Genomic DNA, 115,343 nt, shown 5'->3' with positions numbered 1-115,343 from the left:
AGGTATACCTACCATATCGTTAAGTCTATTAGTGACGCTAAACACGTTAGTTGCATTATTAAAATGTGCTTGTTTTGCTTGATATCTTGCAAATTCACTAGTTTTAGGTTTTTCGGTGATAGTTGCTATAGCATGCGGTTTGGTCTCAAATATTTTGAGATAACCTTGAAAAATGAATTTGATAAAATGTTGCTCTAGTGCAGCTAAGAAATCTTGTAATTGATATTTACCGAGCTTTTTTAAAGTTTCTTTTGCTACTTGTTCTAAGCTTATCGGATTGCTAATATTTTCAGTATATACATATAAAATAGCTTTCATGATCGGTGAAGTGGTTGAAATAAAAGGATCAGGTAAATTTTCGTAATAGAAGCTAACATTTTCCTGTTGGTTAGTTAAATCAACATCTTTTTCTAGAGTTACCGGTCTAATATTAAGGCTAGTAAAAAACTCTTTTAAATTATTAAATTCAATTTTTCTGTTTATAGGCATGTTTTGATGACATAATAATGTCGAGCGGAACTTTCTATTAGTGATAAAATCCATATATTGCTCAGTACGAACAATATCATTAACGGCTTGTAGCTTTTCTGCTGCCTTAGTAGGTAAATTACCGATAAACATTGCAGTAAGCGACGTATCACCTAAGTAATTTAGATGATTTTTTTGAGCTTTTTCTATGAATTGGTGAAAATATGTACCTGTATTAATTTCGCCTAAATATTCATGTAATACATATGAGTCCGTATATGCAGATAATAATTTTGTTTCATCTCGTAAGAAATTAGAATAAGGCGTTGTGGAGCTTTCTAATGAGTCATTGATGAACTTTAAAAGTAATCTAGCTTGCTGTAATTTATCGTGGCTAGTATTAAATAGCTCTGAATGGAACATCATCATTTCACGTATTGTTCTCTGCATATTCCAGCCCGGGAGCGTATTATAGCTTACAAAAGCTATGCCGTTCGGATTTAGCAGTTTATTACAGACTTCGAGTATTTTATCTTGTACTTCTTCAGGTACCCATGAATATACGCCGTGACAAACTATGTAATCAAACTTACCGTATGACTCATCAAGGTCTAATATAGATAATGCCTTTAGTTCGGCATTTTTTATTTTTAAATCACTGGTAATTTTTTTACCTAATTCTATTTGTGTTTTGGATAAGTCAACACCTAGAGATTGTGATTTAGGATATGTTTCAGCAAAGTTAAGCAGATTAACACCAACCCCGCAACCGATATCAAGTACTTTAGCAGTTTCAAGAGGCGGAGGGTTTAGTCCAAATAGCTTACCGATAGTTCTTAAATACGGTGGGGAGGTATAACTGAAAGTAAATGGAGAGTAAGGTACTTCATCATAGGATATTTTATTAGCTTGTTTTGTCATAGTATTTACATAAATTAAAAATTAATTTTAAGCAGTTTCAAAAGATTAAGCAATATATTTTATATACAAAAACTTTAAATTTAATTTGATGTTTTTATATTTCATGACTATACTCTAAATACTATATAACATATGTTAATGGTCATGTAGTAATTTAAGGTAAATATTAATTATATGCTACTGAGTTTAAAAAGCATTTCTTAAATCTAGTTGATCAAGTTAAAAGTAAACATAATTCTTTCATTATTACAAAAAGAAAATTGCCGATTGCTAAGGTAGTGCCTCTAGAGATTGATACTAAAGAAAATAAAAAAAGTTATTTTGGCTGTTTAAGAGGTACTGTTAAAATTAATGACGATATAATAAATTCTTCTTGTGAATCTGATTGGGAAGTAAATAATGATTGATAGCTAAATGATCATAATTATAACTTAATCAATTGTGTTTTACCTGCAAAATTTTCTATTCCCTCTAGATTGATAGTGGTAACCCATAGTTGCATGTTTAAGCCGGTAAAAAATTCGATTAAATATTGACGTCTTTTGTCGTCTAAATGCACAAAGACCTCATCTAAAAGTAAAATCGGTGCTATTTTAGTTAGCTTTATAGCATAATTCATTTCAGCAAGGATTATTGCAATTAATATAGCTTTTTGTTCACCGGTAGAACAGAATTTGGCTAAGATATTTTTCTTTTGATGCTTTACTAAAAAGTCACTTTTATGAACTCCAAAACTAGTGCGACCAAGTAGTTTATCTTTGCTTCTTGTTTGATAAAGTTCTGCAGTAATAAAACTAACAATATTTTCTTCGCCGTTTAATATTTTTTGTTCAACAATGCCATCAATCGATAAATCGGCTTTTGGAAATTCATTTTCAAGGTCATCTATTGCTTGCTGCATAAATTCTAAGGTTTTTAAGCGATTATTAGCAATATGGTTAGAAATATCAGCCATCTTTTCTTCAATAATTTTAAGCCAATTATCATCTCTTATATCTTCTACTAGAATTTTATTTCTCTCATGCATATAATATTCGTATTTACTAACTAGCTCTGTATGCTTTGGATCAAAATTATAAACTATTCTATCAAGAAATTTTCTTCTATCACTGCTACCGCTTGTAAAGATTCTTTCCATGTGCGGAGTCAGCCATACCATGCTAGTGAATTTACTTAACTCATTATTGGCTATTTTACTTTCGTTATACTCAGTTATCCTTCTATTAGAACTACGTTTAAATTGGGTGGTAAATTCTGCAAGTCCTAGCTTACTTTGCAATAGAGCTTTAACTAGACAATGATCTTCTGAAGTTTTGCATATATCGGCAAGTTTTGCTGATCTCAGCCCTCTTCCTGGATAAAATAGCGATATAGCTTCTAAAATATTAGTTTTACCGCTACCGTTTTCACCTATTAAAATTATTGGTGTATTATCTGTTTTTAGTTCAAGATTTTTAAAATTACGATAATTCTCAAGACTTAAGGAATGTAGGAAGATATTTTTCATTTTATGAAAGAATAATAGTTAAATTATTGATACGTTGCATTTATACCGTCTAGAAATTGCCATAGTAGTTTTGCTCCTTTTATTGCTCCTTGATATGCTAATTTTTGTTCTTTTGAGCTTAAATTATTAATCAAATTTGCACATTCTTGTGTATGCCATTGATCAACTTTACTATGAACAATGAAAAATTGTAAAGTTCTATAATCTGAAATCCCATAAAATTTTTGTAACCCTTGAATTTTAGAGTCAGATACTTTAGGAGTCTGACGTTCATAAGCATAAAGTGCTCCAAGACCTATAGAAAAAGATTTCTCTGTTAATTTCAAATAACCTTGAACAAGTTTTTGAGTTGAGTCTAATTTAGGTTCTGAAGTGAGTTGTTTTCTTAAACATCCAAGTCCTTCAGCAAAACGTTTCCATAGTTCCGGGTGATTTTCTTCACCTTGTTCTTCTTCTATAAGATTACCAAGTAATATTTGTCTAGCTTGTATATCACTACATTTGGAATGTATTGCACTTATATAACGTGGGAAAGCTGTAACGTGATGATAATATTCTTTTGCGTAAATTTGTAAAGTAGAATGAGTAAGTTTTCCCATATTCCATAATTGATAAAATGGATGATTTAAAAGATTATATCGTTCAAGATCTATATTAAGCTGTTCTAAAAATTTCATCTTACCTCCTTTTAGTAAATTTATAAATCTGATAATTATTTGTTTTATCTATTATTACAGAATGCCATTCTGCTAAAAGATTAAGAGGAAAAAAAGTATCTCCATCATAATTTTTATTTATTTTTGTAAGTAAAAATTCATCAATAAGATTTTGCTCTAGGAAAAGAGTCGCTATTTCTGTCCCCCCAACCATAAAAATTTTCTTATCAGTAAAAGGTTTTATTATCTGCCAAAAATCATCTAAAGATTTAATAAAAAATATAATAGACATCTTTCCAAACTTCGCTTCTAGAGGTAATTTAGACGTCAATCCGGTACTCGCATCTGTGCGATTGTCTATATACGCTGCGGTGCTGCGTTCCGTGTATCCTTTAAATTCCTCTCTATAAGTTGGTTTGGAAAGATGTCTATTATTATAAGATTGTAATGGTGTATTTCTTGAAAAAACAATACAAATACAATTTTTTAAAATCTTTGCAGGTATAGAGTCAAAGGTTTTTCGTCCCATGACTATAATATTATTTTTTACCGTCTGATAAAAATATTCAAACTCCTTAGAATAAGACCAAGGTATCTGACCTTTATTACCTATCACCCCTTGTGGGTCACATGCCATTATACCGATGATTTTTCTATTTTTCATAAGATGAATATTTAATCATATGGTCTGCTACAAAAAATCTTTGATGCTCTATAACATTATGCACTCGTAAATAATCAGCTCCATGTTCTGTTAAATATTTTGATATTGCTATTGTTTCTAAATCTCTTCCCGATGCTTTGGAATTATAAAAAGCAGAAATATAAGATTTTCGTGAGTGTCCTACCAATATCTCACACCCTAGATTTTTAAATTCTTTAATATGTTGTAATATATATAAATTTTGATAAATGGATTTTCCAAAACCAACTCCAGTATCAAGAATGATATTTTTTCTATCAAATCCACATTTTTCTAATTTTGTTATTTCTTGCTCTGCCCATATATTTAAGCTAGCAAGCGGAGATTTATCGAAATCAAGACATTTTTGTTTTTGCGGTGGAACGGTTAATGAGTGCATAGTAATAATTTTACAATTATAATCGGCAATTAATCGTAATGTATAGTCATCTAGATTATTTTTAACCAAGTTGATACAGGAAATAGGATATTTTTTTAAAACACGTTTAATTACTTCAGGAGTGAAACTATCAATACTGACTATAACTTCTTTTTCCTTTATAACTTCCCTAAGCTCTTCAAGAACATTCTCAAGTCTTGCATATTCTTCATCTTCATTAATAATTAAAGCAGAAGGACGTGTTGATTGTGATCCAAACTCAATTATTGTAGCCCCTTCATTTATCAAGCGTACAAAATTTCTAACGGCATCTTCTTTATGAAAACTCAATCCTCCATCAGAAAAAGAATCAGGAGTAATGTTTAAAATACCGACAAATTGAGGATTTAAAACAAGAGAGCGTATAACTCCTTGATTTTCAATTAAATGTGCTATTTCTGCAAAGGTTTTATTGTTATAAAAATTATTGATCGGACATGAATAACGACATTCCAAGCTTAAACCTGCAATTAGATGAATAAGAAATGGTCTGTTTAATAATTCAGGATGCGGTATCTTTAAATCAGGTAAATCTATATGGCAATTATTCCAAAGTAGGATATCTAAGTCAATAACTCTTGGAGACCATTTATCGTAAGAGCTTGCTCGACCTAGTTGTTTTTCAATCTTTTTAAGCTCAATTAGAAGTTTACTAGGCGTTAAAGTACTTTTGCCCTGCACCACCATATTTAAATATGATTTATCCCAAGCTTTATCTGCATTAGATGGTAGAATAGCTTGTGTTTCAAAAATAATAGATTGCTTAAGCAATATAAAATCACAACTTTTTAGTAAATTTAGAGCTTTTTTAATATTTAAAAGTCTATTACCTAAATTACTGCCTATAGAAATATAAATCATAGTGTCTCCTTTCCTGAATAAGAAAAAGAAACTCCGCCATGCACTCCTGAAACCGGTGATTTTAATTTAGTAACGGTTACGTTTAGAAAAATCTTTTCTAATTTAGATTCGATAAAATTTTGATAAATAATATCATATATTTGTGCGGCTAAATACTCGATAAGATTAAAGTGATTCTCTTGAGAAAGTTTTTGTACTAGCCGTACGATTTCTGCATAACAAACAGTATCGTTTATATTATCCGTTACAGTAGCAAGGGGAGGAGTTGAGAGAAAGAGTTTTATGTTAATTTTTACAGGTTGAGCGTGGTGTTTTTCTTGAGTACTGCAGCCAAGATGTACCCAAGTTATTAGTTCTGAAATATTAAGTTTACATGAATAATTTAAGTTGAAAGCTTGATACCTATCATAATATTAATGTTAGTCTAGTATAAGCTCTTTATAAAAAGATACAATAGTTAAATTGATATACCGCCACTTTTTTTAAAGCCGACATGAGCTTTTTCAAGTTTTTTAATAAGTCTAGGTGAATATGATTTAATGTCTTTTTCCTTGCCGCCTTCATATTTTTTAGCGAGTTTCATTCCCCCTCTTATCATATTATAGGCGAAGTTCATTAGCTTTGTTTCGCCTGCTATTCTTTTTGGGTTCATAAACATATAAATTTGGTAAACGGCAAAGCTTTTTAATAAAAGTTTTAAGTCTATTCTAGCTTGTTTGGTTAAACCTTGTAATTTGTCTTTTGGGTTTGCAAGGTTTTTATTAGCATCTCTAACTATTTTAGAATGCTGATGCATTAAATAATTACTGACTTCGGCAACATTCTTGTTAATGAGCTTCTCATCCATTTTAAGCATTTTAAGCTTTAAGCTTTTAGTTTTACCTAAATACTTACGGATTAATAAGATAATCCGACTTTGCAGTTGAGTTAAATCCATAGTTTGTTCATTTAAGATAGCAAGTATTCGTTCCATCTCATACTCAAATTCTTCATTTTGGCTTAATTCTTCAAAAATTTCCTCTACCTCTTTACTTTCAAGTACAAGATCGTCACTAATACCCATTAATGCATCTTTTATTTGATCAGCAATTTTTTTGGTATCTTCGGAAAATTGATTATTTGTCATAATCTAATTCATCGTTAAATATAGCTATTTTTATACTAGCACCACATTTCTGCTTGTCTATAAAAATTGTATTAAGAGATATTAAATTTTTCTCATTGAGGATACTCTGAGGAATTATAACAAGCACCTAACATATTGCTAGAATCTTCATTATAATCGCTAGGTATATCCTTAAGGCTAAGTAGATATAGGTTCTCGTCTTTTCCCGTATTATTAAATTGTTGAGTAAAATCTTTATATTTTGTGGCTATCTTATTAAATTTAAGCTGAGTATCAAGAGAGGAGTATAAAGTACTTAGACATTTATAAAGGTTATGTAATATTATATTATTGTTATATTCATCTATGGTTATTGTTGCCGTTATAATATCGAAAAACGCTATTCTTATTAATTCTTGCGCGTCTCCTGCTAACTTTGTTAGCCCCTTGTTCTTAAAATATTTCGCTTGCTCTAAATATGCTTCAGTTAATACTAAAGATAATTTTGTTATATCTTCGATACCACCCTGTTGTATTTTGCTTATTATTTCTGATTTATGAGTATTGATTAAGCTTTCAAAAGCTTTTAATACGCCGGTTACATCGGGAGTTAAGTGTAAATATTTGAGAGCTTCAGAATAATTCTTCTTGCCGAGTTCTATATTTGCTTTAACAGAACCAAGTTCGGCAGCTTTTTTATATAACTCTATTGATTGATTCGGCGTTTATTGTGGAGATTTTGGCTTTTTGGCAATAAATTTCAGCTAATTGACGCTTACAATGTTCTTCTTTATATTCTTTGGTATCTTCATAAGTGCTTTTTAATAATTGTTCTTCCTTATGTTTTTTAGACATATTGTCATAAGCATCTTTTAATAATGTCTCTAACTTGTTATAAGTATCTATCTCTTGTTGTGGAAGTATTTTAGAAGTAAGTAGCTTATTATAGATTACTATATTTATATCTTCGTCTTTAATAATTTCTGTTATAGAACCGGTAATATATTCCCATAGCGATTTAGCATCTTCTTCATTGATGGGATTTATTAGGTTTTGTAAATTAGTAATATTTTTATCTATAGATAAATTCAGAGATAAATTTATTAAATTTGCTTTTAAGTTAGTTTTAATATCCTCTAAATTTTTTATATTAGCGGTTTTAATTCTTGTTAAAAATTCTCTCAGCTTAAATATATCATTAACTTCTGCAGTATCTAAAGTTTTGTTAGTTTTTATGTTATTATAAAAATTCTGAACAGTTTCATTTAATTTTTTAAGAAACGACTCTTTAGTACTCTCTATCATTGCTATGAAAGCTAATAATAATTCTCCATTTATATTATAGCTTGCTACCTCGCTAAATAAATTATCAAACCACTCTGAAGAATTAATTAAATTTGAATTCTCTTGAAAATTATTGATATTGGAAAAATATTTCAAATAATTTATAAGAGAATTTAAACTACTTTCCGGTTTTGAAATTTGTAAAATAGAATATAATTCATCACTAGCCTTAAGAAAATTTGCTATAGTCTTGTCTTTATTGTCCCTAGTTTGAGAATCATTTAGGATTTTTATTAGTTGTACTAATTTTTGATTTTTAGATGGATCAAATATTGTATTTTTTTCTTTATCCCATATTTTATCTATTTCTGTTTTAAGTGCATCTATATTAGATTTTATTTCTAGATTAATCATCTTTATCGCACTTAAAATTTCTTGTGAATTATAATCATTGATGGTTATTTTATTAGGTGTGATATAATCTTTATCATATAGAATCTTTAATATTTTTCCGTATTTTGGCTTATTACTAGGCTTAGGGAAAAAATTGGATGTTAATTTAGCAATAATAGATTTTTGTTTTTCACTAAAGCTTTTTTCTTTAAGAGCTTCATTAAAAATATTAGATATTTGAATCTGAGTTTTCTCATTTATTGTGTCGGTAAAAATTACGGATATATTATTACCTGTGTCTATGGATTCAAATAAATTAGTAAATTCCCATAATACACCAGTAAGCTCTTTTATCTTATTTTGAGTATCAGGAGATTGAGCGTTTTGTATGGCAATATCTTTTATTACTAAAATAAATTTGGTTGGTTTAGTATCTAAAATCTTTTGTAAAAAAAATGTATTAAGAATTGACTGGGCAAATGAATGGTTGTTATTTAAATAATTACTGTTACAAATCATTAAATTCGGTTGATTTTTATTTGCAGGAACATTAAAGATGTCTATTTTTTCATCATGTCCGCTTGTTCCGATAAATTCAAAATTTCCAAAGTCATCACTCTTAACTGCTAATTGTTTATCTTTAAAAAATTTAGTTAGAATATTTAAATCTTCTTTATTTGGTCCTAAGGTGACTATAGCTTTATTACTTTGATTAATAATAGGTGCATATTTCTGTTCATATTCATTTATCAGCTTAACAGGTTCTAATATTTCAAGAACAGATTTTTCCGTTTCTTGCTGTTGGTGTGTTTTAGTCATTTTTGACCAATCTAACATATTAATCATCCTCATCAGTTGTTTTTTATTTAATGATCTTAACTTTAAGATTAACTCAAAAAATTTCAACTTAGTTAATAAATTTATTAACTAAAAATATGTATATGATAAAAATATCACAATTTAGATATTACGATATTTAATATAGTAAAAGATAATTTTTATTGCGTATATGATAAGAATAAGTTTTATTATAAATAAATATTAATAATTACTTAGGTTATGAGAAATAATAAAAACCAAATATATATTATAAAAATTTTTATAGCCCTAGTTATGATTACGGGCATAATATTTTTATGTTTATTTTATTCTTCATTAACTTCGTCTAAGATTAAGATTGGGGCAAAAACTAGTAATATGGACGATTCGCCTAAAATTAAGTTTACTCTTATAGATCAAGAAGGAAAGAAATTTGATAGTACCCATTTGCAAGGTCATTTAAGTTTGATTTATTTTGGTACTACCTATTCCTTGTATGACAATTAAGCACTAAAAAGAGTAGAAGATATTATTAAGATTTTGAAGAAAGAGAATATTTTAGTACAAGTAGTTTTTATTGCTCTAGATCCTGAGCATGATACAAGTGAGGTATTAAAAAAATATTTAGAAAAAATAGATGTTAATTTTATAGGTTTAACGGGGGGAGTACAAGATATTGAACAATTAGCAAACCAATTTAAGGTCTTCTATACATCCAAAATATTTGATGTAAAAACAAACGAATATGAATTACAACATTCTAATTTTGTGTATTTAATTAGCAGCCAAGGAAAATTTTTAAAGCATTATTGCTTAGGCTTACCAAAAAATGGTTAAATAAAAATATCATTCCTGCGAAAGTGGGAATTCAGTGCTTTTCTGTGTCCATCCCGTAGCTTGACCACGGGATGACATAGTGGGTTTATCGATCCACGCCAACAAAACCTCTTCGCAAAATGACACATGAGCCATACCTAATGGACGTTATCTAAGCATTCCCTATTTGTGATGAGAAATGTATTTTATCAATGCCTAAGTGTTTTAATGCATTATGCCATTTACTTTCAGGATTATCGGCAAAAATAAATTCTTTATTACAATCCATAACCAGCCATAGATTTTTCTCTAATTCTTCTTCAAGCTGTCCTGGTTTCCATGCTGTATAACCGACAATGAATAAGCTATTTTTAGGTCCTTTACCGAAAGCTATATCTTCTGAAATTTCTAAATTAGAGCTTACTGCTAAATCATTATGGAAATCCAATAACAAATTTTTATTATAATCGCTAGAATGAAGAAAAAACCCTTTTTCATGTTCTACGGGTCCGCCAAGATATATAGGAACCATAACCGGGGTTGTTATTTCGTCATTTTTTATTTTAAAAAACGATTTTAAATCTATATGATTTACTAAGCGGTTAAATATTAATCCTATTGCTCCTTCTTCCGTGTGTGATAACATATAAATTAAGGATTTATGGTAAATGCCTTTTGTAATTACATGTGGTGTAGCAACGAGTGTTTTACCGGATAAGTTATAAAAAATTTTATCGCCCATAAATAAAACTTTAATTATAATAATTAATATATAAGATTTAAATCCAATTATTCAATAGAAGTTAACAATAATGATCACATTTTTTGATATTACTATTTTTGCTATTATTACTCTTTTCTCATTTTTCGGCTTATATCAAGGTATAATCGGGTTTTCAACTAGAATACTCGGTTTTATTACTTCTATAATGTTAGGATATTTCTTATATCCATATATTTCTGAACTAATCGGGAAATATATGGATAATGAGGTTATAAGAATAATTATTGCCGGTGTTATATCTTATGTTATTTCTTTAATTTTATGTGTTTTTATAGTTTATAAATTTCTTGCTATAATTTCGTTTATGAGAAACGGTTTTATTGACAGATTCTTAGGGCTATTAGCGGGATTTGCCGTAGGTACTACTATCTCGTTAGTACTATTTTTTATAACAATGATCTTTACTTCTGAAAACTATTTTAAAAGTAAATCTTTAAAAGATTTTGTAGTAAGTAGCAAACAGAGCAAATATGGAGGAGTGCTGAAAGTTTCCGTCACCACTGATTATTTAGATGAATTAAGTAAAAATATTATAGTTATAATTCCAAACGAGACTTTAAAATCTATTGAAATATTTGAAAATAAAGACCTAAATGATTTCAAAAACTCCCTTAAGAAATCAAGTGATTCTAACGATGATAAGGATATATTTTCTCAAGAATTACAAGATGAGCTTTCTAATATAGATGATGAATAGGATGTTATTTTGACGTCATTGCGAGGAAATTACGTAAGTAATTGTACGTACGCAATTTCAGGAGTTTGTTATTATTTCATGAGATTGCCACGCAGCCTACGGCTTGCTCGCAAGGCATTGTTGCGTGGATCAATTTCACCTCTGTCATCCCGCGACTTGATCGCGGGATCCAGTTAAAAATACTAAAATTATTAGTATTTTTTATTGTTTTTATGGACCCCGTAGTCAAGCCACGGGATGACAGAGGTGAAATTGATCCACGCAACAATGCCTGCTCGCAATGACGATTACCCACCAAACAAGCACCATAACCCTTCTTCATTAAACCAGCCTATTTCCTTTAAATTTTATAAATCACTCAATCGTAATTAATTAATAAATATTAACTAATAGTAAATTTATTAATTAATTGTTGTGCGTCATAAATAAATAATGTATAATGACCAATAAGTTAAGTGGTAAAATCATTAAAAACAATAAGTTATAGGGGAAATTATGACTAATAAGAAAAAAACTTTTTTTAATAAACTTTTACTAGCAACCAGTAGTATCGGGCTACTTGCAAGTGCAGAAAGCTTTGTGGTGGATATTGTTGCTGCAAGACCGACTGTTTACACATGAGATGGGAATGATTGATAATGGAGCTCATTATAATCCACAAAACGGTGATAATATTATCTTAACGGAGAATAATCAGCGTCTTAATATTGATACTGATATCAATATAGGTAATATTAATCTTTACGGTTATACTTCATGGGGGCTTATAATTCCGACTAATAATCCAACTCGTCAAGTTAGTATTAATAATATAGTTAATGTATAATAACAATGAAACTCAAGCAGCAGTTCAAAATGCTTTAAGAGTTCCCCTAGGATATGGTGGTAATAAGAATGCAAAAGTGGATATACTACTTCACCATCAGGTAGCAAACAAAGGAGCATTAGTTGAGGATAGTAAATTAGTTATTAAGGGAAACGATATTAGTGCAGTCGGTGCAATTCGATTTGGCGGTGCGTCGGTTGAGTTAGTTTTTGAAAATAATAATATTACGGTTGATAGTAGAATATACTCTAACGGTATAGAGAGAGGTAGATTAACTGTAGCAGGCAATAATGTAGTTTTTACAAAACCTATCGGTCACGATGGAATGAATCTTTTTAGTATTTCTGCATTACAGATAGAAAATAATAAAACAGCTACCTTAAAGTCCGATATTTATTCTAATGATATTGTTTTAGGACAAAATTCAAAATTAATTATAGATTCTTCTAAACAGAATATAGATGTATGGTCCGGAGTTGCTTCCAATAATCCGGGAGATGATCATGGTATAGTTGAAGTAAAAGGAAAAAATGCGGTAATTTTTCGTAAAAGCGTCGGCTTACAGGATTTTAGAGTTGCCGAGATAAAAATTGGAAATGAAAATAAAGCTGAATTCAAACAAAATGTATACGCAAAGAAGATTACAGTAGCAAGTAATGATGTTGAGTTTCAAGAAAAACTTGATATGACTCAGTATAATCAGGATAATAGAGGATACCGGTAATTTAGAATTTACGAATCGCGGCAAAGTAAAGTTTAATAAAGATTTAATCGGTAACATTACTACTAGTAAAGCAGGCCAAGGTGAAGTAACTTTTGTAAATACTCCTAATATTTATGAAGTCGGTGCAGTAAATAAGAGGATTGAGAAGTTAACATTTACGGGTAATCATGTTCGTAACCTACATAAAAACATTTATGCTACCCAAAGTTAACTTTGAGGCCGGTACTTATAATGTTCACGCTAATCCTGTTACAATTGAGGGAAATGCTAAAATTAACGGTTCAACATTTGACCTTAGACGTGACTTAATTCTTAACGGTAATGTAGAATTTTCCGGTAATATTACATTTAACGTAACCGGAGGATATAGTGTATTTTTTCAAAATAATCTCCCTAGCGTATTAGCCGGTACAAGTATTGAGATTAATGTTAACGGTGCCCATCCCGTAGATGCAGTATCGGCATTATCTATTTTTAGGGTCAATGGCGGTGCATTTGTTCCTGAAGGGCATAATTATAATCCGGTTACGGGAAAAATGAACTTTAGGAACAAGCAGGACAAGCAGCGGCTCAAGAAGTAGCGCACAGCAGCAACCTAGATTACAAGCTGAGATTCAAGGATTACAGCGGCAACAACAGCAAGTTCAGCAAACAAGCTCAAGCACAGTAGAACCAGCAAGGACAAGGTCAGGGGCAAGGACAAGCTCAGCAACAGCATCAAGGACAAAGACTGCAAGCTCAGCAACAGCAAGAAGAAGAAAGAAGAAATGAAAATGAAAGATTAGCACAACAAGAGGCTAACGAAAGAGCAATAGTCGAAGAAAATAATAGAAGAATAGAAGAGCAAAGACTGCAAGCGGAGTATCAGCAACGTCAAGCTAACGAAATAAGAATATGTTAAAAAACCTGAGCTGCAAAAATTAGCTGAGGCAATCAATAATACTATCGTTGTCCATACGGAAAATACTTTTGTAACGGAAGTGCAAAAAGAAGTGATCAGAGAAAAATCTGCACTTGTTATGAAAAATCCTGAAAAACATGCGGTAGAACTTGCTAAGGAGTTAGTAAATAATAAAGCTGAGCTTAAAGAAGTGGCTAAAGTAGCTAATGATGATACTGTTGTAGTGAGTAAAACAAAGCAAGAGCAATCTTTATTATTCGTAGCAAACTTAGCTCAAGTTGCACCTGATAATGCAAAAAAAGTAGTAGAGCATTTAACCGAGCAAGGAACAAGATCGGTTAGTGTAGCAAATGTTACGGCTGAAGCAGTAACTGCTAATATTAATAATCACCTATCAGGCGGTAGTATGATAGCCGTTGCAGCAGGTGATGAAGAAACCTCTATAATTACTAAAAAAGGATTATGGGTTGCCGGTACTTTTGGTTCAAGTAATCAAGATGCATATAAAGGTAATCCTAGCTATAAAGGGACGGTATCCGGTGGCACGATCGGCGGTGATCTTTACATCGGGGAAAATAGTCTTGTCGGTATTGCATATAGCCGTATGAACTCTGACTTTAAGTTTAAAGGTTCAAGCACCGGTGATAAATTATCGGCAGAAAGCGATATTATTTCTCTATACGGTCAACAACAATTTAGTAATGGCCTTATATTACAAGAAATATTTTCAGCAAGTAACAGTAAAATCAACAAGAAGGACTTAAGACCGGTCGGACCTAATAGTTATAAAACGGCTAGCGGTAAATATACAAGCAAAGCTTACGGTTTTGAGGGTAATGTCGGTTATCAATTCTCTGCTATGGACGGTATAAATTTAATGCCTAATATCGGTATTAGATATAATACATATAAAGCTTATACCGAAACCGGTACAGGTGTGAATAATATGTATGTTGCAGGTAAATCCGGTAACTTAACTACAGGGATTGCAGGTATAAAACTAACCGCTCCTAAGAGATTATCAAACGATACTCAAATAGTATCCGGACTGCATGCTTCCATAGAAAATAGCTTTAGCAATAAGCAACCTAAGGTGAAAGCTAGATTTATTGGAGCAGATAATTACTTTGAGAACACTACAAGTAGCAGCACACCGAAAGTCGGCTATAATGTAGGTGCAAGTTTACTTACGGCTCATAAGAATATTGAGCTACTTGCAACGTATAACTGTAATTTACGCAGCAAATATACTAGCCATCAAGGTTCATTAAAGTTAAAGATATTGTTCTAATAATATCTTTCCTGTAGAAACGGGATACTAAATCGTCATTGCGAGCAGCCGTAGGCTGCGTGGCAATCTCATGAAATAATAACAAACTCCTGAGATTGCTGAGGGTGTCAGAAAGTTTGTGTAAGTTATAAAAATAGTTAAGAATAAAATTAATTAAAACAACTTACATGAGGCTAATATGAAAAATAAGAGCAAAGTATCAAATCCAACTATAGAAAAAGTAGTATCAGAAATACTATCACAAAGTGATCCATCTGAGATATTTGGCAAAGAAGAGATATTTCAGGAAATTAAAAAGCAGATAGTAAATAAGATTTTAGAGAAAGAAATGGAATCTCATATAGGTTATGAGAAACATTCTAAAAATGAGAAAGACTCAGATAACAGACGTAATGGCAATTATGAAAAGACTCTAATAGATCCAGAAGGTCGTAAATTGAAAGTAGAAGTGCCAAGGGATTGGGACGGAGAATTTGAACCTCAACTAATTCCAAAAGGAGTGCGTAAATTTGAAGGATTTGATGATAAAGTAATATCCTTATATGCTCGGGGAATGACCATTAGGGAAATACAATGGCACTTAGAAGAACTATATGCCACCAAGGTATCATCTGAGTTAATATCAAAGGTAACTGATGGTATTTTAGAGGAAGTAACTGCCTGGCAGAATAGAGCACTTGATAATGTATATCCTATAATGTACTTAGATTGTATTCATGTTAAGGCAAGAGATAATCATGTAATAATAAATAAAGCAGTTTATATAGCTATTGGAGTGAATATGGAGGACAAGAAAGAGCTATTAGGAATTTGGATAGGCAAGAATGAAGGGTCTAAATTTTGGATGCAGGTAGTAACAGAACTTAAGAATCGAGGAGTTGAACAAATATATGTTGCATGTGTTGATGGTCTTAAGGGTTTTCCAGAGGCGATAAATAGCATTTTTCCAAAAACCATAGTGCAGTTGTGTATTGTTCATATGGTAAGAAATTCTGTAAAATACGTATCATACAAAGATTTAAAAGCGGTAACAGCTGATTTAAAAGCAGTTTATTCTGCAATAAATGAAGCAGAGGGATTAAGAGAATTACAAAATTTTGCCAAAAAATGGGATGAAAAATATCCAGTTATTTTTGACATATGGCAACGAAATTGGTCTGGCATAGCTCCATTTTTTAGCTTTCCGGAAGACATTAGAAAAGCGATTTACACTACTAATGCTATTGAATCCACTAACCGTCAAATTCGTAAAATTATTAAAAATAAAGGAGTGTTTCCAGATGACAAATCGATTCAGAAAATAATCTTTTTGGCATTGACAAATGCCTCTAAAAAATGGACAATGCCTATTAAGAATTGGGCGATGGCTTTAAATCAATTTGCAATCCTTTGTGATACTAATTTACAAAATTGGGCAAATGGAGAAATCATACTTACACAAAGAATCTGACAGACCCTGCTTCGTCAAATTACTTTGTAATTTCCTCGCAATGACGGAAAAACCGATATCCACGCAGCAATGCCTCCTCGCCTTGTGAATTCCTTGCTCTTTTTGAAGTTTATCTTCGTCTGCTATTCTTCATTTCACATCAGTATACTCATAATTCCCTAACCGGTTTTAGTACTAACTTTTTGTTACTAAAGATATTAATTTTAGAAAAGAAATTACTTTTTGGCTTTTTAAAATCACGTTTATAATTTTCACCGGTGACAGCATTATAGCTAGTAATCAGAGAAGGTATAACCTTGTTATAATATATTTTATAAAGGTCATGCATAGTTTCTTTGGTAGTTAAATACCCCCATTTTACGGCTTGTTGCGGTACTCTAGCAAGTGCCTCAATACAGGCTACAGCTTCTTCAATTTCAGGGTTTTTATTTTTATACACGTCAGCGTTTGGCGATAAATTAGCTTGCATATCTTTAAACATAGCCTCAATCATTAATGCCATATATTTATCGGTTTTAAATTTTTTTACAAATATTAGGTTATTCCTACTGCTATAATTTAAAAGCCGAAATTTATATATAAAAATCATGAATTTTATAGCATAAACTTTTAAGCCGCTAACTTTATTTACATTATAAAATTTAAGTTTCGTTTCATAATCTAATTGCTTTTTCATACCTGCTTTAAGGAGCTTAGCCAGCAAATTATGACAATGTATTATATCATTTTTTCTAGCAATTCGTACTTTATCGGTAGCTTTAGTACCGGAAAAATTAGCTGAATGGCGAGTTATTTGCCGCCCCCTATCATCTCTTTTTATATCGGCAAAATGCCCAAGTTCTTGAGCTGCGATAATCTGAAGTCTTGCTGCCGCAGCAAAGCCGTTGCCGTAAGTCGGATGATCTTTATTGTTTTCAGCAAAAGGATTACCGCCGCATGAAACAAAAATAGCCACGTCCTTACCGTTAGTGCTTTGCATACCGCTATTACCGCCTATCCGTTGCCAGCTAACCATATCCATCATATCGCCGATATTATGCGAGTAGGTAAGGAATACTTCCGTCTTATTAAAAAGAAGCCATCTTATTACGATTGGATGAGCAGACTGTACAAAAAGACGTGCCAGCATTTCGATTACTTCTTTCTTAACCGGCTGTAGCTTTTGTATTTGCTTTTTTAAATTGTCGAAAATTGATTTTATTTTTTGATCTGAAGCAGAGTTTCTGTATAAATTTTGAAAAAGCTTGGTAGTTTCGGGGACTAAATGCGGACTTGTTAGTTCTTCTTTACTAACCATTAAGCTTATATTAAGAGCAGGCTCGGTAAACCTTGCAAAATTGCAGCAATCATCGGTATCTATCCGTAATTTACCGGACTTAATTAATTGCATCGCTAAATGCTCATACTCTATTTCCATGTCCTGCTTATAAATAGCAGGAACACGGTCAAGAATGTGATATATGCTAGTCATTTTATTTGTTTAGTGATTATTATCTTCTACATTACCTGTTGGTAGTACATCATCATTTTCGTCTATATTTAAAGGTAGGACCTCTAAGTTAAATACAAGTTCAGGTTCATTAGATACGTGCTTCGGTTTAGGTTCTTCTTCGAATATAAGGTTTACAACAACATCTACCTTAGGGAATACTGTGTCAAAGCAATCTTTAAAAAATTTATCCGACTATTTTAACTTTATTGCATCTAATGCTTTTTGTCTATCATCTTCATTTTTAATACATATGTTAATTGCCTCTCTCCTAAAAAATAAATGAGGATAATCATTGAAAATTTTTGTAATTAGCTCCGGATGTTTCTCGCTAAAATATTCGAGACATACCTTATTACCATATCTAAATATTTTATATGCTAAGATGTAAACCTTCAGATTTGATCTGACATATTAAGATTGAAATTAGACGAGTTTGTGGGTATGTAGATAACTAAGGAGTTATCTATCATATCCACGAACTAAATATAAAACTCAATTAATAGGAACAATATGTCAAATTATGATCAAAAAATAATCAAACCTAAATTAGGATTATTAGAACTTGCAAAACAACTAGGTAGTGTTAGTACTGCGTGTAAAGTAATGGGCTATTCAAGAGATAGCTTTTACCGTTTCAAGGAACTATATGAGATGGGCGGAGAAGCGGCTCTTGTGGATATGAGTCGTAAGAAACCTATAGTAAAGAATCGTGTATCAGAACATATAGAACAAGCAGTAATAAATCTTGCTATAGAGAATCCTGCTCTTGGTCAGCTTCGTGCGAGCCAAGCACTAATAAAGCAAGGTATTATAGTGTCATCCAGTGGTGTACGTTCTATCTGGCTACGCAACGATCTTGAAACTCTAAAGAAACGACTCAAAGCTTTAGAAGCTAAATCTGCACAGGACGGTATCTTACTGACAGAAGAGCAGATATCTGCTTTAAAAAAAGCAAAACAAATTAAAGAGGCTCATGGAGAAATTGATACTCAGCATCCCGGTTATCTTGGTGCACAAGACACCTATTATGTCGGTAATATGAAAGGAGTAGGTAGAATATACCAACAAACCTTTATTGACACTTATTCTAGAGTGGCTATTTGCAAACTCTATACTGATAAATCTGCAATAACATCCGCTGATATTTTAAATGATAAGGTAATACCTTTCTTTAATAATCATGATGTACCACTACTGAGAATCCTTACAGATAGAGGAACGGAATATTGTGGTAAGGTAGAACATCATGCTTTTGAGTTATATTTGGCTATAGAAAATATTGATCATACTAAAACTAAGGCACGTTCTCCTCAAACTAATGGAATATGCGAAAGATTACATAGAACTTTAAAAGATGAATTTTATGATATAGCTTTCCGTAAAAAGATTTATAGCTCATTAGAGGATTTACAGATTGACTTAGATCAATATTTAAACAAATATAACAATACTAGACCGCATTCTGGAAAGTTCTGTTATGGAAAAACTCCTATGCAAACTTTCAAGGATAGCATTAAAATTGCTCAAGATAAGTCTATTAATTCTTACTTATCTGACAGCACTTTTGCTGCTTAATCAATCTCTACCTGTCAGATCAAGTGTACGGGCTGTTGAAAAAGTTATAAAAAGAAGTAGAAAAGAGTTAATCTAAGGAATAAGCTGTATTTTTATGCTTAAATGAAGGTGTAAAGATGCAGGGTTATAAGCTTGATCAAAGTGTGAGATGTAATAGCCTTAGCTTAAGGCACATGATACCTAATGATCATTTATTAGTGAGGATTCATGAAGCTAAAGAATTAGAGTTTTCTTTTATCTATGAAATAACTAAGAATCGTTATTGTGCTAATTACGGACGTCCATCAATTGATCCTGTATTATTTTTTAGGATGCAAATAATAAGTTACTTATATGGTATAAAGTCAAATAGACGATTATGTAAAGAAATTCAGTTAAATATAGCATATAGGTGGTTTTGTGGTTTAAGTTTAGAGGATAAAGTACCGGATCATTCATCATTAAGTAGGATAAGAGATAGATTTGGGGTAGAACTATTTCAAGAAATATTTATAAGCTTGATTAAGCAATGGTATGAACTAGATATTATAAAAGGAGAAACAATTATTTCAGATGCCTCTTTAGTTGAATCTAATGCCTCTATGAATAGCCTAATATTAAGAAAAGATCAAGGTGATTCACAAAAGAGAGAATTAAAAAAATATGAACGTCGTTATCATGATTTCCGAGAAGGGAAAAAAGTAAGGAAAATATCTAATCAAACTCATGTCAGTAGGACAGATCCTGATTGTAGTCTTGTATCAAGAACTAATGGTTATAAAAAGCTATGTTATAAGACCCACTACTCAATTGATTCAGATTCACGTATTATAATAGATTGTTATGTAAGTACAGGATCACAACATGAGTGTATTGTACTTCCAAGTAGAGTTTGGAATATATTAAATAATTTTTCTTTTAGAGTAAAAGAATGGATAGCAGACAAAGGTTATGGTAGAGGTCCAACCTATGGATATTTTAAATTACTTGGAATTACAACTTATATACCTTTACATGTAGATAATCTTGGTGAAGGAAAAATAAGTAGGGGGGAATTTCAATATGATAGAGAACAGGATAGATATAAGTGTCCACAGGGACATTATCTTTATCCGTATGATAAATTAGATAAAAAACAAATAAAACGTTATCGTATTACAGGAGGGCATTGTAAAAATTGCTCTCTAAAATCAGGTTGTATTTCTGATAATTATAGTAATAGAGGACGATTTATTTATCGTAATCCTTATCAGGATGAAATAGATGAGGTAAAGGTCAGACAGAATAGAATTGATTTTAAGAAAAAACTAATTGAGAGAAAGTGGAAAATAGAAGGTCTATTTGGTGAAGCTAAGGAGAATCATGGTTTACGAGGAGCAAAATTTAGAAGTGTACAGAAAACACAGATTCAAATACTGATGATTGCGATAGTACAAAATTTTAAACGGATACTTAAAATTATTTTTTGGTTTTTTTATCTACTGCTATTAAAGATAAAAAAATATTAAAGTATTTGCAACCTTGTTGATTTTTTCAACAGCCCGTGTAGAGTTTTACACTTTATTACAATTTCCTTCAAATATTACTGGCGCTATAATTTGATTATTACGAAGCCCCGCTATCATACTGATCCTGGATTTATGTTGATACACTTTGTTTCCATAACATCTAGTACCTTTTATACTCCATCCATATTCTCTACAAGCATTATCTTCTATTCCTGACTCATCAATGAATACTAGAGTTTCTTTAGAAATTTGCTGTATCTTTTCTATAAATTCATTCCTTAAACCAATATCCCTTCTGGGATGAAGATGACTTTTTTTTATAAGTGTACCCTAGTAGTTTTCTATAGTAATTTATTCTAGTTCTTTGTAATCTATTACCTAGTATAATACTTAATTCTTTAGCTGTTTTATCATGATTATTGATAATTAATTCTTCAAATTCTTTGAGATTTATTTTTGCATTATAACCCTTTGCTGGACCATAAGGTTTTGCTTTTATATCTCCTGTTTCCCATTTAAGAGTTTTCCATCTATATATAGTGTTACGACCTATATTGAATATTTTACATGCTTTAACAATTGAGAGCCCATCATCTAGAGCTTTGAATAGTTTCATTCTTAAATCGTAACTGTAACTGCTTGCCATAATTTATTTATTATCATTTATAACATATATATTAGCATAGTATGTACCTATTTACTATGGTCTAGTTATAATTGCGAGTCTCGTTATGCTCCATGCTCAACATTTAAAATTGCTATAAGTTTAATGGGTTATGATTATGGGTTTTTAATTGATGAAACTCATCCAAAATTACCTTTTAAAGAAGGATATGCTGACTATCTTGAAGTTGGAAACAATCCCAAACACCTAAAGATTGGATGAAGACTAGCTGTGTTTGGTATTCTCAGGTTATTACCAAAGAATTAGGTATTGAAAAATTCCGTGATTATGTAACAAAATTTGATTATGGTAATCGTGATATTTCAGGAGATAAAGGAAAGAATAACGGTTTAACTAATGCAGGGCTTTCTAGTTCTTTAGAAATTTCACCGGAAGAACAATTAGCTTTTCTTCAAAAACTAGCAGAGAATAAATTGCCTGTAAGTGTTAAAGCCCAAGAAATGACTAAAAATATTTTGTTTATTGAAGATTTTCGGTTGGAAGCTTTACGGTAAAACAGGCAGCGGTAATAAACTTAGCCAAGATAGAACTGTAAAATTAAAGGATCGTAAAATCGGATGGTTTATAGGTTGGCTACAAAAAAATGACAGAACAGTTTTCTTTATACATTTCATTGAAGATAATAAAACTTATGATTCTTATGCAGGACGACGTTCTAAAGAAGCAGCGAAAGAAAAGCTAAAAGAATTGAAATAAATCCCAATTTTTATTTTCGAGGAACAACCAACAGTGAATTTGCTATTGGTTGTTGATTAAAAAGCAATACTCTAAGTTATCTATACTAAAGTACCTTCTTCTTCATAGGAGACTCCCGTCATATCTACCACAGCATGATCATTATCAAGTAGAGTGTTATTTTCAGTAGTAACATCTTCATTAATTTCAGCAGCAAGTTTTTCAGCTTCAATTTCATCAATATATTGTTTTAATTTAGCTTTTTTTGCGTTTTTATTTCTAACATACCAAGTTATTCCTGCACCTATTATAACAGCTATGGAGGCAACTACAGCTGTGCCAATGCTTATATATGGAGCAACTAAGGAATTATCGTTATCACTCTCATCAAACATATTTTCTTGAGAGTTGTAAGTTGTATTGAAATCAGTATTAGTAAGGTTTGCTACGGTGTTATTAATTAAATTTATTCCCGTTTCAGTCCAACTTTCAGTGTTATTGGAAAAGATTGATTCAGAAATTTTGGCAGTAGAGCTTGTTATTGTGTTATTAATCGTATTAGCTGCTATTTCAGGTAAGTCTTTTGTTATGTAGTTTACTAAGTTTTCTATTGTGCTAGTACCTTGAGTAGTGCCTAGATATCGGGTTAGCTATTAAATCCTTTATTTCTGAAGAAATTCCATTCAAATTATTTCCTTTAAGTACCTCAAATATTTCGCATCCTTTACCCTATAGTAATAGGGTTATTAGTTGCTGCAGTATTAAGTATATACTCAATAGTAGGGTTTAAAATTTTAGTATAATTTTGTGGATCAGAATAATAACGAAAATTTTCTTGACATATTTTCATCAATGCTTCCTCATACACAAAAGTATTATCACCTTGTTTTTTAAATATATAATCTCGTATATCATCTCCATTATCATTAACTGCAGTAATAATAGCCTCGTCTATAGTTAACACTTTCTTTACTTTGAAAAACCCTCTAAATATTAGGTTCATGATATCGCTATTTAATAATTCAATTCCTTTGCTACACTCCATCGCTGCCATATTGTTTTTAAGACAATTCGATACAATTAAATTTTTTGTAGTAGGATCTTATAATAATTTTCTCCGTTATATCCTATTTGAAGCATATTATATTCTTGGTCTCCAATTGTTGCTCTTGCTGTAGTAATTCTTGCCACAGTGGTTAAAAATGAAGTTAATTGATGTATCTATTTTGCTATTCTTTTTGGATTTTTAAAATTGAAGTGCATGATAAGCAGTACTTATTTGATAGTCAAGAAATTATTAACAAAAATTAATAATTAATATATAATCATTGCAATTAGGTGAAATTATATAAATTTCAATATTGCTTGAAGTATCTAAAGAAATGTTATAAAGTCAAAAAGTTCATAGAAATTTGAGGGTATTATGCAAGTAGTAAAAACTTTAGAACAAATTTTAGCAGATAGTTATGCTTTATATTTTAAAACACAAAATTATCATTGGAATGTAGAAGGAGCAGAGTTTAGAAGTCTACATTTATTATTTGAGGGGCAGTATGAAGATTTAGCTGAAAGCTTAGATGAGCTTGCTGAAAGAATAAGAAGTTTAGGTGCTAAAGTCCCCGCATTATCAGATTTAATAAAACTTGCATCTGTAGATGAGGCAAATCCAAACGCAACAGCAAATGAAATGCTTAAAAGTCTAACAAAAGATCAAGATATTATTAGAGATACATTATATAAGGGACTCAAAGTAGCACAAGCAGAGGGCGATGAGGGTACAGCCGATATGATTATTGGACGAATTAAAGTGCATGAAAAAAACAGATGGATGCTGAAGAGTAGTATACTCTAGTGTCATTTCCTTCGTCATTGCGAGCAACTGAAAGGAGCGTGGCAATCTCAGGAGATAGTGTATGATTCCTGAGATTGCCGAGTCGATGCTACGCATCTCCTCGCAATGACGTTAATGCTCATAACAAACAAAATAAAAATAAAATGGAACAATACAATGTAGTCGTTATAGGCGGTGGTCCAGGTGGATATGTTGCAGCAATTAGAGCAGCACAATTAAAGAAAAAAGTTATATTAATAGAAAAAGAACATTTAGGAGGGGTGTGCCTTAATTGGGGATGTATACCGACTAAATCCCTGCTTAAATCTGCTGAGGTTTTTGAATATATAAAACATGCTAAAGATTATGGAATTGATGCTAAAGGTGCTGAAATCAACATTAAGAAAATAGTCGAACACTCAAGAAAGATTTCAAATAAGCTTGCAGGCGGTGTTAAGTTACTACTGAAAAAAAACAAAGTTACCGTGGTAGACGGAGTAGCAAGTCTTGCAGGAAATAAGGTAATAAATATAAATGATAAACCTACAGTAAAAGCAGAAAATATTATTATAGCTACCGGAGCAAGATCTAGGGTTTTAAAAGGCTTTGAGCCTGACGGTAAACAAATTTGGACGTCTAAGGAAGCTATGATACCACAGCATGTGCCGAAATCTATTATTATTGTCGGCTCAGGTGCAATAGGTATAGAATTCGCTTCATTTTATAATAGTATCGGTGTGGATGTTACCGTAATTGAGGCACATAATAGAATATTGCCGGCTGAAGATACGGAAATTGCCGAAATCGCTCATAAGAGCTTTGAGAAGAAAGGTATAAAAATTATTACAAATGCTAAGTTAATTAAGCAAACAAAAACAAAAGATACGATAGAAGTTGAGTTAGAGTTAGCAGGTAAAACACAAAAATTACAAGCTGAAATTTTACTTATGGCAGTAGGTATTACAGCTAATACGGAAAATTTAGGTCTTGAGAAAACAAAAATTAAAGTAGAAAACGGCTATATAACTACTAACGGGTTAATGCAAACTACGGAATCAGGAATTTATGCTATAGGCGATGTAGCAGGAGTGCCTTGTTTAGCTCATAAAGCAAGCCATGAAGGTATTATTGCAGCGGAAAGCATAGCGGGCTTAAAACCGCATGCTATTAATAAACATAATATTCCCGGTTGCACTTATTCTTCGCCGCAAATAGCAAGCGTCGGTTTGACTGAAGAAGCAGCAAAAACCTTAGGTTATGAGCTTAAAATAGGCAGATTTCCTTTTATAGCTAACGGTAAGGCTTTAGTAAGCGGTGATAGTGATGGCTTAATTAAAACTATATTTGATGTTAAGACGGGTGAGTTGCTCGGAGCTCATATGATAGGTTCGGAAGTTACGGAATTAATACAAGGATATGTGGTTTCAAAAAATTTAGAAGGAACGGAATTGGATTTAATTAACACTATCTTCCCACATCCGACTTTATCGGAAATGATGCATGAATCAGTGCTCGCCGCTTATGATAGAGCAATACATATTTAAATATAATTAAAAAAATGAACAAAGGTGATTTAATCGAGAATTATGCAGTAGCGTTATTTAATAACGCTATGGTTGATAATATACAAGATAAGATCTTTGAAGAAATTACTTCTATAAACCTTATAATTACCGATAATTTTGATATTAGAGAGTTCCTATTTTCTCCTATAGTAAATAAGAACGACAAAATTAACGCAGTCAATTCGTTAGCAAAAAATATCAAAATTAGCACAATAGTACAAAATTTTTTATTGTTATTGGTAAAAAATTCTCGTACTGCTATTTTATCTAATATAGTAGATGCTTATAATACTTTACTATATGAAAGTAAAAATATAAAGATAGTTCAGGTTATTTCTGCAAATAAGTTACAACCTAAAGAGCAGGAGTGGATTAAATCTCGTATAGAAAAAGAATTAAATCAAAAAATAGAAATATTATTTGATATAGATAGTACTATTATTGGCGGTATTGTAATTAAATATGATAGTATGTTGCAAGATTACTCAATAAAAGGTAGTTTAGAGAAAATAACGAAAGCTTTAAAGAAAGTTAATATTGCTGCATAGATATTTATATAGTCATTGCGAGGAAATTACGAAGTAATTGACGAAGCAATCTCAGGATATTTTATGAGATTGCCACGCAGCCTACGGCTGCTCGCAATGACGACTTAGTATCCACATGGGTAATGCTCGTTCGCAATGACAAGAAAATTAGGAGACGTAAACCACATGAAACTAAAGCCTATTGAAGTAGCTGAAATATTACAAAAGGAAATAGCTAATATTAATTGCTTAAGTGAGTTTGAGGAAATAGGGCAGGTAATAACCGTCGGTGACGGTATAGCCAAAATTTACGGTCTTGCTAATGTAAAATCTGGTGAAGTGGTAGAATTTAAATCCGGTGTTAAGGGTCTTGTTTTAAATTTGGAGAATGATAGCGTCGGTGCTGTAATTATGGGGGATGATAACCAAGTACAGCAAGGCGATAATGTCAAAAGAACTAAAGAAGTTTTAGAAGTACCGGTAGGAAAAGCTTTGCTTGGTCGTGTTGTTGATGCTCTAGGTAATCCTATTGACGGCAAAGGCGATATTGCAAGTAAAGAGTACAGACATATCGAGATGAAGGCTCCGGGAATAATAGAAAGAACGAGCGTAAGCGAACCCGTACAAACCGGAATAAAGGCTATAGATTCGTTAATCCCAATAGGTAGAGGGCAAAGAGAGTTAATAATCGGTGATAGGCAAACCGGAAAAACAGCTATAGCCGTCGATACTATTATCAATCAAAAACAAGCCCATTCACTTACTAATGAAAGTGATAAAATTTATTGTATTTATGTAGCTATTGGGCAGAAAAGATCAAGTGTTGCACAGATAGTAAAGAAATTAGAAGATGCCGGAGCCATGGACTATACAATCGTTGTTTCGGCTACTGCATCAGAAGCTGCGGTTCTTCAATTCATTGCCCCTTATTCTGCCTGTAGCATGGGTGAATATTTTCGTGATAACGGCATGCACGCACTTATTATTTATGATGATTTAAGTAAGCATGCCGTTGCATATAGACAAATCTCATTATTACTTAGAAGACCTCCCGGGCGAGAAGCGTATCCCGGTGACGTGTTCTACCTGCATTCAAGATTGCTTGAGCGAGCTGCTAAAATGTCAGAGGAAAAAGGCAGCGGTTCACTTACTGCTCTTCCTATAATTGAGACGCAAGCAGGTGACGTATCCGCATATATCCCAACAAATGTTATTTCAATTACCGACGGTCAAATTTTCTTAGAAAGCGAGCTATTTTATAAAGGCGTAAGACCTGCCGTTAATGTCGGCATTTCGGTAAGCCGTGTTGGTTCTGCGGCACAAATAAAGGCTATGAAGCAGGTAGCAGGTTCGGTAAAGCTAGAACTTGCTCAATTTAGAGAGCTTGAGTCTTTCTTGCAATTTGGATCAGATCTAGACCCTGCCACTAAAGCACAAATCGATCACGGTAAAAGATTAGTTGAGATATTAAAACAAGCTCAATATCATCCTTTTCCGGTAGAAGAACAAATAGTAAGTATTTATGTCGGGACTAAGAAATATTTAAATGATGTACCGCTTCAGAAAGTAAAAGAATTTGAAGATAAAATGCTTACGGAGATAAGGTTAAATAAAAAAGATATTTTGGAATCAATAAAAAACGAGCAACGTATAACCGAAGAAACCGAGCAAAAACTAAAAGCATTTTTAGAAAATTTCGTAAAAGCCTACTGTGTCATGCCGTGACTTGATCACGGCATCCAGTAAAATAAGTTAAAAATACTGGACCCCGTGGTCAAGCCACGGGGTGACAATGGAAAAACCAAAAAACTATTATGTTAAATTTAAAGCAGTTAAGAACTAGAATTAAAAGCATTAAATCTACACAAAAGATTACTAAAGCAATGCAACTAGTATCAGCTTCTAAAATGGCAAAAATAAAAAGTCAAATAGCCAATTCAAATTTTTATATTGAGGCTATTAGTAAAATGATGTCTGCTATATTATCAATTGATATGTATGAGTTATCTATAGAAGAGCAGAAATTTTTTAATACCGTGCCGAATAAAGCAAATTTATTGATAGTTATGACATCACAGCGTGGTTTATGCGGAACGTTTAATTACAGTATAATTAAACAAGTTAAGAATGATATTAAAGAGTTAGAAAATAAAGGCGAACAAATAAAACTTATCATTATTGGAAAAAAAGGTTACGAAGCACTAAAAAGGCACTATGTAAATTATATTGATAGTTATTTTGAGTTACCCAAAATTCATGATGAAAATCTGATGCTACAAGTAAAACAAAAAATTATGTCGGCAGTAGAAAATCTAGAAGTTAGTAATTGTGTTATATATTTTAATAAATTTAAGAACGCAATGACTCAAATTATGACTAAGCAGCAGATTTTACCGGTAGAAAAATATCAAGATGATTCTGCAGTAGAAAATGATCATTATGAATATGAGGGGGAGAATCTAATTTCTAATCTAATTAATTTATATGTGAATTCCCAAATAAATTATGCTTTACTACAAAGTAGAGCAAGTGAGGAGGGAGCTAGAATGACCGTTATGGAAAATGCAACAAATAATGCTAATGATTTAATAAGCAAGTTAGTTTTAAAGTTGAATAGATCAAGACAGGCTATTATTACTACGGAGTTGATAGAGATTATAGCTGGTTCTGAGGCGGTTTAGGTATAAGGCTGTGTCATCCTCCCGTGGCTTGGACCACGGGATCCATTAAAAAGTAAAGAGAAGCCTGGATCCCGCAATCAAGCCACGGGATGACAAATTATAACAAAAGAAAAAATTATGACAAAAAATATCGGTAAAATTACTCAGATTATTTCAGCGGTGGTGGATGTAAAATTTACGAATAACGGTGAGTTACCGGAAATTTTAAATGCTCTAGAGTGCTATAACGATAAACAAAGGATAGTACTGGAAGTAGCACAACATATAGGCGATGATACGGTGCGTTGTATTGCTATGGATTCTACTGAAGGATTAGTGCGGGGCGTAGAAGTAATAGATACAAACAGTCCTATTCGTATTCCTGTAGGTACTGAGACGCTTGGGCGTATTATGAATGTTGTAGGTGAGCCAATTGACGGTAAAGGAGACATTAAAAGCTCAAATATTTCTTCTATATATAAGCCTGCTCCTGATTTTACCAATCAGTCAACCGAGCGTAATATATTAGTAACCGGTATTAAAGTTGTTGATTTACTTGCTCCTTATACTAAAGGCGGTAAAATAGGACTATTCGGTGGTGCAGGAGTCGGTAAAACCGTGTTAATTATGGAGCTTATTAATAACGTAGCTAAGGCCCACGGCGGTTATACGGTATTTGCAGGAGTCGGTGAGAGAACTAGAGAAGGTAATGATCTTTACCATGAAATGATTGACTCGGGTGTTATTAACCTTGAAGAGCTTGAAAAGTCAAAAGTAGCTTTAGTTTACGGGCAAATGAACGAGCCGCCTGGAGCAAGAGCAAGAGTTGCGTTAAGCGGCCTGACCATTGCAGAAAGTTTTAGAGATATGAATGAGGGGCAAGATGTTTTATTCTTTGTAGATAATATTTTCCGTTTTACTCAAGCAGGTTCTGAAGTATCGGCGTTGCTTGGTAGAATTCCGTCAGCGGTAGGGTATCAGCCTACTCTTGCTACTGATATGGGAGAGCTACAGGAGCGTATCACCTCTACTAAGCACGGCTCAATAACTTCCGTGCAGGCTATATATGTACCGGCAGATGATTTAACCGATCCTGCTCCTGCTACTTCTTTCGCACATTTAGATGCTACAACAGTACTTAGCCGTCAGATAGCCGAGCTTGGAATTTATCCGGCAGTTGACCCGTTAGATAGTAATTCTCAGGTACTTGATCCGATGATTGTTGGTGAAGAACATTATAGTGTAGCAAGACAAGTGCAGCAAGTTTTACAAACTTATAAATCGTTGCAGGATATCATCGCTATTTTAGGTATGGATGAGCTATCCGAAGAAGATAAACTAACCGTATCGCGTGCTAGAAAAATACAGCGTTTCTTATCGCAGCCTTTCCATGTCGCCGAAGTATTTACCGGAGCTGAAGGCAAATTTGTTAACTTAGCTGATACTATTGCAGGCTTTAAAGGACTTGTAGAGGGTAAATACGATGATTTACCGGAAGCTGCTTTTTATATGGTCGGAACTATGGACGAGGCTATTGAGAAAGCAAAGACGTTGAAGATGTAGACATTGTCACCCCGTGGCTTGACCACGGGATCCAGTGAAAGTAGTAATATAGCAAGTCGTTTTTCTGGACCCCGTGGTCAAGCCACGGGGTGACATTAAGGATAAACCAAAATATGAACGAAACAATTCTAGTCAAAATAATTACTCCTTTAAGTATTGCATTTGAAAAGCAAGCTAAAATGGTAACAATGCCGGGTGAGGAGGGTATGTTTGGAGTGCTGCCGGGTCACGCTCCGATGATTGTTAATTTAAAAGCCGGTTTAGTGCAGGTTTATATAGATGATATGCATAAATCTGAAAACACTTATCTTATTTCCGGCGGTGTAACCGAAGTAACGGCAAATTATATTAATATAGCTACGGAAACGGCTATTAACGTTACGAATTTAAGTGAAGCAGAAATAGCAACTAAGCTTCTAGAACTTCAAAAACCTTTATCAGATCAACATTAATTTGTTTGAAAAATCTACGTTTTGGGATAAGGTTATTTTTATGTCATTGCGAGGAGAATTACATAGTAATTCGACGAAGCAATCTCAGGATATTTGACGAGATTGCCACGCAGCCTACGGATGCTCGCAATGACGATGTTCATTCCACATAATCAAGTGAGAAACAAATGTCAAAAGTGCATAATTCAGAATATCTTAAAGAATTATCAGTCGATAATACTTCATACAAAATTTATGATATAAATAAAGCGGCAAGCGATATCGAACTTCCCTTAAAAAAGCTTCCATATAGTTTAAGAGTGTTATTTGAGAATGTATTACGTTCTAATGGTTCAAAGCAAAACTTACTTGTATTTAAAGAATGGCTAAAAACTAAAAAATCTAATGCGGAAATAGATTTTATGCCGGCAAGAGTTTTGATGCAGGATTTTACTGGTGTGCCTGCTATTGTGGACTTGGCTGCTATGCGTGATGCGATGAAGAAAATAGGGGGCGATCCGTTAAAAATTAATCCGCTTATTCCTGTTGATTTGGTAATAGACCATTCCGTAAGCGTTGATTCTTACGCAGCTAAGGATTCATTCGATAAAAATGTTCAAATGGAAATGAAACGTAATATAGAGCGTTATGCATTTCTTAAATGGGGGCAGCAAGCATTTAATAATTTTAAAGTAGTGCCGCCAGGTACGGGTATTTGCCATCAAGTAAATTTAGAATATTTAGCAAAAGTCGTGTGGCATAAGGACGGGCTTGCTTATCCTGATAGTTTAGTTGGAACGGATAGCCATACAACTATGGTAAACGGATTATCGGTGCTTGGTTGGGGAGTCGGCGGAATAGAGGCGGAAGCTGCAATGCTTGGACAACCTCTTACTATGATTCTACCGGAAGTAATCGGTGTAAAACTAACAGGAAAATTAATAGGTATAGCTACCGCAACCGATTTAGTTTTAACCGTTACTGAAATGCTACGTAAAAAGAGAGTAGTAGGTAAATTTGTTGAGTTTTTCGGTGAGGGGCTAAAAAATCTAACGATTGCCGATCGTGCTACCATTTCTAATATGTCGCCTGAATACGGTGCTACTTGCGGCTTTTTCCCGATTGATCAAGAAACTATAAAATATCTAGAGCTAACAGGTAGAGAAAAAACGCAAATCAAATTAGTAGAGAAATACGCAACCGAGCAGAATCTTTGGTATGATTTTGAGCATGAGGCAGAATATACTGAGGTTTTAGAGCTAGATTTATCCACGGTACATAGTTCACTTGCCGGTCCAAAACGTCCGCAAGATCGAGTAAACTTAAACGATGTAGCAAGTAATTTTAAACATGAATTATCGAATTTTGCTTTAGAAAATAAAGACATTGATAAAAAATATGCCGTAGCAAATCAGAATTACGAAATCGGTAACGGCGATGTGGTAATTGCAGCAATTACTAGCTGTACTAATACTTCTAATCCTTCGGTTATGATTGGTGCAGCACTTCTTGCTAAAAAAGCACTAGAATACGGGTTAAAGGTAAAGCCTTGGGTTAAAACTTCTCTTGCTCCTGGTTCAAAAGTCGTAACGGAATATTTGAATCTTAGAGGTCTTGATAAATATTTAGATGAATTAGGGTTTAATCTAGTAGGTTACGGCTGCACTACTTGCATCGGTAATTCCGGACCTCTAAATCCAGAAATAGAGGAAACTATTAACAAAAACGGGCTAGTTGTTGCTTCTGTTTTATCTGGTAATAGGAATTTTGAAGGGCGAATTAATCCACTTACTAAAGCAAGCTATCTCGGTTCGCCTATTTTAGTCGTAGCATATGCACTTAGTGGCACTCTTAATATAGATCTAACAAATATGCCTATAGGAGAAAATATTTATTTAAAAGATATTTGGCCAAGCAAAGAAGAGATAGATGAAGTTATTGCAAATTCAATTAATTCCTCTATGTTTATAGAAAAATATTCTGATATATTTAGCGGAACAAAAGAGTGGAAAGATTTACAGGTTACTACTAGCTCTAATTATAATTGGGATAAGAATAGTACCTATATTAATAATCCGCCTTATTTTGAGGATATAGGCAGCGAGAATAGTATAAAAGATATAAAATCTGCAAAAATTCTAGCAATTTTCGGCGATTCTATTACTACCGATCATATTTCGCCGGCAGGCAGTATTAGTAAAACCAGCCCTGCTGCTAAATATTTAACGGACCATCATATAGAGCCTCTAGATTTCAACTCTTACGGATCACGTAGAGGAAATCATAAAGTGATGATGCGTGGCACATTTGCTAATATCCGTATAAAAAATGAGATGTGTAAAGGTGTAGAAGGCGGTTTTACTATAAATCAATTAAGCGGCACGCAGCAAACTATCTACGATGCAGCTATGGACTACAAAGCTCATGATGTACCGGTAGTGATTTTTGCAGGTAAAGAATATGGTAGCGGCTCATCTAGAGACTGGGCAGCAAAAGGACCTGGGTTGCTTGGTGTAAAGGCAGTGATTGCCGAGAGCTTTGAACGAATACATCGCTCAAATTTAGTAGGTATGGGTATTTTACCGCTAACTTTTACCGACAATAATACAAGATTAGATTTAAAGTTAGACGGTTCAGAAACTATTGACATTATAGGCTTAAGCGAGAATATAAGACCTTATAATCCTGTTAAATGCGTGATAAAAAAACAAACCGGTGAAATAAGAACAATCGATTTAATATTGCAAATATTTACGGATAATGAGATAAATTATATAAATCACGGCAGTATTATGCATTTTGTGGTAGAGAGTTTGAAGGGGTAGTTTACTGGTATCGTCATTGCGAGGAAATTGCGTAGCAATTGACGAAGCAATCTCGGGAGTTTGTTTTATTTCATGAGATTGCCACGCAGTCTACGACTGCTCGCAATGACGACTCAGATATCCATGCAACAACGCCACACGGGAACGACATAAAGAGGTAAAAATATGGACAAGCATCTTAAAGAATATACCGAGAGTGGTAAGAAAAATTTAATAGTGGTATATATATTATATCTATGCGGGATAGTAGCACCGATATTACCGTTAATTGGAGTATTTTTTGTATATCTCAATAAAGATAAAGGTGATAACTTTGCTACTAGTCATTACGTGTTTTTATTTCGTACTTTTTGTCTTGGAGTTCTTGGGTGGATTGTATGTTTCATATTTACGTTTATCATTATTGGAGTAGTATTGTATTTTGCACTCGCTGTTTGGTATATACTTCGTGTTGCTATCGGTTTTAAATATATGATAGAGGATCAAGCTTATCCGAACCCTATGACTTATTGGATAAAATAAAAGATGATAAAACTTACTATAGACGGTTCTGAAATAGAAGTATCAGAAGGCAGCACCGTTTATCAAGCCTGTACACAAGCAGGTAAAGAAATTCCTCATTTTTGTTATCATGAGCGTCTAAAAATCGCCGGTAATTGCCGTATGTGCTTGGTTGAAATGGAAAAATCACCAAAGCCTATAGCTTCTTGTGCAATGCCTGCCGGTAACGGTATGATTATTCATACCGATACGCCTATGGTAAAAAAAGCACGTGAAGGGGTGATGGAGTTTTTACTTATTAACCATCCTCTAGATTGCCCTATTTGTGACCAAGGTGGGGAGTGCGACCTGCAAGATCAGGCTTTTAGATACGGCAAAGGTACTAATAGATTTCATGAAAATAAGAGATCTATTAAAGATAAATATATGGGGCCGCTGATTAAAACAGCAATGACTAGATGTATACAATGCACTAGATGCATTAGATTTGCGAGTGACATAGCGGGAATAGAAGAAATGGGAGCTATTCATCGAGGCGAGCATATGGAGGTAACTTCATATTTAGAGCAAACTTTAGACTCTGAAATTTCCGGTAATATGATAGATATTTGTCCGGTCGGTGCTTTAAATTCCAAACCTTATGCTTTTAAAGCCCGTAAATGGGAACTAAAACATACCGCTAGTATTGGAGTGCATGATGCTGAAGGCTCTAATATTCGCATTGATAGCAGAGGCGATGAGGTAATGAGAATATTACCTCGTGTTAATGAAGAAATAAATGAGGAGTGGCTTTCGGATAAAAATCGCTTTAGTTATGACGGTTTGAAATATCAGCGTTTAGATCGCCCTTATATCAGAAAAAACGGTAAGTTAGTAGAAGTTAGCTGGAGTGAAGCTTTAAAAATTATAGCGGATAAAATTAAATCCGTAAAACCTGAGAAAATTGCCGCTATTGCCGGCTCTCTTGCTTCTGTCGAAGCAATGTTTATGCTAAAAGCATTACTGCAAAAGCTTGGCTCTAATAACTATAGTGTTAATCAGTTTAACTATAAAATAGATACAAGCGAGCGAGGAAACTATTTATTTAATACAACTATTGCCGGCGTAGAAAAAGCTGATTTATGTTTACTAATCGGAGCGAATCCAAGACAAATAGCACCTATATTAAATAGCAGAATAGGCATGCGAGTACGTGCCGACTCATTAAAAATAGCAAAAATAGGCGAAGGACATAATCAAACTTATAGAATTCAGGATTTAGGAAGCAACCCTAAAATAATTGAGGAGTTAGCTAGCGGTAAACATGAATTTGCAAAAGCCTTTAAAGCAGCAAAATATCCGATGATTATACTAGGTGACGGCGTATATGCAAGAGATGACGGATATGCTATATTGTCGCTTATTTATAAGATAGTGGCTGAATATAATATTATGCGTGATGATTGGAAAGGCTTTAATATATTGCATAATCACGCTTCTATAGTTGGCGGTCTTGATATCGGTTTTAATACTCCTATTAAGCTCGAAGAGTTGGAACTTGCTTACCTGCTTGGAGCTGATGAAGTCCCGTTTGATAAGCTGAAATCGGCTTTTATAATATATCAAGGACATCACGGGGATTCAGGTGCTGCGAGTGCTGACGTAATTTTACCTGCGGCTGCTTATACCGAGCAGAGCGGAATTTATGTTAATTTAGAAGGAAGACCGCAAATAGCAGAAAAAGCAGTATCGCCTGTAGGAATAGCTAAAGAAGATATAGAAATTATTAAAGAGTTTGCCAGTTCTCTAAAAATAGATATCGGAATGGATAATTTGCAAGAAGTAAGAGCCAAGCTTGCTAAAGAATATAAGATATTTGCTAGTATTGATAAAATTACAGAGAATAAATTTACTAAATTTAGCTCTAAAGATAAGTTATCAAAAGAGCCTATAACTGCGGAACCTATTAATTATTATATGACAGACATAATTAGTAAAAACTCAGTCACTATGGCTAAGTGCGTTGAGGCTAAGGAAGCAAGAGACGAGGAGGCAACATGACAATAATGTCATACCGTGGCTTGACCACGGTATCCAGTAAAAATGTTGATATAGCGTGTATTGTACTACTGGATACCGTGGTCAAGCCACGGTATGACACCGAGGTACTCTCATGACAGAACTCTTTTTTGAATATATTTTTCCGTTAATTATCATCGCTCTAAAGGTAGTTGCAATCACTATCCCTTTAATATTGTGCGTTGCGTATTTAACATATGCAGAGCGTCGTGTTATTGGATTAATGCAGCTCCGACGAGGACCTAACGTTGTCGGTCCGTTTGGATTACTTCAGCCTATTGCCGATGCGGTTAAGCTCTTATTCAAAGAGCCGATCATTCCAACCAATTCCGATAAAATATTATTTATTTTAGCACCGATGATAACTTTTATATTAAGTTTAATCGGCTGGGCAGTTATACCTTTTGCAAAGGGCGTAGTTCTTGCAGATATTAATGTCGGTGTTTTATATATCCTTGCTATATCTTCATTAAGCGTTTACGGCATTATTATTGCCGGTTGGGCTAGTAACTCAAAATATGCATTCCTTGGTGCTATACGCTCATCTGCTCAAATGATTTCTTATGAAGTGTCGATGGGGCTGGTTATTATTACCGTGCTACTTACTACCGGTACTCTCAATTTAAGTGGGATCATTGAAGCACAAAGAACAATGCAGTGGTGGATTGATTTAATGCTACTACCTATGGGCGTCGTGTTTTTTATCTCAGTGCTTGCTGAAACAAATAGATTACCTTTTGATTTACCTGAAGCAGAATCGGAGCTAGTCGCCGGCTATAATGTTGAATATTCCTCTATGGGATTTGCTTTATTTTTCCTAGGGGAATATGCTAATATGATATTAGTTAGTGCAATGACTACGACTTTCTTTTTAGGAGGTTACTTGCCGCCCTTTAATATATCGTGGTTAGATTGTATTCCGGGGTTCTTTTGGTTTGTATTTAAGGTCGGATTCTTATTGTTCTGCTTTTTATGGATTAGAGCGACCTTACCAAGATATCGTTATGATCAATTAATGCGACTTGGCTGGAAAGTATTTTTACCTCTAACTTTATTTTGGGTGGTGTTAGTGTCAAGCGTGCTTATGTATACCGATAATTTACCGAGTATTTAGAGGGGGAGAGTATCATTGCTCTCCATTGTCATCCCGTGGCTTGACCTACGGGATCCAGAAAAAATATACGAATTAAAAGCACTATAAATTGTTTTACTAGATCCCGTGGTCAAGCCACGGGATGACAGGTATTTTTTTAATATTATGATAAACTATTTAAAATCGTTTTTTCTATATGAGATAGTACGAGGGATGGCTTTGACTTTAAAGTATTTCTTTAAGCCCAAAGTTACCATAAATTATCCTTATGAAAAAAGTCCTGTTAGCCCTAGATTTAAGGGTGAGCATGCACTGCGTCGCTATGAAAACGGCGAAGAGCGTTGTATTGCTTGTAAGCTCTGTGAGGCGATTTGTCCGGCACAAGCGATAGTGATTGAAGCGGACGAACGAGATGACGGCAGTAGACGTACTACTCGTTATGATATCGATATGACAAAATGTATTTATTGCGGGTTGTGTCAAGAAGCTTGTCCTGTAGATGCGATAGTTGAAGGACCTAATTTTGAGTTTGCAAGTCTAACTCATACCGCACTTATTTACGATAAAGAAAGATTACTGCAAAACGGCGACAAATGGGAGCAGGCACTTGCTAGTAAACTACACAAAGATTACGAGTATAGGTAATATACTCGTTTAATTACTTTTCATTTATTCAGAATATATACGTATTATGCTATTGTGATTCTGTTAATAGGTTCATTTCAAAAAAGTTAAATTAAAAAAATATATCATGAAAATTCGAACCTTGCATTCGAGATTTCATAAACTTTTGTAATTTAATTATTGCTTTTCTTTTTTTGACTTTTATTCTCTTAATTGTAAATAATTATAAAAACTAAAAAATTATGTTTATATTTATAGTATGGTAGTTTGTTTTGTTACTACTATAGTTTTATTGATAACGCTCTCTATTATATTTAATGCATTCATTACATTATTTCTGCCGGAATATACTAATAAAGAGGAACTTATAAAATTATAGTACTAATGAGCAATATTTAAAGCTAAAATCATATGATAAGGATTTATATGAACAATTAAAGGGTTGCCTCCAAAAGAGCTAGAAGAAAAGAGAATTAGTTATAAGAATGAATATATAGAAGTTACTAAAGCACGTGCTGTAAGTACAATAATTAATTGTTCAATTTGGATTATAGTTAGCCTTATATTTTTTTTGTATAGCTAGACCATAGTAAATAGGTACATACTATGCTAATATATATGTTATAAATGATAATAAATAAATTATGGCAAGCAGTTACAGTTACGATTTAAGAATGAAACTATTCAAAGCTCTAGATGATGGGCTCTCAATTGTTAAAGCATGTAAAATATTCAATATAGGTCGTAACACTATATATAGATGGAAAACTCTTAAATGGGAAACAGGAGATATAAAAGCAAAACCTTATGGTCCAGCAAAGGGTTATAATGCAAAAATAAATCTCAAAGAATTTGAAGAATTAATTATCAATAATCATGATAAAACAGCTAAAGAATTAAGTATTATACTAGGTAATAGATTACAAAGAACTAGAATAAATTACTATAGAAAACTACTAGGGTACACTTATAAAAAAAAGTCATCTTCATCCCAGAAGGGATATTGGTTTAAGGAATGAATTTATAGAAAAGATACAGCAAATTTCTAAAGAAACTCTAGTATTCATTGATGAGTCAGGAATAGAAGATAATGCTTGTAGAGAATATGGATGGAGTATAAAAGGTACTAGATGTTATGGAAACAAAGTGTATCAACATAAATCCAGGATCAGTATGATAGCGGGGCTTCGTAATAATCAAATTATAGCGCCAGTAATATTTGAAGGAAATTGTAATAAAGAAATATTTACAACCTATGTAGAGACTATATTAACTAAAGAATTACATCCTGGACAAACAGTAATTATGGATAATATCAACTTCCATAAGAATAATATAATAAGAGAATTAATCGAGTCGGTTGGGTGCAGAATTTTATTCTTACCTACATATAGCCCAGACTTAAATCCTATAGAACATTATTGGTTTAAGATTAAGAACGAAATAAGAAAAGTTACGGGGCAATTCAAAGATATCAGTATGGCTGTAGAACACGTACTAAAGTTTATTTAACTGTACCTATTTACTATGGTCTATACCTTCCCGTTTAATAAATTTATCATTTTCTTTAACTAAAAAACAATCCGCTTGAGTTATAAAAGGTACAGTAAGTGATATTAGGGCAGTTAGGTGTAAAATAATTTTTTTCATATAATTAAAATTCCAAATAAATGAATAAGTAGGTAGGTAGCTTTGTTGTATGGATCAAAAAATGTATTTAGTGTCATACCGTGGCTTGACCACGGGGTCCAGAAAACAACTTAAAATACTAATAATTTTAGTATTTTAAACTGGATCCCGCTACAAGCTTGCGGGATGACAGAGGGAAATATTGATCCATACAACAATGCTGTACGAGAATGACATCCGCTTAAACTAAGTGTATACAATTTAATAAATTTCTTGAGACTGATCTTCCTTACTCGGTACATAATCAAAAATATCATTATTATCGTGATTATCGATCATATCTTCATTCTCAAGCATCTGAAAATTATTGACTTTAAATGCTTCTATAACCGTGCCGCTTGGCGTAATTTTACCGGTTGCTCTATCTACTGCTAATAATTTTATTGAATCAGGAACTTTGAAAGGCAGCGACGGTTCATCCTTATAAGCATTACTCATAAAATCAATAAAAATCGGCAATACTACGTTTGAACCTGTTGCTCTTTTTCCAAGCTCTTTCGGTGTATCATAGCCAACATAACTGCCAACTACTATCTTGGGCGTAAAACCTACAAACCATGTATCTCTACTATCGTTACTAGTACCGGTTTTTCCACCGATAATTTTCCCTAGCTTCTTCGCAGCATAACTGGTACCTCTATCTATTGCTCCGGTTAAAAACGAAGTAATTTGATAATCACTAGCTTCATCCGTAACTCTATAGATATATTCTTTCGGTATTTCTAATATTGCGGTATCTAAATTGTTATCTGAAACATTACAAGAAAGACATTCTCTATCATCTCGCCTATAAATAATTTTACCGTTACGGTCTTTAATTAATTCTACAAAATGAGGCTCAACTTTTTTACCGCCGTTAGCAATAATTGCATAAGCATTAGTCATTCTGCTAAGTGTAGTTTCAATTGAACCAAGTACCATAGAGTAAACTTTTTTCGGTTCATTATTAATACCGAATCGCTTAATTATATCAACGATTTTTGTAAGCCCTACAGCAGTCGCAACTCTTACGGTTATGAGATTACGAGATTTTTCAAGCCCGGTACGCATAGTGATTTCACCTAAAAACTTACCTTCATAATTTTTAGGACGCCAGCTAGGCATACCCGGACCTTGCAAAATCTCAATAGGTCCATCGTTAAAAATCTGATTCGGCTTAACACCGTTTTCAAGGGCTGCTAAATAAACAAAGGTTTTACTCAAAGAACCCGGTTGACGAAGTGCTTGAGTTACTCTATCAAATTTACTTGTGGAAAAATCATACCCCCCGACGCTTGCAAGTACCTGTCCGGTATTTGGGTTCATAACCATAATAGCCCCATTTACTTCAGGAATCTGACGAAGAGCATACCCCTCTTTTATAGCCTCAACCACTATCACGTCACCTTTTTTAAGCAAAGCCTTAACTGATTTAAGGTTACTTCTTGCCCATTTCATTTCAGCAATAGGAATTTTAGATTTGCTGCCGTCTATAAGTCCAATCTCTGCATGGTTATCAGTCACATCTAGAACTACAGCTAATTTATACTCTAAAAGCGATTGAGGTGTAGGTAATTTTTTAAACTCTTCTTGCCAATTATCAAGAGAAATATTGGCAATAGGTTTTCTAAAACCACGCTTCCTATCAAACTCCCTAAGTCCTTTTCTTAGAGAGTTTTCGGCTAATTGCTGCATCTTTGCATCTAAAGAAGTAATAATAGTAAGACCTCCTGTATAAAATTCCTCTTTACTATTTAGCATCTTAATTACTTCTTCTCGCACCTGCTCGGCATAATAATCAGCCGTAACAGTTTCTTCTTTAGCTCGTTTACGTAAAACTATCGGGCTATCCATAGCTTCTTTCGCAGCATCTCTTGTTATATAACCATCTTCAAACATACGCATTATTACGTAATCACGACGAGCTTTTACTCTAGCGTAGTTTCTCTCCGGATTAAGTTTGGAAGGGGCTTTAGGCAGTGCCGCAATAAAAGCTGATTCTGCAATGGTAAGTTCCTCTCCGGATTTATTAAAATAATTTTGTGCAGCTGCCGCAACACCGTATGCACCGCGACCAAAGAATGTTTGATTAAGATATAATTCTAAGATTTGATCCTTAGTAAATACTCTTGAAATCATATAAGAAAGAATCGCTTCTTTAATCTTACGTTCAAGAGAAACCTCGTTAGTTAGCAGAAAATTTTTAACCACTTGCTGAGTAATGGTAGATGCTCCTTCCATACGCCTATGATGTAAATAATTAGATATATTTAAAAATGCCGCTCTAACTATTCCAAGCAAATCAATGCCGGGATGGTTATAGAAATTCTTATCCTCAGCTGCAATAAAACTTTCTATTAGCGAACTCGGTACGCTATTAATCGGTACAAATACACGACGTTCAAAAGCGTACTCCTCCATTAATTTGCCGTCACGGGAATAAATACGCGTTACCGACGGTGGATAATAACGTGCAAGCTGTGAGTAATCAGGCAAATCACGTGAATAGTGATATATTATATAAGCAGTAATCCCGCAACCTACTAAAATAAGGAAGGCAAAAATTTTTAAACAAAAAAATAGAGATTTATACATGACTTATAATATTTCGCCGGTTAAACTATTAAGTGAAGCCTTAGTAATTTTTACATCAATGATTTTACCAAGTAAAGATTTATTAGGGTTTTGGATATATACGGACTGCATGTATGGAGTTTTACCTATTATCTGGTCGTCGAATTTACCATCGCGATCAAATAGAACTTTCATAGTACTACCAACACAACTTTCATTAAAAGCTAGTTGCTGAGCCATAAGTTCTTTTTGCAATATAGTTAATCTCTCTGATTTTATATGTTCAGGTATTTGGTCGGTTCTAGTTGCACCAGGTGTGCCGGGACGTGGGCTATATTTAAACGAATAGCACTGACCGTATTTTACTCTGCGGACCAAATCTAAAGTATCCTCAAAATCTTCATCTGTTTCACCGGGAAAACCGACAATAAAATCAGAGGATAAAACTATATCGGGTCTTGCTTCTCTTAAGCGATTAATTATATCAAAATAATATTCCCGATCATGTTTGCGGTTCATGGATTTTAATATTTTATTTGAACCTGACTGCACCGGTAGATGTAGAAACGGCATTAATTTAGGTTCGGTGCCGTGCAGTTTTATTAGATCATCATTCATATCTATCGGGTGTGAGGTGGTATAACGTAATCTCTCTAAATTTGGAATTTGTGCTAGATGTTTGAGTAAATCGGCTAGACTAAATATTTTATCTGCAGGACCTTTACCGTGATATGCATTGACATTTTGTCCAAGTAACATAATTTCTTTAGCACCGCTACTAACTACTTTTAGTGCTTCTCTGTAAACTTGCTCTACATTCCTTGAAAATTCAGCACCTCTTGTGTAAGGCACTACACAGAAAGTACAAAATTTATCGCACCCTTCCTGTACCGATATAAAGGCACTTGTTCCTTGCGGATATAATTGCTCAGGTAACTGATCAAATTTTGCTTCTTCAACAAAATCAAGATCGATTAAGTGCTTTTCGTGTCTAACGACTTTTGAGATTAATTCCGGTAGGTTATAATAAGATTGCGGACCGACAACAATATCAACATAAGGAGTTCTTGTGAAAATCTCTTCACCTTCCGCCTGTGCAACACAACCGGCTACAACTATTATTGCAGAGTTTAAGCCTTGTTTTTTTCTGGTATCTTGTATTTTCTTAATACGACCGAGTTCAGAATAAGTTTTCTCGGCTGCTTTCTCTCTGATATGACAGGTATTTAGAATAATAACATCAGCATCTTCAATATTTTCCGTGGGTTCATAGCTAAAGGGATAAAGCAAATCCTGCATCTTAACGGAGTCATAAACATTCATCTGACATCCGTAGGTCTTAATATAAAGCTTCTTACTCATAAAATTTTTAATATTATAAATAAGTTCTATACTATATTTAGATAATTTTATCAAATTTTAAATAAACCGAAAGCACTATCCATCTGCTTTTCTTAACTTAATTAATTCATCTACTAGAGAAATTTTTTCTCCTGTAGTATCTATATAATCTTGCACTTTTGCTTGTAATTTTGCTAAAGCTTGATTTGAAGTGTAGTACAAATCATACTTTCTTTTTTATGAGCCTTATCTTTTATTTTCTTTTTTACCATATTAATAATACTTGTATAATGATTGAGCGTTTTTTAGCAAAAGATATTAAATCTTTTTTAAATGAGTTTTCAGCTGTAGCTATTTTAGGCCCAAGACAAGTGAGAAAAACTACTTTGGCAAAAGAAATAGCCGCACAAATATCCCCTACCCCTTTATATTTAGACTTAGAGAAGCCTTCAGATTTGGCAAAATTATCTGATCCTGAGCTTTACTTTCAAACTCATTCTAACCATTTAGTTATTATTGATGAAATTCAAAGAATGCCGCAGCTTTTTCAAGTTTTACGTAGCGTTATTGATGAAAGACGTCAGCAGGGGCAAAAGGTTAAACAATTCTTACTTCTTGGTTCTGCTTCTAAAGAATTATTAAAGCATTCCTCAGAATCGTTAGCAGGTCGTATAATTTGTACTCAGCTTTGTGGTTTTAATATTCAAGAAGTTAGAAAAGCCGGATATATTGATGATAATTTATTATGGCTTAGGGGCAGCTTTCCCGATAGCTTTCTTAGTGCTTCGGATAATAGTAGTATGAATTGGCGGCAACCTTTTATCATGACTTATTTAGAACGTGAAATACCGCAACTCGGCTATAATATATCTACAGAAGTTTTACGTAGAACATGGACTATATTTGCTCATTGTCAAGGCGATTTACTAAATGCTAGCAAAATAGCAGCAAGCCTTGGGATATCAGTCCCTACTATAATGAGATATATTGATCTCTTTGAGGATTTATTCCTTATAAGATTGCTAAGACCTTGGTCTAGTAATGTAAAGAAGCGATTAGTCAAAGCCCCCAAACTATATATTCGTGATAGCGGTATCCTACATGCATTATTAAGTCTTATGATGAGCTACTCGGACATTATATTCTCGGAGGAAGTTTTGAAGGATTTGTAATAGAAAATATTTTATCTACAGTTAAAAATAAAATGAATAGTTGGTTTTATAGAACTGCCGGAGGGGCAGAGGTAGATTTAATACTAGAATCAAGCATAAATAATCTTACGGCAATTGAAATTAAAAGATCCCTTACTCCTTCTATATCAAAAGGTTTCTATAATGCATTGCAAGACTTAAAACCAAAGAAAGCTTATATAGTATACCCGGGAAAGGATAAATATTATCTTAATTCATAAGTTGAAGTAGTTCCTTTGCATTATCTTCTTGATCTATTAAAAACAGAGCTGTAATAGCTGCATAATTTAGGTTTTGTTGCATGGCTCGAAGAACCCGCTCGATGTCATTCCCGCGAGGCATTGTTGCGTGGATCGTCTTTTCCGTCATTGCGAGGAAATTACGTAAGTAATTGACGAAGCAATCCAGTAAAAAATTCTGATTTACAGAATTTTTTTGTTATTTTTTCTGGATTGCCACGCTCCTTGCAGTCGCTCGCAATGACGACTCGGTATCCAGGCAGGCAATGCTGAGCTAAGAATGACCCTAACCTACTACTGATTAATTCTTGCTGTACAGATTCTTTCGGTGATTTCTTTTAATTTTTCTATTCTTTCAATAAGATAAAGTAGTTGTTCTTTTGTAATTTTATAATTTTTATCATATCTTGCGTCAACATAAGCTTTTTGTAGTAATTTAAAACATTCCTCTTGCTCCGGCGTTGCCATAGGAAATACCTGTAATAGCTCAATATGATATTTTCTTACTCTATTACCTAACTTTTTTATATCATGCAATTTAGGTTTATAGTTAGAAAAAAACTAATAAAATAGTACTGTAAAAACTTTCGGTAGCTTGATGAAGTGAAAAGGCTGATAAAGCATACTCCAAATCGTTTAAATAAGTAGTTGCCCCTTTTAAAAAACCTTTACCTCTACCAAACCAATAATCATAATTATCTTTAGCAATTTCTTTCATTTCACTCCAAGGCAATTCATCAGGCAAAGCTTTTGTTCCTATGATAGAAATTATTACTACCGGCAATAAATCCCTATGTTTCATACCTTTCTTAATTTGATTAATATAGGTATAACAACTGTAAAGCTGCGTTCTATTAAGATAATCTTTCTCCATTTTACGCTGCATCTCGATTATATACCATCTACCAGTTTCATCTTTAACTTTTAGATCGAATAAACTTCTTTTCCCTTCAAGAAATAAAGGCAATTTGTTCAGTAGTTATATAGCTTAAATCTATGATTCTATCTCCTTTCGATAACCTAAGAAGAGAGTTCAGTAAATTTATTAATTTTACTTTATCGCTAAATAATTTTTTAAATGCGACATCATTTGTACCGTCTAAATATCTTTGCATAAATAATTATATCTTTAGTAAGTTTTTATATATAGTAAATTAACCTCAGGTAGTAAATAATTTTATTATTAAATGTTATAGTAAATTAATACCTATCATTATCATCATATACTCCCCAAATTACTTTCTTGGAAATCCAACCTGTGTAATCCTTACATGTAATTTGGCAGAATTGTTCTTTACATTTTTTTAAACCGCAGCGAACCTTGGGCATTAATTTTGCTATAACTCGGCTTTTAGGGTCTGCGGATTTGGTAAGTTCTGTTTTCTTATTAGAAGTAATAACTACTGATCTTTTACCTGATAAGACGCTTGAATGTATCCAACCGCCTTCGCCGTTAATGTCACGTACTTGTCGCCATTGCTCGTACTCTGCAGTTATTTCTACCGGTTCGCCTTTTTTAACAAAAACCCATTCTACGGCAGATTTAGTAGTTGGTCCGCTTCTTGCATTTACTTCATTAGATTTTATTGAAACAAATCTCGGAATAGGCAATTTTTTATTATCGGCGTTAATTGTTGTTGATAATATTACAATAATTAAAATAATAAGAATTTTAATCATTATCTTCCGCTTCAGATAAAGCATCTTCTTTTTTTGCTATTATATAATTACCAAGCCTAAATTGTACTTTTATTCTATTAATTTCCTGCTCGCTAATACCTATATTTTTTAGGACTATTCCACCGATTTGTAATCCAGTCTCATAACTTTCCGGAATAATAGTTGTGGCGCCTAAATCATAAAACTCTCTAGCATTTTTTAAATTTTTTAACTTAACGACAACCGGTATATCCTGATAATTACCGCTAATTGTTTTAAGCGATTTCTTAATAGTTACTTGATTATTCATAGTAAGTATTATAGCGAATGCTCTTTCCGTACCTAATGCCTTTAGAGTATCGGCTTGCGATACATCACCTTTAAAAACCGGTAAACCGTTTGATAGCTCTTCTTTGACTCTATCATCATCTAAATCAAGTATTACGTAACTTATACCTTCTGCTTCCAAAACTCTTGCTACCATTTTACCGGTATTACCGAGTCCGGCAATAATAATATGGTTTGTTAAATCTCTTGCACCAAGCTCAATCATTTGAGTCGGAGTTTTACCTAGTCCTTTATCAACTTTCTCGGCAATCTTTTTCCCTAAAGCTGCGAGTAATGGAGTAAGTGCCATAGTAAAAGTAACTACGAGTAATAATATATCGGCAGTACTTTCTTCTAATACTCCGCTATCTTTACCTAAACTGAATAATATAAAACCAAACTCTCCGCCTTGCGATAATAATAAGCCTGAATAAAAAGCAACTCCTTTATTAAAACCGAATAAAATACAAAAAGCCGTTATGATTAAGGTTTTTATACCTATTAAAGCAATAGATAAAGTAAGAATATGAGATATTTTTTCATACATTTCTAGGGCATCGATATTCATACCGACGGTCATGAAAAACAATCCTAAAAATAAACTTTTAAAAGGATAAATACTTTCTTCTGCCTGCAATCTAAATTCAGTTTCCGCAACTAATACTCCGGCAACAAATGCTCCTAGAGCTAAAGACAAACCAAATGTTTCGGTAGCCCAAGCAGCAGAAAGTACTATTAACAAAGTCATCGAAATAGGTAACTCGCTTGCATTATTACTTTCTGATGAAATGAATGAAAATACAGGACGAAGAAAAACACGACCGACAATAAATATTGTAAGTAAGGCCGTTACGGCTTTTAAGAGTGCAATACCAAGAGCCGCTGCAAGCGAGGCTTTATTGTTACCGGCAAGTAACGGAACTATCACAAGCAATGGAACTACGGCCAAATCTTGCAGTAATAGAATAGCTAAAGAAACTCTTCCTATTTGCGTTGATTGACTACGATTTTCCTCAATAACCTGCATAACAAGTGCCGTAGATGAAAGGGCAAGACCACCGCCGGTAATGATAGCCGCACTACTATTACCGTCTATAAGTACCATTGCACCGGCAATTACTATAGCAGTCGTTAAAACTTGCAAACTACCGAGACCAAAGACATATCGTCTCATAGCTTTTAATCGCTCGAAGGATAACTCAAGACCTATTGCAAATAATAGAAATACTACACCAAGTTCACCTAGTAACTTAGTTTGGTCATATGTTACGATTTTTAAACCGTGATCACCTATTGCAGCTCCCGCAATTAAGTAACCAAGTACTGGACTTAATCTAAGACGCTTAAGTATAGCCACGATAAAAACCGCAGTACCGAGTAAAATTATAACGTTAATAAGAATATGATCGTTCATCTTTTCCAAATTTCTTCTAGCTTAAAATGCTCCCGTGCTTCAAGATAAAAATATTAATTAAAATAGTACCTGCATCTATTAGTACCCACTCTGATTTATCAAGCCCCTCAATATTACTATTTACACCGGCATTATTTTTTAATTCTAAAGCTACATATTCAGCAATTGCTCCAACATTTTTAGTCGAACTACCGCTAGCAAATATAATATAATCGGCTAATTTATGTTTTCCTGTTAAATCAATTACCTCAATATCTTCTGCTTTTTTCTCACTCAAACATTCTAAGATAAATAATTTTAATTCTTCAGCTTCTTTTTTCATAATAATTAATAAATGGCATAATAATATTAATTATTATATGCATAAGAGTAGAGTTTATCAATGAATGTTTAAAATTCTATAATAAAAATTCATATAAAGCTTTACTTTAACCAAAAAAACTTTAATTAATATTTATAGGCTTTTATATCTAAAAAGTGATAAAATAATGGCAATATCTGCAGAAGAGCTAGAAAAAATACTTAAGGAATCCTTTCCAAACAGTATAATAAAAATTACTGATTTAGTAGGAGATCAAGACCATTATGCATTAGAAATATCAGATGTTCAATTTAATGGACTTTCTTTAATTAATCAACATAAATTAGTAAAAAATGCCTTATATGAAATATTAAATACAAAACTACATGCAATTACCATAAAAACTATCGCAGTTCCTGAAAAATAATTACAAATACTAATATAATAAATCTTACACAAATTCAACTTATTTTTAATTAAGTTTTATACTTACTTAGCATTAAGATTATAATTTTTCTGATAAAACCAAATTTTAAATTAACTTTTGCATTGGTCAACAATATGTTGACTTCTATTCTTACATAGAGTATATTATAATAATCTATTCTCATCTCTAAATGCAATATAAACTCAGCTTTTCTAAAACAGCTTTAAAAAATTTACTCAAAATTTCTACAAACAAAAGAAAAGAAAAATTAGAACAACTAAAGCTAAATCCTTATAAGGAAAATAATAATATCAAGAAATTAATAGGACACGATGGTTATAGATTAAGGATTGGGGACTATAGTTATATATAGAATAAATAAAGGAAAGTTAGAAATTCTAGTAATTAATGTTGATGTTAGAGGAGAGGTATATAAATGAGTAATAAACATATAATAGAATATCAAGGAAAGCCTGCTTTTGTTGTTATACCTTTTAATGAATATCAGGAACTTATCAATAAAAAACAATGTATTACCGATGAAACATTATACACTGAAGCTATAGCCAAAAATGAGGAATATTTTCCTGAAGAATTAGTACAAAAAATCCTGGACGGTGAAAATCCTATTAAAGTTTATCGTGAATATAGAGGGTTATCTCAAGAACAATTAGCTATTAAAATCGGTAAAACTAAGCAATATATATATCATCTATTGAAAAAGGATTACGAAAAGGCATAATAGATACACTAAAAAAACTAAGTACCGTTCTAAATGTTGATTTAGATGTAAACCTTCAGATTTGATCTGACATATTAAGATTGAAATTAGACGAGTTTGTGGGTATGTAGATAACTAAGGAGTTATCTATCATATCCACGAACTAAATATAAAACTCAATTAATAGGAACAATATGTCAAATTATGATCAAAAAATAATCAAACCTAAATTAGGATTATTAGAACTTGCAAAACAACTAGGTAGTGTTAGTACTGCGTGTAAAGTAATGGGCTATTCAAGAGATAGCTTTTACCGTTTCAAGGAACTATATGAGATGGGCGGAGAAGCGGCTCTTGTGGATATGAGTCGTAAGAAACCTATAGTAAAGAATCGTGTATCAGAACATATAGAACAAGCAGTAATAAATCTTGCTATAGAGAATCCTGCTCTTGGTCAGCTTCGTGCGAGCCAAGCACTAATAAAGCAAGGTATTATAGTGTCATCCAGTGGTGTACGTTCTATCTGGCTACGCAACGATCTTGAAACTCTAAAGAAACGACTCAAAGCTTTAGAAGCTAAATCTGCACAGGACGGTATCTTACTGACAGAAGAGCAGATATCTGCTTTAAAAAAAGCAAAACAAATTAAAGAGGCTCATGGAGAAATTGATACTCAGCATCCCGGTTATCTTGGTGCACAAGACACCTATTATGTCGGTAATATGAAAGGAGTAGGTAGAATATACCAACAAACCTTTATTGACACTTATTCTAGAGTGGCTATTTGCAAACTCTATACTGATAAATCTGCAATAACATCCGCTGATATTTTAAATGATAAGGTAATACCTTTCTTTAATAATCATGATGTACCACTACTGAGAATCCTTACAGATAGAGGAACGGAATATTGTGGTAAGGTAGAACATCATGCTTTTGAGTTATATTTGGCTATAGAAAATATTGATCATACTAAAACTAAGGCACGTTCTCCTCAAACTAATGGAATATGCGAAAGATTACATAGAACTTTAAAAGATGAATTTTATGATATAGCTTTCCGTAAAAAGATTTATAGCTCATTAGAGGATTTACAGATTGACTTAGATCAATATTTAAACAAATATAACAATACTAGACCGCATTCTGGAAAGTTCTGTTATGGAAAAACTCCTATGCAAACTTTCAAGGATAGCATTAAAATTGCTCAAGATAAGTCTATTAATTCTTACTTATCTGACAGCACTTTTGCTGCTTAATCAATCTCTACCTGTCAGATCAAGTGTACGGGCTGTTGAAAAAGTTATAAAAAGAAGTAGAAAAGAGTTAATCTAAGGAATAAGCTGTATTTTTATGCTTAAATGAAGGTGTAAAGATGCAGGGTTATAAGCTTGATCAAAGTGTGAGATGTAATAGCCTTAGCTTAAGGCACATGATACCTAATGATCATTTATTAGTGAGGATTCATGAAGCTAAAGAATTAGAGTTTTCTTTTATCTATGAAATAACTAAGAATCGTTATTGTGCTAATTACGGACGTCCATCAATTGATCCTGTATTATTTTTTAGGATGCAAATAATAAGTTACTTATATGGTATAAAGTCAAATAGACGATTATGTAAAGAAATTCAGTTAAATATAGCATATAGGTGGTTTTGTGGTTTAAGTTTAGAGGATAAAGTACCGGATCATTCATCATTAAGTAGGATAAGAGATAGATTTGGGGTAGAACTATTTCAAGAAATATTTATAAGCTTGATTAAGCAATGGTATGAACTAGATATTATAAAAGGAGAAACAATTATTTCAGATGCCTCTTTAGTTGAATCTAATGCCTCTATGAATAGCCTAATATTAAGAAAAGATCAAGGTGATTCACAAAAGAGAGAATTAAAAAAATATGAACGTCGTTATCATGATTTCCGAGAAGGGAAAAAAGTAAGGAAAATATCTAATCAAACTCATGTCAGTAGGACAGATCCTGATTGTAGTCTTGTATCAAGAACTAATGGTTATAAAAAGCTATGTTATAAGACCCACTACTCAATTGATTCAGATTCACGTATTATAATAGATTGTTATGTAAGTACAGGATCACAACATGAGTGTATTGTACTTCCAAGTAGAGTTTGGAATATATTAAATAATTTTTCTTTTAGAGTAAAAGAATGGATAGCAGACAAAGGTTATGGTAGAGGTCCAACCTATGGATATTTTAAATTACTTGGAATTACAACTTATATACCTTTACATGTAGATAATCTTGGTGAAGGAAAAATAAGTAGGGGGGAATTTCAATATGATAGAGAACAGGATAGATATAAGTGTCCACAGGGACATTATCTTTATCCGTATGATAAATTAGATAAAAAACAAATAAAACGTTATCGTATTACAGGAGGGCATTGTAAAAATTGCTCTCTAAAATCAGGTTGTATTTCTGATAATTATAGTAATAGAGGACGATTTATTTATCGTAATCCTTATCAGGATGAAATAGATGAGGTAAAGGTCAGACAGAATAGAATTGATTTTAAGAAAAAACTAATTGAGAGAAAGTGGAAAATAGAAGGTCTATTTGGTGAAGCTAAGGAGAATCATGGTTTACGAGGAGCAAAATTTAGAAGTGTACAGAAAACACAGATTCAAATACTGATGATTGCGATAGTACAAAATTTTAAACGGATACTTAAAATTATTTTTTGGTTTTTTTATCTACTGCTATTAAAGATAAAAAAATATTAAAGTATTTGCAACCTTGTTGATTTTTTCAACAGCCCGTGTAGAGTTTTACAATTTAGATATGTTATAGTTCATTAAATTATTACTAATAGCAAATTACATAAGTTAAGTCTTAGCGTACCGGATTGAGCATGGTATTTTTTAGCTAAGTTCAACCCGTAATGCACTCCGTACTCCATTCTGCCTTTCTTAAGTACTACCCCTGCTCCTAAATCATACAGCATTTTAGTAGGTTTAGGTGACGGTACCGGTAGAGGCTCATTAAGACCGTTAAGATCTGCAATGATTGCCGGTGTTTTACCTTTAAAGTCGTAATTAATAAAGGCATGAACTTGCGGTCTAATTATGAACTCATCCTTATAGAAAGTTGTTTTAATTTCACCGCCGAGTATACCCTCAACCTTATTATATTGACGCTTCTGAATAGTTAGATTTTGGAAAGAAGTACCGTATTCTTGATAACCGAAATCTTTAATCTTAGTAAGTCTTAAACCTGCCATCGGTGCAAATGAAGTTTCTTTCCATAGATAATTATAACCCCCAACTACTTGACCGCTATAAGAAGTTGAATGATACTTACCGTGTGCCGTTTCATAACCGCCTATAATATTACGTAGTTCATTAGTTTTAATATCGCTTCGTGAATAGGTAGTTACGCCTTCTACAAACCAGTTATTTATAAAGTTATATAAACCGTATATAGAACCCATGTTAGTTCCGACCTTAGTAGTATTACCGGCTTTAGCATTTTGGTAACGTAACTTCGTATCGACCTCTAGTATAAGCAGCACCAAGAACTATATTATCGTTTATAACGGTATCGACCCCGATTGAACCACCGGTAGATTTAGCTTTATAACCGCTAAGTCCGTTAAAGGCTTTTTGTACCGCTTTGCCGTAATATGGGCTAACCCATACTCCGTAAACGGAATTATTAGCATTACCTTCATCGAGTTCACTGTTTGTCCTCCAGCTAGTGCTTCTATAATCAATTGTGAGCCAGCAGTAGCTATATTAACCGTACCTCCTAAGGCAAAATTTCCTGGAACGGTAACCGTAAACTCTCCGTTGACCGGACCTACAACATTACTTATATTAATTGTTGCAAGTGTTCCGATACTCGCATTAGTAGCAAGAAGGTTAGTATAAACGTCTAATATACCATTATTAGCCTGAAGAACCGGACTTGCAAAAGTATAAGGATTTGTGCCTACAGCACCGTTAAATTGAAGTCTAGCTGCTGCATTGTTATAATCAACTCCTGCTGTTGCAGTTAATGTTCCTCCTACTGCAGCTATCCCATCACTAGTAAAATTAAAGTTATTAACTGTAACATTACCTCCCAAATCAACAGCTGTAGTATTATCGCCTTAAACATTTAATGTATTAATCGCATTATTGGCTCCTATATTTCCGGTAAACCGTACTACCCGGCAAAATTTAATGTATTATTTCCTTCGGCTACGGAATTAATTATATTTCCCACCGGTAGCTCCGCCGACATTCGCATCGGCAGCTATTGTTACTTGTGCGGCAGTACCTTTAAAATCTATATCAGAAATTACGCTTTTTTGAAAGCGTGTTAACGAGTTGTGCGTAAATTGTACTAACCCTCCATTTCCTGTATCAATTCCCGTTTCCCAATCTACACCATAATGGGTGTCACCTCCAACAAGAGGCTGATACTGGTTTCCTATCTGAATAGTTTGTGCAAAGATAGTTCCTGTAATTGTAACCGGATTTTGATTTAGAAGTTGTCCCGGCTCATCGGCTATCCCATCGGTACTAAATATGTTAAGCCTTTTTGTTCCCCCTGTTCCGTTGCCACTACCTGCATCAAGTGCAATTTCTCGTTTACCAGAAGCCACGTGTACTCCTATTGACCCCATAAATCCTGTGCCGGAATTAGTTTCACAGTAGCTATAAATTTTGCTTCATTTTTGATCCATTACTTACTATATAACTAGAATTTGAGCCGGAAAAATTGATATTTTTTGTAGGTTTAAAATTCATATTATTAACGTAATAAGTGTTACCTGTTAAAGTTAAAGCCGCCCCGTTATTAGGACAATCGATATTTAGTCCACTTCCGGCACCATTAGATGTTGCGGTATTGGCCGGTACAGTCATAACTGCGTTATTATTGGCACCTATATTTAAAGAGCCAATTGAAACATTAGCAGTGAAATTAAACACTCCTCCAAGTGCTAAATCATCCCCTGGGGCAAAAGGCGTTCCACCATCAAGGTTAAAGCCTGTGGATAACACAGCATTTGGACCTATGACGGTTCGAACCCCGAGTGCACTTGTGCTAGCAAGCATCACTGCCGCAGTTGATACGAACATGCCTTTTTTTATTAAATTTTTTAGAGTATTTTTTCCGGGCTGTTGAAAAAATCAACAAGGTTGCAAATACTTTAATATTTTTTTATCTTTAATAGCAGTAGATAAAAAAACCAAAAAATAATTTTAAGTATCCGTTTAAAATTTTGTACTATCGCAATCATCAGTATTTGAATCTGTGTTTTCTGTACACTTCTAAATTTTGCTCCTCGTAAACCATGATTCTCCTTAGCTTCACCAAATAGACCTTCTATTTTCCACTTTCTCTCAATTAGTTTTTTCTTAAAATCAATTCTATTCTGTCTGACCTTTACCTCATCTATTTCATCCTGATAAGGATTACGATAAATAAATCGTCCTCTATTACTATAATTATCAGAAATACAACCTGATTTTAGAGAGCAATTTTTACAATGCCCTCCTGTAATACGATAACGTTTTATTTGTTTTTTATCTAATTTATCATACGGATAAAGATAATGTCCCTGTGGACACTTATATCTATCCTGTTCTCTATCATATTGAAATTCCCCCCTACTTATTTTTCCTTCACCAAGATTATCTACATGTAAAGGTATATAAGTTGTAATTCCAAGTAATTTAAAATATCCATAGGTTGGACCTCTACCATAACCTTTGTCTGCTATCCATTCTTTTACTCTAAAAGAAAAATTATTTAATATATTCCAAACTCTACTTGGAAGTACAATACACTCATGTTGTGATCCTGTACTTACATAACAATCTATTATAATACGTGAATCTGAATCAATTGAGTAGTGGGTCTTATAACATAGCTTTTTATAACCATTAGTTCTTGATACAAGACTACAATCAGGATCTGTCCTACTGACATGAGTTTGATTAGATATTTTCCTTACTTTTTTCCCTTCTCGGAAATCATGATAACGACGTTCATATTTTTTTAATTCTCTCTTTTGTGAATCACCTTGATCTTTTCTTAATATTAGGCTATTCATAGAGGCATTAGATTCAACTAAAGAGGCATCTGAAATAATTGTTTCTCCTTTTATAATATCTAGTTCATACCATTGCTTAATCAAGCTTATAAATATTTCTTGAAATAGTTCTACCCCAAATCTATCTCTTATCCTACTTAATGATGAATGATCCGGTACTTTATCCTCTAAACTTAAACCACAAAACCACCTATATGCTATATTTAACTGAATTTCTTTACATAATCGTCTATTTGACTTTATACCATATAAGTAACTTATTATTTGCATCCTAAAAAATAATACAGGATCAATTGATGGACGTCCGTAATTAGCACAATAACGATTCTTAGTTATTTCATAGATAAAAGAAAACTCTAATTCTTTAGCTTCATGAATCCTCACTAATAAATGATCATTAGGTATCATGTGCCTTAAGCTAAGGCTATTACATCTCACACTTTGATCAAGCTTATAACCCTGCATCTTTACACCTTCATTTAAGCATAAAAATACAGCTTATTCCTTAGATTAACTCTTTTCTACTTCTTTTTATAACTTTTTCAACAGCCCGTTTCGTTGACTTGACATAACATCTCCTAAATTTGGACTTAATTTTCTAAATTATAAATTCGAGACTAGTATTCATTAACAAATATAAATTTTATGTATTTTTGGAAGATTTTTAAAAATCTTTAGTAAAATGAGATTAAGATAAAAATTCTTAATATTTTCGTTATGTTGCACTTTTAAAAAAAGTTAATAATAAAATTAAATTTTTATTCAGGTCTTTAATTAATATTAAATAATAAAAGAGGGTAAGAAGAAATGATTAATAATTATTAAAAGAACAAAAAATTTTCTAACTTATGATTTTGTTATATAAATAACACGTTACTTTTAGTTAAAAAACATTAATTAAATACTAAAATATCTATAAAAATACTTATAAAATAAAGTATTTTCTACATATAGAAAGTAATCATAAGTTACTTTTCTTGTTTAAAATAAATTAAACTTTATATATTTTTTATAGAAATTCGGTAAATCGTATATAAAACTTAAGAAATACACATGGACCATAAAGCACGCTCGGTGTCATACCATGGCTTGACCACGGTATGACACCGAATACGTTTTTCGATCCACGCAACAATGTCTGCTCGCAATGACGATATCTTTCTTTATTGAGCAAAATCTATAAATTTTTACATAAACAAATTGATTTGCTACGAATAATAGAGTATATAGTATAGACATAATTAATTCTCGGGGCGTAGCGCAGCCTGGTAGCGCATCTGGTTTGGGACCAGAGGGTCGGGAGTTCGAATCTCTCCGCCCCGACCATAAATATAAATTTAAACCTAATGTCAAAAGACGACCTCATTCAGTTTACAGGTACAGTACTTGAACTTTTACCTAATGCTACTTTCAGAGTAAAGCTTGAGAATGATCATGTAATTATTGCTCATACTTCCGGTAGGATGCGTAAAAATCGTATCAGAATATTACTAGGAGATAAAGTTACGGTAGAAATGACTCCTTATGATTTAACTAAAGGGCGTGTGATTCATCGTCACTAGTCTTTATAAGTATGAAGCAGAACAAAAAAAACCTACCGATTATATTAGCATCAAGCTCTCCTGCAAGAATTGAATTACTACACCGAATAAGAATTACTCCTTCACAAATTATTCCAGCAGATATAGACGAAACACCTAATTTGCGTGAATTACCCGCTCCCTTAGCCATAAGACTTGCTTACGAAAAAGCTATAAAAGTTGCATCTCAAATAGAGGAATCAGCTATAATTATAGCTGCCGATACCGTAGCGGCAGTAGGTAGAAGAATATTGCCGAAAGCTACTACTTACGAAGAAGTCAAGAATTGTATTAAGATGTTATCCGGACGTCGTCATCGTGTCCATACCGGTTTATGTATTATCAAAAAAGAGAATGATCAGCTTACAGTTAGACAAAAAATAGTTCAGACTATTGTTAAGTTCAAAAAATTAAGTGATGAAGAGATTAATTTTTATTGTTCTTTGGATGAGGGAATAGATAAAGCCGGCGGGTACAAAATTTCCGGTTATGCAGAAGCTTTTATCTCATTTATTTCCGGCTCATATTCAAATGTTATGGGATTACCTTTATTTGAAACGGTAAATGCTCTAACTTCTTTAGGTTTTAAGGTATATAAACGCTAATAGTCGTGAACATTGTTGCGTGGAGACAAAATCGTCATTGGCGTGGCAATCTAGAAAAATAATAAAAATGCTACGCATTTTAGTGGATTGCTTAGTCGAAACTTATAGTTTCTTCTCGCAATGACGACTCAGTATCCACTACATAAATTACTTAGCTACTCAGTTTCCAGGCTCATCCAAATGACTTCTCTCATAATTTTCATGACGCTCTTGAGCTTCAATACATAATGCAGCAATAGGTCGTGCTTCTAATCTTTTTATACCTATTGGGTCGCCTGTTTCTTCACAGTAACCATATTCCCCATTTTTAATACGTGATAATGCTTCTTCTATTTTACTCATTAATTTACAATATCTATTTCTACTACGAAGCTCAAAAGCTCTTTCTGTTTCATGAGTAGCACAACCGTTAAGATCGGATTCTTTTAAATTTTCTTCCTTTAAATGATCTAAAGTCTCTTGAGATTCCTTTAATAAATCCTCTTTCCATCTTAAAAGTTTTTGTCTAAAATATTCTAGGTGATTAGGACACATATATTCTTCATCTTTAGAAGGTTTATATCCCATAGGTAATTTAGGTGTTTCTAACATATTAATATCTCAATATTAGCTTTAATATATTATGTTTATAAGGTTTTTAAAATAATATAATATATAACTTAAAATTAACGCAAGAAGATTATGAATATTAATATATTTTATTTTTTAATTGGATATGCGGTAGTATATACAGCCTCTAAATGCTTTATACTTGTTTTAGTATAATTTTGTGTAGTAGATAAACTTTTATGACCTAATAGCTCTTGAATAGAGCGCAAATCTGCACCATGCTCAAGCAAATGTGAAGCAAAACTATGTCTAAATGAATGAGCAGTTAAATGCTGCGGTAAACCATAAAAATGCTTTAATTTAATTAATTCACGATTAAATACCGGTGGCTGCAATTTCTTACCCTGCTTTCCTCTAAATATCGGTTCATTATCCCCTAGCTTATACGGCAATATTTCTAAATATTTGGTAATTAAATTTTTAGTAATCGGTAACCACGGAATTATTCTTTCTTTACTACCTTTACCTATTATTCTTATAAATTCTAGATTTTGTAGATGAAGTTTCGTAATTGATAATGCCTCCGATATACGTAGACCTGAAGCATATATAAGAACAAGTAGGGCTTTATTTCTAAGTTCTACCCACTTAACATTCCCATATTCTTCAATATGTTCAAGTGATATTACTACATCATCCTCCGATAAAGCTTTTGGTAACAATTTAGTTTTTTTAGGAGATTTTATAGAAAAAATTATATGACTATTTAATTGTGTTGTTTTCTCTAAAAACCTATAAAAATTTTTTACTGCAGATAAACCACGTGAAATTGAAGAAGTGGTAAAATTATCACAGTTACGTTTTGCAAGCCAACTTCGGATTAATCTTATATCTGCGGTTTTAATATGATTTATCGTTACAAGCTCTGAATTATAATAATTCATAAACTCAAGGAAATGCTTAAGGTCATTATTATAAGAAATTACTGTATGATTAGAGTAATTTCTTTGCAAAACGAGGTATTTTTGCCACTTATTTATTAATTCTTGAATTGATATATCTAACATTTATAAAAACTTAACTATTTTCAATATTATTCTTAATGCTAACAATTATTGACTCATAATTTTATAAATGTTAGCATGAATTGAGGGTTTATGTTTACATATACGTAACCTATAAAACACAAAAAATTTTTTAAGTAAATAATTTAATTTATTTTAGGAGAATGAATAATGTTAAATAATACACAATTTTTAGATTTAATGAAATCCTATTATGAATCCGGAATTTTATATGAGTTCTATGAAAAATATCCCTAGTGTAGATCTTTCATCTATCACAAATACAATGCAAAGAGCTATGAATATTCTTTTAACAACTAACCAAATTGCTACAGAAAGCATGCAATCTTTGCTTAAGAAAAATTCCGAGATTATACAAAATAATGTTAATACTATTTTGAATACTACTAAAGAAGCAGCAAATTCTAAAGATTTCAAACAAGCTAGTAAATGTCATCAAAAATGTTTAAAATCTATTTATGAAACATCTATGGATAATTCTAAGGAATTAGCAAGTATTGCTTATGAGTCTTCAACCAAAATATTAGAAGCCGCAAATAAGCATATTGCCGAGAATGTTCATCATGCTTCTAATAAATGCAGAATATGGCAGAACAAGTACAAAAAAACTTCAATAAGAAATCTGCTTAATTTTCAACGTCATTGCGAACGACTGAAGGCATTGTTGCATGGATCGAAAAATGCGTTTGATGTCATTCCTGCGAAAGCGGGAATCCAGAAAAAAGCGAAATTATTTGAGCTTTTAATATTGTTACTGGATTCCCGCTTTCGCAGGAATGACATCGTGGAAATCTCCTCTCAGTTGCTCGCCTTTCTGTTTAGCCAATTTTGTAAATAAGACTCTGCTAGTTCTTGATCTTCTATAACAATCACATTTTCAGCATTACGTTTATCGGCAGCAGCCGTGAAATTAAACGAACCGGTTATTACTTTCTTTTTATCGATAATTATAACTTTATTATGAGCGATTCCGGGTACTTTATTTATACCTACATCAATTTTTGCTCGTTGTAATTTGTGTAATTTAGAAAATTTTTGCTTTAAATTACTACGATCAAGTAATATTCTAACTTTTACTCCTCGCATCTGTGCATTAATAAGTGCAGTAGTAATTAACGCATCGCTCATACCGTATGCCTGCATATAAATAGATTCTTCAGCTTTATCTATCTGATTGGCTATAAACTTAGTACAACCGGCAGGCGGAGTAAAACATGTACTAACTTTACTTCTTGAAAGCTCTGAAATATTGTAATGCTTTATTTGAGGTGCAGATAAAGCTAATGATTTTTGATTTATTAGATTAGTAAAATAATCCGGATTCTGTCCATAAATACCTAAAGCAACTCCCAAGATAAAGGCAATAGATATTTCTATAAATTTATTATTTTTTCTCTTCATGACTTATTTATATTTTAGGCGTTATCTGCATGGTTTGCATTCCGCTATGTCATACCGTGGCTTGACCACGGTATCCAATAAAAAAATAAAGAAGAAGACTGGATACCGCGATCAAGTCGCGGTATGACAATAAAAAGATCCAACACCTATCTTCTTACATAACTTCCCGGTGCTTCTTAATAGCCTTTAGATTCTGATAATCTAAAGAATCTACTAGCTTATTATCATTATTTTTTATAAGCCAATCAAGCCAATAATTCCACCATGAGCCTTCATATTCCGTAGCCTTTATAAGCCACTCATGACTACTTAAACTTAAGTCGTCATTTAAAGCCGATAATTATATTTAGCAATCGCAGGAGGATTAACTACACCTGCTACATGCCCTGAATCCGTGAAACAAAAAATCTTATGTCCGTTTAATAATTTTACTCCATCATATATTGAACGCCATGGAGCTATATGATCTTCTTTTGCGGCTACAAAAAAAGAGTTACAATTAACTTTTCCAAGATCTATTTTTGTTCCGAGCACCTCTAAATTATTAGACTCTTTTAGCAAGTTATTGCAATATGTATTTTGTAAATATTCCTCATACATTTTTGCCGGTAAGTTAGTAGAATCCGCATTCCAATATAGTAAATCAAAAGGCATCGGTTTTTTACCGAGTAAATAATTATTGACAAAAAATGTCCAAATTAAATCATTAGCCCTTAGCAAACTAAAACTATTTGATAAATACTGCCCATCAAAATAGCCTTTTAGTTTTATATCTTCCTTAATGTAGTTAATCGTAGCTTCATTAAAAAATATTCCAAGCTCACCGGGATGAGTATAATCAAGCAAAGTAGTAAAGAAAGTAGCACTATGAACGGAATCTATTTTCTTTGCTTTGAAGTATGCGATAATTATAGCAAGGAATGTACCTCCCATGCAATATCCGACAAAATCAATTTTTTAAAAACCAAGATTTCTCACATACTCAAAAGGTGCTAAAATACCGTCTTTTAAGTAATCCTCGAAGCCTTTTTCCGATAGAGAGATATCAGGGTTAACCCATGAAATAAGAAAAACTTGAAAATTATTTTCTACCAAAAAAGATACTAAAGAATTATGCGGAGATAAATCGAGTATATAATATTTATTTATGCATGGCGGAATAATAAATATCGGAATCTTATGAACTTTCCCTTTCGGTTCATAGCATATTAATTGCATTAAATCATTTTGAAATATGACTTTTCCTTTTGTTGCAGCAATATTCTTACCGAGTTTAAAAGCAGATTTATCAGTAGTTTTGATATTTAATATATCACCGGAACTTTGTATATCTCTTAAGAAATTTTCTAATCCCTGTACTAGATTTTGACCGCCGCTTTCTAATGTCTCACGTAAAACTTTTGGATTACAAAAAGCAAAATTTGAAGGTGAAAAAGCATCGATAAAATGTTTAGTTACAAACTCTAAATGTTGCTTGAGATCATTTGATAGCTCATACTGTTCTATATTCTTCTTAAGCCACTCACTAGATAGTAAATAATATTGTTTAACAAAGTCAAAATAAGCATTATCCTCCCATGAAGAATCTTTAAATCTTTTATCTCTATTATCCGGAGAAAATACAGCTTTTGCTGGACTACCGACAAATTTTGCAAAGCTACTTGCTGTAAGCTCTCTTAACTTATCAATATATTCAATATTAAGCAAAATTTTTCAGGATTTGCCCAAAACTGTTCTACCATTAAAGAAAGCTATAATTCTGTTTTTATCACTATCAATTAGGCTCCTAGGGATCATACTCCCCCTACCTTGCATGAAATGTAAAATAAGCTCTTGATATTTATCGGCAATTTTTTTGAAATTATTAATTATCGTCTCGTTCGGGAATGTTATACATGTTTAGTTCCAAGATACTTCTAAAAAGTTAACAATTAATATAAACGTAGACGACGCCAATTTTTCAAATTAAACGAGTATACCTTATGTCATTAAACTATTCCATATACTATCAACCTTGTCGATAACTTCCTGACTCATTTCTATTTTTTTACCCCATTTTCTATTTGTCTCAGGGTATATTTTATCGGTTGCATCTATTCCCATTTTACTACCAAGCCCTGAATCAGGTGATGCAAAATCCAAATAATCTATCGGGGAATTATCTATGAAGCTCGTATCACGCCTTGGATCACTTCTTGTTGCTATTGCCCAAATTACTTCTTGCCAATTACGAACATCAATATCGTCATCTACAACGATAATAAATTTACTATACATAAATTGCCGTAAGTAAGACCAAATCCCAAGCATTATTCTTTTAGCATGACCGGGATAGGATTTTTTAATCGATACTACTGCAACTCTATATGAACAACCTTCAGGTGGAAGCCAAAAATCGACTATTTCCGGAAATTGTTGCTGCAAGATAGGAATAAAAATTTCATTTAATGCTTCACCTAAGATTGACGGCTCATCAGGCGGTTTTCCAGTATAAGTACTTAAATATACGGGATTTTTCTTCATCGTTATTGCCATTACGGTAAATACCGGAAACTCCTCAACATCATTATAATATCCGGTGTGATCTCCAAAAGGACCTTCAGGCAAATACTCCTCTAAACTTACATAGCCTTCCAGCACTATTTCACTATGTGCAGGTACTTTGAGGTCAATAGTTTTGCATTGCACCAGCTCTACTTTTTCATTACCGAGTAAACCTGCAAAATTATACTCTGAGATATTCTCAGGTATCGGCGTAACCGCTGCCAAAGTTACCGCCGGATTTGCCCCAATAACGATAACAGCAGGAAACGGTTCTTTTTTTGCTTCTTTCCAACGTTTATGATGCTCTGCTCCACCTCGTAACTTTAACCAACGCATCAATAGCTTATTTTCTGAAATAACCTGCATTCTATATATGCCAAGGTTGTAATTATCGATTTTATCTTTTGTTGGTCCTTTAGTAACTACTATCCCCCAAGTAATTAAAGGCGAAATATCATCAGGCCAACATCTTTGAATCGGCAATATATTGATATTCGGTTTGTCAATGACGATTTCATGAAAAGCTGCTTTTGATACGGTTTTAGGAGACATAGCAAATATACGCTTAGCTAGCGGTAGCATTGACAATGTTTCTTTAAAAGATGCGGGAGGTTGCGGCTGTTTAAGGAATGCTAGTAAAACACCAAGCTCTCTTAATTCTTTGGGTGACTTAAGTTTAAGCCCCATACAAATACGATTTATACTAGCATAAAGATTAGTTAGAATAGGTATGTCGGACTTAATGCCGTCGGCTTTTATAACATTTTCAAAAAGTAATGCAGGTCCGCCTTGTGCTAATACTCTTCTACTAATTTCAGTAATTTCTAGGTCAGTTTTAACTTCAACAGAAATACGCTTTAACTCACCGTTTTTTTCTAAAAATTTTAAAAACTCCGGTAAATCTTTAAAGCTCATAGTTCTATTTTTTTGTTTATAATGTGCGGCTTATTTTATAGTCATTGCGAGCAAGGCGTAGGCTGCATGACAATCTCATCAAATATCATGAGATTGCTTCGTCAATTACTTCGTAATTTCCTCGCAATGACGATACGGTATGACTCGATGGGTTTCCCTACTTACTAAAATTAGCCTTTACCTGCATATCATTCTGAATAATTGTGTAGTTAATTAGTTCGTCAATTACAGAATTTTTAATATTATATATTATATTTTTTTCTGAATTGACATGAATATTTTTAGCCGTTAATTCATCTATACTTCTAGATTTAATATGTGCAAAATATACTTCATCACCTACTTGGAATACAGGCGTATTACTTCCTATTTTAGTATTAAAAATTGATAATAATATTTCAGGAGCTAGTGTTAAATCATTTTCCATTTCGGATCTAATATAATTTTTTTTGCTTATTTTTATTCCGTTAGCTTTAAGCTCTTTTATATTCTCTTGCTCTGAATTATATTCCTTTGCTAAATCCTTGATAATCTTTAAGTTTACATCTGCGATATTCTGCTTTATCCAAACTTTATTTACCTGTTCTTTAATAGCATCAAATTCAGATATTTTTGCTGGCTGAATAGATTTTAATTCTACCAATATAAGATAGCTTTTATCTTCTGCTTCTATAGGATAAGATAATTCTCCTTCCGAAAGCTCAAAAATATTATCGGCATTTTCGGCAATTATTTTATCTTCAATAAGTTCTGCATAACTGACATAGTTAACGTTTTGTATCGGTAGCTTATATTTTTCGGCAATTTCAACTAAGCTAGAACCAGCTGCCGTCTCATCTTCCAGCTTTTTAGCAAACTCCATATTAAGTATGTCGATTTTTTGAGCCTTTAATAAATCATGTAATTGTTTTTGTACCGATTCAAAACTTTGATTTCCAAACTCATCTTTATTTTCATTATAAAATTCTAACAACTCATCTTGAGTAACTGAGACTTTTAAATCCTTAATATTAGCTTTAATATAAGAAAAGCTGCGTTTCTCAGGTACCTCAAACGAGGTTTTATTATCTTGGTAAAAATCCTTTAATTGCTGATCGGTAGGAGTAGGGATTTGTAAATCTTTTGGTTTATTTTGTAAATCTATTTGTATTAATTCTACCTCTCTTTTTTCAGCCATATAATCTACTATATTGTCAGTCATAGCTTTAGGAACATAGAAACTTTTTACAAAAGTACCGACAAAAATATTTTTTAGAGCTTTTTCTTTGAAGTTTAATAAATATTTTTCTTCATCCATATAAGAATTTCTAAAATAAGTTTTAAAAATTTTTATATCGAAAACACCTTGCTCATTTTTAAAAACCGGTGATTCTTTAACTAAAATTTTAACTGTATCATCACTTAGATCTAAGTCATAATAGCTAACTAGATAATCTAAGACATTATCATAAACAAGCCTTTTTAGGATTCGGTTATCAATATTTAACTGTGCTATTTCTTCATCGGTTAATTGCTTATTTATAGCATTAATTTCTAAAGATTTTGCTCTCAAAAAATCTTCCTGGGAGATATTTTTCACATGAGAAAAAGTAACAATATCACCGCTTCTTCTTCCGTTTAATACATCTTTAATACCAAAGCCGACAAAAGCAAAAGCTATCATTGCGAATAAAACCCGCATTATAAAACTATCGGCAGTTTTTCTAATATTATCTAACATAATTTTTTATTTAAGATCCTCAGTGTCATCCCGTGGCTTGACCACGGGATGACACCAAGATATTAGAAGTTCACACGAACTTTTACACTACCTTGCTGAGCGAAATACTTACTTCCGATATTTGTATCGTAGTTAATACCGTATTCCATCATTTTGTGCTTAGCAGTAACACCAACGCCGACATCAAAGCTTGTTTTGCTTTGCTTAAAGCTGTTGGTTGGGAAAGGAGCAGTCATACCTTGTAATCTTGCATCAATCGCCGGAACTTTATTCTTGAAGACATAATCAACCATTGCGTAAAGCTCAGGTGTTAGCACTACTTCACCTACATTGATATTACTTGATACTTTAGCACCGAGTAAACCGTCGAAAGTGTTATAGTTCTTGCCTTTAACGGTAAGATTTTGGTAAGTAGTACCTGTTTCTTTATAGCCCTTATCTTTGATAGTCGAATATCTAAGCCCAGCTAGCGGTGTTAAGTTAATGTTCTCAGGCATTGCATAAGTATAACCAGCCATTAACTGACCTGTATAGCTTTCGGATTTATACTTACCGTTTGCAGTTTGATAAGCAGTAGTCGCTAATGCCGTTGTAATAACACGTCTTGATTTGCTTCTTATCTTATTATCCGAGTAAGATGCTATAGCTTCAACGAAAAGATTTTCATAAGGTACATTATATAAACCGTATACGGAATAGATGTTACTCTCTACCTTATTATCACCCGTCTTATTATTTTTCAGTTTGATATCAGTATCGGCTCTTGTATATGCAAGCCCGAGTGCTAGATCATCGTTAACTAAGCCGTCAAAACCTATAGTGCCACCAGTTGTATCAGACTTATAACCGCTTATATTGTTACGCATCTTCTGCGTTGCATTACCGACAAACGGACTTATCCATGCACCAAACTTAGCATCTCTGTCCTCATCACCGGCAGCTACAGCAGCCGGCTGTATTGCATCCATTCTAGCATTTAGATTAATTAAGCTACTTGAGATATTACTTAGTATAACTTGATTATTAATAGCAGTTATAGTATCGCTAGGTTTTACAACGTCTTGCATGAGGTGAGTTACAGCATCTGCTTCTTGGATTGGAGTCAGTTTTCCCCAGTTACCGAAAGCTAAACGTGCATCCGAACCGATTGGTGCTTGCTCCATTAACTCAAGCGATTTCTTTACATTTGCAGCATTTGGGATATTTGTAAGTGGTCCGCCCGGTTTGAAGTTGTTATCTATCACTTCTTGAGATACATCCTTCGCAAATAGCGTTAAAGTTGATGCATCAAAAGTAAAGTTGACAAAGCGGTTGTCATTATTAACGGTTACTTTAACATTATCTGCGGGAGTAGGCTTTAAACCGCCTGCTGTTTCTGCAGATATTACCGTATATTTGGTATTTGGATCTATATTATTAATGTCGAAATTAGTAGCAGTAACAACAAGTGCTAAAGTTGAAACCCCTGATAAATCAAGAGTACTGCCTGATTTAATTAAGATATTACCGCCTGACTTAGCTGCTCCGTCAAAAGTAGTATTTAAGGTTAGCATATCGGTAAAGCTACCGGTGCCGGTATATGTTACTTGATTTGCACCTGAAGTAAGTGTAGTACCGCTACCTGTTATATTACTATTAAAGGCTAGGCTATTGCCGAAATTAATAGTAGCACCGTTAGCTGCAAATCTGGTAGCCGTTACATTTTTAGCAAAATTAGTGATAGAACCTTTGGCTAAAGTAACAGCACCTGTATTAGTAAATGTATCGGCAAAACTTGTAGTACCGCTGAGCGTCGCCGTACCTTTTGCGTTAACACTGCTTGCAAAACTTGTAGCACCTGCCGTTGTGATATCACCAACCGAATTAGCCACAGTCCCTACAACACCACTAACACTGCCACCATTTGTGAAGTTTAGCTTCAGAGCCTGACCGCCGGTTTTATTTATGCTGCCTGTTAAGTTAAAGTTTGCAGGTAATGTTAAGAGTGCAGTACCGTTACCTTGGATCTCGGTGATGCTAGTATTACCGCCTTTGGTTATGCTTACAGCTCCTGCACCGACTTTTAACATAGCAATCCCGTTTACACTATTAAGATTACTTGCACCTAAAGCTATTAACGTACCGTTATTAGTACCACCGGTATTTTGGACTGCTCCCGCAACATTTACATTGTTATTTAATGTTACCGTACCGTTTTTTGCATTAAAATCTAAGAAACCGCCAATATTACCGGTTTGAGTTAACTGAACGGCATCATTAATTAATGTTACATTCGCCGTAGTAGCTCCAAGCTCTAGCACACCTGTAGTATCAAGCTCTATATTTGCTGTATTAAAAGTGATACCTACTGTACCCAAATTTCCTGCTCCTTGAAATTTTATAGCTTGTAACCTCTTAGCTCTACCGAATGTAATCCCTCCGTCTATTGTTAATTTTCTTCCTGCGTTTACGGAATTTAAGGTTACTATACCTTCATCATCATTATTAGGATCTATATCTGCACCTAATGTGATTGTACGGTCATTTGCATTTGAACTATTTTGTAATACTAACTCTGCATCTGCATGGGCAAATTCAATATTTGCTGCCGGTACATTTAAATCACCGCCATTTGCATCAATCCTATAAGTAGCATTGTTTATTTGTATAGCATCAGCATTAAATGCTGTACTACTAGTAAAATCTGCATTATCGTTAATAACCAAGTCATGTATACCTAAATTTACATCGTCGGTTATTGTAACCACATGATTAATAAGTAAATTTTCAAATTTATTACCGCCTGCATCACCAATATTTCTAACAGTACCTGCTAGATTACTTCCGATATTCAGTCCATTAACCCCACCATCAAAGATTAACTGACCTTCATTGGCACCAGGTGCCGCTAAATCAGCTGCTAATAATATATTATTTACTCCGCCTCCGGTTAGGTTAGAAAGAGTTAAAATAGAATTTGCATCTTCAAAAACAATCGCTTGACCATCTAATATAGTAACATCACCGGCACTTGCATCAAATGCAAAATTATTATCGGCTTTAATATTGATTGTTGCGATTGTTCCCGCAGTTGGATCATATGCTATAAGTAACTTTGTATTAACATTTAATGTAGCATTATTACCGTTTACTATAGCTCCTTTAAACCCATAAGTAATTATGTTACCACCACCATCAAGAGGACCGTTAAACTCTAACGTACTGCCTGCTCCAAAATTTATATTATTTGTAATTAAGTTTCCTCCGGCTTGTAATGTTATTCCTGCTCCTACATTCACTGTTGCTAATGCTGCCGTGTTACCTATATTCCCGGTTACCGTACTTGCTCCGGTAAATGTTGCTACACCGTTACCAGCATTACCAGTATTATCTATCGCTCCGGTCACTACTACAGGATTCATAAATGTCACTGCTGACGCATTATTCGTTAAGTTTATTGCATTCGCTTTTACTACTCCACCTTGTACTTGTAGCAAACCTGCTCCTACACTTAACTCTGCTAATGAGTTCGTATTACCTATATTCCCGGTTACTTGACTCAATGCACCATTTAAATTTAAGACACCTACATTATCACCGCCTGTGGTGTTATCAATAGCACCTGTTAATACTGCATTTGCATTTGTAAGGGTTAATACCGACGCAGCATTTGTTAAGTTAGTCGTAGTGGCTTTAATAACCGCCCCTCCAAGAGAAAGGGTACTTGCCCCAACGCTTATTTGAGCTGCTGGATTAACATTACCTATTGTTCCGTTAATGGCAGCATCTGTATTGGCAGTTATTATACCTCCTCCATCTATATTTTCTGTAAGTGTTATCTTTGCCGGAGTTGCAGATTGTATAATTAGTCCAGCATTCGCTCCCCCTAAAGTTATATTTCCTAAACCCGTATAAGTATCAGCAAAAGCACCAAAACCATGATGTGCAACAACCGCAGCAGTACCGGTTAAAGTTAAACTTTTGCCGGCAATAATAGTAACAGGCAACAAGTTACCATCTGTATCAATAGAACCGACGCTGGTATTTTCAGTAATATTTAGGCCTCCAGGATTAGTAGCCGCAACATTTATAGCCGTAATAATACGACCGACTTCATCTGCAGTGATAGTATGATTACCACCGTAAGTAAATGCCTTATTGTCTTGAGGACCGTCAACAGGAGTACCATTAGCTACTCCTCCAGCCGTTATCTTATTCCAATTACCGGCAGCAGCAAGATCACTAAATACTGCATCATTAGTAGAAATAACACCCGCAGCAACACCCAACGCCCCGCTACTACTCAGCATTAATGCTGCGGTTGAGGTGGTGAATAAAGCGGTTTTAAGACCTTTTTGAATTGCCTTTTGAAATAATTTTGGAGAAATATTCGCCATATGTAAACCTTAATAAAAATTAAATAACTTAGAAAGTGTTATAATTTAATACAATTTTTTAAATATGTCTATTATAATTAATAATTTAGATGATATTTTTACAAATTTAGTATGAATATATGGCATTTGTATAGATTATATGTCATTTTGTAACGGCGTTGCCTGCGTGGACCGGCCTTCGTCATTACGAGCAGACCTTGTTGCGTGGACCGAATCGTCATTGCGAGCGAACGTAGAGAGCGTGGCAATCTCGTCAAATATCCTGAGATTGCTTCGTCAATTACTTCGTAATTTTCTCGCAATGACGACTCGGTAGTATCCACACAGGCAATACCTCTTGCAATGACGATTTAGTATCCGTACTCTCTCTCCCTAACACCTTAATAACATCATCATACATATAACCTTCATAAGCACCGGCTTCGAGTAATAATTTTGTAGCTACTGTACAATTATTACTCTTTGCTAAGCCTAAAGGATTTAAACCTGATTTATCACGATAATTAATATCCGTAGTATGTTCAATTAAAAACTGTATTCTTCACCGCAATTAGCTTTTATAGCATGATGCAGAGCTAGACGTCCTAATTGGTCTTTGTACTGAGCATCAACACCTTTACTATATAAAGTTTCTACTAACTCTAAATCACCGGCATATATTGCTTTTTGTAAAAGCTTTTGTCCTAAAGCTTTATCAAATTCGGCGTAATCTTTAATCAAAATTTTTACTAGTTTTGAGGTGTTTATATTCTTGTCATAAATTTGAGTTACTTTTTCTAAAAGTGTTTGCTGCCCCGTGTTTTTACCGACTAGTGTATGATTTACTAGATACTCTATTAATCTCAAATCTTCAGAATCAATAATAAGTTCAAAAATCTTATAACCGAGTTCGCTTTTAATATCAAATTTAGCACCTTTGCTAATTAACGCTTTTACTGACGAGATATTTTTCGATTCTACGGCTAGCTCTAGAGGCGTTTTATTATTATTATGATTTTTATCATGAAAAAATTGTACTATTTTACCATTCCCCATTGCTCTTGCCCAATCATGTAAAGTATAGCCATATTTATCGTACTTTTGAAATTCCGTATTCTCATATAAATATTCTACCATTTCTACACATTACCGATTTTTATTGCTAAGTGAATAGCAGACCAACCATACATATTAGGAGCAATCTTTCCTCCCATCTGAACTAAAAATTTTACTATTTCTAAATCATGACCAAGTATTGCTAACTCCAAAGGAGTTCTACATTTAGCATCTGTAGCATTAATATTTTTTTCATTACACAAAGCTTCTACTAACTTTATTTCTTTAGATCCTACCGCTATATGTAAATCCGACCATTTATTATGCCATCGGGTTTACTTTCGCTATCTTAGCTTTTAAAGCTTTAAGACGTGATATTATATAATCTTTAGGGGTAATTTTTGCATATGAGGCATAGTAACTTGGGTGTCTGGTTCCAGTGTTAGAGGTAGTCATTGAATTATTTCCATTATTTAATATATTGCGGCGGCAATTATTAAAATATATTAATAATGTCAATGATAAATGTAGATACCGAGTCGTCATTGCGAGGAAATTACGCAAGTAATTGACGAAGCAATCTCAGGATATTTGACGAGATTGCCACGCAGCCTGTGGATACAAGATACCGTGGTCAAGCCACGGTATGACAGCTAAAAGTACTGGATTCCCGCCTTCGCGGGAATGACATTTATCTCTCAGGCAATAATATCTCTCTTTTACCTGTATGATTCGGTGGTGAGACTATTCTCTCTTTCTCCATCTTCTCAACTAAGTTGGCGGCTTTGTTATAGCCGATTCTAAGCGACCTTTGGATATAGCTAATGGAAGATTTTCGCTCGTCACGCACTATCTGCACGGCTTTTTTGTAAAGCACTTTATCAGATGTGCCGTCACCGATATCAATGCTACTATCGTCTTCTTCAGACTGCTCGGTAACGGCAGAGATATATTCAGGTGTACCGGTCTCTTTCAAATATTCCGTAATTTTCTCAATTTCGGCTTCATTAACAAACGGTCCGTGTACCCTACTTATCTTTGAAGTATTACCCATAAATAGCATATCACCCATACCGAGTAACTGCTCGGAGCCTTGCTCGCCTAAAATCGTTCGGCTATCGATTTTAGAGGTAACTTTAAAGCTAATACGACTTGGAAAATTGGCTTTAATAACACCGGTAATAACGTCTACAGAAGGTCTTTGCGTTGCCATAATAATATGAATGCCTGCCGCTCTTGCCATTTGAGCAAGCCTTTGAATCAGCATTTCAATATCCTTACCGGCAATTAGCATTAAATCAGCCATCTCATCAACAATAACCACAATGTAAGGTAGTTTTTCCATATTCATCGTAACGGTTTCATAAATAGGCTTACCGGTTTCAGGATCAAAACCTGTTTGAATCGAACGCTCAATTACTCTATTCTCTTTAACCGCTTCTAAGATTTTTGCATTATAACCTGCGATATTCTTAACACCGATATTGCTCATCATTCTATAACGGTTTTCCATTTCCTTAACTGCCCATTTAAGAGCAACTACCGCCTTAGAAGGCTCGGTTACCACGGGAGTTAGCAAATGCGGTATTCCATCATAAGCCGATAATTCAAGCATTTTCGGATCGATCATGATAAAGCGGCATTCTTCGGGAGTATAGCGGTATAAGAGCGATACAATCATCGCATTAATACCGACGGATTTACCTGAGCCGGTGGTTCCTGCTACTAATAAATGAGGCATTTTAGCAAGATCGGCAATTAACGGCTTACCTGCTAAATCTTTACCCAAGACTAACGGCAATAAAGTTGATTTGTCTTGGTATTCGGGAGTCTCTATAAGCTCTTTCAAACAAAAGAATTCACGTTGCTTATTAGGAAGCTCAATACCAAGTACGTTTTTGCCGGGTATGACTGCTATCCTTGTTGATAAAGCAGATAGTGAGCGTGCTATATCGCCAGATAATCCTACTACCCTTGATGTTTTAGTACCTGCTGCCGGCTCAAATTCATATTGAGTTACCACCGGTCCTTGATTGATATTAATTATCTGCCCTTTAACTCCAAAATCATTAAGCACGGTTAATAACTCTTCAGCCTTTTGTTTAAGCTCTGAGGAAGAAGCCCCTTTTACATGATGGTTTTCAGGATCACGTAATAAGGAAATAGGCGGCAATTCTGCTATTTCGCTTTGAGATATTTTAGGGCTAACAGGTTTGCTAAAGAATTTTATAGGATTTGCAGGTATGGGTCTTGCTTCTTCAGTGAATTTTACTTTTTCACTTACAGGCTTTTGGTAAGAAGAAGTTATATTTATCTTATCACTTTTTTTAGTAGGGAATAATCTTATCGACGACAATCGTGAAAATACATTATGTAAAAAAGATTGTACCCGATAGATTAAAAATTTACCTAGCTTAATAATAAAATTACTTAAAGAAGTAAATTTAATTTCAAGTAAAACAACTAATATAATAAAGGTAAAAAATATTAATAATAAGTATAGTTGATTTGTAAATCGCTCAAAAAAATTAGAAGCTATTATTCCAATAGCTCCGCCTGCATTTGCCGGTATGAATTCTAGCTTAATCTTAGATAATAACGTGCTACTGCTAACGAGAGCGAGCAACATTACAAATATACGGATAAATGAGCCGCGATATCTTCCATACCAACAATTTCTCACCCAAACAAAGCAAGCAAGCGGTATAATAAAAGCAGCCAATCCAAAAAATTGATATAAACAATCCGATAAATAAGAGCCAAAAATTCCGACTAAATTACTAGGGTACTCTGTTGTGACCGAGTTAAAAGACGGATCGTCTATATTATATGACGTGAGAACAGTAACAATACAAAGCCCGATTATCCCTAAGATAACAGCTTGTACCTTATTGTTTGAAAGAATTTTATTTATGTAATATAGCATAGTTTTAAATATTAAGCTAAATTATGAGTTTTATATCTTTTTCTATAATACTCTATAGGCTTTTCAATAAAGAAATAAATTAAAAAAGAAATAATTATTATTGTTATAAAAGTAACCAACGTATTAAGAAATTTCCCATTATCAGCCCAATATAAAATAGCAGGTAATATGTTATACAAGACAATTAAATGACAACAATATATTGGGTAAGAGAGTAAAGCAATTAATTTATCTAACTTATTATCTTTGGTTAAGTCAAATATTTTTCCTAAAGATAGAGCAAATAAACAATAAAAAAGTAATTTTTTTAGTTGAGGCTCTATTGGGATAAACGGAAAAGTAATAATTATTAATATAATATATAAATAGAGTAATTGACTAAGCCAAGGCTTTTTTTCGTTTATTTCTTTACTAGAATAAATATAAAATGCTTGACTACCGATTAAGAAAATTGCAAGTTCAGAAGGAAAGAATCTATAAGACCAAGGATCTCCTATAAATCCGTTAAACTGAAGAATAATTCTAGTAATTAAAGATATACAAATTATGGATAAAATATAGATATTTTTCTTTTTTAGAATCCAAGGTGCTATTAAATAAAAAGAAATTTCTAACCCAATTGACCAACCAGGAGGTATCAACAAAAATTGATAAAGAGGAGGCGTGGAGTCAGTAAAGTATTTTGTAAAATGTACTGTATTATTATTAATTCCAATAAACATTGTTACATCTTGAAACAACATTGTTAGGTTTGTAAAAATTAAAAAAAACCAGCCGGAAATGGAAGATTATACAATTGCCTTAAAAAAGAAAATTTTTGCTGCAAGAGGAAAGTAGCTAAAATACAAAAGATATAAGTAGGATAAAGCCTTAAATATCTACTTTTCCAAAATTTTATTTTGCTTGTATAATTGCTCTGAATCATAGCCATATAAAAGCCGGAAATCATGAAAAAAGATTGTACTGCGATTTCTGAACCTACAAATTTAAGAAATGGATGAGAATTTGAATGTGCAGCCACAACAGAAAGAGCAAATTAATAACCTAACTACACCCATTATGTTAAATAATAATTATATTAGCAATTATATAATATCCAAAACCTAAATCAAGTAACATAGCAGCACTTCTCAATAATAGGATAAGTTATTTACATTAAAAGAACCATTTTGTATTATAAAAAATACATTTTTTTACTTGAGTGAAAGGTAACCAAAATTCATGACTATAAAAATCCATACGGAAAAAGATTTCATAAAGATGCGAGCAGCTGGGAAATTAGCTGCAGAGACACTCGATTTTATTACTGATTACGTAAAGCCGAACGTCACTACTAATAGTTTAAATGACCTTTGTCATAATTTTATTACTTCTAATAATGCCATTCCTGCACCGTTAAATTACAAAGGCTTTCCGAAATCGATTTGTACTTCTATAAATCATGTGGTTTGTCATGGCATTCCAAACGATAAGCCATTAAAAAACGGTGATATAGTAAATATTGATGTTACGGTAATTTTAGACGGTTGGTACGGTGATACTAGCCGTATGTATTATGTTGGTGACGTAGCAATTAAGCCAAAGCGTCTTATTCAAGTAACTTATGATACAATGATGAAAGGGATTGAAGTAGTTAGACCTGGTGCTAAACTCGGTGATATCGGACATGCTATTCAAAGCTATGCCGAGAAACATAATTATTCTGTGGTTAGAGATTATACGGGTCACGGTATCGGAAGAGTTTTTCATGACCAACCGTCAATATTAAATTACGGTCGCAGCGGCACGGGTATAACGTTAGAAGAAGGGATGTTTTTCACCGTTGAACCTATGATAAATGCCGGTAATTACGACACTATATTAAGTAAACTAGATGGATGGACGGTTACTACACGTGATAAATCATTATCGGCTCAATTTGAGCATACTATAGGCGTGACTAAAGACGGTTTTGAAATATTTACGTTATCACCGAAAAAATTAAAATACCCTCCATATTCAATTTGATTCACACAATGTTAGAAAATAATTTGATAGAATTCGGTAATGATGAAATAGGTACGCCTCATTATATAGGTCACCGTAAAAGGGTAAAAGAACGCTTCGTTACCGCCGGAGCAGAACATTTTTCCGATTACGAATTACTTGAAGTAATGTTATTTTCGGCTATCCCTCGTAAAGACGTAAAGCCTCTTGCTAAAAAGTTACTTGACCATTTTGATATTACGGATTTAATTAATCTTGATAAAGAAAGGCTACTTAGTATTAAAGGTACTAATGAAAATTTATATATTAATTTTGCTCTAATACGTGAGTTGATAAATAGAGTATTGAAACAAAAAATAATAAATAAAAATATTATTGCTTCTTGGAGTTCTTTGATTGATTATTTAAAAGTTAATATGGGCAATATGCGACTCGAGCAATTTCGTATATTATTTTTGAATAAGAAAAATATTTTACCGATGAGGTTTTAAGTCAAGGAACTATAGACCAAGCTGCGGTATATCCACGTGAGATAATTAAACGAGCTTTATTTAACGAAGCAAGCAGCCTTATACTTGTGCATAATCATCCAAGCGGTAGCCCTGAACCTTCAAAAGCCGACATTCATATGATAAATAAGATAGTAGAGACATGCCAAACCGTAAATATTATAGTACATGATCACGTCATTATAAGTAATAACAAATATTATAGTTTTAAATCTAATATGTTACTATGAATATAAATAGCTATAGCATTTTAGACTTCCTGCATAACGTAGCTAATAAAGAGGAATTTGCAGGAAACACGGGAGCGCTTGCCGCCGCAGCGTACACTTTAGTACGTGAGGATGCGAGTACCGGATTGACGCACAAATTACCTTTAGGAGCAAGTTATGCAGGAAGTCTACTATTTATTTTTTCTTTTATAGCAACCGCTATATTAACATATATATTAACTAAATATCTTCCTGCAATCGGTTTAGTTGATGTACCGAGTAGTCGTCGCTCTCATGATAAGATAACACCGCGCGGCGGCGGTCTTGCTATTGTAATTGTCGTAATGATTGCTTTGAGCGGATTTGAATATATAACAAGCAATAATCTTATTAATTCAACAAAAATACTACCTTTATTATTGGTAATTTCCTCGGTTTCTTTTTTAGATGACTTAAAAGCCGTACCTATTCTAATTCGTTTAATAGTCCACTTAATTTGTGCAGCTTTTGCTATTTTTCTTTTTTCACAGGTAAATTCCGTCCATATACTAATATATTCTATTTTAGTTATAGCTTTAAGCGGCTTTATTAATATATATAATTTTATGGACGGTATAGACGGTATGAGCTGCATAGAATCTATTCATCTATCTAGCACTATGCTTATATTATGTTTTTTACAATTTCCTACTATTGATAACTCGTATTTTATATCTAGTGTAAATGTTATTATTCTTGGTTGTTCTTGTGGTTTTTTAATATTTAATTGGCATCCGGCAAAAATATTTTTAGGAGATGTGGGAAGTATTAGCCTTGGATTCTTAACGGGTCTTTGCTTGCTCCTGCTTGCTCTTACAAGCACTAATTTATTTATAGCTTGTGCTATTGCTAACTTATATTACATTACCGATGCCGTACTAACCATATTAATTCGGCTACTCAATAAAGAAAAAATTTGGCAGCCTCATTTAAAGCATTTTTTCCAAAAAGCAGTACAAAAAGGTAAGTCTCATAAACAAGTAGTATCGATTATAGCAGTTTGTAATATATTTTTAATGATCATATCGGTTACATCTTTACATTTTCCCGTAATATCTATAATGCTTGCTTTAGCCGTCATAACTTTAACAGTGCAGAGTTTATTAAAATGAAGCTAATTAAAGAGGATATTGATAAAATAGTTAGACGTATATTTGCCAAACAACATCCATTGCTGCCTGAAATCATGATTAACTGGAATAAAATAGTCGGATTTAACTTCAGTACTAAAGCATTACCTTTAAAAATCACCACCTATACTTATAAAAAACAAAAGATTAATACGCTGTTTATACAAGCAGAAGATAATGCTACGGCAGCAGAATTACCTTATTATCAAGATATTATTCTAGAACGTATTAAAATTTATTTAGGCTTTGAAGCAATACATCAAATGAACGTAACGTTTTATAAGCAAAAGCCTAAAGTATGAGAATTAAGTCATGCTCTCTTCGTGTGGATTTCTTGAATTAAAATATCCGCCGGAATATTTAAATTTTTATGTAATTTTCTAATCATAGATAAAGTAAGAGGTCTTCTTTTATTAAGAATTTCAGATACTTTACTTCTTGAACCTATGCTCTTTTCTAAATCTTTTCTAGAAAGTCCAAGCTGTTCTATCCTAAAATTAATTGCTTCAATTGGGTCAGGTGCTTCTATTTTATAATGTTTATTCTCATAATCTTCTACTAATATTGATAATATTTCTAATTTTTCAGCTTTTGAGGAATTTTCTTTTGCATATAATAAATTATCTAGTTCTTTTAATGCTTCTTTATATTCTTTTTCTGTTTTTATAATATTTATTTCCATACTCAAATCTCCTTAACATTTATCTTATCATACTCTGCATGCGTTCCCACAAATCTTATGACCATTGCCTGCGTGAATACTCAATCGTCAATGCGAGCAGGCGTTGTTGCGTAGATACCCAAGTCGTCATTGCGAGGATCTGTAGGCGACGCGGCAATCCAGAAAATAATTAAAAAAATTCTGTAAATCAGAATTTTTTACTGGATTGCTTCGTCAATTACTTCGTAATTTTCCTCGCAATGACGAAAAAGCTGAATCATGCGATAATACCTTACAGTCGCTTAGCTCATGACGCCTCAGTATCCACGTAGGCAATACCAAGGCACACAAACAAAAAAAGGAGTCTTTGATTAAAGACTCCTTTTTAGCTTGTAAAAAGATTTGAGAGTTAATTACATATCAAATCTTAATCCTGCCATTAAGTTATTACCTTTATAACGGGTTCCACCAAATTTAACTTTATTTCCGGCAACATTTTTAGTATTAGTTTTTGATTTACCGTAATCTGTCCAGCTATAAACGAGTTCTGCTTTCACACCTTGTGCTACTTCAAATGAAGTTCCTAAAGATAATTGATAAGCAAAGTTGGTTTTGTTTTTAGTGGTTCCTGAAAAATTAGTACTACTAATAACATTATTATTAGCAACAGTCTTAGTTGAAATATTTACTTTTTCCTTTACTAACGCAGCACCGACACCTGCTCCTGCAAAAACTTTAAACATACTTAAATCAATAAAATCTACATAACCGTTAAGTAATGCACTTACAATAGTAGGTTTATGTTTTACTGATACTGTAGCAGTGCCGCCAGGACCACTTGTAAACACACCTCCTGGAATCACAACACCATTAATAATAAGTTGTCCACCTGCTGAAATAACCGATGGTACAGTAGTAACAGTAGAGCTAGAGGTTGAAACATTTGTAGACTTTTTCATGTAGTTATTTGTTACCATTCCAATTGTGAAATCAGTTCTTAAATTATCCATGATATAATAACCTGCTCCAATATTACCGGTAAAACCTGTATTGGATTTTAACTTAACACTGCTATTTGAAGATTTCGCTTTATCAAAAATCACGCCACCGGCATTAAGTTTTAAATACCATTGATTTTCCAGAGATGATGACATCGATGAATTAGTAGATGAATCTACAGAAGAATTCATATCGCAATCAGCGAATGAAAGACCGGAAGTTAAAAGTGCTGTGCTTGCAGCTGCTATTAAAAGTAATTTTTTCATATTGTTAAATTTTTCCTTTAAATTTTATTAGTTGTTAGTAAAAACGATATTAGATAATAATTTTACAATTTTTACCTAAATTCGATAAAAAATAGTTTTAAGTGACATTTCTGAGTTGTCGTTTAATGTCACTCCGTGGCTTGACCACGGAGTCCAGTCTTTTTTTTGTATTTCTAGATCCCGTGGTCAAGCCACGGAATGACATTAGATTATTACCTAAAACTATTAATATATTCTTGTTAATTATATATCAAATCTTATACCGGCTGTTAAGTTGTGGCTTTGATAACGCATGCCACCGGTTGGTACACTTGTTCCTTGGTAAATTACATTCTTACTTTTTGTTCTACCATCATATATCCAGCTATAAGCTAGTTCTGCTTTAACACCGTCGGCAATTTGCGCAGAAGTACCTAAAGTTAGCTTGTAAGAGATATTAGTTCTGTTTTTAGTGTTAGATGAAAGACCGGTTATCCCATTATATGTAATTTTTTCTTTAACTAATGCAGGACCAACACCGGCACCAGCAAAAACATCGAACATATCAAAATTAGTTAAATCTACATAACCGTTAATAAGTAAACGTGTAATAGTAGGTTTATGGCTTGCTGAAACATTAGTACCGGTAAAAGGTGCATTAGTCGCAGCTCCGGATTTCTTTAACTTCCCACCGATTATAGTACCTAAAGTTAAATCGGCTCTAAAATTTTCGGAAATATAATAACCGATACCTAAATCAACTGGAACAGTTATATTAGATTTTAATTTAACACCGGTTGCCTTATCTTTTTCTTTATTAAACATTGCTGCACAGGCATCTATTCTTAAATACCACTCATTATCCATGCCCTCGGCAAATGATACGCTAGAAGATAAAATTGTTGCACTTGCAGCTATTAAAAGTAACTTTTTCATGATTAGCACCTCAAAATTAAATAATTAAACATTATCTTAATAGCATATATAACATATTATATTTTTTAGTTCTATATTTAATCGGCAATTAGATTCATATAATAAAGCTTTTATTAAGTTTTGTGACAAAATAAACACATTATAGTTAATTCATGTTATTTATGTATTTATTAAACTTATCTTTCTCATCTTTAAATTTATCGGCATCAGGCAAAGCAGGTTTTTTTTTGGTAATATTTTTCCATCCTTTATTTTCTATAAAATCTTTTGCACGTTCTACCCATTCTATTAACTCCGGTGATTCGGGTTTAATAGCATCTATAGGACAATCAGGAATACACACGCCACAATCTATACATTCATCAGGATTGATAACTAGCATAAATTCACCTTCATAGAAACAATCTACGGGACATACTTCAACGCAATCGGTATATTTACATTTTACGCATTCATCGGTTACAACATAGGTCATTTTGTTATCGATTCTTAATTTTATCGATTAATATAGAGGTTCTTAAAAGTAATACTAACAAAAAATATAGTATAAAACTTATAAACATAATAACTAAAGGCTTTAACATTGAAGAATGAATAGTATGAGAACCAAACCTTAAAACACTAGCAGGCTGATGCAGACTATACCAAATATTTACCGAGAATTTTACTATCGGTATGTTAATCAGTCCGATAATAGCAATAATCGAAGCAGGATTTTGTGCTTTTCTTATATTATCCGCACTATTCACTATAATAATATAGCTTAAATATAATAAAAATAATATGAGCATGGAGGTAAGTCTTGCATCCCAAACCCACCATGTCCCCCATATAGGTTTTCCCCATAAAGAACCTGTTACTAAACTAATCAAAGTAAAAGTAGCTCCAACGTAACTAGAAGCTACGGCTAGCAAATAGCTAATAGTAGTTTTCCATACTAAATAGCTAAAGCTGCATGCTGCCATGAAAACATAAACACCAAGGGCCATCCAAGAAGCAGGAACATGAACATACATAATGCGTACAAACTCACCTTGCTGATAATCTACCGGCGAAACTATGAGGGCTAAATAAAGACCTATAATCATCATTAGGAAAGTAGATATAGCTAATATAAGTATTATAACCTTCGATAATTTATTAAAATAATAGGGGGTTAATAGTTTTAGCATATTTTCTTACTTCTTTATTTCATTCTTGCAATCCTCTATGTCATTCCCGCAAAAGCATTGTTGCGTGTATAGGTTTTTCATTTGTCATCCCGCGACTTGATCGCGGGATCCAGTTAAAAATACTAAAATTTATTAGTATTTTTAAGTTATTTTTATGGATACCGTGGTCAAGCCACGGTATGACACCGAGCATACTTTATGATCCACGCAGGCAATGCTCTACCATGATTATCGTATCCTTTTAAAAAACTCTTTCATTAATAGCCCCGAATCTTCGGCAAGAATTCCGCTATATATTTCCGGTCTATGAAAACAAGCACTACTGTTAAAATATCGTAAATTACTTTCGACTGCTCCGTGCTTGGAATCAGAAGCCCCGTAAAATAAACGTTTTAACCTGCTATGAGCTATAGCTGCCGCACACATAGCACAAGGTTCTAAAGTAACGTAAATATCATAATCATTTAAATTTTTAGAAGATATAAGATTACATGCTTCATTAATAACAATAATTTCAGCATGACAAAGAGCGTTATTTTTTTCTTCCGTATTGTTATGGGTACTAGCAATAATTTTCTGATTTAACCTATCTACAATCACCGCTCCGACCGGAACTTCATTTTTATCAAAAGCAATCCGTGCTTGTTTTAAAGCTTGCTCCATGAAAAAATTATTAAAATTAGCTTCTTTATCTAACAATATATTCACGGTAATTTACGTGTTCTTCGATTCCAAAAGGATCTTGGTGGATAATTATTTCAGCCTCCGAAAATTCCTGCAATATTTCAAAAGCAATCTCATCGCTAATTTTATGAGCATTATAAAGCGACATATTGCCGTCTATTTCCAAATGGCACTGGATAAAAGCTTTTTGACCGGCATATCTAGTTTTCATTTCGTGCATACCTTTTACGCCTAAATGGTTATTAACTATCGAGATAATTTTTTGTCTATCTTGTTCGGGTAATTCATGATCTACTAAATTTTTAAATGCCTTTTTAAATAAAGAATAAGAAGAGTGAAATATATATAACGAAATAACTACACCAAATAATGGGTCAACAAACCAAAAATAATCACTTAAATTTATAGAGATAATTACTATAACATTAGTTAGTAAGTCTGTGAAATAATGAAGCTTATCGGCTTTTACTATTTCCGATCCTGTTTTTTTAATTACATAAGTTTGATAAAGTACTAAAATAATTGTTAAGAATATACATACATACATTACAGTAGTACCGTCGCTAATATTCTCCGGTTTTGTTTTTTCAAATAACGATTTAACCGAAGAAAAGCCTACAAAAAAAGCTGAAGCAAAGAAAAATATCGATTGAGAAAAAATTGTTAAATCCTGCATTTTTTCATGCCCGAATCGATGATGATGATCCGGCGGTTGCAGGGCAAATCTTAAAGCTATTAAATTAATAAAGGAGGAAGTTATATCAAGCATCGAATCAATTAAAGAAGCAAGGATTGATTGCGAATCGGTAACAACCCAAGCATATAATTTTATACTTAAAATAATTAATGCCGTAGTAACCGATAAATAAGATGCCGATTTTATTAACCGATTACGGCTATTAGTATCCATGACAAATCTTTCCAATTTATTTTTTATAGTTTAACAAAGAAAATATAAAATTCAATTATAATTAGGTTCCGTGAACAAAATTAAAAATAATATTTTAAAATACAAATAATTTAAATTTTGTTTACAGAATCTGGTTTTAACTTTACAAAATTCTAAAAACCATATACTTATTAAATTATATATTAATATATATTAATTTAGAGAGAATTATATGAAACTATTATCTAAAATTATGATTATAGCTCTTGCAGCTTCTATATTACAAGCCTGTAACGGTCCGGGCGGTATGAATAAACAAGGTACAGGAACACTTCTTGGCGGTGCCGGCGGCGCATTACTTGGCTCTCAATTCGGTAAAGGTAAAGGACAGCTTGTCGGAGTAGGTGTAGGTGCATTACTTGGAGCAGTTCTTGGTGGACAAATCGGTGCAGGTATGGATGAGCAGGATAGAAGACTTGCAGAACTCACCTCACAAAGAGCTTTAGAAGCAGCTCCTAGCGGTAGTAGTACAGAATGGCGTAATCCGGATAACGGCAATTACGGTTACGTAACACCTAATAAAACTTATAGAAATAGTACAGGTCAATATTGCCGTGAGTACACTCAAACAGTTGTAATAGGCGGAAAACAACAAAAAGCATACGGTAATGCATGCCGCCAACCTGACGGACAATGGCAAGTTGTGAATTGATAGACCAAACGTCATTGTGAGCAGGCATTGCCTGCGTGGATCAATTCCTGTGCATACCACGACTTGATCGTGGTATCTCAGGACTCAGCCTGTGACACAAGATCCCGTGGTAAAGCCACGGGGATGACATCCCTTAAACTAAGAGAGCAATCATGACTTTCATAATAACAAGTACGACGTTTAAACATAATGACCGCATTCCTGATAAATTTACTTGTAAAGGACAAAATGTTTCACCGCATCTAGAATGGAATAATGCTCCTGCAGATACTAAATCTTTTGCACTTATCATGGATGATCCGGATGCACCGGTAGAAATAGCACCACCGCACGGTATATGGGATCATTGGATAATCTATAATATTCCTGCTTCTGTTACTAAGCTTTCAGAAGGACAAATAGATAGCAATATTAAAATTTTAAATAATAGCTGGAAAGAAAAAAAATACAGCGGTCCTTGTCCACCTGCCGGCAAACCTCATCGTTACTTTTTTAAACTATACGCTCTAAATGATTATCTTGAGCTTGATGAGAATGCTAGTAAACAAGATTTAGTGTTGGCTTTGCAAAAACATTTACTTGCCGAAGCAGAACTAATCGGCATTTATTCTACATAATGCAGCCACGGGATGACAGGAGTGAACCGATACATGCAAAAACCTATAATCGAGTTTCGTAACGTATCTAAAAAATTCGGTAATAAATTGCCGATAAATAATGTTAGTTTCACTGTCAAAAAAAATAATATAACTACTTTAATTGGACCTAACGGTGCAGGAAAAACTACCATAGTACGATTAATGCTTGGCCTTGAAAAACCTACAAACGGCGAGATTATAATTGATCCCAAATTAAAAATCGGATATGTACCGCAGAAGTTCGGATTAACCCCTGATCTACCTATTACAGTAAAAAAATTTTTAGATTTGTTAGCACCTAGTAATTTTAATAACAATATTAAAGAGATTAAATCATTAATTGATTTGGAACATATAAAAGATCAAGAAATTTCTAAGCTCTCAGGAGGGCAGTTTCAAAAGGTAGTTCTTGCATGTTCAATAGTTAATAATCCCGACTTAATTATTTTAGATGAACCGTTACAGTCTTTAGACGTAACAAGCCAACAAGAATTTTATCAGCTTATTAATTTGATTCGTAAAAAGCTAAATATTACGGTTTTTATGATTTCTCATGATTTATTTACCGTAATAAAAAACTCCGATCAAGTGATATGCTTAAACGGTCATATATGTTGTAGCGGAATACCAAACGAAATAACTCCTAACTCTGAATTCTCAAATGCACTTTCTTCTCTAGGCTTCTATACCCACCACCACGATCATAAGCATTAGATAACCGTTCACGAGTATTGCGTGGCTTATTATTCCTCTCTGTCATCCCGTGATTTATTCACGGGATTCAGTAAACATATAAAATTAAATTTTTATATGTTTACTGAATCCAGTGGTCAAACCGGTTGTTGCATGCATGGGTTTTTTCGTCATTGCGAGGAAAAACTGTAAGTTTTGACGAAGCAATCCAGTAAAAATTTTTTATTATTTTTCTGGATTGCCACGCAGCCTACGGCTGCTTGCAATGACGATTCGATATCTATGAAACAAGGCTGGTCAAGCCACAGGATGACAGAGAGGAATAATAGGTCACGCAACACCCGTGAACGCTAACGGCATTATACTTATTCCAAATATTGCTTTAAATATCTACCGGTATGGCTTTCCTCACAAGCAGCGATATCGGCAGGAGTGCCGCATACAACTATCTTACCGCCTTTGTCACCGCCTTCAGGACCGACATCAATAATATAATCTGCCGTTTTTATAACATCTAAATTATGCTCGATAACTAAAACGGTATTGCCCATATCAACAAGTTTATGTAATACTTTTAACAATTTATTAATATCGTCTATATGTAGTCCTGTAGTCGGTTCATCAAGTATATAAAGCGTTTTACCGGTTGAACGTCTTGATAATTCTTTAGCAAGCTTAACACGTTGTGCCTCGCCTCCTGAAAGAGTAGTAGCAGACTGACCGATTTTGATATAACCTAGACCCACCTCATTTAAGGTAATTAGTTTTTCATAGATTAATGGTATTTTTTCAAAAAATTGCATTGCATCTTCTACCGTCATCATCAAAATATCAGCAATAGACTTGCCTTTATATTTTATTTCAAGCGTTTCTCTATTATATCTGTGACCATTACAAATATCACATTTCACATATACGTCAGGTAGGAAATGCATCTCAATTTTAATCAGCCCGTCACCTTGGCATGCTTCACATCTACCGCCTTTAACGTTAAACGAAAATCTGCCTACTTTATACCCTCTAGCTTTTGATTCAGGTAATTCCACAAACCAATCCCTAATATGGGTAAAGGCACCTGTATAAGTCGCAGGGTTTGAACGAGGAGTTCTACCTATCGGAGATTGATTAATATCGATAATTTTATCAATATATTCAAGTCCTTTTAATTCTCTATATTTGCCGGGAAATACTTTGCTAGTTGGCTCTAAATGCTTTAGAGCCGCTTTATATAGAGTATGAATCATCAAGCTTGATTTACCGCTTCCCGATACTCCCGTTATAGCAGTAAAAGTACCAAGCGGAATTTTGATATCAACATTATCTAAATTGTTGGAAACCACCCCAAGTAATTCAATTGCCCTATTATCATGCCCTACTCTTGTTTCAGAAGGCACTTTGATTGTTTGACGACCGCTTAGATACCTACCTGTAATACTTTCTTCAAAATTCTTTATTTCTTCAGCATTTCCTTCCGCAATAACACGACCGCCGTGAATACCGGCTCCCGGTCCTATATCAATAATATGGTCTGCTTCATACATTGTTTCTTCGTCATGCTCGACTACCAAAACGGTATTACCCAGATCTCTAAGCCTTTTTAGTGTCTCAATTAATCTTGTATTATCTCGTTGATGAAGACCGATAGACGGCTCATCAAGTACATATAAAACACCGCTAAGCCCTGAACCTATTTGAGATGCAAGACGAATACGCTGACTTTCCCCTCCCGATAAAGTACCTGCTTCTCGTGATAACGTTAGATAATCAAGCCCAACATTCATAAGAAATTTTAATCTCTCGGTAATTTCTTTGAGTATACGTTCGGCAATAAATAATTGCTTTTTATTTAATTTTTCTTCTAAGTGACTAAACCATTTTTGCAAGGCTGCAATACTCATACCTGCTACTTCGCCTATATGAAGATTCGCTATTTTAACGCATAATGCTTCGTCTTTTAATCTAAACCCTGAGCAGGCAGTACATTTATGTTCTGACTTAAATTTAGCTAGTTCTTCTTTAATTAAAACCGATTCTATAGTACGGTCCTTTTCTTGCAAACTTGGTATTATACCGGCAAAAGGTTGTTTTATTATTTGCGTTTTAGAACCGTCGTGAAATTCAAACTTTATTGCCTCTTCTCCTGAACCTTCAAATAAAATATCCTTAACATTTTGTGATAAACTTACAAAAGGTACTTCAATAGAAAATTTATAATGATCGGCAAGAGCCTTTAATGTCTCTAGGATAAATTTAGAAGATGTACTACCCCAAGGCACTATTGCACCGTCTTTAATAGAAATTCTTTGATCCGGAACTATTAAATCTCTATCAAAGAAAAACTCTTTACCTATTCCTTCACATTTAGGACATGCTCCAAAAGGGCTATTAAAAGAAAAGATTCGAGGCTCTATTTCAGTAAGCTGAAAACCCGATACCGGACAAGAATATTTTTCGGAAAAAGTAATATGCTGATTTTTTTCAAACTCGGTCTTAACTGCCGGCGGCAATTCTACAATTTCCAAATAAGTAATACCCTCGGCAAGATTTAACGAACTCTCTAAGCTATCTGCAAGCCTATTACCTAAACTTTCGTCTAGAACTATTCTATCAACGATGACTTCTATATTATGCTTCTTATTTTTATCAAGTTTCGGTAAATCATCAATTTCGCAAACCTCACCGTTAACTATTAATTTCTGAAAGCCTTGTTTTTTCAGATTCATAATTTCACGTTTGAACTCACCCTTATGTCCTCTAACAATAGGAGCGAGTAAATATACTTTCGTACCTTTAGGTAGTTCATTAATTATATCTACCATCTCGGAAACCGTTTGGCTACGTATCGGAAGACCGGTTGCCGGAGAGTAAGGAATACCCACCCTTGCATATAATAACCTAAGATAATCGTAAATTTCCGTTATAGTTCCAACCGTAGAACGAGGATTTTTAGAAGTAGTTTTTTGGTCAATTGCAATAGCAGGCGATAATCCGGAAATAGATTCCACATTCGGTTTATTTTGTAAATGTAAGAATTGCCTTGCATATGAAGATAAGCTTTCAACATATCGCCTTTGACCTTCTGCATAAATAGTATCAAAAGCTAAAGAAGACTTGCCTGAACCGCTAAGACCGGTGATAACAACAAATTTATTCCTTGGAATATCAACATTTATATTTTTTAGATTATGCTCTTTAGCACCGCGTACCTTAATATATTCTTGGTTCATAATCACTTCACTACAAAATTTTTGAGATATTTTTTAAAAAACCTGTAGTATTATAGGCTCTTTTATTTTATTATTGCAATAATAATATTTTAAAATAGGTAGTAATCTATGGCAGGTAGTTTAAATAAAGTAATATTAATAGGTAATGTAGGGCGTGATCCGGAAATTAGAACTACGGGCGAAGGGAAAAAAATCATTAATCTTTCCTTAGCAACAACCGAAACTTGGAAAGATCGCATTACCAGCGAACGAAAAGAACGAACTGAATGGCATAGAGTAGTGATATTTAGTGAAGGGTTAGTATCTGTTGTAGAACGCTATGTCACAAAAGGTAGTAAATTATATATTGAAGGTTCATTGCAAACCCGTAAGTGGAATGATAATTCAGGTCAAGAAAAATATACCACGGAAGTTGTGTTACAAAACTTTAATTCACAATTAATATTATTAGATAGTAAAAACTCTAATAATCATACTCAAGATTCAGGGCATAGCGAATATAAACATCCTGAAACTAAAAATCATTCCTTTGATCATAGCGACTTAGACGACGAAATACCGTTTTAATTATTTTCTGTCATCATTGCGAGCAGGTATTGCCTGCCCTGCGTGGTTCGATAAAATTCACTGTGTCATCCCGTGGTCAAGCCACGGGATGACAGAGGTGCAATTGATCCACGCAACAATGCCCACTCGCAATGACGATTTGATGTCCACACAGGAATGTCATTAAAGCCATGTAAATAACTCCACCAAATATAACCTTAAATATTATGAAAAAACTTCTTTGTATAATATTCCTTACATCAATATTTCTTTCAGGGTGTTCTACTACCCATGATGTAGCTAGTAGGGTAAAGCATTCGCAAGATATAGCAACTCAAAATAACTTTCAGATGCAGCTAGTAAACGGAGGTGATTTTACTCTTACGACTTATCAGCGTATTACCGACCGTAACCTACCTTTTGTATTCTATATTGAGGGAGATGGACATCTTGCGGATAGATCTGCTAATTCCAACAACCCTACTCCCGTTAATCCGATGCTCTTAAAGCTTGCTACAATGGATAAAAGACCGAATATTGTTTATATAGCAAGACCTTGCCAATATACTCCTTTAGAAATGAACTCAAAATGCATTAGCGATTATTGGTTAGATAAAAGAATGGGGCAGGAAGTCGTAGATTCAATTAACAATGTCATAAATATTATCAATAACGGACAAAAATTTAGCTTAGTCGGCTTCTCTGGTGGCGGCGGGCTTACAATATTAATTGCCGCTCAAAATAGTAATGTTAAAGATATTATAACGATTGCCGGTAATTTAGATACTGAAAAATTTGATAAATATCATAATTATCGTGGTTACTTAGTTAAATCGTTAAACCCGATAAATTATGCAAAGCAGGTTAATAATATCCCTCAATTACATCTCTCCGGTATGGAGGACAAAAGAGTCCCGCCTTTCATAGCAGAACTTTACGTAAAAACAAGTAACTCACTATGTGTAAAAAAACAAACTTTTCCTAATATTTCTCATGCAAAAGGTTGGGATAAAGTTTGGTCTAATATATTATATATTCCTCTGATTTGTAATTAGGCATTGGGAAATATTATTAATCTATTTAAATTATATAAGACAAAATCCTTTATTGACTTTTATACAAAACAGTATAATTTTTTTACAATTTAATTTTTTATACAAAAATTATGCTAGGCTACGAAAAAGAACAAAGAAGTTTGACAAAAGAACAGAAACAAGCTGTAGGGTTGTTATCTGTAGGAACCTTATTGGAATATTTTGATCTTATGCTTTATGTCCATATGTCCGTACTTCTTAATGAGCTTTTTTCCAAAAGCTGATGCTTATGCTACTTCGCTTTACTCTATAGCAGCTTTATGTGCTACTTTTATCTTTAGACCACTCGGGGCTCTCGTTTTTGGATATTTAGGCGATACATATGGGCGAAAAACTACAGTAGTTATAACAACTATGGTGATGGCTACTTCGTGCATAGTAATGGCATTACTTCCTACTTACAATTGGTATAACAGCTTCTATTATAATAATATTATGTAGAATTGTTCAAGGTATGTCCTCAATGGGAGAGGTAATAGGAACAGAAGTTTATTTAACCGAGTTTACTAAGCTATGATGATGGCTACTTCGTGCATTTAAGGCTTGAGTGATATTTTCATAATGCTCTCTCAGCTTATTTTGATTATTCTCTTTTAGAGCAGTATTTGTAAGTTCATTATCATAATTTTCTAAGTTACCGAACTTTCTATCATTATTTATATTCTCAGCCATATTTTCAACTAACTAATTAAACAAAGATAAAAATAATCATGTATTACGAATAAATAAATGTCAATAATTACTCACCTCAATATATCTACTTTATCTAATTGTTCCCATGTAAAATTTTCGTCTTCACGGCCGAAATGACTGTAAGCAGTCGTTTTTTGATAACATGGAGTGCGAAGCTTAAGATGTTTAATAATTCTGCCTGGACGCATATCAAAATGCTGTGTTATGAGCTTAGTAATTTGTTCGTTGCTTAATTTGCTAGTACCGAAAGTTTCAGCGTAAATAGATACGGGAGCAGCAACGCCTATTGCATAAGATATTTGTATTTCACAGCGATCGGCAAGTCCTGCTCCTACTATATTCTTAGCAATATAGCATGCCATGTAAGCAGCCGACCTATCTATTTTGGTTGGGTCTTTTCCTGAAAAGCAACCATCGCCGTGTCTTGCCATTCCTCCATAGCTGTCCACGATAATTTTCCTACCGGTTAAACCGCAATCTGCAACAGGACCGCCTATAACAAACCTACCTGTCGGGTTAATTAGATATTTAGTGTCTTTATGAAGTAAATGGCTTGGTAATGCCTGTTTAATAATTTCTTCCATTACTGCTTCAATAAGGTCTTTTTGTTGTATTTCCGGATGATGCTGAGTTGATAAAACTACCGCATCAATGGCAATCGGTTTGTTATTTTCATATCGTAACGTGACTTGTTATTTTGCATCGGGTCTAAGCCAAGATAAAACATTTTGTTTACGCAAATATGCTTGTCTTTTCATTAAAAGATGAGCGTAGTAAATCGGTGCAGGCATTAAACTATCCGTCTCGTTACAAGCATAACCGAAAACCATACCTTGATCTCCTGCACCTATTTCATCGTCATTTGCATTGTCAACACCCATAGTTATATCGGGTGATTGTTTAATTATAGAAGAAATTACGGCACAACAGCTACCGTCAAATCCATAATTTGGATTATTATAGCCAATTTCTTGTACTTTACTCCGTACTATTTGCTCAATATCCACATAATTACTAGTAGTAATTTCACCTCCCACTAGAACTAGACCGGTTGTTACAAAAGTTTCGCAGGCAACACGACCGTTAGGGTCTTGTTTTAGAATCTAATCAAGTACCGTATCTGAAATTTGATCGGCAATTTTGTTCGGATGCCCTTCAGAAACTGACTCAGACGTAAATATAAAATTTTTCATAAATTACTCTCCTTTTAAAATTCTTGAAATGACTTTATTAAAGTTTTAGCGTCAGATGCTTCATAACTTATCAAATCTCTTATAAATTCTACTTTACCGAATAGTTCTTCGGAAGCATTAAAATGTACTGATCCTAAATAACCTTTATAGTTTATCAAAATCATCCATGCAACAACACCTAAGGCTGCTTGCAATGACGACTTAGCTTCGCAGGAATGACCAACTATTCAATGAATTTCCATCCAGTTATTACCTGCTCTAATTTCGGTTATAATCGGTACATCCATATTAGTAGAGTTTTCCATGATTTTTTTAATAATGGGTATTATAATTTCTACTTCCTCGATCGGTGCTTCAAATAGTAATTCATCATGAATTTGCAGTACTAATCTTGTTTTAAGTTTACGTTTTTCTATTTCTTGATCTAGATTGATCATGGCAATTTTAATTATATCGGCATTAGTTCCTTGAATCGGAGCGTTAATAGCCGCACGCTCTGCAAATTGTTTAAGCTTTTTATCATGAATTAGAGGTACAAAACATTTTCTGCCGAAGAAATTTGTGACATAGCCGTTGCTACTTGCAAAAGCTTTTGTTTGCTCCATATATTCTTGTACTCCTTTATATTCGGCAAAATATTTCTTGATATATTCGGATGCTTTGCCGTTAGTAACATTTAATTGCTTAGCAAGCCCAAAAGCACTTATACCGTAAATAATACCAAAATTTATAGCTTTTGCTTTACGTCTATGTTCGCTAGTTAGTTCGTGTTTTTGTAAGTTAAAGATCTGACAAGCGGTTTGAGTATGGATATCGTCTTTATTGATAAATGCTTGTTTTAATGCATCTATATTTGCGATATGGCTTAATATTCTAAGCTCAATTTGAGAATAATCGGCAGATATTAATTTATAATCTTTTTCAGCGATAAAAGCTTGTCTGATTTTATTCCCTTCACTAGAGCGAATCGGTACGTTTTGCAGATTAGGTTCTTGTGAGCTAAGTCTTCCTGTAGTGGTAGAAGTTTGTAAAAATGTCGTATGTACCCGCTTAGTTATATTATCTATCTGTTTCGGTAAACTATTGGTGTAAGTATTCTTTAATTTTGTAAGCTGTCGCCACCTTAGTAATAAATCAGCTATGTTATATCCATGCTCACTAAGTTTTTCTAGTATTTTCGCTCCTGTTGAGTAAGAGCTTGCTTTAGCCGAAACTTTACCGAAAGGTAATTGCATTTTTTCAAATAAAATCTCACCTAATTGTTTTGGCGAACCAATATTAAATTTAGTTCCGCTAAGAGCAAAAATTTCTTCTTCAAGTTTTAGAATTTCTGCTCCAAATTCAGCGGATAATTGTTTTAGGTAATTAGCATCTACTTTAATACCCACTTTCTCCATTTTATCTAAAATAAAACAAATAGGTAAATCAATGTCGCTATAAAGTCTAAAGGCTTTGTTGTCTTTAAGCTCCAATATAGTTTGCTTATAAAGTGAGATAAAGTTTATTACTATTTTTGCTGATTCGATAATTATATTTTCTATCAAAGTTTCTTTCAAAGCTTCTTCAAATAAATTTTTCTGTGATAAACCGGCAGATAACGCATATTGCATTAGTTCTAAATCCTCTATAGCCGTAATTTCATGAGATTGGTTTGCATAAAATTTCATTAAAGGTTTAAGAGAGTAAGTAATTTTTTTTATAGATTTATCGACTAGTAAATTGAAGATTATATCCGAAAACCAGTTGTTATTAGTTTTAGTATTATAAGAAAATAGATTATGAGAAGTGTTAGAAATTTTTATAATATAGCTTTGGTTTTGCAGTGATAAAATAAAAGCAAGATTATCTCCTTTATGCTGCAGTAAGTATATTCCAAATATTCCTATTTTCTCAGCTTCTTTAGCAAAATTTGCTAACTCACTAGCATTACTAATTTCTTTTGCTTCGGTTACTTTATTATCTGCTATCTCTTTGTGGTCATTAATTTTAATATCGAATAAATTTTCTGCTCTTTTATATAAAGATTTAAAACCGTATTCTTGTAAAAATCCTGTTAATTTATCGCTATTTGGAGGTGACCATTCTAAATTATTCAGCTGGAAATCTAAATCAACATTAGAATCAAGCCCTATTAACTGCCATGAAATTAACGCTGCTTCTTTAGAATTTTGTAAAGTTTCACGTTGTTTTACGCTTGAGACTTGGTCTAAAGAGTTAAATATATTTTCTACAGAACCAAATTGTGTTATAAGACTACTTGCCGTTTTTGGTCCGATAGATGGCACACCCGGAATATTATCCGATCTATCGCCGATTAAAGCCATCACTTCACGTAATTTATCAGAAGTAGTACCGAATTTTTTAACAACATCCTCCTCTGTAATATATTTCCCTTTTAACGGATCATATATTTTGATGTTTTCACTCATTAACTGCAATAGATCTTTATCGGAAGAGATAATAATGACCTCTTCTCCAAGCATGACCGTTTTAGTAGCAAAGGTTGCGATAATGTCATCGGCTTCATAACCGTTCTTCTCTAGAATAGGAAAATTTAAACTACTTGCAACATCACGAACTAAAGGTAATTGTACAATTAAATCTTCAGGAGGAGGCGGACGATTAGCTTTATACTCAGGATAAATATGATGACGGAAATTTTCCCCGCCGCTGTCGAATACTACAGCGACATGTTTAGGCTTAAAGTCACTCAGTAATTTTAGTAGTATTGAAGTGAAGCCGTAAAGAGCACCGACAGGCTCGCCTTTCGGCGAAGTTAAAGGCTGTTGTGCATAATAGGCTCTAAAAACAAATCCGTATCCGTCTATGAGTAATAAGGTATTTTTTTGAGTCATTTTATGATTTTATTTTTAATTAAATCGTCATTGCGAGGAAATTGCATAGCAATTGACGAAGCAATCTCAGGAGTTTATTATTACTTCATGAGATTGCCGCGCAGCCTACGGCTGCTCACAATGACGACTCAATATTCGTGCGGGCAAATGACGTAGCAAAGCCTCACAGTCCTACTAGACTTTTAGCAAAATCATGTCGGTTGAATATTTTTAAGTCCTCTATCTTCTCGCCTATACCGATAAAGTATACGGGTAAATTAAATTTTTGTACTACTCCGACAAGTACTCCGGCTTTAGCACTGCCGTCTAGTTTAGTCACGATAAGCCCCGTCAAATTAGTAGCATCATTAAAATGTTCTACTTGATTATAAGTATTTTGTCCGGTAATAGCATCAATTACTAAAATGCTATGAGTGGGTGCATTCTCGTCTAGTTTTTTTATAACTTTTACAATTTTAGACAGTTCATCCATCAAATTTTTCTTATTATGAAGTCTGCCTGCCGTATCGATAAAAAGTATATCGATATTTTGTTTTATCGATTCTTCCATAGCACGGTAAGCAACACTCGCAGGGTCAGCCGATTCTTCACCGGTAATAAGTAGTGCATTTGCTCTATCTACCCAAGTACTTAGCTGATTTACGGCAGCTGCTCTAAAAGTATCGCAGGCCGCAACTGCTACTTTTTTCCCTTGTGCTGAGTACATTGCAGCAAGCTTACCTATAGTCGTGGTTTTACCTGCTCCATTAACACCGCAAACTAAAATTACGTTTAATTTATTTGCATCTAAAGTAAAAGGAATTTCTGATTTTGATAGCTGCTGTTCTACTAATTCAGCTAGTGCATCTTTTACTGTATCACTATCTATTTCTTTGTCAAATTTTACCTTTTTAAACTCTTCAATAATATTAGTTACTACCGAAACACTCATATCACTTGAGATAAGTAGCTCTTCTAGCTCTTCTAGAGTTTCTGCATCTAATTTTTTCTTGTAAAATATTTTGTCGATACCTTCCGATATTTTATTAGAAGTTTTAGATAAACTTTGTTTTAATTTACTAAATATCGAAATCATATTAGATAGTTTTTTGTTTTATGGGTGTTGGTGTTACGCCTGCTTCGGTGTCATACCGTGGCTTGTCCACGGTATCCAGAAAAAATTAAAAAAGACTGTGGACCCCGTGGTCAAGCCACGGGGTGACACAGTGGTGGAATTGATCCACGCAGATAAGCCCCCTTACAATGACGATTAAGGTACTTATCTCTTCTTCTTATTTTTGCTTTTGTTTTTATTTCCGTCGGTGGTTTTATTGAATCTACCTAAATTTTTAACAAATTTTTGTAATCCGTTAAGTTCCGTTCCATATGTCCTAGTATATTCACGGACTGTTTCTATATCTTGTCTATGAGAATCATCTATTACTACTACTTCCTGCATAAAATTATTAGCATCAAACGTAATTTTTACTATTTTTTGCTTTTCAATTTTTGGATTAAGCCAAGCTCTTTGAGACATAACTCTCTCAACATAATACCAGGTATTTTGGGAATATTCCGGTACCATAGTAGGCGTACCTATTAATTCTACGACTTCCGCTTTGTTTAGTTTTTTAGACTCTAATTTTACAAGTGCCGAATCATCTATGGATTGCCCTCTATTTTCGATAGTTTTGCAGCCGCTTAAGGAAAAAAAGGCTAATATACTAAAAATGTATGTTATAAAAATTTTCATAAGTTTAATTTTATCTAGATTTTATTACAAGATTATAATATACTGCTTCACTAATTTGACAAATACTTTTTAATTTATATTTAGAGAGGCTAATAATGGCAGTTCCAAAGAAAAAAACATCAAAATCAAGACGTAATATGAGACGTTCACATTTAGCACTTGGTAAAGTTAACGTAATAGTTGACTCGCAAACTGGCGAATATAAGCTTCCGCATCACGTTTCTTCAGTTGACGGGACTTATAATAATCGTCAAGTAGTAACGAAAAAAATTGAAACTGAAGAAGAAGTAGCCTAAAGCTATGACCTGCAAAATTATTGGTTGCGGCGGGTATCTTCCTTCAAAAATAGTTAGTAATGACGAACTTGCAAAATTTGTAGATACTAATGATGAATGGATTAGAACAAGAACAGGTATTACGCAGCGTCATATAGCAGGTGATACAGAATATACTTCCCATCTTGCTTTAAAATCGGCTGAAAAAGCTATAGTAGATGCAGGGATATCAGCAAATGATATTGATTTAATTATTACATGTACTACTACTCCGGATAATAGCTTCCCTTCGGTCGCCTCTAAGCTTCAAGGTTATCTTGGTTTAACTAATATACCGTCTTTTGATTTACAAGCAGTATGTGCCGGCTTTGTTTATGGTTTACAAGTAGCGAATTCTCTTATCTCATCAGGTAAATATAAAACTATTTTGCTTATAGGGGCCGAGAAAATGACGTCATTATTAGACTGGAATGATAGGACTACTTGCGTCTTATTCGGCGATGGAGCAGGTAGCGTAATATTACAGCGTAGTAGTGATGACTCCGGTTTAATAGATAGTAATATTTTTGCAAGCGGAGCTGATTATGAAATATTATACACAAACAGTGGTGTAAGTATGAACGGTATTAGTGGCAAAATAGTTATGCAGGGGCAAAAATTATTTCGTCATGCAATAGAAAAAATGCAACAATCTATAAAAGATTTACTGCATGCTAATCAATTCAGTGTAAGCGATATTGATTATTTTATACCTCATCAAGCAAATATCCGTATTATTAATAAACTCGCCGAATCATTAAACCTATCAGAACATAAGGTAATAAAAACCGTAGAGAAGCACGCTAATTGTTCAGCGGCTTCTATTCCGCTTGCTTTGAGTACTCTTAAAGCATCAGGTAAAATAAAAAAAGGTGATATTCTACTATTTTCAGCTATCGGTGCAGGTCTTACTTGGGGCAGTGCATTAATAAGATGGTGAATATAATCGTTTAATTTGAAAATTGGCAGCGTTACTTAATTTGCTTATAATCCTCACATATTATATATACGCTGCGGTTATAAGCTTCAAAATCGATTCCTCTTTTCTACATTAAACTTCATTTATCTATTTATCCAAAGTATCTACTCGTATTATAAAAATGATATTTTTACCACATTTATACATGAGTAATTGCATTTTATAATATTTTAGCCTTTAAACTAATAAAATAATGATATATACTAACTCACATAGCTTTTGGTTAGTTTAGTTTTATGAACTAGCTAAAATGAATTCAATATTAATAAATTATAATCTCAAGGAGTTTAATTATGAAAACAAAAATTACATTAGCTTTTCTTGCATTATTTGTGCTTGCAGGGTGTAATACAACAAAAAGAGCACCGCAATTTGACGGTAATATGAACCAAGGTGAAGAAACCTCATTAATGAAAGATTTTGAGAAGCATGCAGGAAATGCGGTATGGTTTGCTTTTGATAGCTCTGCTTTATCACCAAAGGCTAAAGAAGAGTTAGAGAGACAAGCTTGCTGGTTATCAAAGCATCCTGAAGTAAAAGCTACTGTTGAAGGACATTGCGATGAAAGAGGTACCAGAGAATATAACTTAGGCTTAGGTGAAAGAAGAGCAGCAGCAGCGAAAAAATTCTTAGCTAATAAAGGAATCGATCATAACAGATTAAATACAATCTCTTATGGTAAAGATAGACCTGCTATGATGGGTAATACTGAAGAAGCTTTTGCTTATAACCGTAGAGCTGTAACAGTTGTACATCACTAAAATTATTTACTAATTATAGTATCCTAAAAGGTCGAGTTTACTACTCGGCCTTTTTTTATTTATAACTTGATGTTATTATTGCGAAAGCGTTGATGAGTGGACACCAAATCGTCATTGCGAGCAGCCATAGGCTGCGTGGCAATCTCATGAAATAACAACAAACTTCTGAGATTGCTTCGTCAATTACTTTGTAATTTCCTCGCAATGACGAAAAAACTGATCCACATTGCCCTGTTTTTTAGGCGATACCTCAAAAATATAAAAATTTTACTAGACTTAACTGCATAATAATTATATAAATTTCAAATGAAAAGGGGCTGTAGCTCAGTTGGTTAGAGCACGCCGCTCATAACGGTGTGGTCGTAGGTTCAAGTCCTACCAGCCCCACCATACAAATTCTTATTTAAATTCGCATTAGCACTGAATTTATAATGATTAATCTAAAAACACTTTCTTGGTATCTTACTAAATTATATTCTAAGTGTTTCTTTATTATATTATTTCTTTTAATCGGGCTATTAATTATCTCAAATATTTTTGATCTTTTACAAAAATTCAAAAATATTTATGTTCCTTTTAGTTTTTTTTGGAGACTTATTTTATATAAGATCCCTTATTTACTAGGTCAAGTATCTTCGTTAATTAGTTTTACCGCTATGTTATTTTTTCTTAGAAATCTAACAAAAAATAATGAATTAACGGCTATGTTATCTAGCGGTATTCATATTTGGCAAGTGCTTGTTATTCCATGTATTGTAACTTTAATTTTAGGTATAGTTTTTACGACTATATTGAATCCTATCGGTACTATAGGCTTACAAAAATATGAGTTATTAGAAGCAAAACTAACTAAAAAAGCCTTGAGTGAGGGTATAATATCTAAATCTGGTTTATTATTTTTTGAATCTTTAAATGATGAAAATCAAATTATCCAAACACAATTTATTAATGTTGCCGAGAAAAAATTAAATAATATTACAATTTTATTTGTTGATAGTAATAATTCTTTTTTAAAGAGAATTGATGCATTATACGGTATTATTGAAAATAAAATGTTACATTTAAATAGGGTTAAGGTTTTCACAAAAGAGGAAACTAAGGCTTACAACAATTTAACTATACAGGCAAATTTATCAATTAATAGTTTAGTAAATAAATTTATTCGTCCTGAAATGGTTTCTATTTGGGCTTTACCTAAATTAATTAATGAATTATTAAATTCAGGTTTACCGGCTATTAATTATCAAATTTATTATTACAAGCAATTATTTAAGCCTATAATGATGATGGCAACCGTAATTTTAGCAAGTTGTTTTATTAGTCTTAAACATCGTGATAATTCCCAAGAAAAAATACTGATATTAGGTTTATTTTCAGGTTTTATAGCATATTCGTTATCAGAAATATTATTAAAAATACTTACTTATAATAATTTGTCTTTAATTGCTGCTATTTTATTACCTAGTATGCTAATATTTTTTATTAGTAACTTTATTATTTTACATTATAAGGAGATTTGAATAAAGTATTGATGCTATGTCATCCCAGCGGAAGCGGGGGATCCAGTTAAATGTCATACCGCGACTTGATCGCGGTATCTTAGGACATAGTCTGTTATACAAGATCCCGTGGTCAAGCCACGGGATGACAATAAGAATCAAAAAATAAGTTTTTAGAATTTAGAGAGAAAAAATAAAATGATAATGAAATTTTTGGAAGGGTTTTCTTCCGGTATGGCTATAGATCTTGGTACGGCAAATACTATTGTCTATCAAAAAAGTCGTGGAATTGTTCTAAGGGAACCTTCTGTTATTGCGTTAATAAAAAAAGACGGTGCTTTTGTGCCTTATGCTTATGGTCATGAAGCAAAAATGATGCTTGGGCGTACTCCTACGGATATTGAAGCAAAAAGACCTTTAAAAGACGGTGTTATTGCCGATTTTAAGGGTGCAGAGGAAATGATAAAGTATTTTATTAGAATGGTGCATAATCGTCGCTCTTTTTTTGGTCCGACAATTGTTATTTGTGTGCCTTCCGGTTCTACGCCGGTTGAGCGTCGTGCTATCCAAGAAGCAGCAGAAAGTGCAGGGGGTAGGGATGTCTATTTAATTGAAGAACCTATGGCGGCAGCGATCGGAGCAGGGCTACCCGTAACGGAAGCGACCGGTTCGATGATTGTTGATATTGGAGGAGGCACTACGGAAGTTGCAGTTTTATCACTAGGGGGCATAGTATATGCAAGGTCGGTAAGAGTCGGCGGTGATAAGATGGATGAAGCTATTATCTCATATATAAGAAGGCACTATAACCTATTGATAGGTGAGGCTACTGCCGAAAAGATAAAGCAAGAAATAGGTACGGCTTATGTAGATGAAAATGCTGAGCCGAGAAAGATTGAAATTAAAGGACGTGATTTAATTTACGGTATTCCTAAAGAAATGATATTGAACGAAAGACAAATTGCTGATAGTCTAATTGAACCGGTAAGTCAAATTGTTGAAGCGGTAAAAGTAGCACTAGAAGCAACACCTCCTGAGTTATCTTCAGATATAGTCGATAAGGGAATTGTTTTAACAGGTGGCAGCTCATTATTACGAAACCTCGATTTTGTTCTTAGTGAAGCCACTAAATTGCCGGTGATAGTTGCAGATGATGCCCTCTCTTGTGTAGCACTTGGAACAGGAAAAGTACTTGAAGATTTTACAAAGCTAAAACATGTACTATTTAAACAGGATTAAAAATGGCAATACTTGCAAATAGAGTAAAAAATTCTTCAAATTCATTAGAATTAATAAGAATAATATCAAATACTCTTAAGCGTTTTTTTGTTATATTTGGGCTTGGATTGTCTGTATATTTATTTTTTACTACGCCTAAAAAAATATCTAGTATATCACTTGAAGTAACCGGTAGTATAGTATCAACCGGTTTAGCAGTTTATGAAGATATATTTGAATATATAAATTCAATAACACAAAAATTTATTTATTTTCAAGATTTAGAACGAAAAAATATAGAACTTAAACTTGAGATAGCAAGATTACAACATTTGCAAAGTGAAGTAGAATCGGTAAGAGCCGAAAACATTGCATTAAAAGATTTGTTAACGATTGCTGAGGAAGAAGAATTTGAATATATTACTACTAAATTACTGAGTGTTTCCTTTAATCCATTTTCTAGAACAGCTTTGATTTCTGCAGGTAAAAAGCAAGGCATTGAACTTGATCAAATCGTTGTTAATTCAGGAAAATTAGTAGGAAAAGTAATAGAAGTGAGTAATAATTATGCTAAAGTAATGTTAATTAGCGATGTTAATTCTAGAATACCTATTAAAGCTAATTCTTCAAGAGAACAAGGTATTTTAGCAGGTAATAATAATAATAGTAAAATTTTATACTTGCCTAACAATCATTTAGTACAGAAAGATGAGGAGATAGTAACCTCTGGGCACGGTAACATTTATCCTGCAGGTATTTTAGTGGGTTATGTGTCTAAAGTTACGGAACATGATGTTATGGTAAACGTAGCAGCTGATCTATCTAAAACGGAATTTGTACAAATATTATTGCCTAAAGAGTAATTTCTGTTTTTTTAATGTTGTACTCTATGTCATTCCCGCATAGGCGGGAATCCAGTAAAACCTATAAAAAACTTGTTTATTTTATCAATAATATGTAATTTCGTTATTATGTCGGTGAAATAGATATTATTGCGTTACGTAATAAAGAAATTGTTTTTATTGAAGTCAAAGCAAGAAGCTCTAAAATTGATGATAGATTTGTATCTTTCAATCAGCAAAGAAGAATTACTAGGGCTGCTGAAATGTTTTTAAGTAGCAATTCTAAATATAGAAATTATAATATCAGGTTTGATTTGTAATTATAAGATCTTATAAATTACCTATAATTATAAAAAACGCATGGTAGTATAATTCAAAAAGCTTTTGTAGGTCTCGCCTTTAAATTCGTCTTGTCTGAAGCTTTCTGAATTATACTACATCAATATTTAATTTATTCGGAGTATGTGATATGGCACTTGCTACTAAAGTAAAAGAATTTTTAGAAGAAAAATTAAAACAAGAAAAGATAGATCGTAAATATCTTGCTCAAGTTACTGATATCCCTTACACGACCGTTAGCAGAATTATGAGAGCAGAAGTTAATCGTGAATTTAATCCTGAAATAGATACTATTTTAAAAATAGCAAAATATTTTAATTGTACTATGGATGAGGTAATAAAAAGAAAAGTACAGAATAATTCATAAAGCTTGATACAAGCGAATTTTGCATGACTCGCCTGTACTCACGTAGTTTACCTACTGCTTTCGCAGGCTCGCATTTAAATTCATCTTGTCTGAATCTTTCTGAAATATGCTGTACCTACGAAATAAAACATAAAATATGACAATAAAAAATAAAGGACTGATTATAATTTTATCTTCCCCTTCAGGTACAGGTAAGTCAAGTTTAGCTAAAGCATTATTGAAAATAGATAATAATTTGCGTTTATCTATTTCGGCAACTACAAGAAAACCACGTTTAGGAGAAGTAGAGGGTATAAACTATTACTTTAAGACCGGTCTAGAGTTTGAAGAATTAGTTAAGCAGAATAAATTTCTTGAATATGCTAAAATATACGATAATTATTACGGTACGCCTAAAGAATATGTCGAAATGTTATTAAATCAAGGCTTGGACGTTTTGTTTGATATTGATTGGCAAGGAGCAAGGAGTATTAAGAAAAATGCTACTAATGTTGTTGCTATATTTGTATTGCCTCCTAGTATTGAAATACTGGAACAACGCTTAAGAAATAGAGCGACCGATAATGAAGAAGCAATAAAATTACGTATGCAGTCGGCACAAAACGAAATGTCACATGCTAATGAGTACGATTATGTAATTACTAACGATGATTTCGACCATACGCTTAAAAAAATACATGCGATTATAGTTGCAGAACGAGAAAAAGCGTTTTGACTTTATCGTTTTTTCTTTCTATACTGAAAATTAGAAGTTATGTTTCTAATTTTCATGGTACTAGTTTAAATGCTTAGAAAACAATTCCTTTCATCAATAATAAAACATTTTAAAACTCATAAAGTTTGTGCCTTGTTAGGACCAAGGCAGTGCGGAAAAACTACCCTTTCTAAACAGTTCGCAGAAGCTTATAATATTCCTAAAATCAATATTTTTGATCTTGAAAATCCCTTAGATTTAGCAAGATTAAATGAACCGATGCTTGCTTTGTCTGATCTAAAAGGATTTGTTATTATTGATGAAATTCAGTATAAACCGAATCTATTCCCTATTTTAAGAGTTCTTGTTGATACAACTGATATTAAATTTTTAGTACTAGGCAGTGCATCAAGAGACTTAATTAAACAAGGTTCTGAAACACTAGCAGGTAGAATAGGTTATATTGAAATGACACCGTTTACCTTATCTGAAGTGTCAGGTACTCAGCAATTATGGATACGCGGCGGATTTCCTTTATCATATCTTGCAGATGATGAAGAGTTAAGTGCTTTATGGCGTCAGAATTACATTAAAACATTTTTAGAAAGAGATATACCAAATTTAGGTTTTACAATTCCGTCTATGCAGTTACGTAGGTTTTGGTTAATGCTTTGCCATTATCACGCTAATATATTTAATGCCTCAGAACTTGGGAATTCTTTATCTATCTCATATCATACCGCAAAGCATTATTTAGATATTTTAGAGGGAACTTTTATGATCCGTATTTTGCAGCCTTGGTATGAAAACCTTAAAAAAAGACAAGTTAAAACTCCAAAAATCTTTTTTAGAGATAGTGGAATATATCACGCTTTATTAGGCTTAAATAATTATGAAGCTTTAAGCACTCATCCTAAAATAGGTGCATCATGGGAAGGATTTGCCTTAGAACAAATTATTAGATATTATAAAGCAGAACCCGAAGAATGTTATTTTTGGTCATCTCATAATGGAGCGGAAATAGATCTTTTAATTTTTAAAAATGGAAAACGTTTGGGGTTTGAAATTAAATATACAAATACGCCGAGCATTACAAAATCAATGCAAATATCTTTAGAAGATTTAAAACTTGATCAAATTAATGTAATATTTCCAGGTGATATTAGCTTTAAATTGTCAGAAAAAATACAGGCAATAGGTCTTTCGAGCTTAATTCAAAATGATACAAAAGCTGTAACTATATAGTTACAGCTTTTAGAATGTTATATTATTTCACATACGCCTTTTTTAGCACCTTTGCCGGCAAGTTTTGTTTGCTGAGCTTCATAATCATTATTATGCATTTTATCAAAATTTTGATCAACTGTTAAATATGTTGTTCCGGTACTATTAGGTGGGCTTACCATATTTTTCATAGGTTGAGATTTTATCTCGTTTGATAAAGTTGTTGTTTTAGCTTTAATTCTTTGTAATTCCGCTAATGTATCCATATCATTACTTTGTTTACTCATATTTTCTCCTATATTTATTTGTTAAATTTTATCTTATCCACACGTTATTTTGTTTTTTTTGTTGAACTTGATTACTTTGCTCAACTTGGTGATTCTTTGGGGTAGCTATTGGGTTATTTAAAGAATCTTTTATTTTATTAGCTTCACGTTGAGTATTAATTTTACTACATATATTTTTACGTACATCTTGATCTTCACTGCTTAAATTTTTATTATTGACTATTGCTTCCTGTTGGCTATTGAGTAAAAAATGCTTCTGTTTAAATTCTTGATGTTTGTTAGGATCTAGAGTATTTTTTGATTTCTCTATAGCATCTCCAAGCTGATTTATTTTTTCTTGATTTTCTTGGTGAAATACATTAACAATTTCTATTTCTTCTTGAACGTGTTTTTGAACTTTTTTAGCTTCTTTTACTACAGTGTTTTTAACTGCTAGATTTTCTTTCTTTACTTTTAAATTCTCTTCTAATTCCTTAATTTGTTCAGGTAATAAATTTTTATCTTTTAATTTCTCGGTTAAATCATTAATTTCTTTTTCTATAATCTCTTTTTCTTCATTAGCTTTTTTAACTACTATATTTACTTTTTCTTGTTCCTTCTTAAGCTCTGCAAGTTTTTGTCTACGTTCTTCTATTTCTTCTTTAGTTAAAATATTTTTATTAATCGCCTGTTCATCGATTATCTCTTCTCCATTTTCATTTATTCTAACCATTGTTGCTATAGGAGAAGATAATTTTTTATATTCTTCTGATTTTCTCTTAAATCCATCATGGATAGCATTAAGTTCTTGAATTTGCCTTGCAGCTTCCATTTTATATTGTATTATTGCTTCTTCCTGTTCTCTTTGTTTTTCTAACTGTTCTAGCTCTTTTTGAGTAATTTCAGAATTAAGCTGGCTTTCTGCTAGTTCTTGCTTTTTTAATGCTATAGCCTCTACTTTTTCTGCTATATCATTAATAAAAGAACTATCGGATTTAATATTTCGAGCTGCACTTACTAATCTACTTAACTCTGCAGGGTTATTAGTAGCGGTAATTTGAGCAAGAATAGCTTTGATATCATTAAGTGCTTGAGGATCAGTTGTTTTTTCTTTTTGTGGATATCCTTTATTCGTAATTTTACTCACAATAACCTTTTATGTGTGTTCCCATTATCCATAAAACGTTAATAAAAATTAACAATTAAGTCAAGAAAATTTTAACAAAAATTAATTTTGTATTTCTAGCCATTGATTTAATAACTCATCTAGCTTCTTTTTATCATGAGTTAATTGATTTGTGATCTGAGTGTATTTTTGAGGATTATCTAAATACAGATTAACGTCTTCAAGTTCTTTTTCTAAGTGTTTGATGGATATTTCTAGCTTCTCAATATCATTTGGTAATGTTTCAAGCAAACGCTGGTATTTATAAGATAGCTTTTTATTTAGAGGTTCTTTTTGAGAAGTTAATGGTAGTGGTTTTGAAGCTTTTTTAGTTATAGGAGAGGTAGTAAAATACTGCTTATAATCTTCATAACCTCCTGTCAAATCATGAATTTTACCTTGAGCGAAAACTAAAGTTCTAGTAACTAACCTATCTAAAAAGTCACGATCATGGCTCACGACTATTAAAGTACCTGAATAATCTGCAAGTATATCTAGTAAAATTTCCAGACTATCCATATCGAGGTCATTAGTCGGTTCATCTAAAATTAACAGATTTCCAGGGTTAATTAGAATTTTTGCAAGTAATAATCTATTAGCTTCACCGCCTGATAAAATAGCAGTTTTTGCATTAAGTAGTTTAGGATTAAACATAAATTGTTTTAAATAACCGGCAACATGCATGGTTTTACCGTTTGGCAAAAATACTTGATCACCGCCTGTAGGACATAAAGTTTGTTGTAATGTATGATTAGGCTCTAGTTTTTCTCTATGTTGATCAAAATATGAAATATCTAAATTACCGCCATATATAATTTTACCCAAGTCAGGTGTAAGTTGCTTTGTTAGTAATTTGATAAAGGTGGATTTGCCTGAGCCGTTTACACCGATTATACCGATTTTCTCGCCTTTTTTTACACGAAAGCTAAAATTATCAATAATTTTAGTATTTTTATAACTAAAAGTAATATTATCTGCTTCAATAATGAATTTACTTTTAGCTATATTTTCGGCAAGCTCTGCCCTAACTCTTTGTTTTGAACTAGCTAGTTTTTCAGTCTGTTCTTGTGTTATTGCTCTTAAAGCTTTCAACTCCGCAAGTCTCTTTTGATTCCGCTTACGTCTAGCAGTAACACCGGCATTTAACCATTCATTCTCTTGAGATAATTTTTTATTTAATTTCCGAAGAGCGTCTTCTTCTTGTTCTATGATAATTGTTTGCCATTCATCAAAAAATTTAAATCCTTTATCGGATTTACGTAAAATCCCTCTATCAAGCCACCAAATTTTATTAGTAACATTTGAGAGGAATGTTCTATCATGACTAACGCAAATAATAGCACCGTTATAAGATTTAACAAATTCTTCTAACCATTCGATTGTTTCAATATCTAGATGGTTAGTCGGTTCATCAAGTAGTAATATTTCCGGCTCTAATATTAAAGCTTTAGCAAGGCTTGCTCTTCTAAGCTGACCCCCTGAATAGGTTGATAAGTTATCTGTTCCGTTGATTTGTAATTTTTCTAGAATTATATCGATTTGGTATTTATCTATTTCTTTTGTACTATCTAAGACAAAATCATAAACAGTTAGATTAGTTTTTATAGAAATATCTTGTCTTAAATAACCGGTTGTAACTAAAGGATCTTGAAATAACTCACCGTTATCTAGCTCATAATTACCTGATATTACTTTCATTAAGCTTGATTTCCCGCAGCCGTTACGTCCTATAAGACAAATCTTATCGCCTTTGTACAAATAAAGCTCTAAATCAGATAAAATTACTTTATCCGCAAAGCTTAGATTACCGTTTTTGATGTAATAAATTGGGGTCATAATGGTGTTATACCGTGGCTTGACCATGGTATCCAGAAAACAATTTAGGATATATATTTTTTAGCATTTTTAAGCTGGATACCGTGGTCAAGCCACGGTATGACAATGATTTAGACTAAACCTTCTTAATCACTAAACTGGCATTAGTACCACCGAATCCGAACGAGTTGGAAAGCACGTAATCTATCTTAGTTTTCTTAGCTTTAAGTGCAACTAAATCTATCTTAACCTCATCCATAGGGTTATCTAAGTTTAAGGTTGGCGGTGCAATCTGATCTCTAATTGCAAGAGCTGAAAAGATAAACTCAACACTTCCTGCCGCACCAAGCAAATGTCCTATTGATGATTTAGTAGAAGACATTAAAACTTTGGGATTCGCTTCTAAAAATAATTTTTGTACGGCTGCTAATTCTATTCCATCACCAAGTGTAGTAGAAGTACCGTGTGCATTAATATAATCAATCATATCGGGCGTGATAGCTGCATCTAGCATTGCGTCTCTCATCGCTCTATAAGCTCCTCTACCTTCAGGATGTGGGGCTGTCATATGATATGCGTCACCTGTAGAGCCGTATCCTATAACTTCACCGTAAATTTTAGCACCGCGATTTACAGCGTGCTCATATTCTTCCAAGACTATAACGCCTGCTCCTTCACCCATAACAAAACCGCTGCGGTCTTTATCCCAAGGTCTTGAGGCTTTTTCAGGATTATCGTTATATTTAGTACATAATGCTCTAGCAGCAACGAAACCTGCAACTCCAACAGGTGTAACTGGAGCTTCTGCACCGCCTGCGATCATAACATCGGTATAGCCGTGCTTTATCATACGCATAGCATCGCCTATAGCATGTGCCCCTGTAGAGCAAGCTGTTACTGCCGTTTGGTTCGGACCGCTAAAACCGTATTTTATAGAAACAAGACCGGATAAAAGGTTAATTAATGAGGCGGGAATAAAGAAAGGGCTAACTTTGCCGTTATTTTCTTGATAAAGTTTGATAGAGGTATATTCGATCATTTTAAGCCCGCCGATTCCTGAACCTAATATCAAGCCGGTTCTATCACGAGATTCTTCATCTTCGGGTAACCAGCCGCTATCTTCAACTGCTTCGGTTGCGGCTGCTACTCCGTAATGGATAAATTTATCCATTTTACTTAGTCTATTAACGTCATCTGCTTGTGTGAAATTTTCAAGTTTAAATCCATCTTTCTCAGAGTTATCTATAAGTCCGGCAATTTTACACGCAAGTTTAGAGGTGTCAAATTCCGTAATAGTTTTTATACCGCTTACTCCGGTTACAATATTTTTCCAAGATGAGCTAACATTAAGCCCAACAGGAGTAACAAGTCCAAGTCCGGTAATAACTACTCTTTTATTTACTCTTTGATTCGACATTTTTAATTATCTATTAGGGATTTAATTTATGCAGATTAAGATTGGTGTTCTTTGATATATTTTATAACATCGGATACGGTTTTAATTTTAGTAGCTTCATCATCAGGGATATCAATACCATATTCAACTTCTATTGCCATCATTAATTCTACGGTATCAAGGCTATCGGCTTTCAAATCTTCTATAAATCTTGAATCCGTAGTTATTATCGATTTATCTTTATTTAGCTTTTCAGCAACCATTTCAATAACTTTCTGTTCGATCTTGTCCGTTGTACTCATAATTTTGAACTCCATAAATCATTTAATTTTATATGCCGTATAATAGCGGTTATTCGGCTATTAGACTTTATTTTAACTGTATGAATATTTATTTAAAATATTTATAGTATTTTATCTTTAAAAGAACTTCTAGCACAAAAAATTATTTTATGCTAGCACAAAATAATCTTATTAATTTTTATACCATTAACATACCGCCGTTTACATGTATAGTTTGACCGGTAATATATGATGCCTGATCGCTTGCTAAAAATGCGACTGCATTTGCCACGTCTTCCGGCATACCGTAAGTACCTAGCGGAATTTTTTGTACTATGGCTTCTCTTTGTTTTTCGTTTAGTTTATCGGTCATATCTGATTTAATAAATCCTGGAGCTACTGCATTAACCGTAATTCCTCTGGTTGCAACTTCATAAGAGAGCGATTTGGTCATGCCTATTAAACCTGCTTTAGAAGCACAATAATTAGCCTGCCCAGGGTTACCTGAAATTCCTACTATTGAAGATATGTTAATAATGCGTCCATACCTGTTTTGCATCATTTTTTTTATTGCTTCACGATTTAAAATAAAATTTGCTTTTAAATTAATATCAATAACTTTGTCAAAATCTTCATCTTTCATTCTAATTGCTAGCGTATCGCTAGTAATACCGGCATTACATACTAAAATATCTAGCTTTGATGCTTTAGATATTAAATTGCTGCATTCTTCCTTATTTGCAAGGTTGCATATTTCTATCGTATAATTATCTTTTAAAACATTTCCAAGGGATTTTAATTTTTCCTCATTACTACCGCTAATAATTACATGGCTTTCGAGTTTGTGTAGTAACCTTGCTATAGCTCCGCCTATGCCTCCTGAAGCTCCCGTAATTAAGGAAGTTTTACCTGTTAAATCAATCATTTTCTTCCTCCGTTTGATCAAGATTTATATTAGTAATTTTTGACGATTTTTCACGTATTATTTTCTCAATTTCGTTGGAAATTTGTGGATGTTCTTTTAAATATTGTTTGACGTTTTCACGCCCTTGACCTATGCGTACGTTATTGTAGGAAAACCAAGAACCGGATTTCTCAACAATATCAAGCTTAACTCCAAGGTCGATTATCTCGCCTTCTTTTGAAATACCTGAACCGTACATTATATCAAAATCTGCAGTTTTAAACGGAGGAGATACTTTGTTCTTGACTACTTTTACTTTGGTTTGGCTGCCTATTACTTCTTCTTTATCTTTAATGGAGCCGATTCTTCTTATATCGATTCTAACAGAAGCATAGAATTTTAAGGCATTACCGCCTGTCGTAGTTTCAGGACTACCGAACATCACACCTATTTTCATTCTGATTTGGTTGATGAAAACAGTAATACAATTGGTACGATTAATTGATGCGGTAAGTTTACGCAAAGCCTGGCTCATTAATCTTGCCTGAGAAGCCATTTGAGCATCACCCATTTCGCCCTCAATCTCTGATTTTGGTACTAAAGCCGCAACACTATCTATTATTATCATATCAATACCGCCGGAACGAATTAATGTATCGGCAATTTCTAGGGCTTGTTCACCTGTATCGGGCTGTGAAATAATAAGCTCATCAATATTTACGCCTAATTTTTTAGCATAAGCAGGGTCTAATGCATGCTCAGCATCAATAAAAGCACATGTGCCGCCTTTTTTCTGTGCTTCGGCAATTAAATGTAGTGTTAAAGTAGTTTTACCTGAGCTTTCAGGACCAAAAATCTCGATTATTCTGCCTTTAGGAACACCGCCAATCCCAAGAGCTATATCTAGCCCAAGTGAGCCGGTCGATACGGCCTCTATATCAACATTTGGACGCTGCCCTAGTTTCATTACCGAACCTTTACCGTAGCTTTTTTCGATTTGTGCGAGTGCTGCGGCAATGGCTCTTTCCTTATCTGTATTTGACATAAATTTCCATATTATAAGCTTATCAATTAAAATATAAGCTTGAGAAAGAAAAATCAAATTTTATTTATGTTATTGTGCTTGTAAGATTAAATCTTCGGGCTGTTGAAAAAGTTATAAAAAGAAGTAGAAAAGAGTTAATCTAAGGAATAAGCTGTATTTTTATGCTTAAATGAAGGTGTAAAGATGCAGGGTTATAAGCTTGATCAAAGTGTGAGATGTAATAGCCTTAGCTTAAGGCACATGATACCTAATGATCATTTATTAGTGAGGATTCATGAAGCTAAAGAATTAGAGTTTTCTTTTATCTATGAAATAACTAAGAATCGTTATTGTGCTAATTACGGACGTCCATCAATTGATCCTGTATTATTTTTTAGGATGCAAATAATAAGTTACTTATATGGTATAAAGTCAAATAGACGATTATGTAAAGAAATTCAGTTAAATATAGCATATAGGTGGTTTTGTGGTTTAAGTTTAGAGGATAAAGTACCGGATCATTCATCATTAAGTAGGATAAGAGATAGATTTGGGGTAGAACTATTTCAAGAAATATTTATAAGCTTGATTAAGCAATGGTATGAACTAGATATTATAAAAGGAGAAACAATTATTTCAGATGCCTCTTTAGTTGAATCTAATGCCTCTATGAATAGCCTAATATTAAGAAAAGATCAAGGTGATTCACAAAAGAGAGAATTAAAAAAATATGAACGTCGTTATCATGATTTCCGAGAAGGGAAAAAAGTAAGGAAAATATCTAATCAAACTCATGTCAGTAGGACAGATCCTGATTGTAGTCTTGTATCAAGAACTAATGGTTATAAAAAGCTATGTTATAAGACCCACTACTCAATTGATTCAGATTCACGTATTATAATAGATTGTTATGTAAGTACAGGATCACAACATGAGTGTATTGTACTTCCAAGTAGAGTTTGGAATATATTAAATAATTTTTCTTTTAGAGTAAAAGAATGGATAGCAGACAAAGGTTATGGTAGAGGTCCAACCTATGGATATTTTAAATTACTTGGAATTACAACTTATATACCTTTACATGTAGATAATCTTGGTGAAGGAAAAATAAGTAGGGGGGAATTTCAATATGATAGAGAACAGGATAGATATAAGTGTCCACAGGGACATTATCTTTATCCGTATGATAAATTAGATAAAAAACAAATAAAACGTTATCGTATTACAGGAGGGCATTGTAAAAATTGCTCTCTAAAATCAGGTTGTATTTCTGATAATTATAGTAATAGAGGACGATTTATTTATCGTAATCCTTATCAGGATGAAATAGATGAGGTAAAGGTCAGACAGAATAGAATTGATTTTAAGAAAAAACTAATTGAGAGAAAGTGGAAAATAGAAGGTCTATTTGGTGAAGCTAAGGAGAATCATGGTTTACGAGGAGCAAAATTTAGAAGTGTACAGAAAACACAGATTCAAATACTGATGATTGCGATAGTACAAAATTTTAAACGGATACTTAAAATTATTTTTTGGTTTTTTTATCTACTGCTATTAAAGATAAAAAAATATTAAAGTATTTGCAACCTTGTTGATTTTTTCAACAGCCCGTCTTGACTTCCATACTAGGTGATGCTTAGATGTTAAATTTACTTGTATTATAAATTTTAAAGCTAATTAAATTACTTGTTAACAGTCGCATAGTTTCCAAAAAAGATAGATTTAGTAAAACCCTTATAAATAACTTATCACATATGGTATCACAATTCTCACAAACTGAATATATCGCTAAAGATAACTCAGCATCTACATCTTATAAATTTAGATGGCATATTTAATTATTTTAAGCATTTGCTTACTTTTGGCATAGTTTGGATTCCTGAATCATCTAATCCTAGTAATGAACCATGGGATTGGATAGAAGTATTTCAATCGTTTTTTGGGATGGCAGCTTTAGTTCAAGGCATTAAGATGTTGGCTAAATACGGTATTATGAATCTAGCATCCGGCGGAATGCTATTAATTGGCATTGTGTTACTAATAATATTTACCTTACGCCAACTTAAATGTGATGATCCGTTAGTGGATATGCGTTTATTCTTAATTAGCAATTTTAGTATAGGAGTAATAGTTTATTTGCTGATTACTTGTGTCTTAGGATCCATAATGTATCTTATGTCCTTATGGTTACAGTTTATCAAAGGGTTAAGTCCTTTGTATGCAGGTCTTTATATGTTGTCTGCAGCAGTTTTTGCTTTAATTGCATCTTTAGTTATGCCATATTTACTCACACGATTTACCGCACGTGTAATAATGTTTAGTGGGCTTATCTTTACTACTATATCATTGATTTTACCTAGTATATTAGACTATAGAGATTTACTATCGAATACTATATATCTTGGATTGCTTGGTATAGGAAGTAGTCTATGCCTCTCTACCACCGTAACAGTTATGATGAATGCAGTGCCGGCAGAGAGATCCGGAGGTGCAGCAGCATTACAAGAAACAGCATATGAATTAGGTAATGTATT

110 protein-coding genes, 2 tRNA genes and 18 pseudogenes (2 of these 130 running past the window's edge) are annotated in these 115,343 nt (G+C 33.2%); 64 read left to right on the top strand and 66 right to left on the bottom strand.

Annotated features, from left to right (window positions below):
* On the bottom strand, positions 1-1,389 hold the 5' portion of the coding sequence (locus tag REIP_RS01660; protein WP_045803654.1) for a methyltransferase regulatory domain-containing protein. 216 nt of this gene lie to the left of the window's left edge; 1,389 of the gene's 1,605 nt are visible here — the first part of the coding sequence; the start codon lies at positions 1,387-1,389; its stop codon lies off the left edge, out of view.
* Between the two features lie 188 nt (positions 1,390-1,577).
* On the opposite strand from REIP_RS01660, the pseudogene REIP_RS12115 reads away from it, so the two are divergent.
* Positions 1,578-1,796 (top strand): annotated as a pseudogene (locus REIP_RS12115) (type II toxin-antitoxin system Phd/YefM family antitoxin); the annotation flags it as partial.
* Between the two features lie 17 nt (positions 1,797-1,813).
* Here the strand turns inward: REIP_RS12115 and recF are convergent.
* The 7 genes from recF to REIP_RS08375 all read right to left on the bottom strand — a co-directional run bounded on the left by recF (position 1,814) and on the right by REIP_RS08375 (position 9,153).
* Positions 1,814-2,896 carry a DNA replication/repair protein RecF gene (gene recF / locus REIP_RS01650; RefSeq protein WP_045803653.1) on the bottom strand — a complete coding sequence of 361 codons (1,083 nt, stop codon included), beginning with the start codon at positions 2,894-2,896 and terminating at the stop codon, positions 1,814-1,816.
* Positions 2,897-2,919: 23 nt separating this feature from the next.
* The gene (locus REIP_RS01645; RefSeq protein ID WP_045803652.1) at positions 2,920-3,573 is read right to left on the bottom strand and encodes a CADD family putative folate metabolism protein; all 654 of its coding nucleotides are present in this window, start codon (positions 3,571-3,573) and stop codon (positions 2,920-2,922) included.
* Position 3,574: 1 nt separating this feature from the next.
* Positions 3,575-4,189, bottom strand: a complete 615-nt coding sequence (locus tag REIP_RS13300) for a dihydrofolate reductase (RefSeq protein WP_331385723.1) — start codon at positions 4,187-4,189, stop codon at positions 3,575-3,577.
* A gap of 16 nt (positions 4,190-4,205) precedes the next feature.
* Positions 4,206-5,534 carry a dihydropteroate synthase gene (gene folP, locus REIP_RS01635; RefSeq protein WP_045803650.1) on the bottom strand — a complete coding sequence of 443 codons (1,329 nt, stop codon included), beginning with the start codon at positions 5,532-5,534 and terminating at the stop codon, positions 4,206-4,208.
* The gene (locus REIP_RS08975) at positions 5,531-5,884 is read right to left on the bottom strand and encodes a dihydroneopterin aldolase (RefSeq protein WP_231569317.1); all 354 of its coding nucleotides are present in this window, start codon (positions 5,882-5,884) and stop codon (positions 5,531-5,533) included. Before REIP_RS08975 ends, folP begins: the two co-directional genes overlap by 4 nt.
* A 107-nt stretch (positions 5,885-5,991) precedes the next feature.
* Positions 5,992-6,660, bottom strand: a complete 669-nt coding sequence (locus REIP_RS01630; RefSeq protein WP_045803649.1) for a DUF5394 family protein — start codon at positions 6,658-6,660, stop codon at positions 5,992-5,994.
* A 675-nt stretch (positions 6,661-7,335) separates the two neighbouring features.
* On the bottom strand, positions 7,336-9,153 hold the full coding sequence (locus REIP_RS08375) for a hypothetical protein (RefSeq protein WP_156147390.1): 1,818 nt from the start codon (positions 9,151-9,153) through the stop codon (positions 7,336-7,338).
* A gap of 222 nt (positions 9,154-9,375) precedes the next feature.
* Between REIP_RS08375 and REIP_RS01615 the strand changes: the two are divergent.
* Positions 9,376-9,972, top strand: a pseudogene (locus REIP_RS01615) (SCO family protein).
* Positions 9,973-10,123: 151 nt separating this feature from the next.
* On the opposite strand, the gene REIP_RS01610 reads toward REIP_RS01615, so the two are convergent.
* Positions 10,124-10,693: a YqgE/AlgH family protein gene (locus REIP_RS01610; protein WP_045803648.1), complete on the bottom strand. Its 570-nt coding sequence runs from the start codon at positions 10,691-10,693 to the stop codon at positions 10,124-10,126.
* Positions 10,694-10,763: 70 nt separating this feature from the next.
* On the opposite strand from REIP_RS01610, the gene REIP_RS01605 reads away from it, so the two are divergent.
* Entirely contained in the window at positions 10,764-11,432 is a 669-nt protein-coding gene (locus REIP_RS01605; RefSeq protein WP_045803647.1) for a CvpA family protein, read from the top strand.
* 76 nt (positions 11,433-11,508) lie between these two features.
* On the opposite strand, the gene REIP_RS12095 is transcribed toward REIP_RS01605, so the two are convergent.
* The gene (locus REIP_RS12095; protein WP_231569160.1) at positions 11,509-11,754 is read right to left on the bottom strand and encodes a hypothetical protein; all 246 of its coding nucleotides are present in this window, start codon (positions 11,752-11,754) and stop codon (positions 11,509-11,511) included.
* 173 nt (positions 11,755-11,927) lie between these two features.
* On the opposite strand from REIP_RS12095, the gene REIP_RS13105 reads away from it, so the two are divergent.
* The 6 genes from REIP_RS13105 to REIP_RS01580 all read left to right on the top strand — a co-directional run bounded on the left by REIP_RS13105 (position 11,928) and on the right by REIP_RS01580 (position 16,624).
* On the top strand, positions 11,928-12,053 hold the full coding sequence (locus REIP_RS13105) for a hypothetical protein (RefSeq protein ID WP_269429001.1): 126 nt from the start codon (positions 11,928-11,930) through the stop codon (positions 12,051-12,053).
* 7 nt (positions 12,054-12,060) lie between these two features.
* The gene (locus REIP_RS08370; RefSeq protein ID WP_197069181.1) at positions 12,061-12,258 is read left to right on the top strand and encodes a hypothetical protein; all 198 of its coding nucleotides are present in this window, start codon (positions 12,061-12,063) and stop codon (positions 12,256-12,258) included.
* Positions 12,251-12,982 carry a hypothetical protein gene (locus REIP_RS08365; RefSeq protein WP_052691073.1) on the top strand — a complete coding sequence of 244 codons (732 nt, stop codon included), beginning with the start codon at positions 12,251-12,253 and terminating at the stop codon, positions 12,980-12,982. Before REIP_RS08370 ends, REIP_RS08365 begins: the two co-directional genes overlap by 8 nt.
* Positions 12,983-13,149: 167 nt before the next feature.
* A complete protein-coding gene (locus REIP_RS11490; protein ID WP_197069180.1) occupies positions 13,150-13,563 on the top strand; it encodes a hypothetical protein in 414 nt (137 codons plus the stop codon).
* A gap of 438 nt (positions 13,564-14,001) precedes the next feature.
* Positions 14,002-15,174 carry an autotransporter outer membrane beta-barrel domain-containing protein gene (locus REIP_RS01590; protein WP_331385737.1) on the top strand — a complete coding sequence of 391 codons (1,173 nt, stop codon included), beginning with the start codon at positions 14,002-14,004 and terminating at the stop codon, positions 15,172-15,174.
* A gap of 178 nt (positions 15,175-15,352) precedes the next feature.
* Positions 15,353-16,624 (top strand): IS256 family transposase, encoded by a 1,272-nt coding sequence (locus tag REIP_RS01580; protein WP_045803646.1) that lies wholly within the window; start codon positions 15,353-15,355, stop codon positions 16,622-16,624.
* A gap of 148 nt (positions 16,625-16,772) precedes the next feature.
* Here REIP_RS01580 and REIP_RS01575 read toward each other — a convergent pair whose 3' ends face one another.
* Positions 16,773-18,095 carry a DUF2748 family protein gene (locus tag REIP_RS01575; protein ID WP_045803645.1) on the bottom strand — a complete coding sequence of 441 codons (1,323 nt, stop codon included), beginning with the start codon at positions 18,093-18,095 and terminating at the stop codon, positions 16,773-16,775.
* Positions 18,096-18,104: 9 nt separating this feature from the next.
* Positions 18,105-18,506, bottom strand: a pseudogene (locus REIP_RS12090) (hypothetical protein); the annotation flags it as partial.
* A gap of 120 nt (positions 18,507-18,626) precedes the next feature.
* Between REIP_RS12090 and REIP_RS01570 the strand changes: the two are divergent.
* On the top strand, positions 18,627-19,691 hold the full coding sequence (locus REIP_RS01570) for an IS481 family transposase (RefSeq protein WP_045803566.1): 1,065 nt from the start codon (positions 18,627-18,629) through the stop codon (positions 19,689-19,691).
* Between the two features lie 173 nt (positions 19,692-19,864).
* On the top strand, positions 19,865-21,178 hold the full coding sequence (locus REIP_RS01565) for a transposase (protein ID WP_172686766.1): 1,314 nt from the start codon (positions 19,865-19,867) through the stop codon (positions 21,176-21,178).
* Between the two features lie 51 nt (positions 21,179-21,229).
* Here the strand turns inward: REIP_RS01565 and REIP_RS08960 are convergent.
* Positions 21,230-21,824, bottom strand: a pseudogene (locus tag REIP_RS08960) (transposase); the annotation flags it as partial.
* On the opposite strand from REIP_RS08960, the gene REIP_RS13555 reads away from it, so the two are divergent.
* From REIP_RS13555 to REIP_RS13095, 3 genes and pseudogenes are all read left to right on the top strand, one after another.
* Entirely contained in the window at positions 21,801-22,064 is a 264-nt protein-coding gene (locus tag REIP_RS13555) for a penicillin-binding transpeptidase domain-containing protein (protein WP_410525695.1), read from the top strand. The pseudogene REIP_RS08960 and the gene REIP_RS13555 sit on opposite strands and share 24 nt — an antisense overlap.
* Positions 22,061-22,261 (top strand): annotated as a pseudogene (locus REIP_RS13550) (penicillin-binding transpeptidase domain-containing protein); the annotation flags it as partial. The gene REIP_RS13555 and the pseudogene REIP_RS13550, both read left to right, overlap by 4 nt.
* Before the next feature lie 42 nt (positions 22,262-22,303).
* Positions 22,304-22,559, top strand: a pseudogene (locus REIP_RS13095) (penicillin-binding transpeptidase domain-containing protein).
* Positions 22,560-22,639: 80 nt separating this feature from the next.
* Here REIP_RS13095 and REIP_RS10640 read toward each other — a convergent pair.
* Both REIP_RS10640 and REIP_RS01545 read right to left on the bottom strand, forming a co-directional pair.
* Complete coding sequence (locus REIP_RS10640) at positions 22,640-22,933, bottom strand: hypothetical protein (protein WP_045803644.1); 294 nt, start codon at positions 22,931-22,933, stop codon at positions 22,640-22,642.
* 329 nt (positions 22,934-23,262) lie between these two features.
* Positions 23,263-23,592, bottom strand: a complete 330-nt coding sequence (locus tag REIP_RS01545) for a hypothetical protein (protein ID WP_231569158.1) — start codon at positions 23,590-23,592, stop codon at positions 23,263-23,265.
* 369 nt (positions 23,593-23,961) lie between these two features.
* Here REIP_RS01545 and REIP_RS01535 point away from each other — a divergent pair, with 369 nt between their 5' ends.
* The 14 genes from REIP_RS01535 (at position 23,962) to REIP_RS08935 (ending at position 39,728) form a co-directional block, all read left to right on the top strand.
* A complete protein-coding gene (locus REIP_RS01535) occupies positions 23,962-24,390 on the top strand; it encodes a Dps family protein (protein ID WP_045803642.1) in 429 nt (142 codons plus the stop codon).
* Positions 24,391-24,533: 143 nt separating this feature from the next.
* Positions 24,534-25,913, top strand: a complete 1,380-nt coding sequence (gene lpdA / locus REIP_RS01530; protein WP_045803641.1) for a dihydrolipoyl dehydrogenase — start codon at positions 24,534-24,536, stop codon at positions 25,911-25,913.
* Positions 25,914-25,927: 14 nt separating this feature from the next.
* Entirely contained in the window at positions 25,928-26,482 is a 555-nt protein-coding gene (gene atpH, locus REIP_RS01525) for an ATP synthase F1 subunit delta (RefSeq protein ID WP_045803640.1), read from the top strand.
* Between the two features lie 165 nt (positions 26,483-26,647).
* Positions 26,648-28,186 (top strand): F0F1 ATP synthase subunit alpha, encoded by a 1,539-nt coding sequence (gene atpA / locus REIP_RS01520; protein WP_045803639.1) that lies wholly within the window; start codon positions 26,648-26,650, stop codon positions 28,184-28,186.
* Positions 28,187-28,275: 89 nt separating this feature from the next.
* Complete coding sequence (atpG, locus tag REIP_RS01515; RefSeq protein WP_045803638.1) at positions 28,276-29,142, top strand: ATP synthase F1 subunit gamma; 867 nt, start codon at positions 28,276-28,278, stop codon at positions 29,140-29,142.
* A 117-nt stretch (positions 29,143-29,259) separates the two neighbouring features.
* On the top strand, positions 29,260-30,684 hold the full coding sequence (gene atpD, locus REIP_RS01510) for a F0F1 ATP synthase subunit beta (RefSeq protein WP_045803637.1): 1,425 nt from the start codon (positions 29,260-29,262) through the stop codon (positions 30,682-30,684).
* A gap of 113 nt (positions 30,685-30,797) precedes the next feature.
* On the top strand, positions 30,798-31,136 hold the full coding sequence (locus tag REIP_RS01505) for a F0F1 ATP synthase subunit epsilon (protein ID WP_008579384.1): 339 nt from the start codon (positions 30,798-30,800) through the stop codon (positions 31,134-31,136).
* A 167-nt stretch (positions 31,137-31,303) separates the two neighbouring features.
* A complete protein-coding gene (gene acnA / locus REIP_RS01500) occupies positions 31,304-33,940 on the top strand; it encodes an aconitate hydratase AcnA (RefSeq protein ID WP_045803636.1) in 2,637 nt (878 codons plus the stop codon).
* 165 nt (positions 33,941-34,105) lie between these two features.
* A complete protein-coding gene (locus tag REIP_RS01495) occupies positions 34,106-34,462 on the top strand; it encodes a DUF4870 family protein (protein ID WP_045803635.1) in 357 nt (118 codons plus the stop codon).
* Between the two features lie 3 nt (positions 34,463-34,465).
* On the top strand, positions 34,466-36,481 hold the full coding sequence (gene nuoG, locus REIP_RS01490) for an NADH-quinone oxidoreductase subunit NuoG (protein WP_045803634.1): 2,016 nt from the start codon (positions 34,466-34,468) through the stop codon (positions 36,479-36,481).
* Positions 36,478-36,597 carry a palindromic element RPE4 domain-containing protein gene (locus tag REIP_RS12085; protein ID WP_023507213.1) on the top strand — a complete coding sequence of 40 codons (120 nt, stop codon included), beginning with the start codon at positions 36,478-36,480 and terminating at the stop codon, positions 36,595-36,597. The genes nuoG and REIP_RS12085 overlap by 4 nt, the downstream gene beginning before the upstream one ends.
* Positions 36,594-37,613: an NADH-quinone oxidoreductase subunit NuoH gene (gene nuoH, locus REIP_RS01485; RefSeq protein ID WP_008579380.1), complete on the top strand. Its 1,020-nt coding sequence runs from the start codon at positions 36,594-36,596 to the stop codon at positions 37,611-37,613. The genes REIP_RS12085 and nuoH overlap by 4 nt, the downstream gene beginning before the upstream one ends.
* A 144-nt stretch (positions 37,614-37,757) precedes the next feature.
* Positions 37,758-38,237: an NADH-quinone oxidoreductase subunit NuoI gene (gene nuoI / locus REIP_RS01480; RefSeq protein WP_023507212.1), complete on the top strand. Its 480-nt coding sequence runs from the start codon at positions 37,758-37,760 to the stop codon at positions 38,235-38,237.
* A 623-nt stretch (positions 38,238-38,860) separates the two neighbouring features.
* Positions 38,861-39,728 (top strand): IS630 family transposase gene (locus tag REIP_RS08935; protein WP_156147374.1). Its coding sequence is split into 2 segments (ribosomal slippage): positions 38,861-39,187 and positions 39,189-39,728, totalling 867 coding nucleotides; the frame shifts between segments, so codons are not numbered across the junction.
* A gap of 378 nt (positions 39,729-40,106) precedes the next feature.
* On the opposite strand, the gene REIP_RS01465 is transcribed toward REIP_RS08935, so the two are convergent.
* From REIP_RS01465 to REIP_RS13090, 3 genes are all read right to left on the bottom strand, one after another.
* Positions 40,107-42,479 (bottom strand): penicillin-binding protein 1A, encoded by a 2,373-nt coding sequence (locus REIP_RS01465; RefSeq protein ID WP_045803633.1) that lies wholly within the window; start codon positions 42,477-42,479, stop codon positions 40,107-40,109.
* Between the two features lie 3 nt (positions 42,480-42,482).
* Positions 42,483-43,820: a tRNA (N6-isopentenyl adenosine(37)-C2)-methylthiotransferase MiaB gene (gene miaB, locus REIP_RS01460; protein ID WP_045804256.1), complete on the bottom strand. Its 1,338-nt coding sequence runs from the start codon at positions 43,818-43,820 to the stop codon at positions 42,483-42,485.
* A gap of 75 nt (positions 43,821-43,895) precedes the next feature.
* On the bottom strand, positions 43,896-44,021 hold the full coding sequence (locus REIP_RS13090; RefSeq protein ID WP_269429000.1) for a hypothetical protein: 126 nt from the start codon (positions 44,019-44,021) through the stop codon (positions 43,896-43,898).
* Positions 44,022-44,038: 17 nt separating this feature from the next.
* On the opposite strand from REIP_RS13090, the pseudogene REIP_RS12080 reads away from it, so the two are divergent.
* Positions 44,039-45,210: pseudogene (locus tag REIP_RS12080) on the top strand (ATP-binding protein).
* Here the strand turns inward: REIP_RS12080 and REIP_RS10620 are convergent.
* The 6 genes and pseudogenes from REIP_RS10620 to rsfS all read right to left on the bottom strand — a co-directional run bounded on the left by REIP_RS10620 (position 45,200) and on the right by rsfS (position 48,950).
* A complete protein-coding gene (locus tag REIP_RS10620) occupies positions 45,200-45,358 on the bottom strand; it encodes a hypothetical protein (RefSeq protein ID WP_156147388.1) in 159 nt (52 codons plus the stop codon). The pseudogene REIP_RS12080 and the gene REIP_RS10620 sit on opposite strands and share 11 nt — an antisense overlap.
* Before the next feature lie 13 nt (positions 45,359-45,371).
* Positions 45,372-45,495 (bottom strand): annotated as a pseudogene (locus REIP_RS10615) (zinc ABC transporter substrate-binding protein); the annotation flags it as partial.
* Positions 45,496-45,522: 27 nt separating this feature from the next.
* Positions 45,523-46,343: pseudogene (locus REIP_RS12075) on the bottom strand (Rpn family recombination-promoting nuclease/putative transposase).
* A gap of 85 nt (positions 46,344-46,428) precedes the next feature.
* A complete protein-coding gene (locus REIP_RS01435) occupies positions 46,429-46,908 on the bottom strand; it encodes an SH3 domain-containing protein (RefSeq protein ID WP_045803632.1) in 480 nt (159 codons plus the stop codon).
* A complete protein-coding gene (locus REIP_RS01430; RefSeq protein WP_045803631.1) occupies positions 46,901-48,628 on the bottom strand; it encodes a monovalent cation:proton antiporter-2 (CPA2) family protein in 1,728 nt (575 codons plus the stop codon). The genes REIP_RS01435 and REIP_RS01430 overlap by 8 nt, the downstream gene beginning before the upstream one ends.
* Positions 48,625-48,950: pseudogene (gene rsfS / locus REIP_RS01425) on the bottom strand (ribosome silencing factor). The gene REIP_RS01430 and the pseudogene rsfS overlap by 4 nt, the downstream one beginning before the upstream one ends.
* A 166-nt stretch (positions 48,951-49,116) precedes the next feature.
* On the opposite strand from rsfS, the gene REIP_RS01420 reads away from it, so the two are divergent.
* From REIP_RS01420 to REIP_RS01400, 5 genes are all read left to right on the top strand, one after another.
* Entirely contained in the window at positions 49,117-49,356 is a 240-nt protein-coding gene (locus REIP_RS01420; RefSeq protein ID WP_045803630.1) for a BolA/IbaG family iron-sulfur metabolism protein, read from the top strand.
* Positions 49,357-49,546: 190 nt separating this feature from the next.
* The gene (locus REIP_RS01415) at positions 49,547-49,729 is read left to right on the top strand and encodes a type II toxin-antitoxin system RelE family toxin (RefSeq protein ID WP_045803629.1); all 183 of its coding nucleotides are present in this window, start codon (positions 49,547-49,549) and stop codon (positions 49,727-49,729) included.
* Positions 49,730-49,792: 63 nt separating this feature from the next.
* Positions 49,793-50,098: a helix-turn-helix transcriptional regulator gene (locus REIP_RS01410; protein WP_231569157.1), complete on the top strand. Its 306-nt coding sequence runs from the start codon at positions 49,793-49,795 to the stop codon at positions 50,096-50,098.
* A 173-nt stretch (positions 50,099-50,271) separates the two neighbouring features.
* Positions 50,272-51,336 carry an IS481 family transposase gene (locus REIP_RS01405; protein ID WP_045803566.1) on the top strand — a complete coding sequence of 355 codons (1,065 nt, stop codon included), beginning with the start codon at positions 50,272-50,274 and terminating at the stop codon, positions 51,334-51,336.
* Between the two features lie 173 nt (positions 51,337-51,509).
* A complete protein-coding gene (locus REIP_RS01400) occupies positions 51,510-52,823 on the top strand; it encodes a transposase (RefSeq protein WP_172686766.1) in 1,314 nt (437 codons plus the stop codon).
* A gap of 71 nt (positions 52,824-52,894) precedes the next feature.
* Here REIP_RS01400 and REIP_RS01395 read toward each other — a convergent pair whose 3' ends face one another.
* The 6 genes from REIP_RS01395 to REIP_RS10605 all read right to left on the bottom strand — a co-directional run bounded on the left by REIP_RS01395 (position 52,895) and on the right by REIP_RS10605 (position 57,317).
* The gene (locus tag REIP_RS01395; RefSeq protein WP_269428998.1) at positions 52,895-53,611 is read right to left on the bottom strand and encodes an autotransporter outer membrane beta-barrel domain-containing protein; all 717 of its coding nucleotides are present in this window, start codon (positions 53,609-53,611) and stop codon (positions 52,895-52,897) included.
* A complete protein-coding gene (locus REIP_RS13085; RefSeq protein WP_269429020.1) occupies positions 53,562-53,813 on the bottom strand; it encodes an autotransporter domain-containing protein in 252 nt (83 codons plus the stop codon). The genes REIP_RS01395 and REIP_RS13085 overlap by 50 nt, the downstream gene beginning before the upstream one ends.
* A 476-nt stretch (positions 53,814-54,289) precedes the next feature.
* On the bottom strand, positions 54,290-54,709 hold the full coding sequence (locus REIP_RS12070; RefSeq protein WP_231569156.1) for a hypothetical protein: 420 nt from the start codon (positions 54,707-54,709) through the stop codon (positions 54,290-54,292).
* A gap of 31 nt (positions 54,710-54,740) precedes the next feature.
* Entirely contained in the window at positions 54,741-55,166 is a 426-nt protein-coding gene (locus REIP_RS11465; protein WP_197069177.1) for a hypothetical protein, read from the bottom strand.
* 71 nt (positions 55,167-55,237) lie between these two features.
* On the bottom strand, positions 55,238-56,551 hold the full coding sequence (locus REIP_RS01375; protein WP_172686766.1) for a transposase: 1,314 nt from the start codon (positions 56,549-56,551) through the stop codon (positions 55,238-55,240).
* A gap of 601 nt (positions 56,552-57,152) precedes the next feature.
* Positions 57,153-57,317 carry a hypothetical protein gene (locus REIP_RS10605; RefSeq protein WP_156147387.1) on the bottom strand — a complete coding sequence of 55 codons (165 nt, stop codon included), beginning with the start codon at positions 57,315-57,317 and terminating at the stop codon, positions 57,153-57,155.
* A gap of 75 nt (positions 57,318-57,392) precedes the next feature.
* Here REIP_RS10605 and REIP_RS01370 point away from each other — a divergent pair.
* The 3 genes from REIP_RS01370 (at position 57,393) to REIP_RS01360 (ending at position 58,328) form a co-directional block, all read left to right on the top strand.
* Positions 57,393-57,469: transfer RNA gene (locus REIP_RS01370), tRNA-Pro, on the top strand.
* A gap of 20 nt (positions 57,470-57,489) precedes the next feature.
* Positions 57,490-57,705, top strand: coding sequence for a translation initiation factor IF-1 (gene infA, locus REIP_RS01365; protein ID WP_008579354.1), 216 nt, complete (start codon positions 57,490-57,492; stop codon positions 57,703-57,705).
* Positions 57,706-57,716: 11 nt separating this feature from the next.
* The gene (locus REIP_RS01360; protein ID WP_045803626.1) at positions 57,717-58,328 is read left to right on the top strand and encodes a Maf family protein; all 612 of its coding nucleotides are present in this window, start codon (positions 57,717-57,719) and stop codon (positions 58,326-58,328) included.
* A 159-nt stretch (positions 58,329-58,487) separates the two neighbouring features.
* On the opposite strand, the gene dksA is transcribed toward REIP_RS01360, so the two are convergent.
* Together dksA and REIP_RS01350 are read right to left on the bottom strand one after the other, a co-directional pair.
* Positions 58,488-58,919, bottom strand: coding sequence for an RNA polymerase-binding protein DksA (gene dksA, locus REIP_RS01355; RefSeq protein WP_045803625.1), 432 nt, complete (start codon positions 58,917-58,919; stop codon positions 58,488-58,490).
* A 107-nt stretch (positions 58,920-59,026) separates the two neighbouring features.
* Positions 59,027-59,944 (bottom strand): tyrosine recombinase XerC, encoded by a 918-nt coding sequence (locus REIP_RS01350; protein ID WP_023507255.1) that lies wholly within the window; start codon positions 59,942-59,944, stop codon positions 59,027-59,029.
* 168 nt (positions 59,945-60,112) lie between these two features.
* Between REIP_RS01350 and REIP_RS08350 the strand changes: the two are divergent.
* Positions 60,113-60,592 (top strand): annotated as a pseudogene (locus REIP_RS08350) (phasin family protein).
* A 168-nt stretch (positions 60,593-60,760) separates the two neighbouring features.
* On the opposite strand, the gene pld reads toward REIP_RS08350, so the two are convergent.
* The 11 genes and pseudogenes from pld to REIP_RS13545 all read right to left on the bottom strand — a co-directional run bounded on the left by pld (position 60,761) and on the right by REIP_RS13545 (position 75,900).
* Positions 60,761-61,363, bottom strand: coding sequence for a phospholipase D (pld, locus tag REIP_RS01340; protein ID WP_045803624.1), 603 nt, complete (start codon positions 61,361-61,363; stop codon positions 60,761-60,763).
* Between the two features lie 327 nt (positions 61,364-61,690).
* On the bottom strand, positions 61,691-62,296 hold the full coding sequence (locus tag REIP_RS01335; protein ID WP_231569154.1) for an alpha/beta fold hydrolase: 606 nt from the start codon (positions 62,294-62,296) through the stop codon (positions 61,691-61,693).
* Between the two features lie 24 nt (positions 62,297-62,320).
* Positions 62,321-63,070, bottom strand: coding sequence for a poly(3-hydroxyalkanoate) synthetase (locus REIP_RS01330; RefSeq protein WP_231569153.1), 750 nt, complete (start codon positions 63,068-63,070; stop codon positions 62,321-62,323).
* Between the two features lie 273 nt (positions 63,071-63,343).
* Positions 63,344-64,822, bottom strand: coding sequence for a UbiD family decarboxylase (locus tag REIP_RS01325; RefSeq protein WP_045803623.1), 1,479 nt, complete (start codon positions 64,820-64,822; stop codon positions 63,344-63,346).
* Positions 64,823-64,979: 157 nt separating this feature from the next.
* The gene (locus REIP_RS01320) at positions 64,980-66,542 is read right to left on the bottom strand and encodes a SurA N-terminal domain-containing protein (protein WP_045803622.1); all 1,563 of its coding nucleotides are present in this window, start codon (positions 66,540-66,542) and stop codon (positions 64,980-64,982) included.
* A 62-nt stretch (positions 66,543-66,604) separates the two neighbouring features.
* A pseudogene (locus REIP_RS01315) lies at positions 66,605-70,294 on the bottom strand (autotransporter outer membrane beta-barrel domain-containing protein); the annotation flags it as partial.
* Positions 70,295-71,443: 1,149 nt separating this feature from the next.
* Positions 71,444-71,863 (bottom strand): ankyrin repeat domain-containing protein, encoded by a 420-nt coding sequence (locus tag REIP_RS13295; RefSeq protein ID WP_331385736.1) that lies wholly within the window; start codon positions 71,861-71,863, stop codon positions 71,444-71,446.
* Between the two features lie 9 nt (positions 71,864-71,872).
* Positions 71,873-72,273, bottom strand: a pseudogene (locus tag REIP_RS12060) (ankyrin repeat domain-containing protein); the annotation flags it as partial.
* A gap of 371 nt (positions 72,274-72,644) precedes the next feature.
* Positions 72,645-74,879: a DNA translocase FtsK gene (locus REIP_RS01300; RefSeq protein ID WP_045803620.1), complete on the bottom strand. Its 2,235-nt coding sequence runs from the start codon at positions 74,877-74,879 to the stop codon at positions 72,645-72,647.
* 11 nt (positions 74,880-74,890) lie between these two features.
* Entirely contained in the window at positions 74,891-75,622 is a 732-nt protein-coding gene (locus REIP_RS10585; RefSeq protein ID WP_156147386.1) for an acyltransferase family protein, read from the bottom strand.
* 17 nt (positions 75,623-75,639) lie between these two features.
* Positions 75,640-75,900 carry an acyltransferase family protein gene (locus REIP_RS13545; RefSeq protein ID WP_410525686.1) on the bottom strand — a complete coding sequence of 87 codons (261 nt, stop codon included), beginning with the start codon at positions 75,898-75,900 and terminating at the stop codon, positions 75,640-75,642.
* A gap of 200 nt (positions 75,901-76,100) precedes the next feature.
* On the opposite strand from REIP_RS13545, the gene map reads away from it, so the two are divergent.
* The 5 genes and pseudogenes from map to REIP_RS01270 all read left to right on the top strand — a co-directional run bounded on the left by map (position 76,101) and on the right by REIP_RS01270 (position 79,054).
* Positions 76,101-76,886: a type I methionyl aminopeptidase gene (gene map, locus REIP_RS01290; RefSeq protein WP_008581103.1), complete on the top strand. Its 786-nt coding sequence runs from the start codon at positions 76,101-76,103 to the stop codon at positions 76,884-76,886.
* Between the two features lie 8 nt (positions 76,887-76,894).
* Positions 76,895-77,203, top strand: a pseudogene (locus REIP_RS10580) (UPF0758 domain-containing protein); the annotation flags it as partial.
* A gap of 6 nt (positions 77,204-77,209) precedes the next feature.
* Positions 77,210-77,614, top strand: a pseudogene (locus tag REIP_RS10575) (JAB domain-containing protein).
* The gene (locus tag REIP_RS01275) at positions 77,601-78,734 is read left to right on the top strand and encodes a palindromic element RPE1 domain-containing protein (protein WP_082068194.1); all 1,134 of its coding nucleotides are present in this window, start codon (positions 77,601-77,603) and stop codon (positions 78,732-78,734) included. Before REIP_RS10575 ends, REIP_RS01275 begins: the two are co-directional and overlap by 14 nt.
* Positions 78,731-79,054, top strand: a complete 324-nt coding sequence (locus tag REIP_RS01270; RefSeq protein WP_023507229.1) for a DUF721 domain-containing protein — start codon at positions 78,731-78,733, stop codon at positions 79,052-79,054. The genes REIP_RS01275 and REIP_RS01270 overlap by 4 nt, the downstream gene beginning before the upstream one ends.
* Before the next feature lie 8 nt (positions 79,055-79,062).
* Here the strand turns inward: REIP_RS01270 and REIP_RS01265 are convergent, their stop codons facing one another.
* The 8 genes from REIP_RS01265 to REIP_RS01235 form a co-directional block, all read right to left on the bottom strand.
* Positions 79,063-79,434 (bottom strand): type II toxin-antitoxin system HigA family antitoxin, encoded by a 372-nt coding sequence (locus REIP_RS01265; protein WP_023507230.1) that lies wholly within the window; start codon positions 79,432-79,434, stop codon positions 79,063-79,065.
* Positions 79,435-79,826: 392 nt separating this feature from the next.
* Positions 79,827-80,678 carry an outer membrane protein gene (locus tag REIP_RS01260; protein ID WP_045803619.1) on the bottom strand — a complete coding sequence of 284 codons (852 nt, stop codon included), beginning with the start codon at positions 80,676-80,678 and terminating at the stop codon, positions 79,827-79,829.
* 243 nt (positions 80,679-80,921) lie between these two features.
* On the bottom strand, positions 80,922-81,593 hold the full coding sequence (locus REIP_RS01255; RefSeq protein WP_045803618.1) for an outer membrane beta-barrel protein: 672 nt from the start codon (positions 81,591-81,593) through the stop codon (positions 80,922-80,924).
* A gap of 145 nt (positions 81,594-81,738) precedes the next feature.
* Positions 81,739-82,068 (bottom strand): ferredoxin FdxA, encoded by a 330-nt coding sequence (fdxA, locus tag REIP_RS01250; RefSeq protein WP_008581083.1) that lies wholly within the window; start codon positions 82,066-82,068, stop codon positions 81,739-81,741.
* Between the two features lie 4 nt (positions 82,069-82,072).
* Positions 82,073-82,765, bottom strand: a complete 693-nt coding sequence (locus tag REIP_RS01245; RefSeq protein WP_008581082.1) for a heme ABC transporter permease — start codon at positions 82,763-82,765, stop codon at positions 82,073-82,075.
* 40 nt (positions 82,766-82,805) lie between these two features.
* Positions 82,806-82,958 (bottom strand): hypothetical protein, encoded by a 153-nt coding sequence (locus REIP_RS12050; protein ID WP_231569152.1) that lies wholly within the window; start codon positions 82,956-82,958, stop codon positions 82,806-82,808.
* Positions 82,959-82,993: 35 nt separating this feature from the next.
* Positions 82,994-83,473, bottom strand: a complete 480-nt coding sequence (locus tag REIP_RS01240) for a nucleoside deaminase (RefSeq protein WP_045803617.1) — start codon at positions 83,471-83,473, stop codon at positions 82,994-82,996.
* Positions 83,454-84,359 (bottom strand): cation diffusion facilitator family transporter, encoded by a 906-nt coding sequence (locus REIP_RS01235; RefSeq protein WP_008581078.1) that lies wholly within the window; start codon positions 84,357-84,359, stop codon positions 83,454-83,456. The genes REIP_RS01240 and REIP_RS01235 overlap by 20 nt, the downstream gene beginning before the upstream one ends.
* Positions 84,360-84,570: 211 nt before the next feature.
* Here REIP_RS01235 and REIP_RS01230 point away from each other — a divergent pair, with 211 nt between their 5' ends.
* The 3 genes from REIP_RS01230 to REIP_RS01220 all read left to right on the top strand — a co-directional run bounded on the left by REIP_RS01230 (position 84,571) and on the right by REIP_RS01220 (position 86,402).
* Positions 84,571-85,050, top strand: a complete 480-nt coding sequence (locus tag REIP_RS01230) for an RT0821/Lpp0805 family surface protein (protein ID WP_023507237.1) — start codon at positions 84,571-84,573, stop codon at positions 85,048-85,050.
* 152 nt (positions 85,051-85,202) lie between these two features.
* Positions 85,203-85,667 (top strand): YbhB/YbcL family Raf kinase inhibitor-like protein, encoded by a 465-nt coding sequence (locus REIP_RS01225; RefSeq protein ID WP_045803616.1) that lies wholly within the window; start codon positions 85,203-85,205, stop codon positions 85,665-85,667.
* Between the two features lie 33 nt (positions 85,668-85,700).
* The gene (locus REIP_RS01220) at positions 85,701-86,402 is read left to right on the top strand and encodes a metal ABC transporter ATP-binding protein (protein ID WP_045803615.1); all 702 of its coding nucleotides are present in this window, start codon (positions 85,701-85,703) and stop codon (positions 86,400-86,402) included.
* 344 nt (positions 86,403-86,746) lie between these two features.
* Here REIP_RS01220 and uvrA read toward each other — a convergent pair whose 3' ends face one another.
* Positions 86,747-89,608 carry an excinuclease ABC subunit UvrA gene (gene uvrA, locus REIP_RS01215; protein ID WP_045803614.1) on the bottom strand — a complete coding sequence of 954 codons (2,862 nt, stop codon included), beginning with the start codon at positions 89,606-89,608 and terminating at the stop codon, positions 86,747-86,749.
* A 108-nt stretch (positions 89,609-89,716) separates the two neighbouring features.
* On the opposite strand from uvrA, the gene REIP_RS01210 reads away from it, so the two are divergent.
* The 4 genes and pseudogenes from REIP_RS01210 to REIP_RS08885 all read left to right on the top strand — a co-directional run.
* Positions 89,717-90,175 (top strand): single-stranded DNA-binding protein, encoded by a 459-nt coding sequence (locus REIP_RS01210; RefSeq protein WP_023507241.1) that lies wholly within the window; start codon positions 89,717-89,719, stop codon positions 90,173-90,175.
* Between the two features lie 16 nt (positions 90,176-90,191).
* Positions 90,192-90,341, top strand: coding sequence for a hypothetical protein (locus REIP_RS11445; protein ID WP_197069175.1), 150 nt, complete (start codon positions 90,192-90,194; stop codon positions 90,339-90,341).
* Positions 90,342-90,381: 40 nt separating this feature from the next.
* Positions 90,382-91,209: an alpha/beta hydrolase family protein gene (locus REIP_RS01205; protein ID WP_045803613.1), complete on the top strand. Its 828-nt coding sequence runs from the start codon at positions 90,382-90,384 to the stop codon at positions 91,207-91,209.
* A 110-nt stretch (positions 91,210-91,319) separates the two neighbouring features.
* Positions 91,320-91,759 (top strand): annotated as a pseudogene (locus REIP_RS08885) (MFS transporter); the annotation flags it as partial.
* Here REIP_RS08885 and REIP_RS01195 read toward each other — a convergent pair.
* The 6 genes and pseudogenes from REIP_RS01195 to REIP_RS01170 all read right to left on the bottom strand — a co-directional run bounded on the left by REIP_RS01195 (position 91,738) and on the right by REIP_RS01170 (position 97,721).
* Entirely contained in the window at positions 91,738-91,920 is a 183-nt protein-coding gene (locus REIP_RS01195; protein WP_045803612.1) for a hypothetical protein, read from the bottom strand. The pseudogene REIP_RS08885 and the gene REIP_RS01195 overlap by 22 nt on opposite strands.
* Before the next feature lie 71 nt (positions 91,921-91,991).
* A pseudogene (metK, locus tag REIP_RS10550) lies at positions 91,992-93,134 on the bottom strand (methionine adenosyltransferase).
* 14 nt (positions 93,135-93,148) lie between these two features.
* Positions 93,149-93,292 (bottom strand): hypothetical protein, encoded by a 144-nt coding sequence (locus REIP_RS01185; protein WP_231569151.1) that lies wholly within the window; start codon positions 93,290-93,292, stop codon positions 93,149-93,151.
* 69 nt (positions 93,293-93,361) lie between these two features.
* Complete coding sequence (gene polA, locus REIP_RS01180; protein ID WP_045803611.1) at positions 93,362-95,989, bottom strand: DNA polymerase I; 2,628 nt, start codon at positions 95,987-95,989, stop codon at positions 93,362-93,364.
* A gap of 163 nt (positions 95,990-96,152) precedes the next feature.
* On the bottom strand, positions 96,153-97,064 hold the full coding sequence (gene ftsY / locus REIP_RS01175; RefSeq protein ID WP_023507135.1) for a signal recognition particle-docking protein FtsY: 912 nt from the start codon (positions 97,062-97,064) through the stop codon (positions 96,153-96,155).
* A 183-nt stretch (positions 97,065-97,247) separates the two neighbouring features.
* A complete protein-coding gene (locus REIP_RS01170; RefSeq protein WP_023507136.1) occupies positions 97,248-97,721 on the bottom strand; it encodes an outer membrane protein assembly factor BamE in 474 nt (157 codons plus the stop codon).
* A 95-nt stretch (positions 97,722-97,816) separates the two neighbouring features.
* Here REIP_RS01170 and rpmF point away from each other — a divergent pair, with 95 nt between their 5' ends.
* From rpmF to REIP_RS01130, 10 genes are all read left to right on the top strand, one after another.
* Positions 97,817-98,017 (top strand): 50S ribosomal protein L32, encoded by a 201-nt coding sequence (rpmF, locus tag REIP_RS01165; protein ID WP_045803610.1) that lies wholly within the window; start codon positions 97,817-97,819, stop codon positions 98,015-98,017.
* 4 nt (positions 98,018-98,021) lie between these two features.
* Positions 98,022-98,975 (top strand): beta-ketoacyl-ACP synthase III, encoded by a 954-nt coding sequence (locus REIP_RS01160; RefSeq protein ID WP_045803609.1) that lies wholly within the window; start codon positions 98,022-98,024, stop codon positions 98,973-98,975.
* A 332-nt stretch (positions 98,976-99,307) separates the two neighbouring features.
* Complete coding sequence (gene pal / locus REIP_RS01155) at positions 99,308-99,775, top strand: peptidoglycan-associated lipoprotein Pal (RefSeq protein ID WP_023507138.1); 468 nt, start codon at positions 99,308-99,310, stop codon at positions 99,773-99,775.
* 313 nt (positions 99,776-100,088) lie between these two features.
* Positions 100,089-100,165, top strand: a tRNA-Ile gene (locus tag REIP_RS01150).
* Positions 100,166-100,206: 41 nt separating this feature from the next.
* A complete protein-coding gene (locus REIP_RS01145; protein ID WP_045803608.1) occupies positions 100,207-101,295 on the top strand; it encodes an LptF/LptG family permease in 1,089 nt (362 codons plus the stop codon).
* Positions 101,296-101,311: 16 nt separating this feature from the next.
* The gene (locus tag REIP_RS13075; RefSeq protein ID WP_269429032.1) at positions 101,312-101,443 is read left to right on the top strand and encodes a hypothetical protein; all 132 of its coding nucleotides are present in this window, start codon (positions 101,312-101,314) and stop codon (positions 101,441-101,443) included.
* A 29-nt stretch (positions 101,444-101,472) separates the two neighbouring features.
* Entirely contained in the window at positions 101,473-102,513 is a 1,041-nt protein-coding gene (locus tag REIP_RS01140) for a rod shape-determining protein (RefSeq protein WP_023507140.1), read from the top strand.
* A gap of 2 nt (positions 102,514-102,515) precedes the next feature.
* Positions 102,516-103,355: a rod shape-determining protein MreC gene (gene mreC, locus REIP_RS01135; protein WP_045803607.1), complete on the top strand. Its 840-nt coding sequence runs from the start codon at positions 102,516-102,518 to the stop codon at positions 103,353-103,355.
* Positions 103,356-103,474: 119 nt separating this feature from the next.
* Positions 103,475-103,654: a YraN family protein gene (locus REIP_RS12045; RefSeq protein ID WP_331385735.1), complete on the top strand. Its 180-nt coding sequence runs from the start codon at positions 103,475-103,477 to the stop codon at positions 103,652-103,654.
* 149 nt (positions 103,655-103,803) lie between these two features.
* Entirely contained in the window at positions 103,804-104,040 is a 237-nt protein-coding gene (locus REIP_RS01130; protein ID WP_008579283.1) for a helix-turn-helix transcriptional regulator, read from the top strand.
* Here REIP_RS01130 and REIP_RS08865 read toward each other — a convergent pair.
* A pseudogene (locus REIP_RS08865) lies at positions 104,024-104,146 on the bottom strand (palindromic element RPE3 domain-containing protein); the annotation flags it as partial. The gene REIP_RS01130 and the pseudogene REIP_RS08865 sit on opposite strands and share 17 nt — an antisense overlap.
* 30 nt (positions 104,147-104,176) lie before the next feature.
* Here REIP_RS08865 and gmk point away from each other — a divergent pair.
* Positions 104,177-104,755, top strand: coding sequence for a guanylate kinase (gene gmk / locus REIP_RS01125; RefSeq protein ID WP_045803606.1), 579 nt, complete (start codon positions 104,177-104,179; stop codon positions 104,753-104,755).
* 69 nt (positions 104,756-104,824) lie between these two features.
* Positions 104,825-105,979 carry an ATP-binding protein gene (locus REIP_RS01120; protein WP_045803605.1) on the top strand — a complete coding sequence of 385 codons (1,155 nt, stop codon included), beginning with the start codon at positions 104,825-104,827 and terminating at the stop codon, positions 105,977-105,979.
* A 17-nt stretch (positions 105,980-105,996) separates the two neighbouring features.
* Here REIP_RS01120 and REIP_RS01115 read toward each other — a convergent pair whose 3' ends face one another.
* From REIP_RS01115 to recA, 7 genes are all read right to left on the bottom strand, one after another.
* Positions 105,997-106,245 carry a hypothetical protein gene (locus REIP_RS01115; RefSeq protein ID WP_023507147.1) on the bottom strand — a complete coding sequence of 83 codons (249 nt, stop codon included), beginning with the start codon at positions 106,243-106,245 and terminating at the stop codon, positions 105,997-105,999.
* Between the two features lie 28 nt (positions 106,246-106,273).
* A complete protein-coding gene (locus tag REIP_RS01110) occupies positions 106,274-107,371 on the bottom strand; it encodes a hypothetical protein (RefSeq protein ID WP_045803604.1) in 1,098 nt (365 codons plus the stop codon).
* An 81-nt stretch (positions 107,372-107,452) separates the two neighbouring features.
* Positions 107,453-109,225: an ABC-F family ATP-binding cassette domain-containing protein gene (locus REIP_RS01105; protein ID WP_045803603.1), complete on the bottom strand. Its 1,773-nt coding sequence runs from the start codon at positions 109,223-109,225 to the stop codon at positions 107,453-107,455.
* A gap of 115 nt (positions 109,226-109,340) precedes the next feature.
* Positions 109,341-110,621, bottom strand: a complete 1,281-nt coding sequence (gene fabF, locus REIP_RS01100; RefSeq protein WP_045803602.1) for a beta-ketoacyl-ACP synthase II — start codon at positions 110,619-110,621, stop codon at positions 109,341-109,343.
* Positions 110,622-110,656: 35 nt separating this feature from the next.
* On the bottom strand, positions 110,657-110,917 hold the full coding sequence (gene acpP, locus REIP_RS01095) for an acyl carrier protein (protein ID WP_197069174.1): 261 nt from the start codon (positions 110,915-110,917) through the stop codon (positions 110,657-110,659).
* A 163-nt stretch (positions 110,918-111,080) separates the two neighbouring features.
* Positions 111,081-111,806 carry a 3-oxoacyl-ACP reductase FabG gene (gene fabG, locus REIP_RS01090; RefSeq protein WP_045803601.1) on the bottom strand — a complete coding sequence of 242 codons (726 nt, stop codon included), beginning with the start codon at positions 111,804-111,806 and terminating at the stop codon, positions 111,081-111,083.
* The gene (gene recA, locus REIP_RS01085; protein ID WP_023507152.1) at positions 111,799-112,830 is read right to left on the bottom strand and encodes a recombinase RecA; all 1,032 of its coding nucleotides are present in this window, start codon (positions 112,828-112,830) and stop codon (positions 111,799-111,801) included. The genes fabG and recA overlap by 8 nt, the downstream gene beginning before the upstream one ends.
* Positions 112,831-113,070: 240 nt before the next feature.
* Here recA and REIP_RS01080 point away from each other — a divergent pair, with 240 nt between their 5' ends.
* Both REIP_RS01080 and REIP_RS12040 read left to right on the top strand, forming a co-directional pair.
* Positions 113,071-114,384 (top strand): transposase, encoded by a 1,314-nt coding sequence (locus REIP_RS01080; RefSeq protein ID WP_172686766.1) that lies wholly within the window; start codon positions 113,071-113,073, stop codon positions 114,382-114,384.
* A 369-nt stretch (positions 114,385-114,753) separates the two neighbouring features.
* Positions 114,754-115,343: the 5' portion of an MFS transporter gene (locus REIP_RS12040; RefSeq protein WP_231569150.1), read on the top strand. 223 nt of this gene lie beyond the right edge of the window; 590 of the gene's 813 nt are visible here — the first part of the coding sequence; it begins with the start codon at positions 114,754-114,756; its stop codon lies beyond the right edge, outside the window.

This window comes from Rickettsia endosymbiont of Ixodes pacificus (assembly GCF_000965155.1).
Lineage (GTDB): Bacteria > Pseudomonadota > Alphaproteobacteria > Rickettsiales > Rickettsiaceae > Rickettsia > Rickettsia tamurae.
The sequence above is the reverse complement of the archived record's forward strand: the minus strand, read 5'-3'. Positions and strand labels throughout refer to the sequence as shown.

Bases quoted from the DNA above. Each gene is read 5' to 3' on its own strand.
- infA (WP_008579354.1), top strand. From the start codon at position 57,490: ATGTCAAAAGACGACCTCATTCAGTTTACAGGTACAGTACTTGAACTT.
- REIP_RS01235 (WP_008581078.1), bottom strand. From the start codon at position 84,359: ATGGATACTAATAGCCGTAATCGGTTAATAAAATCGGCATCTTATTTA.
- fabG (WP_045803601.1), bottom strand. From the start codon at position 111,806: ATGATTGATTTAACAGGTAAAACTTCCTTAATTACGGGAGCTTCAGGA.
- atpH (WP_045803640.1), top strand. From the start codon at position 25,928: ATGAACAAAGGTGATTTAATCGAGAATTATGCAGTAGCGTTATTTAAT.
- miaB (WP_045804256.1), bottom strand. From the start codon at position 43,820: ATGAGTAAGAAGCTTTATATTAAGACCTACGGATGTCAGATGAATGTT.
- pld (WP_045803624.1), bottom strand. From the start codon at position 61,363: ATGAAGAGAAAAAATAATAAATTTATAGAAATATCTATTGCCTTTATC.
- folP (WP_045803650.1), bottom strand. From the start codon at position 5,534: ATGATTTATATTTCTATAGGCAGTAATTTAGGTAATAGACTTTTAAAT.
- ftsY (WP_023507135.1), bottom strand. From the start codon at position 97,064: ATGATTTCGATATTTAGTAAATTAAAACAAAGTTTATCTAAAACTTCT.
- atpG (WP_045803638.1), top strand. From the start codon at position 28,276: ATGTTAAATTTAAAGCAGTTAAGAACTAGAATTAAAAGCATTAAATCT.
- REIP_RS01575 (WP_045803645.1), bottom strand. From the start codon at position 18,095: ATGACTAGCATATATCACATTCTTGACCGTGTTCCTGCTATTTATAAG.
- REIP_RS12085 (WP_023507213.1), top strand. From the start codon at position 36,478: ATGACAATAATGTCATACCGTGGCTTGACCACGGTATCCAGTAAAAAT.
- REIP_RS13300 (WP_331385723.1), bottom strand. From the start codon at position 4,189: ATGGCATGTGACCCACAAGGGGTGATAGGTAATAAAGGTCAGATACCT.
- acpP (WP_197069174.1), bottom strand. From the start codon at position 110,917: ATGGAGTTCAAAATTATGAGTACAACGGACAAGATCGAACAGAAAGTT.
- REIP_RS01325 (WP_045803623.1), bottom strand. From the start codon at position 64,822: ATGAGCTTTAAAGATTTACCGGAGTTTTTAAAATTTTTAGAAAAAAAC.
- REIP_RS01265 (WP_023507230.1), bottom strand. From the start codon at position 79,434: ATGGAAATAAATATTATAAAAACAGAAAAAGAATATAAAGAAGCATTA.
- fabF (WP_045803602.1), bottom strand. From the start codon at position 110,621: ATGTCGAATCAAAGAGTAAATAAAAGAGTAGTTATTACCGGACTTGGA.
- fdxA (WP_008581083.1), bottom strand. From the start codon at position 82,068: ATGACCTATGTTGTAACCGATGAATGCGTAAAATGTAAATATACCGAT.
- REIP_RS01495 (WP_045803635.1), top strand. From the start codon at position 34,106: ATGGACAAGCATCTTAAAGAATATACCGAGAGTGGTAAGAAAAATTTA.
- atpA (WP_045803639.1), top strand. From the start codon at position 26,648: ATGAAACTAAAGCCTATTGAAGTAGCTGAAATATTACAAAAGGAAATA.
- REIP_RS01210 (WP_023507241.1), top strand. From the start codon at position 89,717: ATGGCAGGTAGTTTAAATAAAGTAATATTAATAGGTAATGTAGGGCGT.
- nuoI (WP_023507212.1), top strand. From the start codon at position 37,758: ATGATAAACTATTTAAAATCGTTTTTTCTATATGAGATAGTACGAGGG.
- REIP_RS13105 (WP_269429001.1), top strand. From the start codon at position 11,928: ATGACTAATAAGAAAAAAACTTTTTTTAATAAACTTTTACTAGCAACC.
- REIP_RS01360 (WP_045803626.1), top strand. From the start codon at position 57,717: ATGAAGCAGAACAAAAAAAACCTACCGATTATATTAGCATCAAGCTCT.
- REIP_RS01130 (WP_008579283.1), top strand. From the start codon at position 103,804: ATGGCACTTGCTACTAAAGTAAAAGAATTTTTAGAAGAAAAATTAAAA.
- recA (WP_023507152.1), bottom strand. From the start codon at position 112,830: ATGTCAAATACAGATAAGGAAAGAGCCATTGCCGCAGCACTCGCACAA.
- REIP_RS01645 (WP_045803652.1), bottom strand. From the start codon at position 3,573: ATGAAATTTTTAGAACAGCTTAATATAGATCTTGAACGATATAATCTT.
- REIP_RS01205 (WP_045803613.1), top strand. From the start codon at position 90,382: ATGAAAAAACTTCTTTGTATAATATTCCTTACATCAATATTTCTTTCA.
- nuoG (WP_045803634.1), top strand. From the start codon at position 34,466: ATGATAAAACTTACTATAGACGGTTCTGAAATAGAAGTATCAGAAGGC.
- REIP_RS01350 (WP_023507255.1), bottom strand. From the start codon at position 59,944: ATGTTAGATATATCAATTCAAGAATTAATAAATAAGTGGCAAAAATAC.
- dksA (WP_045803625.1), bottom strand. From the start codon at position 58,919: ATGTTAGAAACACCTAAATTACCTATGGGATATAAACCTTCTAAAGAT.
- REIP_RS01230 (WP_023507237.1), top strand. From the start codon at position 84,571: ATGAAACTATTATCTAAAATTATGATTATAGCTCTTGCAGCTTCTATA.
- REIP_RS01270 (WP_023507229.1), top strand. From the start codon at position 78,731: ATGAAGCTAATTAAAGAGGATATTGATAAAATAGTTAGACGTATATTT.
- REIP_RS01255 (WP_045803618.1), bottom strand. From the start codon at position 81,593: ATGAAAAAGTTACTTTTAATAGCTGCAAGTGCAACAATTTTATCTTCT.
- REIP_RS01465 (WP_045803633.1), bottom strand. From the start codon at position 42,479: ATGTATAAATCTCTATTTTTTTGTTTAAAAATTTTTGCCTTCCTTATT.
- REIP_RS01320 (WP_045803622.1), bottom strand. From the start codon at position 66,542: ATGTTAGATAATATTAGAAAAACTGCCGATAGTTTTATAATGCGGGTT.
- REIP_RS01610 (WP_045803648.1), bottom strand. From the start codon at position 10,693: ATGGGCGATAAAATTTTTTATAACTTATCCGGTAAAACACTCGTTGCT.
- gmk (WP_045803606.1), top strand. From the start codon at position 104,177: ATGACAATAAAAAATAAAGGACTGATTATAATTTTATCTTCCCCTTCA.
- REIP_RS01245 (WP_008581082.1), bottom strand. From the start codon at position 82,765: ATGCTAAAACTATTAACCCCCTATTATTTTAATAAATTATCGAAGGTT.
- REIP_RS01415 (WP_045803629.1), top strand. From the start codon at position 49,547: ATGCAATATAAACTCAGCTTTTCTAAAACAGCTTTAAAAAATTTACTC.
- REIP_RS01570 (WP_045803566.1), top strand. From the start codon at position 18,627: ATGTCAAATTATGATCAAAAAATAATCAAACCTAAATTAGGATTATTA.
- REIP_RS01630 (WP_045803649.1), bottom strand. From the start codon at position 6,660: ATGACAAATAATCAATTTTCCGAAGATACCAAAAAAATTGCTGATCAA.
- REIP_RS11465 (WP_197069177.1), bottom strand. From the start codon at position 55,166: ATGTTCGTATCAACTGCGGCAGTGATGCTTGCTAGCACAAGTGCACTC.
- REIP_RS01410 (WP_231569157.1), top strand. From the start codon at position 49,793: ATGAGTAATAAACATATAATAGAATATCAAGGAAAGCCTGCTTTTGTT.
- REIP_RS01405 (WP_045803566.1), top strand. From the start codon at position 50,272: ATGTCAAATTATGATCAAAAAATAATCAAACCTAAATTAGGATTATTA.
- REIP_RS10620 (WP_156147388.1), bottom strand. From the start codon at position 45,358: ATGACGGAAAAGACGATCCACGCAACAATGCCTCGCGGGAATGACATC.
- REIP_RS01430 (WP_045803631.1), bottom strand. From the start codon at position 48,628: ATGAACGATCATATTCTTATTAACGTTATAATTTTACTCGGTACTGCG.
- REIP_RS01105 (WP_045803603.1), bottom strand. From the start codon at position 109,225: ATGACCCCAATTTATTACATCAAAAACGGTAATCTAAGCTTTGCGGAT.
- REIP_RS10640 (WP_045803644.1), bottom strand. From the start codon at position 22,933: ATGTTTGATGAGAGTGATAACGATAATTCCTTAGTTGCTCCATATATA.
- polA (WP_045803611.1), bottom strand. From the start codon at position 95,989: ATGACTCAAAAAAATACCTTATTACTCATAGACGGATACGGATTTGTT.
- nuoH (WP_008579380.1), top strand. From the start codon at position 36,594: ATGACAGAACTCTTTTTTGAATATATTTTTCCGTTAATTATCATCGCT.
- REIP_RS01140 (WP_023507140.1), top strand. From the start codon at position 101,473: ATGATAATGAAATTTTTGGAAGGGTTTTCTTCCGGTATGGCTATAGAT.
- atpD (WP_045803637.1), top strand. From the start codon at position 29,260: ATGACAAAAAATATCGGTAAAATTACTCAGATTATTTCAGCGGTGGTG.
- REIP_RS01545 (WP_231569158.1), bottom strand. From the start codon at position 23,592: ATGGCAGCGATGGAGTGTAGCAAAGGAATTGAATTATTAAATAGCGAT.
- REIP_RS12050 (WP_231569152.1), bottom strand. From the start codon at position 82,958: ATGCTCGGTGTCATACCGTGGCTTGACCACGGTATCCATAAAAATAAC.
- REIP_RS12070 (WP_231569156.1), bottom strand. From the start codon at position 54,709: ATGGGGTCAATAGGAGTACACGTGGCTTCTGGTAAACGAGAAATTGCA.
- REIP_RS08365 (WP_052691073.1), top strand. From the start codon at position 12,251: ATGTATAATAACAATGAAACTCAAGCAGCAGTTCAAAATGCTTTAAGA.
- REIP_RS01580 (WP_045803646.1), top strand. From the start codon at position 15,353: ATGAAAAATAAGAGCAAAGTATCAAATCCAACTATAGAAAAAGTAGTA.
- REIP_RS08370 (WP_197069181.1), top strand. From the start codon at position 12,061: ATGATTGATAATGGAGCTCATTATAATCCACAAAACGGTGATAATATT.
- REIP_RS01225 (WP_045803616.1), top strand. From the start codon at position 85,203: ATGACTTTCATAATAACAAGTACGACGTTTAAACATAATGACCGCATT.
- REIP_RS01335 (WP_231569154.1), bottom strand. From the start codon at position 62,296: ATGGGAGGTACATTCCTTGCTATAATTATCGCATACTTCAAAGCAAAG.
- REIP_RS01590 (WP_331385737.1), top strand. From the start codon at position 14,002: ATGAAAAATCCTGAAAAACATGCGGTAGAACTTGCTAAGGAGTTAGTA.
- REIP_RS01170 (WP_023507136.1), bottom strand. From the start codon at position 97,721: ATGAAAATTTTTATAACATACATTTTTAGTATATTAGCCTTTTTTTCC.
- lpdA (WP_045803641.1), top strand. From the start codon at position 24,534: ATGGAACAATACAATGTAGTCGTTATAGGCGGTGGTCCAGGTGGATAT.
- REIP_RS01435 (WP_045803632.1), bottom strand. From the start codon at position 46,908: ATGATTAAAATTCTTATTATTTTAATTATTGTAATATTATCAACAACA.
- REIP_RS01195 (WP_045803612.1), bottom strand. From the start codon at position 91,920: ATGGCTGAGAATATAAATAATGATAGAAAGTTCGGTAACTTAGAAAAT.
- uvrA (WP_045803614.1), bottom strand. From the start codon at position 89,608: ATGAACCAAGAATATATTAAGGTACGCGGTGCTAAAGAGCATAATCTA.
- REIP_RS08375 (WP_156147390.1), bottom strand. From the start codon at position 9,153: ATGTTAGATTGGTCAAAAATGACTAAAACACACCAACAGCAAGAAACG.
- REIP_RS01505 (WP_008579384.1), top strand. From the start codon at position 30,798: ATGAACGAAACAATTCTAGTCAAAATAATTACTCCTTTAAGTATTGCA.
- REIP_RS01160 (WP_045803609.1), top strand. From the start codon at position 98,022: ATGACCTGCAAAATTATTGGTTGCGGCGGGTATCTTCCTTCAAAAATA.
- REIP_RS01535 (WP_045803642.1), top strand. From the start codon at position 23,962: ATGCAAGTAGTAAAAACTTTAGAACAAATTTTAGCAGATAGTTATGCT.
- recF (WP_045803653.1), bottom strand. From the start codon at position 2,896: ATGAAAAATATCTTCCTACATTCCTTAAGTCTTGAGAATTATCGTAAT.
- rpmF (WP_045803610.1), top strand. From the start codon at position 97,817: ATGGCAGTTCCAAAGAAAAAAACATCAAAATCAAGACGTAATATGAGA.
- REIP_RS01115 (WP_023507147.1), bottom strand. From the start codon at position 106,245: ATGAGTAAACAAAGTAATGATATGGATACATTAGCGGAATTACAAAGA.
- REIP_RS01300 (WP_045803620.1), bottom strand. From the start codon at position 74,879: ATGCTATATTACATAAATAAAATTCTTTCAAACAATAAGGTACAAGCT.
- REIP_RS01400 (WP_172686766.1), top strand. From the start codon at position 51,510: ATGATACCTAATGATCATTTATTAGTGAGGATTCATGAAGCTAAAGAA.
- REIP_RS01375 (WP_172686766.1), bottom strand. From the start codon at position 56,551: ATGATACCTAATGATCATTTATTAGTGAGGATTCATGAAGCTAAAGAA.
- acnA (WP_045803636.1), top strand. From the start codon at position 31,304: ATGTCAAAAGTGCATAATTCAGAATATCTTAAAGAATTATCAGTCGAT.
- REIP_RS01260 (WP_045803619.1), bottom strand. From the start codon at position 80,678: ATGAAAAAATTACTTTTAATAGCAGCTGCAAGCACAGCACTTTTAACT.
- REIP_RS10585 (WP_156147386.1), bottom strand. From the start codon at position 75,622: ATGTTGTTTCAAGATGTAACAATGTTTATTGGAATTAATAATAATACA.
- REIP_RS01220 (WP_045803615.1), top strand. From the start codon at position 85,701: ATGCAAAAACCTATAATCGAGTTTCGTAACGTATCTAAAAAATTCGGT.
- pal (WP_023507138.1), top strand. From the start codon at position 99,308: ATGAAAACAAAAATTACATTAGCTTTTCTTGCATTATTTGTGCTTGCA.
- REIP_RS01420 (WP_045803630.1), top strand. From the start codon at position 49,117: ATGGCAATATCTGCAGAAGAGCTAGAAAAAATACTTAAGGAATCCTTT.
- REIP_RS01565 (WP_172686766.1), top strand. From the start codon at position 19,865: ATGATACCTAATGATCATTTATTAGTGAGGATTCATGAAGCTAAAGAA.
- REIP_RS01080 (WP_172686766.1), top strand. From the start codon at position 113,071: ATGATACCTAATGATCATTTATTAGTGAGGATTCATGAAGCTAAAGAA.
- REIP_RS13075 (WP_269429032.1), top strand. From the start codon at position 101,312: ATGTCATCCCAGCGGAAGCGGGGGATCCAGTTAAATGTCATACCGCGA.
- REIP_RS12095 (WP_231569160.1), bottom strand. From the start codon at position 11,754: ATGAAGAAGGGTTATGGTGCTTGTTTGGTGGGTAATCGTCATTGCGAG.
- REIP_RS11490 (WP_197069180.1), top strand. From the start codon at position 13,150: ATGTTCGTAACCTACATAAAAACATTTATGCTACCCAAAGTTAACTTT.
- REIP_RS01145 (WP_045803608.1), top strand. From the start codon at position 100,207: ATGATTAATCTAAAAACACTTTCTTGGTATCTTACTAAATTATATTCT.
- REIP_RS01275 (WP_082068194.1), top strand. From the start codon at position 77,601: ATGAATATAAATAGCTATAGCATTTTAGACTTCCTGCATAACGTAGCT.
- map (WP_008581103.1), top strand. From the start codon at position 76,101: ATGACTATAAAAATCCATACGGAAAAAGATTTCATAAAGATGCGAGCA.
- REIP_RS01120 (WP_045803605.1), top strand. From the start codon at position 104,825: ATGCTTAGAAAACAATTCCTTTCATCAATAATAAAACATTTTAAAACT.
- REIP_RS01605 (WP_045803647.1), top strand. From the start codon at position 10,764: ATGATCACATTTTTTGATATTACTATTTTTGCTATTATTACTCTTTTC.
- mreC (WP_045803607.1), top strand. From the start codon at position 102,516: ATGGCAATACTTGCAAATAGAGTAAAAAATTCTTCAAATTCATTAGAA.